Annotated in this window: 91 protein-coding genes, 6 tRNA genes, 1 rRNA gene and 7 pseudogenes; 92 read left to right on the top strand and 13 right to left on the bottom strand. The window is 39.5% G+C overall.

The annotated features are described in order from the left end of the window. Window positions 1-11 precede the first annotated feature (11 nt). The 14 genes and pseudogenes from rrf (at window position 12) to HZR21_RS06275 (ending at window position 7,299) form a co-directional block, all read left to right on the top strand. A 5S ribosomal RNA gene (gene rrf / locus HZR21_RS06340) occupies window positions 12-127 on the top strand. Between the two features lie 31 nt (window positions 128-158). Then, window positions 159-231: transfer RNA gene (locus HZR21_RS06335), tRNA-Val, on the top strand. Between the two features lie 33 nt (window positions 232-264). After that, window positions 265-345 (top strand) — tRNA-Tyr (locus HZR21_RS06330). A 10-nt stretch (window positions 346-355) separates the two neighbouring features. Further along, a tRNA-Trp gene (locus tag HZR21_RS06325) sits at window positions 356-426 on the top strand. Window positions 427-437: 11 nt separating this feature from the next. Then, window positions 438-510: transfer RNA gene (locus tag HZR21_RS06320), tRNA-His, on the top strand. Window positions 511-525: 15 nt separating this feature from the next. Continuing rightward, window positions 526-597 (top strand) — tRNA-Gln (locus HZR21_RS06315). 28 nt (window positions 598-625) lie between these two features. Further along, window positions 626-709 (top strand) — tRNA-Leu (locus HZR21_RS06310). Between the two features lie 374 nt (window positions 710-1,083). Next, complete coding sequence (locus HZR21_RS06305) at window positions 1,084-1,536, top strand: DUF536 domain-containing protein (RefSeq protein ID WP_180746924.1); 453 nt, start codon at window positions 1,084-1,086, stop codon at window positions 1,534-1,536. 218 nt (window positions 1,537-1,754) lie between these two features. Continuing rightward, on the top strand, window positions 1,755-2,768 hold the full coding sequence (gene gap / locus HZR21_RS06300; protein WP_061774219.1) for a type I glyceraldehyde-3-phosphate dehydrogenase: 1,014 nt from the start codon (window positions 1,755-1,757) through the stop codon (window positions 2,766-2,768). A gap of 257 nt (window positions 2,769-3,025) precedes the next feature. Beyond that, on the top strand, window positions 3,026-3,373 hold the full coding sequence (locus HZR21_RS06295; RefSeq protein WP_180746923.1) for a zinc ribbon domain-containing protein YjdM: 348 nt from the start codon (window positions 3,026-3,028) through the stop codon (window positions 3,371-3,373). Between the two features lie 64 nt (window positions 3,374-3,437). Then, window positions 3,438-3,764 carry a YlbF family regulator gene (locus HZR21_RS06290; protein ID WP_180746922.1) on the top strand — a complete coding sequence of 109 codons (327 nt, stop codon included), beginning with the start codon at window positions 3,438-3,440 and terminating at the stop codon, window positions 3,762-3,764. A gap of 55 nt (window positions 3,765-3,819) precedes the next feature. Beyond that, window positions 3,820-4,406 (top strand): annotated as a pseudogene (locus tag HZR21_RS06285) (P-loop nucleotide/nucleoside kinase family protein). A gap of 12 nt (window positions 4,407-4,418) precedes the next feature. Then, on the top strand, window positions 4,419-6,437 hold the full coding sequence (gene recG / locus HZR21_RS06280) for an ATP-dependent DNA helicase RecG (RefSeq protein WP_180746921.1): 2,019 nt from the start codon (window positions 4,419-4,421) through the stop codon (window positions 6,435-6,437). Window positions 6,438-6,459: 22 nt separating this feature from the next. Then, window positions 6,460-7,299, top strand: a complete 840-nt coding sequence (locus HZR21_RS06275; protein WP_180746920.1) for an SDR family NAD(P)-dependent oxidoreductase — start codon at window positions 6,460-6,462, stop codon at window positions 7,297-7,299. A gap of 26 nt (window positions 7,300-7,325) precedes the next feature. On the opposite strand, the gene mnmE is transcribed toward HZR21_RS06275, so the two are convergent. Next, window positions 7,326-8,693 (bottom strand): tRNA uridine-5-carboxymethylaminomethyl(34) synthesis GTPase MnmE, encoded by a 1,368-nt coding sequence (gene mnmE, locus HZR21_RS06270; RefSeq protein WP_180746919.1) that lies wholly within the window; start codon window positions 8,691-8,693, stop codon window positions 7,326-7,328. 200 nt (window positions 8,694-8,893) lie between these two features. On the opposite strand from mnmE, the gene HZR21_RS06265 reads away from it, so the two are divergent. From HZR21_RS06265 to HZR21_RS06255, 3 genes are read left to right on the top strand one after another with little or no spacing between them, the layout of a single operon-like run. Further along, a complete protein-coding gene (locus tag HZR21_RS06265) occupies window positions 8,894-9,724 on the top strand; it encodes a hypothetical protein (protein ID WP_180746918.1) in 831 nt (276 codons plus the stop codon). After that, window positions 9,679-10,107: an SH3 domain-containing protein gene (locus HZR21_RS06260; RefSeq protein ID WP_180746917.1), complete on the top strand. Its 429-nt coding sequence runs from the start codon at window positions 9,679-9,681 to the stop codon at window positions 10,105-10,107. The genes HZR21_RS06265 and HZR21_RS06260 overlap by 46 nt, the downstream gene beginning before the upstream one ends. A gap of 12 nt (window positions 10,108-10,119) precedes the next feature. After that, the gene (locus HZR21_RS06255) at window positions 10,120-10,305 is read left to right on the top strand and encodes a hypothetical protein (protein WP_003140534.1); all 186 of its coding nucleotides are present in this window, start codon (window positions 10,120-10,122) and stop codon (window positions 10,303-10,305) included. Between the two features lie 25 nt (window positions 10,306-10,330). Here HZR21_RS06255 and HZR21_RS06250 read toward each other — a convergent pair whose 3' ends face one another. Next, window positions 10,331-11,188, bottom strand: a complete 858-nt coding sequence (locus tag HZR21_RS06250; protein WP_180746916.1) for a DegV family protein — start codon at window positions 11,186-11,188, stop codon at window positions 10,331-10,333. Next, window positions 11,178-11,744: a DUF1836 domain-containing protein gene (locus tag HZR21_RS06245; protein WP_180746915.1), complete on the bottom strand. Its 567-nt coding sequence runs from the start codon at window positions 11,742-11,744 to the stop codon at window positions 11,178-11,180. The genes HZR21_RS06250 and HZR21_RS06245 overlap by 11 nt, the downstream gene beginning before the upstream one ends. A 274-nt stretch (window positions 11,745-12,018) precedes the next feature. Between HZR21_RS06245 and HZR21_RS06240 the strand changes: the two genes are divergently transcribed. The 3 genes from HZR21_RS06240 to HZR21_RS06230 all read left to right on the top strand — a co-directional run bounded on the left by HZR21_RS06240 (window position 12,019) and on the right by HZR21_RS06230 (window position 14,385). Beyond that, window positions 12,019-12,813: an ankyrin repeat domain-containing protein gene (locus HZR21_RS06240; protein ID WP_180746914.1), complete on the top strand. Its 795-nt coding sequence runs from the start codon at window positions 12,019-12,021 to the stop codon at window positions 12,811-12,813. A 54-nt stretch (window positions 12,814-12,867) separates the two neighbouring features. Beyond that, on the top strand, window positions 12,868-13,545 hold the full coding sequence (gene rpiA / locus HZR21_RS06235) for a ribose-5-phosphate isomerase RpiA (RefSeq protein WP_180746913.1): 678 nt from the start codon (window positions 12,868-12,870) through the stop codon (window positions 13,543-13,545). A 108-nt stretch (window positions 13,546-13,653) separates the two neighbouring features. Further along, window positions 13,654-14,385, top strand: a complete 732-nt coding sequence (locus HZR21_RS06230; RefSeq protein WP_180746912.1) for a formate/nitrite transporter family protein — start codon at window positions 13,654-13,656, stop codon at window positions 14,383-14,385. A gap of 43 nt (window positions 14,386-14,428) precedes the next feature. Here HZR21_RS06230 and HZR21_RS06225 read toward each other — a convergent pair whose 3' ends face one another. Further along, window positions 14,429-14,878 (bottom strand): NUDIX hydrolase, encoded by a 450-nt coding sequence (locus HZR21_RS06225; protein ID WP_180746911.1) that lies wholly within the window; start codon window positions 14,876-14,878, stop codon window positions 14,429-14,431. 158 nt (window positions 14,879-15,036) lie between these two features. On the opposite strand from HZR21_RS06225, the gene mreC reads away from it, so the two are divergent. After that, window positions 15,037-15,897 (top strand): rod shape-determining protein MreC, encoded by an 861-nt coding sequence (gene mreC, locus HZR21_RS06220; RefSeq protein WP_180746910.1) that lies wholly within the window; start codon window positions 15,037-15,039, stop codon window positions 15,895-15,897. Window positions 15,898-16,145: 248 nt separating this feature from the next. Here the strand turns inward: mreC and HZR21_RS06215 are convergent, their stop codons facing one another. Further along, window positions 16,146-16,433, bottom strand: a complete 288-nt coding sequence (locus HZR21_RS06215; protein WP_180746909.1) for a LapA family protein — start codon at window positions 16,431-16,433, stop codon at window positions 16,146-16,148. 430 nt (window positions 16,434-16,863) lie between these two features. Between HZR21_RS06215 and mreD the strand changes: the two genes are divergently transcribed. The 26 genes and pseudogenes from mreD (at window position 16,864) to folP (ending at window position 43,322) form a co-directional block, all read left to right on the top strand. Further along, window positions 16,864-17,397, top strand: coding sequence for a rod shape-determining protein MreD (mreD, locus tag HZR21_RS06210; RefSeq protein ID WP_180746908.1), 534 nt, complete (start codon window positions 16,864-16,866; stop codon window positions 17,395-17,397). Window positions 17,398-17,485: 88 nt separating this feature from the next. Further along, on the top strand, window positions 17,486-18,715 hold the full coding sequence (gene pcsB, locus HZR21_RS06205; protein ID WP_180746907.1) for a peptidoglycan hydrolase PcsB: 1,230 nt from the start codon (window positions 17,486-17,488) through the stop codon (window positions 18,713-18,715). A 120-nt stretch (window positions 18,716-18,835) separates the two neighbouring features. Continuing rightward, window positions 18,836-21,227, top strand: a pseudogene (secA, locus tag HZR21_RS06200) (preprotein translocase subunit SecA); the annotation flags it as partial. Then, a complete protein-coding gene (locus tag HZR21_RS12165; protein ID WP_374940020.1) occupies window positions 21,200-21,427 on the top strand; it encodes an SEC-C metal-binding domain-containing protein in 228 nt (75 codons plus the stop codon). The pseudogene secA and the gene HZR21_RS12165, both read left to right, overlap by 28 nt. 113 nt (window positions 21,428-21,540) lie before the next feature. Further along, a complete protein-coding gene (locus HZR21_RS06195) occupies window positions 21,541-22,566 on the top strand; it encodes a 3-deoxy-7-phosphoheptulonate synthase (RefSeq protein ID WP_180746905.1) in 1,026 nt (341 codons plus the stop codon). 127 nt (window positions 22,567-22,693) lie between these two features. After that, window positions 22,694-23,722, top strand: coding sequence for a 3-deoxy-7-phosphoheptulonate synthase (locus tag HZR21_RS06190; RefSeq protein ID WP_180746904.1), 1,029 nt, complete (start codon window positions 22,694-22,696; stop codon window positions 23,720-23,722). A gap of 304 nt (window positions 23,723-24,026) precedes the next feature. Beyond that, window positions 24,027-24,296 (top strand): phosphocarrier protein HPr, encoded by a 270-nt coding sequence (locus HZR21_RS06185; protein ID WP_003139450.1) that lies wholly within the window; start codon window positions 24,027-24,029, stop codon window positions 24,294-24,296. A 2-nt stretch (window positions 24,297-24,298) separates the two neighbouring features. Then, window positions 24,299-26,026: a phosphoenolpyruvate--protein phosphotransferase gene (gene ptsP, locus HZR21_RS06180; protein ID WP_180746903.1), complete on the top strand. Its 1,728-nt coding sequence runs from the start codon at window positions 24,299-24,301 to the stop codon at window positions 26,024-26,026. A 725-nt stretch (window positions 26,027-26,751) separates the two neighbouring features. Then, entirely contained in the window at window positions 26,752-27,009 is a 258-nt protein-coding gene (locus HZR21_RS06175; protein WP_180746902.1) for a helix-turn-helix domain-containing protein, read from the top strand. Between the two features lie 35 nt (window positions 27,010-27,044). Then, window positions 27,045-29,189 (top strand): annotated as a pseudogene (locus HZR21_RS06170) (peptide cleavage/export ABC transporter). A 12-nt stretch (window positions 29,190-29,201) separates the two neighbouring features. Then, complete coding sequence (locus HZR21_RS06165; RefSeq protein ID WP_180746901.1) at window positions 29,202-30,467, top strand: HlyD family efflux transporter periplasmic adaptor subunit; 1,266 nt, start codon at window positions 29,202-29,204, stop codon at window positions 30,465-30,467. Window positions 30,468-30,734: 267 nt separating this feature from the next. After that, a complete protein-coding gene (locus HZR21_RS06160) occupies window positions 30,735-31,151 on the top strand; it encodes a hypothetical protein (RefSeq protein ID WP_180746900.1) in 417 nt (138 codons plus the stop codon). 176 nt (window positions 31,152-31,327) lie between these two features. Then, window positions 31,328-31,504, top strand: coding sequence for a hypothetical protein (locus tag HZR21_RS06155; protein WP_180746899.1), 177 nt, complete (start codon window positions 31,328-31,330; stop codon window positions 31,502-31,504). Window positions 31,505-31,791: 287 nt separating this feature from the next. Next, window positions 31,792-32,874: a sensor histidine kinase gene (locus HZR21_RS06150; protein WP_180746898.1), complete on the top strand. Its 1,083-nt coding sequence runs from the start codon at window positions 31,792-31,794 to the stop codon at window positions 32,872-32,874. 2 nt (window positions 32,875-32,876) lie between these two features. Next, window positions 32,877-32,999: a response regulator gene (locus HZR21_RS11920; RefSeq protein WP_259276393.1), complete on the top strand. Its 123-nt coding sequence runs from the start codon at window positions 32,877-32,879 to the stop codon at window positions 32,997-32,999. Between the two features lie 48 nt (window positions 33,000-33,047). Then, entirely contained in the window at window positions 33,048-33,614 is a 567-nt protein-coding gene (locus HZR21_RS06145; protein ID WP_219605579.1) for a LytR/AlgR family response regulator transcription factor, read from the top strand. 119 nt (window positions 33,615-33,733) lie between these two features. Continuing rightward, window positions 33,734-34,522 (top strand): pyruvate formate-lyase-activating protein, encoded by a 789-nt coding sequence (gene pflA, locus HZR21_RS06140; protein WP_180746897.1) that lies wholly within the window; start codon window positions 33,734-33,736, stop codon window positions 34,520-34,522. 159 nt (window positions 34,523-34,681) lie between these two features. Beyond that, window positions 34,682-35,620: a methionyl-tRNA formyltransferase gene (gene fmt / locus HZR21_RS06135; RefSeq protein ID WP_180746896.1), complete on the top strand. Its 939-nt coding sequence runs from the start codon at window positions 34,682-34,684 to the stop codon at window positions 35,618-35,620. Next, window positions 35,613-36,926, top strand: coding sequence for a 16S rRNA (cytosine(967)-C(5))-methyltransferase RsmB (gene rsmB / locus HZR21_RS06130; protein ID WP_180746895.1), 1,314 nt, complete (start codon window positions 35,613-35,615; stop codon window positions 36,924-36,926). Before fmt ends, rsmB begins: the two co-directional genes overlap by 8 nt. 132 nt (window positions 36,927-37,058) lie before the next feature. Beyond that, the gene (locus HZR21_RS06125; RefSeq protein WP_180746894.1) at window positions 37,059-37,805 is read left to right on the top strand and encodes a Stp1/IreP family PP2C-type Ser/Thr phosphatase; all 747 of its coding nucleotides are present in this window, start codon (window positions 37,059-37,061) and stop codon (window positions 37,803-37,805) included. Window position 37,806: 1 nt separating this feature from the next. Beyond that, a complete protein-coding gene (pknB, locus tag HZR21_RS06120; RefSeq protein WP_003139424.1) occupies window positions 37,807-39,732 on the top strand; it encodes a Stk1 family PASTA domain-containing Ser/Thr kinase in 1,926 nt (641 codons plus the stop codon). Between the two features lie 153 nt (window positions 39,733-39,885). Beyond that, window positions 39,886-40,155, top strand: a complete 270-nt coding sequence (gene rpsO / locus HZR21_RS06115; RefSeq protein ID WP_003139422.1) for a 30S ribosomal protein S15 — start codon at window positions 39,886-39,888, stop codon at window positions 40,153-40,155. 274 nt (window positions 40,156-40,429) lie between these two features. Next, window positions 40,430-40,768, top strand: coding sequence for a dihydroneopterin aldolase (gene folB, locus HZR21_RS06110; RefSeq protein WP_219605580.1), 339 nt, complete (start codon window positions 40,430-40,432; stop codon window positions 40,766-40,768). Then, window positions 40,761-41,261: a 2-amino-4-hydroxy-6-hydroxymethyldihydropteridine diphosphokinase gene (gene folK, locus HZR21_RS06105; RefSeq protein ID WP_180746930.1), complete on the top strand. Its 501-nt coding sequence runs from the start codon at window positions 40,761-40,763 to the stop codon at window positions 41,259-41,261. Before folB ends, folK begins: the two co-directional genes overlap by 8 nt. Before the next feature lie 61 nt (window positions 41,262-41,322). Further along, window positions 41,323-41,898, top strand: coding sequence for a GTP cyclohydrolase I FolE (folE, locus tag HZR21_RS06100; protein WP_180746892.1), 576 nt, complete (start codon window positions 41,323-41,325; stop codon window positions 41,896-41,898). Further along, on the top strand, window positions 41,895-43,322 hold the full coding sequence (gene folP, locus HZR21_RS06095; protein WP_246307818.1) for a dihydropteroate synthase: 1,428 nt from the start codon (window positions 41,895-41,897) through the stop codon (window positions 43,320-43,322). The genes folE and folP overlap by 4 nt, the downstream gene beginning before the upstream one ends. Before the next feature lie 27 nt (window positions 43,323-43,349). On the opposite strand, the gene HZR21_RS06090 is transcribed toward folP, so the two are convergent. From HZR21_RS06090 to HZR21_RS06080, 3 genes are all read right to left on the bottom strand, one after another. Beyond that, window positions 43,350-43,649, bottom strand: coding sequence for a hypothetical protein (locus tag HZR21_RS06090; RefSeq protein ID WP_003139414.1), 300 nt, complete (start codon window positions 43,647-43,649; stop codon window positions 43,350-43,352). A 29-nt stretch (window positions 43,650-43,678) separates the two neighbouring features. Then, window positions 43,679-44,410 (bottom strand): 3-oxoacyl-ACP reductase, encoded by a 732-nt coding sequence (locus HZR21_RS06085; RefSeq protein ID WP_180746891.1) that lies wholly within the window; start codon window positions 44,408-44,410, stop codon window positions 43,679-43,681. Between the two features lie 115 nt (window positions 44,411-44,525). Beyond that, window positions 44,526-44,765, bottom strand: a complete 240-nt coding sequence (locus HZR21_RS06080; protein ID WP_180746890.1) for a DUF2829 domain-containing protein — start codon at window positions 44,763-44,765, stop codon at window positions 44,526-44,528. A gap of 131 nt (window positions 44,766-44,896) precedes the next feature. On the opposite strand from HZR21_RS06080, the gene spxA reads away from it, so the two are divergent. The 7 genes from spxA to ascB all read left to right on the top strand — a co-directional run bounded on the left by spxA (window position 44,897) and on the right by ascB (window position 50,913). Further along, entirely contained in the window at window positions 44,897-45,292 is a 396-nt protein-coding gene (spxA, locus tag HZR21_RS06075; RefSeq protein WP_003139410.1) for a transcriptional regulator SpxA, read from the top strand. Window positions 45,293-45,295: 3 nt separating this feature from the next. Continuing rightward, window positions 45,296-45,580 (top strand): UPF0223 family protein, encoded by a 285-nt coding sequence (locus tag HZR21_RS06070; RefSeq protein ID WP_180746889.1) that lies wholly within the window; start codon window positions 45,296-45,298, stop codon window positions 45,578-45,580. Continuing rightward, window positions 45,549-46,316 carry an inositol monophosphatase family protein gene (locus HZR21_RS06065; protein WP_310592560.1) on the top strand — a complete coding sequence of 256 codons (768 nt, stop codon included), beginning with the start codon at window positions 45,549-45,551 and terminating at the stop codon, window positions 46,314-46,316. Before HZR21_RS06070 ends, HZR21_RS06065 begins: the two co-directional genes overlap by 32 nt. A 120-nt stretch (window positions 46,317-46,436) precedes the next feature. Then, window positions 46,437-47,720 carry a UDP-N-acetylglucosamine 1-carboxyvinyltransferase gene (murA, locus tag HZR21_RS06060; protein WP_180746888.1) on the top strand — a complete coding sequence of 428 codons (1,284 nt, stop codon included), beginning with the start codon at window positions 46,437-46,439 and terminating at the stop codon, window positions 47,718-47,720. Next, window positions 47,713-47,901 carry a DNA-directed RNA polymerase subunit beta gene (locus HZR21_RS06055; RefSeq protein WP_180746887.1) on the top strand — a complete coding sequence of 63 codons (189 nt, stop codon included), beginning with the start codon at window positions 47,713-47,715 and terminating at the stop codon, window positions 47,899-47,901. Before murA ends, HZR21_RS06055 begins: the two co-directional genes overlap by 8 nt. Window positions 47,902-48,037: 136 nt before the next feature. Next, window positions 48,038-49,321 carry a trigger factor gene (gene tig, locus HZR21_RS06050; protein WP_180746886.1) on the top strand — a complete coding sequence of 428 codons (1,284 nt, stop codon included), beginning with the start codon at window positions 48,038-48,040 and terminating at the stop codon, window positions 49,319-49,321. Between the two features lie 140 nt (window positions 49,322-49,461). Next, the gene (gene ascB / locus HZR21_RS06045; RefSeq protein ID WP_180746927.1) at window positions 49,462-50,913 is read left to right on the top strand and encodes a 6-phospho-beta-glucosidase; all 1,452 of its coding nucleotides are present in this window, start codon (window positions 49,462-49,464) and stop codon (window positions 50,911-50,913) included. Window positions 50,914-50,973: 60 nt separating this feature from the next. Here the strand turns inward: ascB and proC are convergent, their stop codons facing one another. Further along, complete coding sequence (gene proC / locus HZR21_RS06040; protein WP_180746885.1) at window positions 50,974-51,753, bottom strand: pyrroline-5-carboxylate reductase; 780 nt, start codon at window positions 51,751-51,753, stop codon at window positions 50,974-50,976. A 295-nt stretch (window positions 51,754-52,048) separates the two neighbouring features. On the opposite strand from proC, the gene glmU reads away from it, so the two are divergent. The 8 genes from glmU to pepC all read left to right on the top strand — a co-directional run bounded on the left by glmU (window position 52,049) and on the right by pepC (window position 59,385). Continuing rightward, complete coding sequence (gene glmU, locus HZR21_RS06035; RefSeq protein ID WP_180746884.1) at window positions 52,049-53,422, top strand: bifunctional UDP-N-acetylglucosamine diphosphorylase/glucosamine-1-phosphate N-acetyltransferase GlmU; 1,374 nt, start codon at window positions 52,049-52,051, stop codon at window positions 53,420-53,422. Between the two features lie 77 nt (window positions 53,423-53,499). Then, on the top strand, window positions 53,500-54,063 hold the full coding sequence (locus tag HZR21_RS06030; RefSeq protein ID WP_003139400.1) for an NUDIX hydrolase: 564 nt from the start codon (window positions 53,500-53,502) through the stop codon (window positions 54,061-54,063). Next, window positions 54,056-54,328 carry a cell wall synthase accessory phosphoprotein MacP gene (gene macP / locus HZR21_RS06025; protein WP_003139399.1) on the top strand — a complete coding sequence of 91 codons (273 nt, stop codon included), beginning with the start codon at window positions 54,056-54,058 and terminating at the stop codon, window positions 54,326-54,328. Before HZR21_RS06030 ends, macP begins: the two co-directional genes overlap by 8 nt. Before the next feature lie 85 nt (window positions 54,329-54,413). Further along, window positions 54,414-55,094, top strand: coding sequence for a 5'-methylthioadenosine/adenosylhomocysteine nucleosidase (locus HZR21_RS06020; RefSeq protein WP_180746883.1), 681 nt, complete (start codon window positions 54,414-54,416; stop codon window positions 55,092-55,094). 3 nt (window positions 55,095-55,097) lie between these two features. Continuing rightward, on the top strand, window positions 55,098-56,537 hold the full coding sequence (locus tag HZR21_RS06015; RefSeq protein WP_180746882.1) for a nicotinate phosphoribosyltransferase: 1,440 nt from the start codon (window positions 55,098-55,100) through the stop codon (window positions 56,535-56,537). Continuing rightward, the gene (gene nadE / locus HZR21_RS06010; RefSeq protein ID WP_180746881.1) at window positions 56,534-57,361 is read left to right on the top strand and encodes an NAD(+) synthase; all 828 of its coding nucleotides are present in this window, start codon (window positions 56,534-56,536) and stop codon (window positions 57,359-57,361) included. Before HZR21_RS06015 ends, nadE begins: the two co-directional genes overlap by 4 nt. Further along, the gene (locus HZR21_RS06005) at window positions 57,358-57,924 is read left to right on the top strand and encodes a nicotinate-nucleotide adenylyltransferase (RefSeq protein WP_180746880.1); all 567 of its coding nucleotides are present in this window, start codon (window positions 57,358-57,360) and stop codon (window positions 57,922-57,924) included. The genes nadE and HZR21_RS06005 overlap by 4 nt, the downstream gene beginning before the upstream one ends. A gap of 141 nt (window positions 57,925-58,065) precedes the next feature. Beyond that, window positions 58,066-59,385 carry an aminopeptidase C gene (gene pepC, locus HZR21_RS06000; protein WP_180746879.1) on the top strand — a complete coding sequence of 440 codons (1,320 nt, stop codon included), beginning with the start codon at window positions 58,066-58,068 and terminating at the stop codon, window positions 59,383-59,385. Window positions 59,386-59,895: 510 nt separating this feature from the next. Here pepC and HZR21_RS05995 read toward each other — a convergent pair. Beyond that, a pseudogene (locus tag HZR21_RS05995) lies at window positions 59,896-62,019 on the bottom strand (hydantoinase/oxoprolinase family protein). 687 nt (window positions 62,020-62,706) lie between these two features. Here HZR21_RS05995 and HZR21_RS05990 point away from each other — a divergent pair. The 19 genes and pseudogenes from HZR21_RS05990 to HZR21_RS05900 all read left to right on the top strand — a co-directional run bounded on the left by HZR21_RS05990 (window position 62,707) and on the right by HZR21_RS05900 (window position 81,435). Then, entirely contained in the window at window positions 62,707-63,987 is a 1,281-nt protein-coding gene (locus HZR21_RS05990) for a citrate transporter (RefSeq protein ID WP_180746878.1), read from the top strand. Window positions 63,988-64,038: 51 nt separating this feature from the next. Continuing rightward, complete coding sequence (locus tag HZR21_RS05985; RefSeq protein WP_180746877.1) at window positions 64,039-64,635, top strand: hypothetical protein; 597 nt, start codon at window positions 64,039-64,041, stop codon at window positions 64,633-64,635. Window positions 64,636-64,706: 71 nt separating this feature from the next. After that, window positions 64,707-65,495: a gluconate 5-dehydrogenase gene (locus HZR21_RS05980; RefSeq protein WP_180746876.1), complete on the top strand. Its 789-nt coding sequence runs from the start codon at window positions 64,707-64,709 to the stop codon at window positions 65,493-65,495. A gap of 92 nt (window positions 65,496-65,587) precedes the next feature. Continuing rightward, window positions 65,588-67,174 (top strand): mannitol dehydrogenase family protein, encoded by a 1,587-nt coding sequence (locus tag HZR21_RS05975; RefSeq protein ID WP_246307820.1) that lies wholly within the window; start codon window positions 65,588-65,590, stop codon window positions 67,172-67,174. Between the two features lie 15 nt (window positions 67,175-67,189). After that, a complete protein-coding gene (uxuA, locus tag HZR21_RS05970) occupies window positions 67,190-68,260 on the top strand; it encodes a mannonate dehydratase (protein WP_180746874.1) in 1,071 nt (356 codons plus the stop codon). Window positions 68,261-68,267: 7 nt separating this feature from the next. Further along, entirely contained in the window at window positions 68,268-69,152 is an 885-nt protein-coding gene (locus HZR21_RS05965) for an aldose 1-epimerase family protein (protein ID WP_180746873.1), read from the top strand. A 94-nt stretch (window positions 69,153-69,246) separates the two neighbouring features. Beyond that, the gene (locus HZR21_RS05960) at window positions 69,247-69,966 is read left to right on the top strand and encodes a GntR family transcriptional regulator (protein ID WP_180746872.1); all 720 of its coding nucleotides are present in this window, start codon (window positions 69,247-69,249) and stop codon (window positions 69,964-69,966) included. 144 nt (window positions 69,967-70,110) lie between these two features. Continuing rightward, complete coding sequence (locus HZR21_RS05955; RefSeq protein ID WP_180746871.1) at window positions 70,111-70,758, top strand: bifunctional 4-hydroxy-2-oxoglutarate aldolase/2-dehydro-3-deoxy-phosphogluconate aldolase; 648 nt, start codon at window positions 70,111-70,113, stop codon at window positions 70,756-70,758. Between the two features lie 130 nt (window positions 70,759-70,888). Beyond that, entirely contained in the window at window positions 70,889-71,899 is a 1,011-nt protein-coding gene (locus HZR21_RS05950; protein WP_180746870.1) for a sugar kinase, read from the top strand. A 215-nt stretch (window positions 71,900-72,114) separates the two neighbouring features. Further along, window positions 72,115-73,110 carry a lipoate--protein ligase gene (lplA, locus tag HZR21_RS05945; RefSeq protein ID WP_180746869.1) on the top strand — a complete coding sequence of 332 codons (996 nt, stop codon included), beginning with the start codon at window positions 72,115-72,117 and terminating at the stop codon, window positions 73,108-73,110. Between the two features lie 26 nt (window positions 73,111-73,136). Continuing rightward, a pseudogene (locus tag HZR21_RS05940) lies at window positions 73,137-74,258 on the top strand (thiamine pyrophosphate-dependent dehydrogenase E1 component subunit alpha). A 2-nt stretch (window positions 74,259-74,260) separates the two neighbouring features. Then, a complete protein-coding gene (locus HZR21_RS05935; protein WP_180746868.1) occupies window positions 74,261-75,241 on the top strand; it encodes an alpha-ketoacid dehydrogenase subunit beta in 981 nt (326 codons plus the stop codon). 10 nt (window positions 75,242-75,251) lie between these two features. Next, window positions 75,252-76,502 (top strand): annotated as a pseudogene (locus HZR21_RS05930) (dihydrolipoamide acetyltransferase family protein); the annotation flags it as partial. Between the two features lie 24 nt (window positions 76,503-76,526). Next, window positions 76,527-77,933 (top strand): dihydrolipoyl dehydrogenase, encoded by a 1,407-nt coding sequence (gene lpdA, locus HZR21_RS05925; RefSeq protein WP_180746926.1) that lies wholly within the window; start codon window positions 76,527-76,529, stop codon window positions 77,931-77,933. 48 nt (window positions 77,934-77,981) lie between these two features. Further along, window positions 77,982-78,281, top strand: a complete 300-nt coding sequence (locus HZR21_RS05920; protein WP_180746867.1) for a hypothetical protein — start codon at window positions 77,982-77,984, stop codon at window positions 78,279-78,281. 36 nt (window positions 78,282-78,317) lie between these two features. Beyond that, window positions 78,318-78,599 (top strand): hypothetical protein, encoded by a 282-nt coding sequence (locus HZR21_RS05915; protein ID WP_180746866.1) that lies wholly within the window; start codon window positions 78,318-78,320, stop codon window positions 78,597-78,599. A gap of 160 nt (window positions 78,600-78,759) precedes the next feature. After that, entirely contained in the window at window positions 78,760-79,209 is a 450-nt protein-coding gene (locus HZR21_RS05910; protein ID WP_180746865.1) for a hypothetical protein, read from the top strand. Continuing rightward, window positions 79,206-79,886: a hypothetical protein gene (locus HZR21_RS05905; RefSeq protein ID WP_180746864.1), complete on the top strand. Its 681-nt coding sequence runs from the start codon at window positions 79,206-79,208 to the stop codon at window positions 79,884-79,886. The genes HZR21_RS05910 and HZR21_RS05905 overlap by 4 nt, the downstream gene beginning before the upstream one ends. Window positions 79,887-79,971: 85 nt before the next feature. Next, the gene (locus HZR21_RS05900; protein ID WP_180746863.1) at window positions 79,972-81,435 is read left to right on the top strand and encodes a DEAD/DEAH box helicase; all 1,464 of its coding nucleotides are present in this window, start codon (window positions 79,972-79,974) and stop codon (window positions 81,433-81,435) included. Between the two features lie 110 nt (window positions 81,436-81,545). Here the strand turns inward: HZR21_RS05900 and HZR21_RS05895 are convergent, their stop codons facing one another. Genes HZR21_RS05895 through HZR21_RS05885 form a run of 3 tightly spaced genes read right to left on the bottom strand, consistent with a single transcriptional unit; the run spans window position 81,546 to window position 82,269 of the window. Next, on the bottom strand, window positions 81,546-81,731 hold the full coding sequence (locus HZR21_RS05895; RefSeq protein WP_180746862.1) for a hypothetical protein: 186 nt from the start codon (window positions 81,729-81,731) through the stop codon (window positions 81,546-81,548). Further along, the gene (locus HZR21_RS05890; protein ID WP_180746861.1) at window positions 81,724-82,080 is read right to left on the bottom strand and encodes a hypothetical protein; all 357 of its coding nucleotides are present in this window, start codon (window positions 82,078-82,080) and stop codon (window positions 81,724-81,726) included. Before HZR21_RS05890 ends, HZR21_RS05895 begins: the two co-directional genes overlap by 8 nt. Then, on the bottom strand, window positions 82,081-82,269 hold the full coding sequence (locus tag HZR21_RS05885; RefSeq protein ID WP_180746860.1) for a class IIb bacteriocin, lactobin A/cerein 7B family: 189 nt from the start codon (window positions 82,267-82,269) through the stop codon (window positions 82,081-82,083). It abuts the gene before it with no gap. 1,030 nt (window positions 82,270-83,299) lie between these two features. Here HZR21_RS05885 and xylB point away from each other — a divergent pair. The 11 genes and pseudogenes from xylB to HZR21_RS05830 all read left to right on the top strand — a co-directional run. Then, window positions 83,300-84,796, top strand: a complete 1,497-nt coding sequence (gene xylB / locus HZR21_RS05880; protein WP_180746859.1) for a xylulokinase — start codon at window positions 83,300-83,302, stop codon at window positions 84,794-84,796. A gap of 45 nt (window positions 84,797-84,841) precedes the next feature. Next, window positions 84,842-87,190, top strand: coding sequence for a phosphoketolase family protein (locus HZR21_RS05875; protein WP_180746858.1), 2,349 nt, complete (start codon window positions 84,842-84,844; stop codon window positions 87,188-87,190). A gap of 371 nt (window positions 87,191-87,561) precedes the next feature. After that, the gene (locus HZR21_RS05870) at window positions 87,562-88,590 is read left to right on the top strand and encodes an aldose epimerase family protein (protein ID WP_180746857.1); all 1,029 of its coding nucleotides are present in this window, start codon (window positions 87,562-87,564) and stop codon (window positions 88,588-88,590) included. 1 nt (window position 88,591) lies between these two features. Next, window positions 88,592-89,263, top strand: a complete 672-nt coding sequence (locus tag HZR21_RS05865; protein WP_180746856.1) for a ThuA domain-containing protein — start codon at window positions 88,592-88,594, stop codon at window positions 89,261-89,263. Between the two features lie 666 nt (window positions 89,264-89,929). Continuing rightward, window positions 89,930-91,255: an ABC transporter substrate-binding protein gene (locus HZR21_RS05860; protein ID WP_180746855.1), complete on the top strand. Its 1,326-nt coding sequence runs from the start codon at window positions 89,930-89,932 to the stop codon at window positions 91,253-91,255. Window positions 91,256-91,479: 224 nt separating this feature from the next. Then, entirely contained in the window at window positions 91,480-92,880 is a 1,401-nt protein-coding gene (gene uxaC / locus HZR21_RS05855) for a glucuronate isomerase (RefSeq protein ID WP_219605578.1), read from the top strand. 22 nt (window positions 92,881-92,902) lie between these two features. Further along, window positions 92,903-94,552, top strand: coding sequence for a mannitol dehydrogenase family protein (locus HZR21_RS05850; protein WP_180746854.1), 1,650 nt, complete (start codon window positions 92,903-92,905; stop codon window positions 94,550-94,552). 8 nt (window positions 94,553-94,560) lie between these two features. Next, a complete protein-coding gene (gene uxuA / locus HZR21_RS05845; RefSeq protein ID WP_180746853.1) occupies window positions 94,561-95,640 on the top strand; it encodes a mannonate dehydratase in 1,080 nt (359 codons plus the stop codon). A 47-nt stretch (window positions 95,641-95,687) separates the two neighbouring features. Beyond that, window positions 95,688-96,350 carry a bifunctional 2-keto-4-hydroxyglutarate aldolase/2-keto-3-deoxy-6-phosphogluconate aldolase gene (locus tag HZR21_RS05840; RefSeq protein WP_180746852.1) on the top strand — a complete coding sequence of 221 codons (663 nt, stop codon included), beginning with the start codon at window positions 95,688-95,690 and terminating at the stop codon, window positions 96,348-96,350. Then, window positions 96,347-96,615, top strand: a pseudogene (locus HZR21_RS05835) (PfkB family carbohydrate kinase); the annotation flags it as partial. The gene HZR21_RS05840 and the pseudogene HZR21_RS05835, both read left to right, overlap by 4 nt. 89 nt (window positions 96,616-96,704) lie before the next feature. Further along, the coding region (locus HZR21_RS05830) for a transposase family protein (RefSeq protein WP_489752619.1) at window positions 96,705-97,090 on the top strand (386 nt) is incomplete at its 3' end.

Genomic DNA, 97,090 nt, shown 5'->3' with positions numbered 1-97,090 from the left:
ATTCAAACCAGTTTGGTGCTTATTGCATGAGAGATACACCTGTTCCCATGTCGAACACAGCAGTTAAGTCTCATTACGCCGGAAGTAGTTGGGGGTTGCCCCCTGTGAGATATGGTCGGTGCCAAGCGAATAAAAGCGACTGAGAAGCCGCTTTTATTGGGAGTTTAGCTCAGCTGGGAGAGCATCTGCCTTACAAGCAGAGGGTCGGGGGTTCGAACCCCTCAACTCCCATTAGGTCTTTGATCTAATGTAATTAAATAATTTGGAAGGGTAGCGAAGTGGCTAAACGCGGCGGACTGTAAATCCGCTCCTTCGGGTTCGGGGGTTCGAATCCCTCCCCTTCCATATTACCTTTACGGGCATAGTTTAAAGGTAGAACAAAGGTCTCCAAAACCTTTGGTGTGGGTTCAATTCCTGCTGCCCGTGTTTGAAATATGGCGGTCGTGGTGAAGTGGTTAACACATCAGCTTGTGGCGCTGACACTCGCGGGTTCGATTCCCGTCGACCGCCTTTCATTAGTATTATTGGGGTATAGCCAAGCGGTAAGGCAAGGGACTTTGACTCCCTCATGCGTTGGTTCGAATCCAGCTACCCCAGTTTATTGGAAGTTTCCATAATAGAATTTGCCGGCGTGGCGGAATTGGCAGACGCGCTGGACTCAAAATCCAGTGTCTTCACGGACGTGCCGGTTCGACCCCGGCCGCCGGTATAGCAGATTCATAAAGACCCTCTGAAATCAACCTTTCAGAGGGTCTTTTTCGTGAAATGGTGCAGAAGTGGTGAAACTTTTTATTCTTTGAATTATTTTGTGCTACACATGTGTTATTCAAATGGAGAATTAAGTAAATAAGACTTTATACAAATTTAATATTTCTTATAAGGAATCACGATATAGGTGATTCCTTTTGATTTGGTATAAAATGATAAAGTGGTTTGAACTTATAGTTTATATTTTATTATCATCTCAGGATAGTTACTAGTGCGATTTATAGTTGAAATTTAAGATAGATTTAGGATATGTAAGCCTTTGCCAGATTTTTTTGTTATAATGAATTAAAGATAAAATACCAATGGAGAAATTTAATGAAAAAAATGACTGTGACGGAATTGTCAGAAGCATTTGGTGTGACGCGTCAAGCAATGAATAACCGTATAAAAAAACTATCAGATGAATACCTTGCAAAAAACGATCGTGGTGTTACAGTAGTTAATGAAGATGGCATCAAGCGTTTAGAAAAGCATTATGGAAAAGTGATTTTAGAAAATCAGTCTGATAAAAATCAAGAAGGTGAAAAGAACTCAATCAATATTGATTTTGACAAAATTATTACACAGTTGATTGAAGATAAAAATACTGAAATTTCAAGATTATCAGAGCAGATTGCGATGAAGGATCATCAAATTGCTGAAAAAGACAAACAGTTGGATCAGCAACAGCAGTTGACTGCTAAAGCTTTAACTGAACGTGAGCAAACTTTGCTTGAATTGGAACAAGAAAAATCAAAAGGTTTCTTTGCAAAATTGTTTAGAAAGTAATATAGTACAGATGTGTTATATGTTCTAAAAACGCCTGAAATCTGCTGATTTTAAATTCTGTTATAAAACAAGACTCAGCTAAAATTAGTGTTTCTTCTTGCATAAATGGCATAAAAAAGGTATGATTATAATGTAAGTTAAAAGTTTAACTTTCAGTTGTTATAGGTGTTAACACCTAATAAAAAATTACTGAATTCCATAAGGAGGATTTCTACAAAATGGTAGTTAAAGTTGGTATTAACGGTTTCGGCCGTATTGGTCGTCTTGCACTTCGTCGTATCGAAAATGTTGAGGGTGTTGAAGTTGCACGTATCAATGATTTGACAAACCCTGCTATGCTTGCACACTTGTTGAAATACGATACAACTCAAGGTCGTTTCAACGGTACTGTTGAAGTTGAAGAAAACGGTTTTGACGTTAACGGTAAATTCATCAAAGTTTCTCAAGAAGCTGATCCTGCAAACATCGATTGGGCTGCTGATGGCGTAGAAATCGTTCTTGAAGCAACTGGTTTCTTTGCAACTAAAGAAGCTGCTGAAAAACATTTACATGCTAACGGTGCTAAAAAAGTTGTTATCACTGCACCTGGTGGATCTGATGTTAAAACAGTTGTTTTCAACACAAACCACGATATTCTTGATGGTACTGAAACAGTAATTTCTGCTGGTTCATGTACTACTAACTGTCTTGCACCAATGGCTGACGCTTTGAACAAAAACTTTGGTCTTAAAGTTGGTACAATGACAACAGTTCACGGTTTCACTGGTGACCAAATGACTCTTGATGGTCCTCACCGTGGTGGTGACCTTCGTCGTGCGCGTACTGCGTCAGAAAACATCGTTCCTAACTCTACTGGTGCTGCTAAAGCTATCGGTCTTGTTATCCCAGAATTGAACGGTAAACTTAAAGGTCATGCACAACGTGTTCCAGTTCCAACTGGTTCATTGACTGAACTTGTAACTGTTCTTGACAAAAAAGTAACTGCTGAAGAAGTAAACGCTGCTATGAAAGCTGCTGCTACTGAATCATACGGTTACAACACAGATGAAATCGTTTCATCTGATATCGTTGGTATTTCATTCGGTTCATTGTTTGACGCAACTCAAACAGAAGTTTCTGAAGCTGCTGACGGTACACAATTGGTTAAAACTGTATCATGGTACGACAACGAAATGTCATACACTTCACAACTTGTTCGTACACTTGAATACTTTGCATCAATCGCTAAATAATTTCATTTAGTTATTGGGAAAACGAGGAATGAAAATTCCCCGTTTTTTTGTACCAAGAGAAAGATAGATGTGTTAAAACGTGTTTAATCGAATTTTGTGTGACAAGTCACTCAAAAAACATGATTTATCTTTGTTGCTCTGGTCTTATAGTCGCTAATTTAGTGACTTATGGGAAAGCTCATAGTTGCTTATCTTTCGTTTGATGGTTGAAAAGTTGACTAGGAGTAAAGTGTTATAAACTAGATTAAGGAAGAAAAATGACTTTACCTAAATGTCCACACTGTGGCAGTGAATTTACTTATGAATTATCTGATACAACATTTGGCTGTTCAGAATGTGGTAATGAATTTACACAAGCCGATATTGATAATGCAAGTGACAAATTTGTCGTACTAGATTCAGTTGGAACTGAATTGTCTGATGGTGATGATGTGATTATCGTTCAAGATTTGCCAGTAAAAGGTATGCCTAAGCCAATCAAAAAAGGGACCAAAGCCAAAAATATCAGAATTAATGAGAATGGCAAGAATGGTCATTTCATTGATGCTAAAATTGAAGGTTTTGGCGCTATTGGGCTGAAAGGCTCAGTTGTCAAAAAAGGTTAAAACATTAAAGCGTGCATTGGTGTACGCTTTTTTGGTATAATAGAAATACGAAAAGGAGACTCTTATGAACATTTATGATACTATGAATCAATTAGAACGCGAATTCCGTGCTTTGCCTGAATATCAAGCAGTTATTACAGCACTTGCTGCGGTTAAGGCTGATGAAACTGCTAGTGCTTTGTATGCGAAATTTATCGATATCCAAACGAAAATGCAAATGGGTCAAATTTTAGAAGCAGAACAACAAAATGAAGCACAGGCACTTTTTGCTGAATTACAAGCGAATCCAATTATGGCAGAGTTGCTGAATACAGAGCAAGCTTTGCAAACCATTACCAGTGATTTACAAGATATTGTCTTTAAGCCACTTCAAGAATTATACGGTCAATAAAAATACTTAGAGTGAGAAATCAAATTTCTCACTCTTTTGTTAAGGAGGATTTTGGATGAGTTTGATTGTTTTAATTGGCGCGCAAGCGGTAGGAAAAATGACAGTTGGTCGTGAACTAGAAAAACAGCTTGATGGGAAATTACTTTATAATCATCAGACAATTGATTTATTTGCTAATTTTCTGGGCTATACACCGACGACCTTTCAGTTGTCGGATGATTTGCGAAAGATGATATTTCACGCCTTTGTTGACAATATTGAAACCAATCCAATCAAGCATATGATTTTCACGGTTATGATAGATTTCTCATCGGTCGATGATTTGGCTTTTCTTTCTGATATCGCGAGTATTTTTCAGATGCTGGTGAGTCTGTCTATTTTATAGAATTGGTAGCGGATATTGCTAAACGTCGCGAACGCAATCGCCATTCAGAACGCTTAGCTGCGAAACCTTCTAAACGAGATCTGGCATTTTCGATGCAAGATTTAGAAGATTCAGTTGTTAAGTATCAGTTAGAGTCGCTAGCTTATCAACTAGCGGAACATTTTCCAGATGTTCAGACGCTGAAGATTAATAATACCGAACTATCACCCGAAATGACCGTTAAGCAAGTCTTACAAGTATTTCCAAGTCTAAAATGATAAAATAGAGATATGAAACTAACGGATTCAATTCAATTCTTAAAAGGTGTGGGACCGAAATCTGCCGAGCGTTATCATCAGCTGGGGATTTTTACTGTGCAAGATTTATTGCTATACTTTCCTTTTCGTTATGATGATTTCTCGTCAAAGTCTATTTTTGAATTGATCGATGGCGAAAAAACAACAATTGTCGGTCGAGTTGTGACGCCACCTAATGTCAGTTACTATGGTGCGCGTCGTAATCGTCTCACCTTTAAAATCAAGCAAGATGAAGCTGTCATTTCAGTCAGCTTTTTTAATCAGCCTTATTTGCAGGATAAGGTTGACATGGATGCTGAGATAGCCATTTATGGTAAATGGGATGCTAAGAAATTAAGTATCACAGGAATGAAAATTTTAGCACAGGTTGACAATAGTTTCCAGCCGGTCTACCATGTCATGCAAGGCGTCAAACAATCGGCTCTAGTCAATCTATTGCAGTCTATCTTTGAGACGGGCGTAGGTGAGTTAATCGCTGAGAATTTACCTGATGATTTGATTCAGAAATATCGCTTGGTTGACCGGAAAACTGCAGTTCACGATATGCACTTTCCAATTGATGAAATCGCACACCAGCAAGCCTTACGTCGCATGAAATTTGAGGAGTTGTTTTATTTCCAAATGAAATTACAGGCTCTGCGCTATAAAGAAAAGTCTCTGACACAAGGTTTAGCAATCACGTTCAACGCTGCGCAACTAGCTGACAAAATCAATCAACTGCCCTACCATTTGACAAAGGCGCAAGACCAGTCCTTACGTGAGATTTTGGCCGATATGGCGAGTCCTTATCATATGAATCGTTTGCTGCAGGGCGATGTGGGGAGTGGGAAGACGGTGGTGGCGAGTCTTGCTATGTACGCAGCGGTCACAGCAGGCTACCAGGCGGCTATGATGGTTCCGACGGAGATTCTAGCGCACCAACACTATGAAAGCCTCCAGACGCTCTTTCCTGAGCTGACAGTGGGCTTGCTGACGAGTGGGATGAAAGCTGCTGCGCGACGTGAAGTGTTGGAGGGTCTTGAGAATGGTCGCATTCAGATGATTACGGGCACGCATGCGCTGATACAGGAGGCGGTAGATTATCAGAATCTGGGACTTGTGATTACGGATGAACAGCATCGTTTCGGTGTTAACCAACGGAAGGTCTTTCGTGAGAAAGGGCAAAATCCAGATGTGTTGATGATGACTGCAACGCCAATTCCACGAACGCTTGCCATTACAGCATTTGGTGATATGGATGTATCAATTATAGACGAGCTGCCTGCTGGCCGAAAACCGATTACGACACGTTGGGTTAAGCATGAGCAATTAACGCCGCAAATTTTGCCATGGATTGCTGATGAGGTCACAAAGGGGGCACAGGTATATTTTATTTCGCCTTTGATTGAAGAAAGTGAAGCGTTGGACTTGAAAAATGCGACGGAGCTTTTTATGGAGTTGCAAGAATTTTTCGGTTTGACAGCAAATGTGGCATTACTGCATGGCAAGATGAAGAATGCTGAAAAAGATCAGGTCATGACGGATTTTAAGGCGCAAAAATATGATGTTTTAGTCTCAACAACGGTCATTGAAGTCGGGGTTAATGTGCCCAATGCAACGATCATGGTAATTATTGATGCTGATCGCTTTGGATTATCACAATTGCATCAATTACGTGGCCGTGTCGGGCGTGGTGAGAAAAAATCTTACACAATTTTAGTCGCCAATCCCAAATCGGAAACTGGCAAGCGTCGCATGCAAATCATGACAGAAACACAAAATGGTTTTGTCTTAGCGGAAGAAGATCTCAAATTGCGTGGTAGTGGTGAAATCTTTGGGACGCGCCAGTCGGGCTTGCCAGAATTTTCGGTTGCTGACATTGTCAATGATTACAATATTTTAGAAGTTGCGAGGCAAGAGGCAGTGGCTATCTTCAAGGATGCCCACTGGAGCGAAAATCCCAATTATCAGATGATGCTGACAGATTTAGCTGATGTTGCGGGATTCGATTAGTAGCTAAATAGAGGAGAAAAAGATGACAAAAGTAGTCGCCATTACAGGCGCTAGTAATGGCATGGGATTTGCAGCAGCAGAACTATTTGCGAAAGAGGGATGGATTGTCTACGGCGGTGCGCGACGTGTTGAGAAAATTCCTAATGCCGAGCACATCCATGCCCTCAAACTAGACGTTACAGATCATACGTCTAACCAAGCTTTTATTGATACTATTTTTCAGCAAGAAAAGCGGATTGATGTCCTGATTAACAATGCAGGTTATGGTGAGTATGGACCAGTTGAAGATATATCACTCGACAATGCTAGACGGCAGTTTGAAACTAATTTCTTTGGTGCAGCCGATTTGGCACAGCTTGTGCTACCTATCATACGAGCACAAAAATCAGGACGAATTATCAACATTTCATCGATTGGTGGGGATGTTTACATGCCATTAGGCGCTTATTATCACGCCACAAAAGCAGCTTTACAGCAATGGAGCGACTCACTTGACATCGAAATCGCGCCCTTTGGTGTGCGTTCCCTCGTCATCCAACCAGGAGGGACACAGTCAGCTTGGAGCGACATCGCCTTGGCACATGCTAGAGAAAATTTAAAGACGGATTCTGTTTATACAACATTAGTTGACAAAGTCTCAGCCTTACTAACAGCGAATGAACACACAAGTGGTGCAAGCTCTGAGGATTTGGCACAAGTCTTCTATAAGGCTGCCACGGATACACGACCGAAACGACGCTATTTTAATACCTTGAGTGACCGTGCTATGGTCTGGTTAGCACGTAGTTGCCCACGCGATTTTAAAAAACTATTTATGACAGTCTTAAATTACTTGGGTAATCGTGCTTTGAAAAAGAGATAAGAAAAAACGCCAACGACGGCGTTTTTTTATTTTCCTAAACAGAATTGGCTAAACAACTGTGTGATTAACTCATCAGGTGCAGCATCCCCTGTAATTTCTCCTAGAATCTCCCAAGTCCGTGTCATATCGACTTGAACTAAATCAACAGGCATACCTGCGTCAAGTCCGTCATTTACTGCCTTCAAAGCTTCAAGCGCTTGCTCGATTAAGGCAATGTGACGAGAGTTGGATAAATAGGTTGCATCTTGCTCGATGATACCAGCATTTTCAAAGAAAAGTTCATTAATTTTAGCTTCAATTTTGTCAATGTTGGTATCTTCAAGAACAGAAATCTTAATGACATCTTCAGGTAAATCAGCTGTTTCGATATTTTCAGGTAAGTCTGTCTTGTTAAGTAAGACAATGCGGTTGCTATCCTCGCTAATTTTTAATAGTTGACGGTCTTGGTCAGTTAGAGCTTCATTAGCATTCAAGACGAGTAGGACAAGGTCTGCTTCTTCAAGCGCCTTGTGTGAGCGTTCAACACCGATGCGTTCCACGATATCATCTGTCTCACGAATCCCAGCTGTATCCACAAGTTTCAAAGGCACACCATTGATATTGACGTATTCTTCAATGACATCTCGCGTGGTGCCTGCGATGTCTGTAACAATAGCCTTTTCTTCACGCAAGAGGTGGTTAAGTAGACTTGATTTACCAACGTTTGGTCGACCGATGATAGCTGTTGACAGACCTTCACGGAGTATTTTGCCCCGTTTAGCCGTTTTCAGTAAATTTTCGAGCAGTGTTTGAAAGGCTGCTGTTTTTTCACGCAGCATTCTTGTCGTCATTTCTTCGACATCATCATACTCTGGATAATCAATATTAACTTCGACTTGTGCCAGTGTTTCGAGAATTTCTTGCCGCGTTTTGTTGATCAAGTTTGATAGACTACCGTCGAGTTGTTTAACAGCGATATTCATTGCTTGATCCGTTTTAGCACGGATGATGTCCATGACAGCTTCAGCCTGTGATAAATCCATCCGACCATTTAAGAAGGCACGTTTGGTAAATTCACCGGGTTCTGCCATTCTTGCGCCATTGCGGAGCAAGAGTTGGAGGATTTCGTTCATGACGGCAATGCCACCGTGGGTGTTGATCTCAACGACATCTTCGCGCGTGAAAGTTTTCGGCGCCTTCATGACACCGACCATGACTTCATCGAGGACGCGCGTGCTTTTGGTGATATGACCATAGTTGAGCGTGTGGCTGTCGCAGTTAGCCAGAGATTTTCCCGTAAAAACCTTATCAGCAATGGCAATGGCATCACTACCTGAGAGCCGGACGATGCCGATAGCCCCTTCACCAAGTGGTGTTGAGATGGCTGCGATTGTATCAAATTCTTTTGTGATCATGTTGTTCCTATTTCTATTTTGAGGCTAAATGATAGCTGTTTTTTTAAAAGCTATGTTATCTTCTTATTTTAACGCAAAATACGAAAAACAGCAATTGTGGGTGCTCAAGTTGGCTGGTACTTTAAAATGCTAGTTAGTTTGTATGGAATTGTCTTTTTTTTATGATAAAATATGTTTAAAAACTAAATTAGGAACGAATTATGAATACAAGAAAAGATAAAGTTGAATCTGATGTAACATCTTCCCAAAAAGGAAATCGGATACCAATCATAATAGATGGTGTCAGTTACGACAGTATTGCGGATGCTTCAAGGAGATTAGGGGTTACACGTGCAACAATTGAAAGGTACATTAGGGATGGTAAAAAGAAACCACTAAGTGAGATGCAAAAAGTTGTGATTGCGACCGTAAGTTGTATTTTTTTGGCAATTGTTATCATTGTATTGATTGTTCTTGTGACTAGTCAATCTAAAACGCCAGATAGTCATTCAACAGTATTCGATAAAAAAAGTGTTTCCAGTACAAAAAAAGATACTGCTACTAGTGATGACACTGGTTATAGACAGATAATAAAAGGTGACCTATCTTCATTTGAGGGACAGTATTCTGATGATAAACTTGAAAAAGCGATAGAAGATTCAGGTTTTACACTCTATGCTTATCGACCAGAAGACTATTATCAAAACAATACAACGGTGTTTCCTAGCATTCAAAAAAATGCCAAAACAAATGATGAATGGACATATTGGAGTGGCTCAATGCATGCTCAATATAAGTTAGACCCAGATAAATTACTTCAAAAGAAAAATGATTATTATGAAGTTTATTTTGTTGGTGCTAATTCAGCTGCGATTGAAGGTCAGAAAATGTCTCTTATTTTAGTACCACCATTGGTTAAAGCACCTGATGGGACATCAAGCGATGACCGACGTATTTTTTACGGAACGAATGCTGGTGCTAGTTATAGACAATACCATGTTGAGTGGTGGCAAGAAAAAACGAGATTGTTGAGCCCACATCGTACAGTGTAGCAGATATTACTGAGAAACAATTACCGTTAAAATATGATGGTTGGCAGATTGAGAAAGTCCAAGGGATCGGCGGAATCGATAAGAGATCTGGTAAACGTCTTGAAAATATACGTCGAGATGATGGGACAGTCAATGGTTTCGCACAGTTTCCTTTCTATGTCGAGGTTGATAAGTTGTTTATACGGTCAAAACCGGATGTAAATGCTGAGGTAGTTGGACATGTTATCAAAGGCGATGTTGTCTATGGTTATCTTGGCGAGGCAGATGGTGCCAAATGGGTGCTTGTCAATATTGTATCTGACAACACAAAGGGTTATATTCGAATGATTAACCCAGAAAATAATGCACCGCTTTTGACCCTTTTTATGGGACGGATTGAATAAGGAGAAAAAAATATGAACAATTTAGGCGCAGATATGCTATCAGTCAATGTGTTATGGTTTGTCATCATCATTGGCATTTGGATTTTGAATCTACTTTTTATGATGTGGATTGGGTCACTCGTCATCAAAAATGGTATCCAAAAAAGCGGTATCATTGAGGCGATTGATAGTTTGACTAACGTTATCGAGAGCAAATAAAAAAGCCCGAACAGGCTTTTTTCATTTAATCCAAAATTTGTGCGCCAATCCCAATCAAACCTGGACCGGTGTGAACAACAAGGGCGGGGGAAATTTGACCATATAAGACATCTATGGCTTGTGGAATCGCTGCTTTAAGCGCTTCAACTAAAATTAAGGCTTCTTTAGCTGCATTGCCGTGAGCAACAAATAAACGAACCTTTTGGTGATTACCGACAAATGCTTTGACTAATTTGACTGATTTTTCAAGGCTTTTTTTACGACCACGTGATTTGGCAACCGTGTAGTAAATGCCGTCATCATTACAAGAAATAATCGGATTGAGGTTGAGCATATTGCCGACAATAGAGCTGACGAGGCCAATACGCCCCCCTTTTTGGAGGTATTCAAGTGTTGCAACGCTGAAGAAGATTTTACTATTTTTAACTTCGTTAGCAAGAACTTTAGTAATCGCGTCAAAACTTGAACCAGAGGCAATTAATTCGGCTGCGCGAATAGCATGGACACCAGCGCCAATCCCGATGTTTTTTGTATCAAACATGAAGGTTTCAAGCATTGGAAAATCTTGCGCCACCAATCTGACAGAGTTAAAAGTTCCTGATAAGCCGCTTGAAATGGTAATCGCTAATACTTTTTCATAACCATCAGCCACGATTTGTTCAAAGATTTTTTGAATATAGGCACCTTCTGGTAAAGAAGTTTTAGGGATTTCGATAGGCAATCTATCGTAGATTTCTTCAGCAGTGATATCTAGTTTATCTGTATACTCAGCATCTTTATAGATAATTTTGAGAGGAATAACATAGAAGTTATCAGCTTGTGCAATTGTTTCAGGCACATCACAACCAGAGTCGACAAGAATTGCAATTTTTTCAGATGTCATTTGAAATCTCCTTATTTTCCATAATACTTAAACCTTCAACAAGTTCAATGTTTTTTTGAGCGAGTAATTTGGCGGCAAGTGAAGATGTTGCTGCTGTCACGATAAAATATTCTGGTGAAATTTGTTTTGAAAATAAGCCAGGAGTGCTAACGCCCTGTACCTGTTTACCAACAACATTTAAAGTTTCTTCTAGTGCATGACAAAAAATGTTGTAGGCTTCATGCGTACCACTCACACGGCCTTGGTAGACGATACCTGTTTTAATTTCAGGAATGGTCAAGACTTGTTTAAGTAAGGTAATGGCAATGAGGAAAGCCAAGTGGACCCGGGAGTATTTTTTCTTAACAGGTGCAGGAATGAGTTCCAATTTCACATAGTTATTAACCATGGATTTAGTAAGGAGTGCTTGCTCTTGCTTGGGTAAGATTGGCGTCAAATACTTGCCTACCAAGCTGATGACCTGATCCATATATAGCTCGATATCAGGTAATTCTTCCCAGCGGGGTAAGGTAGCGGTCTCGATTTCTTTTCCCCATTCAATTAATGGTTCAGACATAATTAGTTTTCTTTCTAATACTTAGTATAGGTTGCATCTAGTTTTGGATACTAGATATAGTTTACTACAAAATCAAAATAATGTAAATGCTAGTGGTCGCTATTATAGGAATGAATCAAATAAAAGAGATAAATATTGAGTCACAGGCGTTATAAAAATGCTGATTACTTCAGTTTTGTTTGCAAGATAAGTCGTGTAAAAGTCATTCTATTGGCTATTATTTTATAGTCGATGATATAATATATCATAATATAAATTAGAAAGTAGATAGCTAATGAAAAAATCGAAATTAAACCTGATAGTGCTTCCAGTCGCCTTACTGACTTCTGTTTTAATTTTAGGCAGTTGTAAAGCTTCGTCAACCCCGATAAAGCCCTCAAAGTCTTCAGTACAGAAAAGAATTGAACCAGATACTATAAAGAAGTCAGAGCCAGAGAAAGACATTCAAAAAACTTTTAATCCAGGAAGTCTAATTCAAGCTGTCTCAGAAGGCGATATTGAAAAAACAAAAGAAATTCTCAACTCATCTGATTACCAAATTGATGAAATCAACGAAAAATCTGAAACACCTTTATTAATTGCTGTTCACAATAATCAAGTAGCAATTGCTAAATTGTTAATTGATGCAGGAGCTAATGTTAACCAACAAGATACCATTCAAGATAGTCCTTATCTATATGCTGGCGCAGAAGGTAGAACAGAGATTTTGTCATATATCCTTACTCATGCAACGCCTGACCAAACAGTCAATAATAGGTATGGTGGCAATGCCTTGATACCGGCTGCTGAAAAAGGTCATCTTGAAAATGTAAAACGCCTCTTAGCTGATAAACGCGTGGCAATCGATTACCAAAATAAATTTGGATATACAGCTCTGATTGAGGCTGTTGGTCTGCGGGATGGCTCGCAAGTCTACCAAGATATTGTAGCTGAATTGTTAAGAAATGGTGCCAATCCAAATATTAGAGATAACAGTGGCAGAACTGCCTTAGATTATGCCAATCAATTGGGGTATAGCAATATTGCCAATATGATTAAAGCGGCAAATGCTTGGGCCATTCCGATATGACTTTTAAAGCAGTTTGGGCTAGTATGGCGTAGTGTTTAATGCTATAATAAATTTATGAATAATCTAAAAAAACTGGTTGGTATTGAGGCGGCGAAATTTGTTAAAGATGGGATGGTTGTTGGATTAGGAACGGGTTCAACAGCAGCATTTTTTGTGGCGGAATTAGGCCGTCGAGTTGCAGAAGAAAATCTTCAGATTGTTGGTGTGACGACATCAAGTGTAACTAATGCGCAAGCGCGTGAACTTGGTATTCCGCTGAAAGATATTGATGAAGTGGATGCGATAGATTTGACAATTGATGGTGCAGATGAAGTTGACCTTGATTTAAATGGTATCAAAGGTGGCGGTGCAGCACTATTAATGGAAAAAATTGTGGCAACTTATAGTAAGGACTATATTTGGATTGCGGATGAATCGAAATTGGTCGAGCATCTAGGTGCTTTTCCACTACCGGTCGAAGTTGTCTCATTTGGCTGTGGACAGTTATTCCGATTATTTGATAAGCTCGGTTTTCGACCGACTTTCCGTCTGGACGAGACTGGTGCACGTTTAATAACGGATATGGGTAACCATATTATTGATTTACATCTAGAGAAAATAGAAGACCCAGCTCGTTTGATTAAGTTACTTGATGAAACAGTGGGGGTTGTCGAGCATGGTCTCTTTAAAGATATGGCAAAAACGGTCATCATAGGCAGTGAGAATAATGGTGTGAAAATAATCACAAAATAGCTTGAAATCGTTTTCAAAATAATGTAAAATTAAGCTTAACGGTCGTAAAAAACTTCACGAATAAGTGAAAGCGGCGATGCTAATTTAGAAAAAGGTTAAGTTTATTTTATGTACACTCCAGAAGAAATTCTTGAACAAACAGCAGCGACTGCTGTTGTCAAGGTTAATAAACCACTTCTTACGAAACTCATTTTAGGATTCATTGGCGGTGCCATGATTTCCTTGGGCTACTTAGCATATTTACGTGTCGGTGGTGGCTTTGTCGGAGCAGCCGTTTTCCCTGTTGGACTAATTGTCATTCTGCTAGCTGGCGGAGAATTGATTACTGGGAATATGATGGCAGTTGCCGTGGGGTATTTTAAGCAACGCGTGACGTTGACGGAACTCTTGAAAAACTGGGTAGTTATTACATTAGCTAACCTAATAGGTGCGATTTTTGTAGCCTATGTTTTTGGTGTTCTAGCTGGAACATTAACGACCGGTGATGCGCTAAAAGAGACACTTCATGTCGCTCAAACGAAGTTAAATGCAAATTTTCTTGCGGCCTTTTGTTCAGGTATTGGCTGTAATTGGGTCGTTGGTTTAGCAGTTTGGCTAAGCTATGGCGCAAAAGATTTTTCAGGTAAAATTTTGGCAATCTGGTTCCCATTGATGACTTTCGTGGTCATTGGCTTTCAGCATAGCGTCGCCAACAGCTTTCTAATCCCTTTTACCATTTTTGTTGGTCATGCATCATGGTTAGACTTCTTGAACAACTTCATCCCCGTTTATCTAGGCAATGTCGTAGGCGGTGCGATATTGATTGCTTTACTTTATAGTTTAGCTTATCGAAAACACTGAAAATGAAACAAAAAATAAAGACCTGTCGTTGGACAGGCCTTTTTTATAGTGCGTTCAGATAGTCTTGCCAAGCAGTAACGCCCCACTTATGACTACCCCGTTTTAATTTTTTAATGGCAATCTCAACCGGGAACCAATCAATATGATTGAAGTCCTCTAAAGGAGCCCCTAACACTTCATAGCCCACTGTTTCGTAAATATAGGCAGGGTTATAGTAGTACGTATCCCGATGAGAAGAATAAAAGTACTCATCAGCTTGCCCAAGAAATTTACCAAGCTTAGCTTTCGCCCCCAATTCTTCATGCAATTCACGAATGAGTGCTTTTTTATGGTCTTCACCCGCCTCAATTTCCCCACCTGGTAAGAAATAAGCGCCATTTGGTGCTTGAACGAGACAAATCTCAGTGTTATCCTTACGAGCCACGATACCATAGACACCATAGCGCGTTTGATAGTCTTTACTGTCAATTTTTTTGCCAAAAGTTGGAATCATATTTTTCTCCGTTAATTTTATTAAGTCTATTCTATCAAATTTCGTTAAAATTTGATAAAATAAAACAGTAGAAAATAAAAGCTAATCATAAAAAAAGTACAGCAGTGCTTAAATATGTAAGTATAACAACTTAACCAGACTTGGAGATAGTTACACCATTGAAAAAAATAAATATTAGTAAAATCATAATTATTGCACTTATCATGATGATAACAGCTTGTGTCGCTATTTTAATCTCGGCACGTCAATTTAATGACAACAAAAAGCCTTCAGAGATGACACTTGTCGTCAACGATACCGTTGGGGGAATAGATGGGATTATCGCTGCACCCTTTAACTTTTTCGAGAACAAGGCAGCAGAGGTTGGTAATTTGTTGTCAACCTATCAACAGAATGCTAAGCTGAGCAAGAAAATAACGCAATTGGCAGATAATGCAGCTGAATTGGATAGTTTGAAAGCTGAGAATAAAGAATTAAAGGCAGCACTTGATTTACAAAATACACTGACAAACTATGAAAAAGTTGCTTCAAATGTTGTTGTTCGTAATCCTAACGCTTGGGGTGATACGATGACAATTGATAAAGGTTCAGCTGATGGTCTTAAAGATGATATGATTGTCATGAGTAATGGCGGTGTAGTTGGTCGGATTACACAAGTGAATACAACGACTTCTAAAGTTGCTTTGTTGACATCAGATAAAGTATTGGAAAATAAAATTCCAGTTAGACTTGGCTCAGCGGAAAATCCAGCTTACGGTCTGATTACAGGTTATGATGCGCAGCAAAATGCCTTCATCATCACACAGATATCATCGGATAATCAGTTCACTAAAGTTGATCAGGTTGTAACGTCTGGACTTGGCGGTAATTCACCGTCCGATTTATTGGTTGGTGACATTATTGGAGAGAAAAAAAATCAAAAAGGAATGGATAGAGAAGTCTATGTCAAGCCTGCTAGTCAATTTGATAATATCCGTTTTGTTTTTGCGATTAAGCGTAGCTTGAGTGAGGCAAAATAATTGCGAGACCGTATCACTCGGTTTTCTTAAATATATGTTAATGTATGAAAACTCCGAAGAGATAGTCATTTCTTCGGAGTTTTTGGTTCAGATTTTATCTGTGTTTCAAAAGTGGGTGTCAAAACAATTGTTTAGTTGTAAAAAAATACGACCCCTAAAGAGACGTATTCGAATGCAGGTTAATATCTGTTGTATGACCAATCTTTTGATGGTGACTAACTTCAAAAGGTTAATCGCACTTAAATAGATTAATCATTTTCTTTAATCTGGTCTTGTAACTCTTTGAGTTCTTTTTTAGTTTCGCTCTGTGCTTTATTGACAATATGTTTAATGTCATTTCGTTTAACTGCCCAACCAGTAATGACACCTAAGACATATAAGGCAATAATCAATACTAATAACGGAATATCGAGTGAGAAAAACACAAGATTAAGTGAAACCGAATTAAGGTTTTGAAAGGCAAAAATTAAGACTAAAATAATGACGATTAATGCCAAAATACGCTTTGGTGTTGCGATTTTTTTAAATTTTTCCATAAATCCTCCATTTTGTTTAACGCTGTGAGTTGAGATGCACCAAAAACAGAAAATCTAATAAGTATAGAATAATCTATCTTTCTTATTATAATACATGGAATATTATAACTTGTCAGTGGAGTTTTGTCATTAATGTTGCAATTTAATAATGTTGGTTTCTTATAATAAAAAGAATGCATAGAAAGTCTTAGTTTTCTTGAAACCAAAATAGCAATTTAGAATAGAGATAGAAAAACAAAGCAAGTAGTGATATAATGAAGATATTGACGATTCTCTATTTTGTAATTCATTTGTAGAAAAGGCGTAGCGGCTAGATACAGCAATGAAATAGGGAATATGGAGGAAAAAAGAATTAGATGTTGAAAAAAAATAATCCAAAACAAAGTTTATCAACAGTAGAAAGTAAAGAATTTAAAAGGGTGGAAAAAATATGAGTCGTTTCTCCTTTCAATTTTTTACGCCATTCATTCTATTAATTATTATGTTACTAGATGGTCAATTGACACGCTTACTCAGTACGAATGTTACAACTGTGACATCGTGTCTTCTTTTGATTTTTTTGACTTATAGCATCTTGCAACATAGTTACCATTATATGGTAATTGTTGCCTTTGTTATTGGTCTAATCTATGATAGTTACTATATCGGTGTTTATGGTATCGCAAGCTTATTGTTTCCGCTGATTGCACTTTTTGTGTATAATATTAGACAAACAGTTTTTGCAAATCGTTTGACGCGAATTTTTACTGTGATTATCATTGTCACCGCTTTTGAATTTTTATCAGGTGCGATCATCTTAGGGTTTCAGATTTCAAACTTTAATTTTGGTGATTACATTATTTATGAAATAGCGCCTAGTTTATGCCTCAATATTTTCTTTGCCATTGCTTTGCAATCACCTTTAGAAAAATTTTATGGTATAACAAAAGCAAAGAAAGCGTTACAAATGAAAACTAAACTGTAATACAATCGTAACATTAATTGTACTTTGAAAGCGTATAATTAAAGTTGAACCGAAAACGCGTAAGCCTTTGGAGGAAAAAGAAAACTATATGAAGAAAAAATTGATATCAGCTCTTTTATTATCTACTGTCGTTTTAACATCTGCTTCAACAGCATTAGTTGCTGTAGCCGATGAAACAGATGATAAAATCGCAAGTCAAGATGCAAAAATTGCTTCTACGAAATCTGCTGAAGCAACTGCTCAATCAGAAGTCGCAGGTATTCAATCACAAGTGTCTAGCTTGAGTTCAAAACAAGCAGCACTCAAAAAAGAAACAGAAGATTTACTTGCAGAATCAAAAAAACTTCAAGTAAAAATTGATGATTTAACAAAAGAAATTAAAGAACGTGATGAAGCGCTAAAAGCACAAGCACGTTCAGCACAAACAGATGGCTCAGCAACATCATATGTAGATGCTGTCATCAACTCTAAATCTTTATCAGATGTCGTAACACGTGTCTCGTCTATGAGAACTGTTGTTAAAGCGAATAACGACATGATGAAACAACAAGAAACAGCTAAAGCAGATTTAGATAAAGCAGTAAAAACAAACCAAGCGAAATCAAATGAAGGCTACAAACTGCTAGCTCAAATGGATGATCAAGCTAAAACACTTGAAACACAACAAGCACAACTTAAAGTTGCACAATTGAATTTAGCAGCAGAGCGTGCAACAGCAGAAGGTGATAAAGCATCACTCCTTGAACAAAAAGCAGCGGCTCAAGCAGCAGCACAAGCAGCAGCAGCTCGCGAAAAAGCCTATAATGATCAAGTCGCTGATGCAGCCGCTAAAGCAAAAGAGCAAACTGATAATGGGGCTTCTATTGACAATAACGTACCTACGCCTAGTCCTGGTGGGAACGATAATGGTGGTTATACACCAGCACCGACACCGACACCAACGCCAACACCAACGCCAACACCAACGCCAACACCAACGCCAACACCTCCAGGTGGTGGCGGTGGTGCCAACACTTATCCAGAAGGTGAATGTACATGGGGTGCTAAAATCTTAGCACCTTGGGCAGGAAACTACTGGGGTAACGGCGGAGACTGGGCTGCTTCTGCAGCTAGAGCCGGTTTCCGTACAGGTTCAGTACCACAAGTTGGTGCGATTGCTGTATGGCAAGGTGGTTATGGACACGTAGCCGTTGTTTATCAAGTAAGTGGTAATAAAATTGCCGTTCAAGAATCAAACTATGCAGGTAAACGATATATTGCAGACCACCGTGGCGGTTTATTCGACCCAGGTGCTGTCACTTACATCTATCCAAATTAATGATTCAATTAAGATCGCCTCTGGGCGATTTTTTTGTAATTGAAATTTAAGTTATAAAATGGTAAAATTGATAAGAGTATATTGTTTTAAGACAATGACTAAGACTCTTTGGGAGATGAAATGGCTAACATTATTCAAAAAATAATTGAAAATGATAAAAAACAATTAAAAAAATTGCATAAAATGGCAGAAAAGGTAGAAAGCTATGAGGCTGCATATGCAGCAATGTCTGATGCTGAACTTCAAGCCAAAACACCAGAATTTAAACAACGATATCAAAATGGTGAAACGCTAGATGATTTGCTTTATGAAGCTTTTGCGGTTGCTCGCGAAGGTGCAAAACGGATTCTAGGTCTTTTTCCATATCATGTTCAAATTATGGGTGGGGTTGTCTTGCATAATGGGGATGTCCCTGAAATGCGTACTGGTGAAGGTAAAACCTTAACAGCGACAATGCCAGTTTATTTGAATGCTTTGGCGGGTGAAGGTGTCCACGTTGTCACGGTCAATGAGTATCTGTCAGCACGTGATGCAACTGAAATGGGTGAGCTTTATAATTGGCTTGGCTTAACTGTTGGGATTAACTCATCAACTAAATCAGCGGTTGAAAAACGTGAAGCCTATGCTTGCGATATTACTTATTCAACCAACTCTGAGTTAGGTTTTGACTATCTGCGTGATAATATGGTGACGACTTTTGAAGAAATGTCACAACGTCCGTTGAATTTTGCGTTAGTCGATGAAGTGGATTCGATTTTAATCGATGAAGCGCGGACACCGTTGATTATTTCAGGTCAGGCTGAAAGCTCAAGCGCCCTTTACTATCGTGCAGATCAATTCGTGAAATCTTTGAATGGTCGTGAAGACTATGAAGAAGGTGATGATTATAAAATTGATGTGCAATCTAAAACGATAAGTTTAACAGAGGAAGGGATTGACAAAGCTGAGAAATTCTTTGCGATTGATAATCTCTATGATCTTGAAAATGCTGCATTGACTCACTTTGTAGATAATTCTCTTCGTGCAAATTATATCATGTCACTTGATTTTGACTACATGGTAGATGAAAATCAAGAGGTATTGATTGTCGATCAATTTACAGGTCGTGCGATGGAAGGTCGTCGATTCTCTGATGGTCTCCACCAAGCGATTGAGGCCAAAGAAGGCGTGCCAATCCAAGATGAGTCTAAGACCATGGCGTCTATTACTTATCAAAACTATTTCCGGATGTATAAAAAATTGGCAGGGATGTCAGGGACAGCTAAAACAGAAGCGGAAGAATTCCGTGAAATTTATAATATGCAAATCATCCCAATCCCAACAAATATGCCAGTCATTCGTGTAGACCATCCAGATTTACTTTATCCAACGATTGAATCAAAATTTGCGGCTGTTGTACGTGATGTCAAAGATCGTCATGAAAAAGGACAACCGATTTTGATCGGGACTGTTGGTGTAGAGACATCGGAGATCATTTCACAAAAACTAGTCGAATCTGGTATTCCTCACGAAGTCTTGAATGCTAAGAATCACTTCAAAGAAGCTCAAATTATTATGAATGCCGGCCAAAAGGGTGCAGTAACCATTGCGACTAATATGGCTGGACGTGGTACCGATATTAAATTAGGTGCTGGTGTTGTGGATCATCCAGATCCTGAGTATCGTGGGTTGGCTGTAATCGGTACAGAGCGTCATGAATCTCGACGTATTGATAATCAGTTACGTGGTCGTTCTGGTCGTCAAGGTGACCCAGGTGTGTCGCAATTCTATCTGTCGCTTGAAGATGATTTGATGCGTCGTTTTGGTAGTGAACGTGTGGCTGCCGTACTTGAGCGTTTCAAAATTGAGGGTGAAGATGCGGTGATTAAATCTCGCATGATTACCAATCAGATTGAAGCGTCACAAAAACGTGTTGAAGGCAATAACTACGATTCTCGTAAACAAGTCTTACAATATGATGATGTTATTCGTGAGCAACGTGAAGTCATTTATAAACAGCGCTATGAAGTAATTACTGCTAAAGAAAGTTTGACGCCACAACTTTTGGGTATGTTTGAGCGGACAATTGATCGTATTATTGCGGGGCAAGCACCTCTAGGTAAGTTAGATGAAACGGGTACACAGGACTTGATTGTTCAAGTGGAAAGTAGTTTCTTGCCTGATGGTGAAATCACTGCATCTGATCTTGAAGGTTTGAGTTTATCGGAAGTAAAAACGGTGATTTTTGATAAAGTTAAAGCTATCTATGCTGAACAAATGGAAAAATTGGCTGAACCAGAGCGTCAATTAAGTTTCCAACAAGCGGCTATTCTAAGAACAGTTGACACGAATTGGTCAGATCATATTGACCAATTGGACCAAATGCGTCAAAGTGTCGGATTACGTGGTTATGCGCAAAATAATCCGCTTGTTGAATATCAACAAGAAGCCTTTAATATGTTTAACAACATGGTCGGTGCAATCGAGTTTGAAGTGACACGTTTGATGATGAAAGCGCAAATTCATCCACAAACAACGATTCAACAAGATAATGGACCAAAAGTCGTGACAACAGCTTCAGTAGAGAATTTGACGGATGTTGCTTCATCAGAAACATCAGCAAATGCTGAGACATCAGGTTTAGATTTTTCAAATGTGAAACGTAACGATCCATGTCCATGTGGCTCTGGCAAGAAATATAAAAATTGTCATGGTCGTGTTAACATCGCTTAAGAGTAGATAAAGCAAGTTGCAAGTTTTTCAAAGTACCTATGTGCCTTGAAAACAATTCCTTGAGGGTAGGAAGTCTAAGACGGATTATCCAACTAAAGATTGAAAGTAAATAAATGACATTTAAAGAAATTTCTAAAAAACTAGAGATAGAAGAAATCAAAGAATTAGGTAAACTTTCAGCGGCAACTAAAGCTTTGAAAGAAGCCCGTGACCGCGAGTTAGAAGCCATAATCAAAGGAGAAGATGACCGTATTTTGTTGGTTATCGGTCCTTGTTCATCTGATAATGAAGAAGCTGCACTTAAATATGCGCGTCGTTTGGCTAAATTGCAAGAATCAGTTAAAGATAAAATTTTCATGGTGATGCGTGTTTATACGGCAAAACCACGGACCAATGGTGATGGCTATAAGGGGCTGATTCATCAGCCAGACGCGACAGCACAACCTAACCTTTTGAATGGGATTAAAGCTGTCCGTGAATTGCATTATAAAGTCATCACTGAGACTGGTTTGACGACTGCTGATGAGATGCTTTATCCTGAAAATCTGCGGATTATTGATGACTTGGTCAGCTATATTGCAGTTGGGGCACGCTCAGTTGAGAACCAGCAGCACCGTTTTGTGGCTTCAGGTATCGATGTACCTGTTGGTTTGAAAAATCCAACGTCAGGTAATCTGAATGTTATGTTCAATGGGATATATGCTGCTCAAGCACCGCAAAACTTCCTCTTTAACCGTACAGAAGTTGAAACGGAAGGTAACCCATTAGCACATGCCATTCTCCGAGGTGCTTTGAATGAATATGGCAAAAACATCCCTAACTTTTATACAGATGATTTGTTGGATGCGATCGCGACTTATGAAAAAATGGGTCTTGAAAATCCTTTCATCATGATTGATACTAACCATGATAATTCAGGTAAACGTTATTTGGAACAAATTCGAATTGTACGTCAAACTTTAATCAATCGTCAATGGAATCCACTTATTCAGAAATATGTTCGTGGTTTCATGATTGAGTCTTATTTGGAAGATGGCCGTCAAGATGAACCAGTCGTTTTCGGAAAATCAATTACAGATCCATGTCTTGGTTGGGATAAAACAGAAAACTTGATTAACGAGATTTATCAAGAACTATAATAGTGTATCAGGCTGATGTCCATCGTCTGATTTAAGTCAGAAATCTGACGACAAAACTGGAGCTTGCTTCAGTTTTTGTTTAAATTATTTTGTCAGAATTTTATAATAATTAGAAAGAAAATTAAAAATGGGAATACATCAAAAAGGCGCGACAATTGACATCGCATCAGTTAAATCACACGCTAAATTAGAAGGTGATATTTTAGCTAAAAAAGAAGCGCGTGATGCTGAATTAGAACGTATCATCAAAGGAGAAGATGACCGTATTTTGCTCGTCATTGGTCCTTGTTCATCAGATAATGAAGCTGCAGTCTTAGAATACGCACACCGCTTAGCCAAGTTACAAGAGCAAGTGAAGGATAAAGTATTCATGGTGATGCGTGTCTACACGGCAAAACCACGGACCAATGGTGATGGCTACAAAGGCCTGATGCATCAACCAGATACGTCAAAATTACCGGATCTCATCAATGGCATTCAGGCTGTTCGTGACCTGCATTATAAAGTGATTACGCAGACTGGTTTGACAACCGCTGACGAAATGCTCTACCCTTCTAACTTACGCATGGTCGACGATTTAGTCAGCTACCATGCGATTGGTGCACGGTCTGTAGAGGATCAGGAGCACCGTTTTGTGGCTTCTGGTATTGATGCACCAACAGGTATGAAGAATCCAACGTCTGGTAATTTGAACGTGATGTTCAATGCCATTCATGCAGCGCAAAATAAACAAAATTTCTTGTTTGGTAATGCTGAAGTAGATACTGATGGCAATCCTTTGGCTCATGTGATTTTGCGCGGTGCAACAAATGAGCACGGTGAAAACGAACCGAATTACTATTATGATAATATTCTCAAAGCAATTGACACTTATGAAAAAATGGGTCTCAAAAATCCATTTATCATGGTAGATACTAACCATGATAACTCTGGCAAACAATTTCTTGAGCAAATCCGTATTGTGCGTCAAACCCTAATTAATCGGGACTGGAATGATAAAATTGAGCAAACAGTACGCGGCTTTATGATTGAATCTTATTTAGAAGATGGTCGTCAAGATGCACCTGAAGTATTTGGTCAATCTATTACTGACCCATGTCTTGGATGGGATAAGACAGAAGCATTAGTTAATGAAATCTATGAAACTTTGAAATAATCCAAAGAAAATTGAGGTAAAGGCCTCTTTTTTATGTCAATTTTAAATGATATAAAAAAGTTCGGAGATTTATTGATAATTAGAAATAATAAGTTGAGAGTTTTTCATAAAGGTTAGACCCCAGTCTGATAGTATTTCAATGAAAAGTAGCAAGTGTCATTAAAAAACTGGTATAGCACACTTTATAAATAATTGTTGCATTTTTATTGCAAACCTTTTCATTTTATGATAAACTATTGTTGTGATGGCTTTGAAATACAACTAAAGTCAAAAAATATCGAAAAAAACTAAGGAGAATGCAATCATGGCATCTAAAGATTTTCACATCGTAGCTGAAACAGGTATCCACGCACGTCCTGCAACTTTGCTTGTACAAGCAGCTTCAAAATTCACTTCTGACATCAACCTTGAATATAAAGGTAAATCAGTTAACCTTAAATCAATCATGGGCGTTATGTCACTTGGTGTTGGTCAAGGTGCTGACGTTACAATTTCTGCTGAAGGTGCTGACGCTGACGATGCAATCGCTGCGATCACTGAAACAATGACAAAAGAAGGATTGGCTGGAGAATAATCATGGCAGAGAAGCTTACAGGTATTGCCGCGTCTAGCGGTGTTGCAGTTGCCAAAGCTTATCTACTTGTTCAACCGGATTTGTCATTTGAGACAGTTACTGTCGAAAATACCGACAACGAGGAAGCTCGCTTGGATGCTGCTCTTGAAGCAAGCACAGGCGAGCTTAACGTTATCCGTGAGAAAGCTGTAGAAAGCCTAGGAAACGAAGCGGCAGCGGTCTTTGACGCACATTTGATGGTTCTTGCAGATCCAGAAATGATTGGTCAAATTAAAGAAACGATTCGCGCTAAGAAAATAAACGCAGAAACAGCACTTAAAGAAGTGACAGATATGTTTATCGCGATTTTCGAAGGTATGGAAGACAATCCATACATGCAAGAACGTGCTGCTGACATCAAAGACGTTACAAAACGTGTGCTTGCAAATCTTCTTGGTAAGAAATTGCCAAGTCCTGCAACAATTGATCAAGAAGTGATCGTCGTTGCACATGATTTGACACCATCTGACACAGCGCAACTTGACAAAAAATTTGTTAAAGCCTTTATTACAAATATCGGCGGACGTACAAGTCACTCAGCAATCATGGCTCGTACGTTAGAAATCCCTGCAGTACTTGGTACAAATAACATCACAACACTTGTGACTGATGGTCAACTTTTGGCTGTCAACGGTATCACTGGTGATGTTATCATTGACCCAACAGAAACTGAACAAGCTGAGTTTATTGCTGCTGGTAAAGCTTATGCTGACCAAAAAGCAGAATGGGCTTTGCTTAAAGACGCTGAAACAATGACTGCTGATGGTAAACACTTTGAATTGGCTGCCAATATTGGTACACCTAAAGACGTCGTCGGTGTGAATGAAAATGGTGGGGAAGCAGTCGGTTTATACCGTACTGAGTTCCTTTACATGGATTCACAAGACTTCCCAACTGAAGATGAACAATATGAAGCCTATAAAGCAGTGCTTGAAGGCATGAATGGTAAACCAGTTGTTGTCCGTACTATGGACATCGGTGGGGACAAGGAATTGCCTTATTTCGATCTTCCGAAAGAAATGAACCCATTCCTTGGTTACCGTGCGCTTCGTATCAGCTTGTCTGAAGGTGGCGATGCGATGTTCCGCACACAATTGCGTGCTTTGCTTCGTTCATCTGTTCACGGTAAACTTCGCATCATGTTCCCAATGGTTGCACTCGTAACTGAGTTCCGTGCAGCTAAAAAACTTTTCGATGAAGAAAAAGCTAACTTGCTCGCTGAAGGCGTAGCAGTTGCTGACGACATCCAAGTAGGTATCATGATCGAAATCCCAGCAGCAGCAATGCTTGCTGACCAATTCGCTAAAGAAGTAGACTTCTTCTCAATCGGTACTAACGACCTCATCCAATACACGATGGCGGCTGACCGTATGAACGAACAAGTTTCTTACCTTTACCAACCTTATAACCCTTCAATCTTGCGCTTAATCAACAACGTGATTAAAGCAGCGCATGCTGAAGGTAAATGGGCTGGAATGTGTGGCGAAATGGCCGGTGACCAAACTGCAGTACCACTTTTAGTTGGTATGGGACTTGACGAATTCTCAATGTCAGCGACATCAATACTACAAACACGTAGCTTGATGAAACGTCTTGACACTGCGAAAATGCAAGAATTGGCTAACAAAGCCTTGACTGAATGTGCAACAATGGAAGAAGTTGTTGCTTTGGTTGAAGATTATACAAAATAAGCAATAAATGATCAAAACAAAGCTAGTCACGAAAGTGACTGGCTTTTTTGATCTTCGCATAAATTGAAGTGTGAGAAGTTATTTTGGGTATTGAATATGAAGTCAACAGAATGTTGATTTACAGATGGAATGAGTCATGATATGCTTGAAATGTAGAATTTATCAATTTTATAATGCCAATTGCTGAATAAGAAAAAAGAATTTAAACTTATCATACAAGTTTCAACTGCACAAAATTGGAGAGAGTATTTTATTTCTGATAATCCGTATAGTTCGAATGATATAGTTGAGATTGGAGATAATTATGTCATAATTGATAAATAAAAACAACAATTACTACTGCCTGAATGGCGAATATCTGCGTTTATCGTTATGTGATTAAGAAAAATTCCGATAAAACCACAGTTTCATCATTTTCAATAGAAAGATAATAAAACGGTCTTGGTTGCAAATCTATTATGCGACAGATCTTTTAAATGCCTATACAGATCATATTATTCCTTTGGGTTCAGATAGAATAAAGTAAGGAAATGTTCAAATAAAAAGTTTGAACGTTTTTTTGTACTAAATGAGAAATACTCCATGTCGTTCGTGGTATTTTTTGGTCATTCATACAAATCTTTGGTTATTCGTGACATATTTTCGTCCGTTTATGGCATCTTGGAAAAAATATTTTTTTTTCGTGTAAAATAAGAGAATAGAGAACGATTGATGAGGGGGATGCGATGACAACTATTGAGAATATGGTATTTAGACAATTGAATGAGCAAGAACTGGCATTTATTAGTGGTGGTACGCTAGGGGATAACATTAAACAAGCCCGACTTGAACACCAGATGACTCAGACGATGTTAGCCCAAGCTCTCTTTGTTAGCAAACAAGCGGTGAGTCAGTGGGAAAAAGGCGTGCGTGAATCGAATATTGAGACAGTCGTACGATTACGAGAGATACTTCATGTTCCTTTTGATAAACTATTGAAATAAAATCTGATTGCTAAAAAGAAGGAAAGGTGGTGAAAATGTTAAAAAGATATCAATATACATCACAAGTTGATACACGAGATTGTGGTGTTGCGGCACTTGCGACGGTTGCTAAACATTACGGTTCGAATTTTTCTTTAGCGCACCTACGTGAGCTAGCCAAAACTGACATGGAAGGGACTACAGCTCTTGGAATTGTCAAGGCGGCTCAAGTGCTCAATTTTGAGACGCGTGTACTTCAAGCAGATATGACACTTTTTGAGTTAACAGAAATACCTTATCCGTTCATTGCGCATGTGGCTAAAGATGGTAAGCTTTTACATTATTATGTGGTATATGGTGCAAAAAAAGATAAACTTATTATTGCTGATCCAGATCCTGATGTAGGTGTGACGAAAATGTCCAAAGAAAGATTTTCGACTGAGTGGACAGGTGTAGCAATTTTTCTTGCACCAACGGCGAACTATACGGTAGAAAAAGACGAAAAAAATGGTCTCATGAGTTCCCTACCATTATTGCTCAAACAAAAAGGGTTAATTGTTAATATTATATTAGCAGCTTTGTTGGTAACTGTGATTAATATCGCAGGATCATATTATTTACAAAGCATCATCGATGAGTATGTACTAAACCAGATGAAGTCAACGCTTGGAATTATTTCGGTCGGACTAATCATCACTTACTGTTTACAGCAAATGATGAGTTATGCTCAGACTAATCTTCTAAATATCTTGGGACAGCGCTTATCAATAGATGTTATCTTATCCTACATTCGGCATATTTTTGAACTTCCAATGACATTTTTTGCGACAAGGCGAACTGGTGAAATCCTATCAAGGTTTACCGATGCAAATGCTATTATTGATGCCTTGGCAAGTACGATTTTATCCGTTTTCTTGGATATGACGATCGTCATGGTTGTTGGTAGTTTTCTCTTTTTTCAAAATGGTCATTTATTTTTATTGACCTTGCTATCAGTCCCCTTGTATCTTTTGCTCGTCATGTTATTCATTAAGCCCTTTCAGAAAATGAATGCAGCAGTCATGCAGCATAATGCCATTTTGAGCTCCAGTATTATTGAAGATATAAATGGGATTGAAACAATTAAAAGTCTCACGAGCGAGGTAGCATCATATCAAAAAATTGACCGTGAATTTATTGCTTATCTCAAGGCATCTTTTAAGAGAGAACGATATGAGGCAGTCCAGACCGCTCTTAAACAAGCTTTAAAACTGATTTTAAATGTGATGATATTGGCTATTGGTGCACGATTGGTCATGCAAGACAAACTGACATTAGGACAATTAATCACCTACAATACCTTGCTCTCTTATTTCACGACCCCCCTCGAAAATATTATAAATTTACAAACAAAACTTCAGCAAGCACGTGTAGCTAATCATAGATTGAACGAAGTTTATCTCGTGGACTCAGAATTTACCACAGAAAATCTAATAACTGAACTTGAACAGATTCAGACCATATCGTTTGAAGAAGTCAGCTATAAGTATGGTTTTGGACGTGATACCTTAAAGAATGTGACGTTTGAAGTCAATGCAGGTGAAAAACTAGCCTTGACTGGTGTGAGCGGAAGTGGCAAGACGACTTTAGCCAAGCAAATGGTTCATTTTTTAGAACCGAGTCAAGGTGTGATTAAAATTAATCGACAAGATATCAAACAAATTGACAAGAAAATATTACGTCAAAAAATCAATTATATTCCACAGCAACCCTATATCTTCACAGGCTCAATCATGGAAAATTTAACATTAGGTGCTAAGCCTGACGTGACACCACAGGATATTATGACAGCTTGTGAAATTGCTCAGATTTGAGAAGATATTGAGGCAATGCCAATGACCTATCAAACGCAACTCACTGATGGCACTGGAATTTCAGGAGGACAGAAACAGCGCGTTGCTCTAGCACGTGCGCTCCTAACAAAAGCTGATGTGTTGATTCTAGATGAAGCGACAAGTTCACTTGATGTCTTCACGGAGAAAAAAGTCATTGATAATTTGATGCAATCGAATAAAACAATCATCTTCGTCGCGCACCGGCTATCTATCGCTGCTAAATGCGACCGAATCTTTGTACTTGAACAAGGGGAAATTGTCGAGTCAGGGCATCACGAAGAACTGCTAGCTCTAGGCCAACAATATAAGCAAATGGTTATGCTTTAGAAAGGAATCCATATGAACTCCCAATTATTTGAAAGTGCAGAATTTTATAAACGGCGATATGGCAGTTTTTCAGTTTATCTGGTTATTCCCGCAGCTCTATTGCTTTGTTTTTTAATATTGTTCTCCATGCTTAACAAGAAAGAAATCACAGTTCAGTCTATTGGGGAGCTTGTTCCAGCTTATCGGCTAGCCAAAATTCAGTCAACCAGTGATTTGAAAATCATCGAAAATAACTTGTTAAATCATCAATATATAGAAAAAGGTCAGACCTTGATTGTATATTCAGGACAGGTGACAGAAACTGAAATCCAAACAATGATAACACAGTTGGCGCAACTGGATAAACAAATTATGGATTTGGAAACACTGAAACAAGGGATTGTAAAAGATGTTCAAACCTTTGTATCGACAGATGAATTTGGCTATCAGAGTAGTTTAGGGAGCTATCTTAGCCAACGGGAAGTGATGCAGAAGGAACATGATAAAGTAAATGCTAATATTAGTCTTCAAAACGAAACAGTGGTTAGCACGCAGAAGGCGATTAATGATGAAATAACAGCTTTGACGGCTAAAATAGCAGTAAAAAAAAATAAGCAGGCTCAAGAAAAAGATAAAGAAAGACAAGAGGCTATTTTTGTTGAAATTGAACAACTGGAGACTAATCTCGCAAGTTTGAAAACGCAGAAAGCGAGTAGTGGCACTTACCAATCCTATGATGAAAGTTTAGCCTCAAAACTCAATAGCCTAAAAACTGAGCAGCTTGCAAATGCCGATAAAGAACTAGTGATCGTTAAGGGCAAGAAACAGGAGATAGCACAAAGTTTATCTCGTGCTAGGGAGATTCAGCAAAATCATGAGATTATTGCTCCAGAATCAGGAATTATTAAGGTAGATGAGTCTAACCAACATAAAAAGATGATCCCGATTGGTACGATGATTGCTGAGATTTTACCAAGTCTGACAGATAGAACGAAACTTGAAATTGAATATTATGTAGATTCAAGTGACTTAACAGCACTTAAAATCGGTCAAAAAATAAGATTTGCCTCTACCAAAAAGTTAAAGCAACCACTCATTTTAACTGGTCGAATTAACTCAATTGCTAAATCTGCTACTCAGATTAAAGGACAGAATTTTTTTCAAGTTAAAGCGCAAGTCACTTCTAAGACGTTAAAAAGAAAGCAATTGATTTATGGCTTACAAGGACGAGTTTCTAGTGTTGTTGATACAAAAACTTTCTTTCAATATTATCTGGATAAATTTTTTGACGGTCAATGAAGACTGATGAGGTATAAGTGTTTTATTTAAAGGATGTCCTGATTTTATATTGGCAATAAAAAAGATTTGTGTTAGAATGAAAGGGAAATATTTAGGAAAACGTTTTCTTAGATAACTATAGCCCCTTATTTGATGATTCGATTGACAATTATCTTATTATGAGATGAGGGTGGGGAAGACAATTCACCGTAAGGTGTACGTTGAATTCGAAGAAAGTATAGAGACGGTTATTACCGTGTCTTTACTTAGAAATTCAGGAGAAAAAGAATGAGTGAAGTAATCCCTAAAGTAAAAAAAGCAGCGATGCTACCTAATAATTTCATCATGCTTGATTTTGACAATGGAGAGCGTCGTTACTTGCCATCTCACTATATTCAACAATATGAAAATGCCTTAGCTGGAGATAAAGCAGTGGCTGAGGGGACGCGTAGGACGATTGCAGTATCGCCTACCATTACTTTTTTTGGTAATCAGTTTGACATTCAAGATGATGGCACAGTTGTCCTCAATGAAAAAGATTGTTACACACTTGAGGAATTATGGAAAAATAGTGTGTCGAGCATCTCGGAAGCTAAGCGTGTTATCCCAGATGCTACGCATTGGAAACGTAATGTTGTTGTAGCCTTACTTTTGGCATCGCCTTTAGTGATTATTATGATAGTTGCTTTAATTCAAGGGTGGTAAATATGACATGAGGAACTAGACGGTCGTGTCTAGTTTTCTTTCAGCGGAAATTATCGGATAATTCAATATTTTCTTAGATAATCTGGATAGGTAAATACTAGAGGGAATAACTAAGAGGAGTGAAAAAGAGACTATGGTTATCTTGTAAGGGAATGAGATAAGATAGTAGAATCAAGATGACTCAATTTCGAGGGTATGGTAAAGGGGAAAATCAAATGAATGATCAAATGAAAGCATCTAAGCAACTTGAAAAATTTACGGAGGTATGTGAAGGTGTTCTTGCCAATATTCAAGGAGGTGGAAAGGGTTCTATCTTTGCTTTGATTTTTAGTTCTTTTCATGGGAAAAAGTGATGATAGAGGTATTATTACTTGTCCTAACTCTTACTTTATATATGATAAACGGTTCTTATGTTTTATATCATTTTAGTGTGCTAAAGATAAAGTTAGTTTCTCTATCGATTTTTTGTACTGTTGAGTTGCTTGTTGTTTTAGTAAGTGTCCTGATTAATCAAGGTTGGCTTCGTTTTCTCATAGAGCTAGTCATGTATATCTCATTTCTTCAGCATTTCAGAAACAAAGATCTTAAAGTGAATATTTTTCTAGCTATTTTTACATTAACTTTCTGCTACTTCGTAAAAATGTTTATTTCTATTTTTATTGTTGAACATATTTTTAAAATTCAGGATAATAACATTGGAGGACTAACAGGTGATTTGTGTGTCATACCGTCTTATTTTATCTTGTTAAAGTGTTTGGCAATCAATCCCAAACAGTTAATAATTGCAGATCAAGAGTGGGAGTCGGATTTTTTGAATTCAGAAGACAATCCGAAAGAATTTAAAGTGGAACGTGACATTGAACAAGAGCAAAATAAATTGATTATTTTTTCGGCAATTCTGATGGTACTTTTTTATCTATACAATAATTTTGTCAGACTGACAGAATTCGGTAGTCGTTTCAATTTTAGTTATGTTGTTTTTGTCTATGTTTTCTTGTTTCTTATGATGCTTCACTTGATTAATGTCAAGTATAAGGAATGGGAGAACCACAAATTATTGAGTTATAAAGACCGTTTGCTATCAGGTTTATCAACTTACACGCAGGAAGTGGATAAATCTTATCAATCTGTTCGAATGTTTCGGCATGATTTTACGAATATTCTTGTGTCCATGCGTGAAACGATTGAAACGCAGAAAATAGAAGCGGTTAGAAAAACCTACGGTGAAATTCTTGAAAGAAGTAGTATCATTCTTGAAGAAAATCGAAAAGAAGTTGCGAAGCTTGCTAATATCAAGGTTTTAGAGTTAAAGAGTGTTATTTCGGCAAAGATACTGCAAGCTGAGATAAGAGATGTTGCAGTTGAGTTAGAAATACCAGAAACCATAGACAATATACGAGTAGAGAAACTGGATATAGTCAGGATAATTGGTATAACATTGGATAATGCTATTGATGCAGCAGTCGAAACTGAGGGAGATAAGGCAGTCGTTAAAGTAGCTATTTTTAATAAAGGGTTGGCTAGATATTATGTTGTAGAAAATGATATGGTTCAGGAAAAGTTGCCGACACATTTGATATTTGAGGAGGGCTATTCAACAAAAGGTCCACATCGTGGTTATGGTCTTGCTAATTTAGATGCCATTATTAGCAATTATCCAAGAGTTAGTTATCGGATACAGGCTAAAAATTATAAATTTAGAATCGAATTAGAGATGAGTTGAGGATGAAGGTTTATATATTGGAAGATGAAATTGTTCAGCAATTTCGGTTAGAGAGTTTGGTAAAAAACTATATGCAGCAAAAGAAATATCCAGTTGAAGAGATTGTCACGTGTGATCGCTCATGAGATCTTTTAGCATCGCTTGAAGAAAGTTCCCGAAATAATATTTATTTCTTGGATATTGCTATCAAAGGCAATCAAAATGCTGGTTTAGAAATCGCTGAAAAGATTCGGAAACTAGACGCAATTGGACAAATTTCTTTTGTCACGACGCACAATGAATTTGCATCGATTACTTATGAGTATAAGGTGAATGCACATGATTTTATTGATAAAATTTTGCCACAAAAAGTTTTTGACGAAAGGATTATAGCAAATATTGATCACTATATCACAATTAATCGTCTTAAACCTTTGAATGAAGTGTTTTCCTATAAAACACGAACAGGTAAGATTATCGAAGCGTTATATGCCGATATTCGATACTTTGAAACGACTGGTATTGCGCATAAGCTACTTCTGCAAATGGATGGTGAAACCTTGACCATGTATGGCAATATGAATGATATTGAAAATATGTCTAATCATTTGGTGCGGGTGCATCGTTCTTTTTTGGTAAACCAATCTTTCATCAAAAAAATGTATAAAAGAGAAAAAATCATTGTGCTAGAGGATGATACGGAAATTCCAGTATCTCGAGCAGGTTTTAAACGATTGGAACAAGTTTGGCTAAAAAGATAGGGATAAAATTTGTCAACGCTTTCAAAATAACGTAAAATAGAAGTAGGATAACTCTAAAAAATAGATTCATGTGAATCTTGACAGGTGTCGTTTTCAGAGCTCTGATTAAGAAAGTGGTGATGATAATGGAAAACATAGGAAATGTGACAGGACTTGTTCATTCGACAGAAAGTTTCGGTAGTGTTGATGGACCAGGCGTTCGCTTTGTCATTTTTATGCAAGGCTGTAAAATGCGTTGTAAGTTTTGCCACAATCCAGACACCTGGGCAATGAGCAATAGTAAGGCAAAAGAGCGGACGGTTGATGAAGTCCTCGCTGAAGCGATGAAGTTCAAGTCTTTTTGGGGCAGTCGTGGTGGGATTACGGTCTCTGGTGGCGAAGCCATGTTACAAATGGATTTTGTGACGGCTTTGTTTACGAAAGCTAAATCCCTTGGTATACACTGCACACTAGATACGTGTGGTCAGCCTTTTTCAACGAAACCTGAAACGTTAATGAAAGTGGATAAACTGCTCGCCGTGACCGATTTGGTCTTGCTTGATATTAAAGAAATTAATGAAATCCGGCATCGTGACTTGACTGGTCATAAGAATGATAATATTATCGCATTTTCACGTTATTTATCAGATAAGCAAGTTCCTGTATGGATTCGCCATGTTCTGGTACCAGGTGAAACCGATTTTGATGAAGATTTACAAGCATTGGGTGACTATGTCAAGACATTGTCAAATGTTCAAAAGTTTGAAGTTTTGCCTTACCATACGATGGGTGAATTCAAGTGGAGAGAGTTAGGGTGGGATTACCCACTGATTGGTGTCAAACCACCAAGTAGCGAGCGTGTCGCTAACGTCAATTCACTCTTACATACAGAAGATTATAAAAAATATCTGGAGCGCGTGAACAGATGAGTATCATAAGGTAGTGAACTGGGTTGAAAAAACTGAGAAATCGAGGTATCTGTTACTTCGATTTTTTAGATGAAGTAGGACGCTATTAGTTTATGAAAGCAAAGCGTGATATAATAAAGTTAGACACCTTTTAAAATCAAGGATAGAAAGACAGATTCAATGACAAAAATAATTTTCATGGGAACACCAGCTTTTTCAGTACCTGTTTTAGACGGGCTAGTTGAGAAGGGTTATGAGGTGTTAGCAGTTGTCACACAACCAGATCGTGCAGTTGGTCGAAAAAAAGAAATTAAGATGACGCCCGTCAAGGCGGCAGCTTTACGTCATAAGTTACCAGTTTATCAACCTGAGAAAATCTCGGGTTCTGATGAAATGGCGGAGCTGATGACATTAGGAGCGGATATTATCGTAACAGCGGCATTTGGTCAATTTTTACCAGAGCGTTTGCTCAATTCTGTTAAGCATGCTGTCAATGTTCATGCCAGTCTTTTGCCGAAATATCGCGGAGGTGCACCTGTCCATTATGCTATCATCAAAGGTGATAAAGAGGCTGGTGTGACAATTATGGAAATGGTTAAAAAAATGGATGCAGGTGATATGATTTCGCAGCGTGCCATTCCGATTACCGATGCTGATAATGTTGGTACTATGTTTGAAAAACTCAGTCTTGTCGGTCGGGAACTTCTATTAGATACTTTACCAGATTATCTGGCAGGCAATATCACGCCACAGCCGCAGGATGAATCGCAAGTAACCTTTTCACCTAATATAACACCAGAAGAAGAACGGATTGATTGGCAGCTTTCTGCGCGTGATATTTTCAATCAAGTGCGTGGTATGTCTCCATGGCCAGTTGCACATACTATTTGGCAAGGAACGCGTTTTAAACTTCATGAGGTCGTACTGGCTGATTTAAATCATGTCGAAGGTACTCCGGGGCAAGTTATCGAAAAGACAAAAAAAAGTCTGGTCATCGCTACAAAAGAAGGGGCTGTTAGCCTAACGATAGTACAACCAGCAGGTAAACCTAAAATGCCTATTCAAGATTTTCTAAATGGTTTAGGAAAAAATATAAATATCGGAGATCAATTTGAGTAATAATCCGCGCCGGGTGGCGCTTTCTGTCATTAATGATGTATTAAACAATGATGCTTATGCCAATATCGCACTTAATGAAAAAATCAAATCAGAGCATTTGACTGAGCTAGATAAAAAATTGGTGACACAGCTCGTTTATGGTACGATTTCAAAAAAAATCACGTTGGACTGGTATACCAAGCCTTATGTCAAAAAGACTAAGAAATGGGTCAAAAATCTGTTAGCTATGACGGTTTATCAGATTATTTATATGGATCGTATTCCGACATCAGCTGCGGTTGATGAAGCGGTTAAAATTGCGAAAAAGCAAGGTGATCAAAGGTTATCAGGTTTTGTCAACGGTGTACTCCGTAATTTTACGCGTGCAGAGCTCAGGTCTTTTGATGAGATTTCAGATTCAACGGAAAAATTGGGTATTCAATATTCGATGCCAGCTGAGTTAACACAAAAATTTGTGACACAGTTTGGATTTGAAAAGACGCGTCAAATTTTTAAGAGTTTGGAAGAGCCGAGTCGTGCGAGTTTGCGCGTGAATACAACATTAACAGATGTCGAGACTGAATTTAACAAGTTATCGCAAGAATTTGATGTTGAAAAATCAGAACTCTCATCGACAGGGATTGTCGCGAAAACCGGTCATTTTGCTGACTTGCTTGATTTCAATGATGGTCTGATAACGATTCAAGATGAATCAAGTCAATTAGTTGCTGTGGCATTAGATGCACAACCAAATGATAAGATTTTGGATGCTTGTGCAGCACCTGGTGGTAAGACTGTCCACATCGCTGAATATTTATCAGAGCAAGGCCATATCGAAGCGTTGGACTTGTATGACCATAAGTTACGTTTGATACAACAAAATGCCGTGCGTCTTCATCAAGCAGAAAAAATCAGCTTGACTAAACTTGATGCGCGTCAAAGTTTTGAAAAATTTGGTGCAGAACGTTTTGATAAAATTTTAGTCGATGCACCGTGTTCGGGACTGGGACTAATTCGTCGCAAACCTGATATAAAATATAGAAAAGAAACGACTGATTTTGTAAATTTACAGAAAGTTCAGCTTGAAATTCTAGAAAATACTTGCAAAACCCTTGTAAGTAGTGGTACTATAGTGTATAGTACATGTACTATTTTCGACGAAGAAAATTTCCAAGTCATTGAAAAATTCTTGGCTAAACATCCTGAATTTGAGCAAGTGCCTTTGACACATGAAAAAGCCGATATTATTAAAAACGGCTGTATCATGCTCACGCCAGATGCTTATCATACGGATGGTTTCTTTATCGTAAAATTGTGCAAAAAATAAGGTGTATGAGGTTTAAGGCACTCCTCCTTTTGGGAAGATGCGGTAGGCCGAAATGCACTTAATCTCAAATGAAATTGTTTAAAAACGATAGTGGATGAAACCGTTGTTTTTATAACTTGAATGAGGACTTAGATGAAGTACAGTATTTTGTCAGACGTTGGGCAAAAACGCGTGAATAATCAGGATTATGCCGACACCTATGAAAATCAACAGGGTGAGCGGATTTTTCTGCTTGCAGATGGTATGGGCGGTCATAAGGCTGGTAATGTTGCGAGTAAATTGACAGTTGAGGACCTTGGTAAAGCCTGGGCGACAACTGATTTTACAGGGGACAGTCATCCTGATGAAATTGAATCATGGCTCCGTGCTCAAATTCGCGCTGAAAATGAGAATATCGCAAACCTTGGGAAATTAGATGATTACAAGGGAATGGGGACTACGCTTGAGGCAGTCGTTGTTCAAAAACATCAAATTATCAGTGCTCATGTTGGTGATTCTCGGACACAAGTGATTAAAAATGGAGAATTAATCCGAATCACACGTGACCATTCTCTTGTCCAAGAGTTGGTAGATGCTGGTGAAATAACGGCAGATGAGGCTGAGAAACACCCGAATAAGAATATTATTACGCGTTCTTTAGGTCAACCGACAGACATTGATGTCGATACAGTGACGTTAGAAATTGATGCCGATGATATTATTATCATGAGTTCTGATGGTTTGACGAATATGGTGCCGGCTGAGGCAATCATAGAAACTGTAGATAATGATCAGGACGTGATCAGTCAAGCGCAAGACTTAGTTGCCCTTGCTAATACGAATGGTGGTCTGGATAATATCACGGTTATTTTAGTCAAATTTGATAAAGGAGATCTGTAAGATGATACAAATTGGAAAAATCTATGCAGATCGTTATCGCGTGATTAGAGAAATCGGTCGTGGCGGTATGGCTAATGTTTATTTGGCAGAAGATACTTATCTGGACAATCGTCAGGTCGCGATTAAAATTTTGCGTTCAAACTTTGAAAATGATAGCCTAGCAATTGCTCGTTTTCAACGTGAAGCTTATGCCATGGCAGAATTGAATCATCCTAATATTGTTGGCATTTCTGATGTGGGTGATGCAGATGATCAGCAATACATCGTCATGGAATATATTGACGGCTTGACGCTAAAACAATATATTAATGAGCACGCACCACTTGCCAATGAAGAAGCAATCAGAATTGGTGATGAGATTTTGGCTGCTATGGCTTTGGCGCATAGTAGTGGGATTATTCATCGTGATTTGAAACCGCAAAATATTCTCATCACAAAAGACGGTACTGCAAAAGTAACGGATTTTGGGATTGCTAAGGCGCTTTCTGAAACGTCTTTAACACAGACGAACTCTATGTTTGGTTCTGTGCACTACCTTAGTCCTGAACAAGCTCGCGGAGGTAATGCTACACCTCAGAGTGATCTCTATGCGATAGGGATTATCATTTATGAAATGTTGACAGGTTCGATTCCTTTCGATGGCGATAGTGCTGTTACCATTGCCCTCAAGCATTTTCAAGAGAACTTGCCAAGTATCATTAATCAAAATAAAAATGTGCCACAAGCTCTTGAAAATGTTGTAATTAAGGCAACGGCTAAAAAACTGTCAGATCGCTACGAGAACGTGACGGATATGCGTCGTGATTTGAATCTTGCTTTGAGTTTGGATCATGCTCACGATCCAAAATTAACTTTTGTCGAAGATGAAGATGCGACAAAGATTCTGCCTAAAATGCTGATTCCGGATAACGGCAACACGGATAAATTGGTCACGAAGGTGACGCAAGATACTGCAGCAGATGGTACGACAGGTGGCATTGAGCCACTTGTTGGTACGAGTAAGAAAAAGCGAGTACCTAAGGGTGTGATAATCGGTGGTGTTGTAGCAATTGTTTTAGCGATTGCGGTGGTAGCACTTATTTTGACGACACCTAAAGAAGTAAAAGTGCCTGATGTGACGGGCATGACGGTTTCGCAAGCTAAAACGGTTCTTGAAAATAATAAACTAAAGGTTGGTCGTGAAATCAAAGAGGTTAGCGATCAGCCTGAAGGTAAAGTGATACGGACGAATCCAGAAGCCAAGACAGTTAAAAAAGAGGGTGCCAGTGTCAACCTCTATGTGTCAAAAGGTGGCAATGTTATCAAGTTGAAAAACTATGTCGGTTGGGATGTTGATAAAGCGATTGATGATTTGATTCTCAAATATAATGTGGACGAAAGCAGAATCAAGAAAGAATCTGTCAAGTCTGATAGTATTGATGCAGGTAAAATCATCAAGCAAACCCCTGGGAAAGATAAACTATTTGATTTAGATAGCAAGGATGACATCATCTTCCAAGTTTCTGAAGGTAATCAAGCAGTTATGCCAACCTACCTGAACAATGGCTTGAGTATCAAGACTGTAGCGGCAATTAAGGCTGAACTTCAAAATATGGGCGTGCCCGCTGCTAATATCACGGTCGAATATACCCAAACGACTGACCAAAATGCAGATGGTTATGTCATTGGTTCAACTCCTGCACAAGGAGATACATTTAAAATCAAAGATACTAAGATTGTTTTGACAGTACTGCAATTTGACTCTGCAACTGCAAGTAAAGAGTCATCTGAGTCAGAATCTAAATCTAAGTCGGAAAGTGAGGCTAGCGCCTCTGCCTCGACTTCAAAATCGATTGAAGACTCAAAAGCTAAAAGTGATGCAGATGCCAAGGCATCGCAATCTGCTAGCTCAACACCTGAGAGTTCAACAACACAATCTAAACCATAGTAAAGACACTCAGTGAGTTGACAGCTCTGAAAAAAGCTGTATAATAGATAAAGTACCAACTGGTTCTGAGCTTAGCGAACGCCAAACGTTTGGCACGGAAACAGCAATAAAATCAATTGAGCACCAAGCTCAATCATAAAAAGGAGAAACACAATGGCAATCTCAAAAGAGAAAAAAACTGAAATCATCAAGCAATATGCACGTACTGAAGGTGACACTGGTTCACCTGAAGTTCAAATCGCTGTTTTGACTTGGGAAATTAACCACCTTAACGAACATATTCAAAATCATAAAAAAGACCACGCAACTTACCGTGGTTTGATGAAAAAAATCGGTCACCGTCGTAACTTGTTGGCGTACTTGCGTCAAAAAGATATTCCACGTTACCGCGAATTGATTTCATCACTTGGTCTTCGTCGTTAATAACAAGAAAAATCCTGATAATATTGGGATTTTTTTGTTTTCCAAGGGTTCATGACGCTGAAAGCGTGTTAAAAATATGATAAAATAGTACTAGTTGAGACAAAAAAACGGGGTGCTCTATGCTAGACTAAGCAGTGTGTTGTTAATTCGCAACTATTGCTACAGATAAGATGCGTCATGTGTTGCTAACTAGCAACATATTACTGAATAGCTCTGCAAAGTCATTATCCACCCTAAATAAGGAGTAACCGTGGGTCAAATACAAATTACAAATATGCGATTTTACACGCACAATGGCGTTTTTGCAGAAGAAAAGACGCTAGGTCAACAGATTTCAGTCGATGTGACCGTTGATTATGACATTGAGCACCAAGTCAAGGATGATGATCTCACCACGACAATTTCTTATGCGGATGTGTACGACATCATCCGAGATTATGTGACACAACATGATTTTAACCTTATGGAATCAGTGGCAAATGGTGCATTAAATGCCTTGTTGTCTGCTTTTCCAATGGCCGAAAAAATTCGACTCTCAGTCAAAAAATATTCGGTACCAATTGTTGGGGTCTTTGATGACATTATCATCACAGTGGAGAGGAGCCATGCCTAAGGTTTACTTGAGCATCGGCACAAATCTCGGGGATCGGCACGCTAATTTGCAGGCAGCTGTTGACAAATTAACCAAGCTATATCACGTACTAGGTGTTTCTAAAATTTACGAAACACAGCCGGTCGGTGAGGTGGTTCAGGACGATTTCTATAACATCGCACTAGCCTTAGAGGTGCCCGAGACTTTAAAGCCAGAGGCTTTATTAACACAGACCCAACAAATTGAAAAAGATATGAAACGGGTCAAGACCATTCACTGGGGGCCTCGAACGATTGATTTGGATATTTTGCTTTTTGGTGATGTCAAAATGGTTAGCGCACAACTCACCATTCCGCATGCTGAAATGGCCAATCGTCGCTTTGTCTTGCAGCCCTTGGTTGAAGTGGCTGAGCGTATTTCTGATGTTGCGACAGTGAGTTTGGCGCGACAATTGCTAGACAAGACCGCTGACCAAAACTGGGTTCAGCCCACAAAATATGAGATAACTTATTAACGTCGTTTAGCCCACCACTTGATTTGAGGGATGGTTGACGTTTTAGATTAGAAAGTATTACATGAAAAAATTTTCTCAAGAACATCAAGAAACTCTTGAAACAGGCACAAAAAATCTACTGCAAGCGATTGGGGATAATCCTAATCGAGATGGTTTACTCGAAACACCTAAGCGGGTAGCTAAAGCCTATGCCGAAATTTTTTCGGCAACTGGTGAGACGCAGTTTGACAATTATAAACTCTTTCCGACAGACCAAGATTCAGATATGGTCATCGTCGCAGATATTCCTTTTTATGCCATGTGCGAACACCACTTGTTGCCATTTTTTGGTACAGTAACTGTTGGATATGTTCCCGATGGTGAAATTATTGGCTTGAGTAAGATTCCACGATTAGTCGATTGGGCAGCGCGTAGACCGAGCGTTCAAGAAAATCTGACAGCCTTGATTTGTTCAGAAATGCAACGCATTGTGCATCCAAAAGGTGTGGCCGTTCACGTGCAGTCTCGTCATATGTGTATGGAGATGCGTGGGATTAATCGGCCAGGGACTTACACGACGACTAGTCTTTATAAAGGCCTCTTGAAAACAGATACCTTTTTACGACAAGAATTTATGATGAAAGTGAGTGACAAATGACCTTACCGCATCGAATTGTTTTTGCGTCAAATAATTCAGCTAAAACCGCTGATGTTGCCAAGTTTTTCAAACTCTATGGCGTTGAATTAGTGAACTATCGTGAGCTTATACCTGCGCAGAATTTTCCGCCAGAAACGATAGATGACCAAAGGCTGAATGCGCATGTCAAAGCACAGTTTATCCACGAGTTTCTACCTGAAGAATACGTCCTTGCAGACGACTCAGGCATGTTTTTGCGCGCCTTTCCAGAGCGTTTTGGTTTAACGACTGCTCGAGAATTCAAGGCCTTAGGCCTTGATACGGTTGAAGCAGAAAATCAGTACGTGATAGATTTATATCGTGCAGTTGATGAACGCTCAGCTTATATGGCGGCGATTTTCGTTTTGATAACGCCTGAGCATGAGGTCATAACTGTTGAGGGGCGTGGTGGTGTGGCAATTTCGCCCGAAAGTCGCGGCCAATTTGGCAAAGGTCTTGATACGATTTTTCTGACGGAAACTGGTAAAACGATTGCAGAGTTGCCTATTGCTGAACAGCTCAATTACCACCACCGAGGTCGTGCCACCAAACGTTTACTTGCTAAATTACAGGATGAGGACATCATTTGGCAGGCAAATGGTCATGACTTGACGCAAGAGACTGGCATTATATATGGTGTTTTGAACGTCAGCCCTGAGTCTTTCTACAATGGTGAGCATGTCGGGGGCGTGGCAGTCTCATTAGGGCAGGCGACACAACAGCTAGCTGATGGTGCAGATGTGATTGAGGTTGGTGGACAGACGACGCGTCCTGGCTTTGTCCCACTCACACCAGAAGAGGAGATTGCGCGGATTGTGCCTGTGATTCAAGGTATTAAAAAAACGCATCCGTATGCTGTGGTGGCTGTGGATACTTATAAGTATGAGGTCATGATAGCTGCGATAGAGGCAGGCGCTGGTATCATCAATGATGTCAATGGTTTTACAGATGATGCAAGGAAATTGTCTTTAATGGCAGCAACGGATGTTGGGTTATTAATCATGTTCAACCCGAGGGATAATGAGCTTTCAGTGGATATCGCGGCAGACATGATTGCTTGGTTTACAGAGAATTTAGCAAGCCTTGAAGCAGCTGGGATTCAGCGTGAACGCATTGCGCTAGATCCGGGTGTGGGCTATTCGAAAAACTCTGATGTTTATCAAGATTTAGCCATGATGCAGGCAGTAGGCCGCTTAAAAGTTTTCAACCGACCGATTATGACAGCCGTTTCTAATAAAGGTTGGGCAAAATTTTTATTTGATTTGCCAAAAGACGAGAGAGCTGATTTATCGCTAGTTGCAGCGACAGAGATGTATCGTCTAGGTGCCAAAGTTTTACGGGTTCATGATGTCAAATCAGCCCGTCAAATGACAAGTTTTGTTGAATTATTAAAAAACGCACATTAAGCCTAATCTGGCTTGATGCGCGTTTTTTTATCGAAATAGACTAGACCACCAGGAGCTACCAGCACTGTTGAGTAACTCTCTCCAATGGGGGACTTCTTGAAAGAATTGATTGAGTTCTTTTAATAATGTTGTTGCTCTAGTGCTAACAGAAAGATGTTCAAATGCGATTTTAGTGACAATTTCTTGATACATTTTTGAAAAGTCAATGTCTGATTGGTCGTCTGGTAGATTGGCTGCATGTTTTTCGATAATTTTTTGAAGTTCTGGAAATGGTTTGACCTCAGTATATAATTCTGAAACAAGTGCTTGAATCGCTTGTTTATCCAATGTGTTATCCTCCTGTGTATATCTTATGATTATTTCAAGGTCCAACCGCCATCAATTTTAACGATTTCACCATGCATGTAACTTGCTTTACCGGAAGCTAGAAAGGCAGTGAGGTCAGCAACTTCAGAAGGCTGTGCCCACCGTCCGACTGGTGTTTCACTTGCAACCCAATCTGCCATCTGACCATTATCGACTTCAAAATCTTGTTTGGTCATGCCAGTTTGAACGGCACCTGGTGCAATGCCGAAAATCTGTAGGCCTGTCCGTGCATAGTCGAGGGCAAGTTGCTTGGTAAAACCAGCCAAAGCGTGTTTGCTTGTTGTATAAGCAGCACCGCCTCCACCAGCAACAAAACTAGCAATCGAACACATGGTGATGATGATGCCTGATTTTTGCTCAATCATGTGTGGTAAAAAGTGGCGCGTAAGTTTGATGACTGGACTGAGATTGCTAGCCAAAATTTGGGTAAAGTCAGCATCAGATGTTTCAAGCAAAGGCTTGTAATCGTCCAAAATACCTGCGGTATGGCAAATGACATCAAAGCTTTGGGGTAGTTGTGTGAGTAAGTCAGTTAAGTTTCCTGTTAAATCCGTCTGAAAGAAGAAAAAATTAGGATGACTAAATGCTTGTGGTGTTTGCTTATCAACTCCGTATACTTGATCGTCACTTTCTAAAAAGCATTTGGCCTGAGCAAGACCGATGCCAGAGGCGCAGCCAGTCACTAAAATTTTTCGGGGTGTATCTTGTCGGTTTTGAGTCATTAAATTTTACCTCATTTGGCTATGAAAAAACACCTCATCAACTCTAACAGTAACATGATGTGTTAAACTGTGGCTAGAGGTGTTTTGAATGCAAGTTTTAGGACAAAGGAAAAACTCAGTCGACAACTTGCCAGTCGTTAGCTAGGACATCGCAAGGCGTTGGACTCCACATAGAATAGCCTTCGCCTTCTCCTGAGACGTTAATCAAAAAATAAGGTGTGACATCCAACATCTGACCATCTGCTAATTGAATGGTATCATAGAGTTTGACGAAATTTTCAGCGCCACCCCAACCTTGTGTTCGAACGGCTTTACCACCGTTTTTGAGAATAGGTAATATTTGTTCAAAATTCATGTCTACATTATACCAAATTTTTGGTATAATGTAGACACTACTAACTTATAATATTAGTGATATATTTATTCAAGCATAAAATCTAAACAGATTTTATACTTGAACGAGTATATTAGTGAAGTGAGATGATTATGATTAATTTATACTTGTCACCTAGTTGTACGTCTTGTCGTAAGGCACGTGCGTGGCTTGACAGTTACGGGGTGGCTTATGAAGAACACAATATATTAACGCAACCGATGACATCTGATGATTTGAAAGCTATTTTGTCTAAAACTGAAAATGGTACAGAAGATATCATCTCGACACGGAGTAAAGTCTTTCAAAAATTAAATGTTGATGTCGATGATTTGACCATTAATCAGCTCCTTGTCCTTATTTCAGAGCATCCTAGTTTGTTACGCAGACCTATTATTATGGACGATAAGCGGATGCAAATTGGCTTTAATGAAGATGAAATTCGAGCTTTTTTACCGCGTTCATATCGTCAAGCAGAATTAAGAGATGTCATGAGTTCGGGAGCCTAACATATGTCAGCCAATAACAGCTATCAATATCCCTTGGATTTGACCTGGACAGGAGAGGAAATGGCTGCAGTCATTTCCTTTTTTAATCAAGTCGAGGATTTTTATGAATCAAAAGTATCGCGTGAGGCATTTTTAGCAGCCTATCGTCAATTTAAACAAGTTGTGCCATCTAAAATGGCAGAAAAGCAACTGGACCGTGAGTTTGAAAAAGCCTCAGGCTATTCAAGCTATCGTGCCATTCAGGAGGTGACCAAAAGTGAGCGCCAATTTGTTAAACACCAAGCTTGAGTTCGCAAAAAAAGTCGTTAGACAAGCAGGCGGGTTTATCAGACAACATCTGTCAGATGACCTTGAAATTTCTGAAAAAACGCATTTCGACGATTTGGTTACCAATCTCGACCGAGAAGTCCAAGAGCAGATTTTGACGCAAATCCTATCGACATTTCCCAAAGACCATGTTTTAGCAGAAGAAAATGATGTGAGACATGATATTAAAGATGGTAATGTCTGGGTGCTTGACCCTATCGATGGCACGACGAATTTCATTGTTCAAAGAGATAATTTTGCTGTCATGCTGGCTTACTATGAGTCGGGGATTGGTAAAATTGGTGTCATCTTGGATGTCATGAGTGACAATCTTTACTGGGGTGACGGTACAAGCGCTTATAAAAATGAGGCGCAGATCCATTTGACGGTAAAACCTTTGCGACAAAGCCTTATCGGCGTGAATACCTATATGTATCGCACTAATGCGGGTGGCTTATTGGATTTAAGTCATGAAAGTTTGGGTGTGCGTGCGATTGGTAGCGCGGGTATCGAATATGTGAATATCTTAGAAGGCAAGATCTGGGGATATTTCAGCAACCTATCACCATGGGATTATGCGGCGGGTGCGGTTTTAATAGCACCTTTTGGCTATATCACGCAGCAGATTGATGGTCGCCCACTTGCTTTTGAAGGTCGTCAGATGATGATGTCTGTTCCGAGCAATCAGTTAGACAAAATTAAGGCTTATATTAAATAAGCTCAAACAATAGCGATAACGTTAGCTTAGCCTAGCGTTTTTTGGCTTTGTCCGTGTTTTCAACACGAAAAATAGAAATATGATATAATTTTGTATAAGATAAAATGTGAAAGTGAAATGATGGATAAAATAATAGTAAACGGTGGTCACACACGATTAACAGGTGAAATTGAAATTGAAGGTGCGAAAAACGCGATATTACCACTTCTAGCTGCGACAATCCTTCCTTCTGAAGGTGAAACGGTGCTCAATAACGTGCCGATTCTTAGCGATGTCTACACGATGAATGCCGTGGTGAAACATCTCAATATTCCACTCGTCTTTGATGAGTCAGAAAAAAGAGTTGTCACACAAGCTGCGACGGATATTGCGATTGAGGCGCCTTATGAATATGTCAGCCAAATGCGCGCATCTATCGTTGTTTTAGGGCCGATTTTAGCTCGCAATGGTCATGCTCGCGTATCAATGCCTGGTGGGTGTACGATTGGCTCGCGTCCGATTGATTTGCACATTCGTGGCTTGCAAGCCATGGGTGCAGAAATTACGCAAAACGGTGGTTTTATCGAGGCGAAGGCAGATGAACTTCATGGCGTGCATTTTTATATGGACTTTCCGTCAGTTGGTGCGACACAAAATATTATGATGGCAGCAACCCTTGCCAAAGGAACCATGATTTTGGAAAACGCTGCGCGTGAACCTGAAATCGTTGACCTTGCCAATTTGCTCAATAAAATGGGTGCTAATGTTAAGGGTGCTGGGACGGATACTATCATCATCAAAGGTGTTGCGGAGATGCATGGCGCACAACATAATGTTGTACAAGACCGTATCGAAGCAGGGACTTTCATGGTTGCTGCAGCCATTACTCAAGGAAATGTCTTGATTTTGGATGCTGTTCGTGAGCACAATCGACCTTTGCTATCAAAACTTTCAGAAATGGGTGTTGATATTATCCAAGAAGAGGAAGGGATTCGGATAATCGGTCCTGAAAAATTGAAGCCTGTCACGGTTAAAACTTTACCGCATCCAGGTTTTCCTACGGATATGCAAGCCCAAATGACAGTAGCTCAGGCTATCGCTGAAGGTGAGTCAATTATGATTGAAACGGTTTTTGAAAACAGATTCCAACACCTTGAAGAAATGCGTCGGATGGGACTTTTTGTTGACATTTCGAGAAATACAGCCTTGATTCAAGGTGGTAGCAGTTTGTCAGGGGCGGAAGTTCGTTCAACGGACTTGCGTGCCAGTGCGGCGCTTATTTTATTAGGTATGGTGGCTGAAGGCACGACGACTGTTGGTAACTTGAAACATTTAGACCGCGGATATTATCAATTCCATGAAAAATTAGCTAGTCTAGGTGCGGATATTCAACGGATTAACTACAAGGAGACAGCCTATGTTTAAGCGGACCGTTAAATTTTTAGGGTTGCGCATTTCATTGATTTTGTTAATCAGTATTTTAGTCATTTTGGCGATTGTTTTAGGACTCATGCTTGGTTATGGCGGTCTGGGTGGTAAGACACCAACGGACATCTTCAAACCAAGTGTTTGGCATGACTTTATCGCTAAATTGAGTGGAAAATAAAAGAAATCGGCTTAAATGTCCAAAAAAAGCGTCCAGAAATGGCGAATAGACAAGGCTGATTCTTGATTTTTAAGTACTTTTATGCTAAAATGAACAAGTTGAATTAAAATAGATTATAAATTTAGGAGAAATACAAATGACTGCAAGTTTTGAAAAAACTGGTGTAAATAACGGGACTTTGACTTTCACAATCGGTCAAGACACAATCGCTAAAGGCCTTAACATTGCATTTGACAAAGTTAAAAAGAACCTTAACGTACCTGGTTTCCGTAAAGGTAAAGTATCACGTACTGTTTTCAACAAAATGTACGGTGAAGAAGCACTTTACGAAGAAGCTTTGAACGCTGTATTGCCTGAAAGCTATGAAGCAGCAGTTGCTGAAAGTGGTATTGATCCAGTTGCACAACCAAAAATTGACATTAAATCAATGAACAAAGGTGAAGACTGGGAAATCACAGCTGACGTTATCGTTAAACCAGAAGTAAAACTTGGTGATTACAAAAACCTTGAAGTCTCAGTTGACGTTGAAAAAGACGTAACAGATGCTGATGTTGACGCTAAAATCGAAGCAGCTCAAAAAAATCTTGCTGAATTAGTAATCAAAGAAGACGCTGCTGAAAACGGCGACACTGTTGTTATTGACTTCGAAGGTAAAGTTGACGGTGTTGCTTTTGACGGCGGTACTGCACAAAACCACAGCCTTGAATTAGGTTCAGGTTCATTCATCCCTGGTTATGAAGAACAACTAGTTGGTCATAAAGCTGGCGAAACTGTTGAAGTAACAGTTACTTTCCCTGAAGATTACCAAGCTGAAGATTTAGCTGGTAAAGAAGCTGTTTTCACAACAACTATCCATGAAGTGAAAGCTAAAGAAGTGCCTGAACTTGACGATGAATTAGCAAAAGATATCGACGAAGAAGTTGAAACTTTGGCTGAACTCAAAGCAAAATACAAAGCACAATTAACTGAAGAAAAAGAAGCGCAATACACTGATGCTGTTGAAACTGCTGCAATTGAAGCTGCCGTTGCTAACGCTGAAATCGTTGAATTGCCAGGCGAAATGGTTCACGATGAAGTTCACCGTGCTATGAACGAATTCCTTGGTAACATGCAACAACAAGGTATCTCAGCTGACATGTACTACCAATTAACTGGTACATCAGAAGAACAACTTCACGCACAATTTGAAGGCGATGCTGACAAACGCGTTCGTACAAACTTGGTTATCGAAGCAGTAGCAGCTGCAGAAAACTTCGAAACAACTCAAGACGAAATCGATACTGAAGTTGCTGAATTGGCTGAAACTTACAACATGCCTAAAGAGCAAGTTGAAAAACTCTTGCCAGCTGACATGCTCAAACATGACATCGCAGCTAAAAAAGCAGTTGAAGTCATCACATCTACTGCAGTTGTAAAATAAGTATAAATTGAAAAAAACGAGCCGTGTGCTCGTTTTTTTGTCCGTTATTTTCTAGTATCCTAAAAAATTGTAAAACTTATCAGATAAGGTTACAATGGTCACATAGTGAAAAGAAAGGGCTTTCTATGATAAAAGAAAAGATGAGTATATCTCCTTCAAGAGAGTTTGAGGAGCCGTTAACATTATCAGCTAATTTTCTCTGGGGAGGTGCTATATCAGCCAATCAGTCTGAAGGTGCTTATCGGGCAGACGGAAAAGGTTTATCAACAGTTGATGTTATCCCACACGGTGAAAACCGTCTTAAAATCAAACTTGGACTAGAAGAGAATCTAGCAATAGACCCTAGTGCCTATTATCCAAGTCATGAAGCCATTGATTTTTACCACACCTACAAGTCAGACATCAAACTTATGGCAGAAATGGGCTTTAAAGTGTTTAGAACATCTATCGCCTGGACACGACTCTTTCCTAAGGGTGATGAAACCAAGCCCAACCAAAAAGGGATTGAGTTTTATCGTGCCGTTTTTGAGGAGTGTCAAAAGTATGATATTGAACCCTTAGTGACACTTTGTCATTTTGACACACCTATGTACCTAGTTGAAACGATTGGTTCGTGGCGTAGTCGCAAGATGATTGACCATTTCGTTAATTATGCTAAAACGTGTTTTGAGGCTTTTGATGGTCTTGTCAAATACTGGCTGACCTTTAATGAAATTAATATCTTGTTGCACAGCCCGTTTTCTGGTGCAGGTCTGGTGTTCAAGTCAGGCGAGAATCACGACGCTGTTAAATATCAGGCAGCGCATCACGTGTTTGTAGCAAGTAGCCGCGCAACCAAACTCGCACATGAGATTAACCCAGACAATCAAATCGGTTGCATGCTGGCTGGGGGCGATTTTTATCCCGAAACTTGCCACCCGGAAGATGTCTGGGCTGCTCTAAATAAGGACAGGGAGAATCTATTTTTTATAGACGTGCAGGTCCGTGGTGCCTATCCCAGATATACCAACCGTCTCTTTCGTGAGAAACATATCACCTTACAAACAGACCCTACTGATACGGAGATGCTACAACACACCGTTGACTTCGTCTCTTTCAGCTACTATGCCTCGCGTTGTGCAAGCCGCCAAATGACGCAATCTAGCGAGGCAAATGTCGTTAAATCCCTGCCGAATCCCTACCTGAAAAAAAGCGAATGGGGCTGGGCGATTGACCCACTGGGTCTTAGAATCGCGATGAATACTCTCTATGACCGTTACCAAAAACCCTTATTTTTGGTTGAAAATGGTCTAGGCGCTGTAGATACGGTTGGAACAGATGGGCAAGTGCAGGATGACGATCGCATAGACTATTTGCGAGCGCATATTATAGCGATGAAGGAAGCTGTTGTAGATGGCGTTGAACTCCTCGGTTACACGACTTGGTCAGCGATAGACTTGGTAGCTGCGTCCACCGGTGAAATGCGCAAGCGTTACGGCTTTATCTATGTAGACAAGGACGATGCAGGTCAAGGTACAGGCAAAAGAATCAAGAAAAAATCTTTTGCTTGGTACAAGCAAGTTATTGCGAGTCATGGTGAGAATTTGAATTAAGAAACGAGAATTGAATACAAAAAAAGTGCAAACCAGTAATGAGGTGGTTTGCACTTTTTTTTATTGATTCATTGTATTATTTTTCTCAATTGTCGCGGTAATAGCATCAATCACTGTGGCAACAAAGTTATTTTGCTCTAAGCTCACGACGCCTGCAACTGTTGTACCGCCTGGGCTTGAAACGTTATCAACCAAAGTCCAAGGGTTTTCGTCAGACTTGAGAATCATTTCAGCACTGGCGAGGACGGTTTCAGCGACGATTTTGGTGCTGACATCTTTTGGCATACCATGTAGGACACCTGCGCGGCTCATGGCGTCAATGAACATATAGATATAAGCAGGTGAACTTCCAGCTATAGCTGTGAAAGTCCCGAAGTCTTTTTCAGCTAGTTCATGGACGCTACCGACACTTTCAAAAATTGCCTTGACGATGTCGAAAATATCATCTGATACGTAGGTATTTCTGACGATACCAGTGGTTGATTTTTGAATGGTCGCGTTGATATTGGGCATGATTCTGACGATAGGTTGCGTATCAGTTGTCATGGCGCTAAGGTCAGCTAGCGTGATGCCTGCTGCGATAGAGACGATTGGTTTATCAATCTTGTGTTTAGATAGTATATCTGCAACAACATAAGGTTTGACGGCTAGGATGATGATGTCTGAGTTCTGAATCAAGTCGGTGTGGCTAGCGGAGCCGTTAACACCAAGTGCTTTGGCAGTTTGCTGTGTCTCCTCAAAATTGCGTCCTGAGATGTGAACGCTGAATTTCTCTTTATTTAGTCCTTTAATAATCGCTGATGCCATTTTCCCTGCGCCGATAAAACCAATAGTTGTCATGAGTAGCTCCTTATGTCTTTTTCATTTATTTCTTTCATTTTACCACAATTGTTGTTTGCTGTCGGGATATGTTTTTTGAAAAAATGAAAAGTCGGTGATGATTTTGTGTCTGAATGTGGTATAAAAGGGATAGAACCGCATCATTTAAGACAAAATTAAAGTTTATTGGTATAATAGGTTTAAGGATTTTGTCATTTTGGCGACTTTGTGTTGTCAAAAATAAAAAATGAGAGTAGCGTGAAACTGAGGATTTGCTTAGTCGTCACAACATCTTAATATAAGGAGCATCACTACGATGAATAAATATGCCATTATTTTAGCCGCCGGAAAAGGAACTCGGATGAAGTCTGACCGACCAAAAGTTCTACATGAAGTTGCTGGGAAAACGATGCTTGCGCATGTGGTTGCGGCGACGAGCGCTGTAAAACCGGAGAAGACAATTGCGATTGTTGGGCATGGCGCAACGGATGTTTTAAGCACTTTACCTGAGCATGTTGCTTATGTTAAGCAAGAGGAGCAGTTGGGAACGGGGCATGCAGTCAAAATCGCGGAGCCTTTGCTAAAAAACTTGCATGGTATGACGCTTGTTATCGCAGGGGATACACCACTCATTCGTCCTGAGACTTTGGAAGAGTTATTTGCCTATCATCAATCTGAAAAAGCAACAGCGACGATTCTGACGGCGATAGCGGACGACCCGACAGGTTATGGTCGGATTATCAGAGAAGACGGTCATGTCTCTAAAATCGTTGAGCAAAAAGATGCCAATGATTTTGAAAAATCTGTGCAGGAAATCAATACTGGGACTTATGTCTTTGATAATCGTGCACTCTTTGAGGCGCTCAGTAATATCACAACGGATAATGCGCAAGGCGAGTACTATTTGACAGATGTTATCGAGATTTTCAAAGACGATGCTAAAAAAGTTTCAGCTTTTGTTTTAGATGATTTTAATGAATCTATCGGGGTCAATGATCGTGTGGCATTATCACAAGCTGAGAATATCATGCGTGAGCGGATTAATACCAAGCATATGCTGAATGGTGTGACCTTAATTGACCCTGCAGCGACATATATTGATGCAGATGTCGAAATTGGTGCAGATACAGTTATTGAGCCTAATGTCGTAATTAAGGGACAAACGGTTATCAGTCAGGGTGTGCATATCACATCAGGTAGCCGTATTGAAAGTTCTAGACTACATCATAATACGGAAGTGCGTCACTCAACGGTAGAATATTCCGTGCTTGAACCAGGTGCCAATGTCGGTCCTTATGCACATCTTCGTCCAGAAACAATCTTGCATGAAAATGTTCATATTGGTAACTTTGTTGAAGTTAAAGCCTCTACACTTGGTGTAGGTACTAAGGCGGGCCATTTGACTTATATCGGCAATGCCATGGTTGGTGAGCATGTTAATTTCGGTGCTGGTACGATTACGGTCAACTACGATGGTAAAAATAAATATAAGACAGAGATTGAGGATTATGCCTTTATCGGTAGCAATTCAAGTCTAATCGCACCGATTTCAATCGGTAGAAATGCGATTACAACTGCTGGTTCAGTTATCACAGATGATGTCCATGAAGATGAGATGGCATTTGGACGTGCCCGTCAAGTCAATAAAGTTGGGCGTGCAAAACTCATGCCAAGTTACCATGAACTTTAATCGCTTTACTACAGAAAAATGTCAAAGTTAGCTTAATAATTATTCCGGGGTGCTAACAGACAAAGGGGGGATCACTAATGATGAATTTTGAAGATTTCGAAGAAAAAACGTTGAGTAGAGAAAATATTTTTAAAGGAAAAGTGATTGATGTCAAATATGATACTGTCGCTTTGCCAGGGGACTTGGGACTTGCTAAACGAGAACTCATTTTTCATAACGGAGGTGTCGCTGTACTTGCGATAACACCAGAGCAAAAAATGATTCTGGTTCGCCAATTTCGCAAGGCTTTGGAAAAAGTCATTTATGAAATTCCAGCAGGCAAGCTAGAACAGGGTGAGCATAGCGATCCTGAATCAGCTATGTTACGAGAGTTAGAAGAAGAGACAGGAATGACGACTAAGTCTGTCAAAAAAATCTCTGAGTTTTACACAGCGCCTGGTTTCTGTAACGAAAAAATTTATCTTTATAAAGCGGATAATTTAACGAAAGTCGATAAGCCAAGACCACATGATGACGATGAAGTTCTAGAACGCCATGAAGTCACTTTGGCAGAAGCAAAAGCACTAATCCAAAATGGTGAGATTAGTGATGCCAAGACGATTTTGGCTATCCAGTATTGGGAGTTAGAGACACATGCCTAAACCTTTATTAACAGATGAAATGATTCAGCAAGCGGCTCGTGAAAAAGAACGCTTGGAGCGAGAAATTGCGCAAGCGAGACAAGATGATACCCAGCTAATCAAGAAATTTGCGCCTCAAAAAGCCCAAATGGAAAAAAATCTGGTTTATAAAAGCCGTCGTATTGAAGCTCAAAAAAGAGAAGAACGCGGAAAAAAAATCACGAAATATATCGTGATTTTAGTGGTTTTATTGATTATTATCACGGTGATAGTTTTCAAATTTTAAAAAAGAATAAGTCAAAGAATTGGGCTGTAGTGTTTGAAAATAAGCACGTCCTAACAGGATAAGCCATATGAGAAAGTGAGTGAAGATGAAAATAGGTATTATTGCACCAATGGATGAAGAATTAAAAATCCTTGCAGAAACGCTGCAACATTCCGAAAAAACCAGTCATCACGGGTTTATATTTTACACAGGGATTATCGGACGGCATGATGTTGTCTTGGTTAAGTCAGGTATCGGAAAAGTCATGAGTGCAGTTGCTGTTAGCTTGCTGGTTGACTTTTTCGCTGTTGACGGCATTATTAACAGTGGCTCTGCAGGTGGTGTCGGCGCAGGGCTAGCAGTTGGCGATGTTGTGATTGCAGATAAATTAGCCTATCACGATGTTGATGTGACAGCCTTTGGCTATGCCTTTGGGCAAATGGCGGGGCAGGAACTTTACTATCACAGTAGTGCTTATTTCGTGTCAGAGTTAAAGAAAGCTGCCCCTGATGCACAAGTTGGCTTGATCACATCATCGGACTCTTTTATCTCATCTAAAACGCAACAACTCGCCATTAAAGAACATTTTCCTGATGTGCTTGCAGTGGAGATGGAAGGGGCATCGGTTGCTCAAGCAGCGAAAGCGCTGGGCAAACCATTTGTTGTGATTCGAAGCCTTTCGGACACAGCTGATGGTCAGGCGGCAGAAAGTTTTGATGAATTTATTGTCCAAGCCGGTGAAAAATCTGCAGCGACATTGATCAAAATGTTGGAAACAATGGTGTAAAATATGACAGATAATTTAGTATTGCATACCGATCTCTATCAGATCAATATGATGCAGGTTTATTTTGAACAAGGGATTTCTGAGCGCAACTCAGTGTTTGAAGTTTATTTCCGAGACATGCCCTTTAAAAATGGTTATGCCGTTTTTGCAGGTCTAGAGCGGGTTGTTGACTATCTCCGAGATTTGCATTTTGGTGACGACGATATTGCTTACTTACGGGAGCTTGGCTATCCTGAAAACTTTTTAGAATATCTAGCTGACTTACGCTTTACTTGTGACGTTAGATCGGCGCAGGAGGGAGATCTCGTTTTTGCCAACGAGCCGATTCTTCAAGTTGAAGGTCCATTGGCACAGTGCCAGTTGGTCGAAACAGCGATTCTCAACATCGTCAACTTCCAAACCTTGATCGCGACCAAAGCGGCACGGATTAAGTCGGTGATTGGTGACGAACCTTTACTGGAGTTCGGTACACGTCGTGCTCAGGAAATGGATGCTGCGATTTGGGGGACGCGTGCTGCTGTTATCGGCGGTGCGGATGCAACCTCTAACGTTCGAGCAGGTAAGCTTTTTGGTATTCCAGTGTCAGGCACACATGCCCACTCGCTTGTTCAAGCCTATGGCAATGACTATGATGCGTTTAAAGCCTATGCGACAACGCATCGAGATTGTGTTTTCTTAGTGGATACTTATGATACACTGAAAATCGGTGTGCCTGCAGCGATTAAAGTGGCAAAGGAAATGGGCGATAGCATTAATTTCCAAGGTGTTCGCATCGACTCTGGCGACATGGCTTATATTTCTAAAAAAGTCCGTGAGCAGCTTGATGATGCTGGTTTTACAGAAGCGAAAATCTATGCGTCTAATGACTTAGATGAAAATACGATTCTCAATCTCAAAATGCAAAAAGCCAAAATTGATGTTTGGGGTGTGGGGACAAAACTTATTACAGCTTATGACCAACCTGCACTTGGTGCCGTTTATAAAATCGTTGCGATTGAAACGAAGACTGGTGACATGCGTGATACGATTAAGCTCTCAAGTAATGCAGAGAAGGTTTCAACGCCAGGTAAAAAACAAGTTTGGCGGATTCGTAGTTTGGATAAAAACAAATCTGAGGGTGATTACATCACTTTTGCAAATGTTGACCCGAATGAATCTGATGAGATTTTCATGTTTCATCCGACCTATACGTATATCAATAAAAGATTAACAAATTTCACGGCGCGTCCTTTGCTGGTTCCGATTTTTGAAAAAGGTCACTTGATTTACGAGTTACCTAGCTTGCCTGAAATCAAAGTTTATTTCAAAGAGAAATTAGACGATTTATGGGATGAGTATAAACGTGACTTAAATCCGCAAGACTACCCAGTCGATTTGGCGCAGGATGTCTGGGAAAATAAAATGAAACTGATTGATCAAGTGAGAAAGGATGTTTACAAATGACCTTACAAGATAAAATTATCGCAGAATTAGGGGTAAAACCTGAGATTTCAGCAGCAGAAGAAGTACGTCGTTCAGTTGATTTCATGAAGGATTATCTCAAGCAATATCCTTTCTTGAAGAGCCTAGTCTTGGGGATTTCAGGTGGTCAAGATTCAAGCTTAGCTGGTCGTTTGGCGCAGCTTGCAATTGAGGAGTTGCGTGCTGAGACAGGTGATGCGACCTATCAATTCATCGCTGTTCGTCTGCCTTATGGTGTGCAACAAGATGAAGATGATGCCCAAAAGGCATTGGCTTTCATCCAACCAGATGTCAGCTTGACGGTCAATATCAAAAGTGCTGTCGACGGTGAGATTGCTGCCTTGACTGAGGCTGGTCTTGCTATTACTGACTTTAACAAAGGCAATATTAAGGCACGTCAACGCATGATTACGCAGTATGCTATTGCGGGTGCACATTCGGGTGCCGTGGTTGGGACAGACCATGCAGCTGAAAACATTACCGGTTTCTTTACGAAATTTGGTGATGGCGGTGCAGATATTTTACCGCTTTTCCGTCTCAATAAACGTCAAGGTAAGCAGTTATTAGCCTATCTCAAGGCAGATGAAACACTTTATAAAAAGATACCGACGGCAGATTTGGAAGATGGTAAACCTGGTTTAGCTGATGAAGTGGCACTAGGTGTGACTTACGATAATATCGACGATTACTTGGAAGGCCGTGAAATTGAGTCGTCTGCACGTACTGTAATCGAAAATTGGTGGCTAAAAACAGAACATAAACGTCACTTGCCAATCACTGTTTTTGACGACTTCTGGCGCGCATGAGAATCGGTATTTTAGGAGGAAACTTTAATCCGGTTCACCATGCTCATTTGTTCATAGCAGACCAAATTCAGCAGTTATTGGCTTTAGATGAAGTTCAGCTAATGCCGGAAAACGAGCCACCTCATATTGATACGAAGTCGACGATTTCAGCTGAGCATCGGGTTAATATGCTGCGCCTTGCCTTACAAGACTATCCGCAGTTGACATTGAACTTGTCAGAAATTGAGCGAGGTGGCAAGTCTTATACGTATGATACGCTCTCGAAATTGACGGCTGAACATCCTGAAAACGAGTATTTTTTCATTATCGGTGGTGATATGGTTGATTATTTGGAAAAATGGTACAGGATTGATGACTTGATGCAATTGGTTAAATTCGTGGCTGTTAGACGCGACCAAACTGTTTTGACTGCACCGAAATATCCCGTTCAAATGATTGATTTACCCTTGCTTAATATCTCCTCAAGCTATATCCGAGGGAGTTTAGAAGCTAACCGTCACCCTAATTTTTTATTGCCCGCTGAGGTGCTTTCCTACATTAACCAGCATGGTTTGTATCGGTAGGAAAAGTTGTAGGAGAGGTGTCTAAAAATCGACGTGTGCTTAAGATGCACAAGTCCTTTTTTATGAGATGAATGATTAAAGTTTTTTTGAGAGATACAGTTTAAAAAGTGCTATACTATTCTTTGGAGGATTAACATCAACATGACAGAATTAACATCAGAATTTACACAATCTTTATTTGATAATTATCAAAAAAATGCGAAATATAGTGCAGTGGAGAACGCTGCGACTAAAAATGGCTTACTTAATGCGTTTGAAAATCGGGCATCACATGCAGCGAATCTGCCTGTTTTTTCAATCGACTTGACAAATGACCCTGTCAGCAACCAAAAACAATCAGGTCGTTGCTGGATGTTTGCAGCTTTGAACACTTTCCGTCATAAAATTTTGACAGAGTTCAAGTTGGAAAACTTCGAGTTGTCACAAGCCTATACGTTCTTCTGGGACAAATATGAAAAATCAAACTGGTTCCTTGAACAAATCATTGGTACAAGTGATCTTGAAATCGGCGATCGCAAATTGAAGTTCTTGCTTGATGTACCCCAACAAGATGGCGGACAATGGGACATGGTCGTGGCTTTGTTCCAAAAATATGGTGTCGTGCCAAAAGACATCTATCCTGAGTCTATCTCGTCAAGTGCGAGCCGTGAGTTGGATCAATATCTTAACAAAATCTTGCGTCAAGATGCACAAATCTTGCGTGACTTGATCCAAAATGGTGGCGATGTGGCTGCTAAAAAAGCTGAACTCTTGCAAGAAATTTTCAACTATCTTGCGATGACACTTGGCTTGCCACCACAAAAATTTGACTTTGAATACCGAGATAAAGATGACCAATTCCACAAATTCGAAGACATCACACCACAAGCTTTTTACGAAAAATTTGTTGACATCAAGTTGGATGACTATGTGAGTGTCATTAATGCTCCGACTGCTGACAAACCTTATAACAAATCTTACACAGTTGAGTTCTTAGGAAACGTCATTGGTGCGCGTGATGTGCGTCATTTGAATGTTGAAATGGACCGTTTCAAGAAATTGGCAATCGCGCAAATGCAAGCTGGTGAAACAGTTTGGTTTGGTTGTGATGTCGGTCAAGTTTCTAACCGTCAAGATGGCCTTTTGACTCTGGATGCCTATGATTTCTCAGCCATGGATTTGGACTTTACACAAGATAAAGCTAGCCGTTTGGACTACTCTGAATCATTGATGACACATGCCATGGTCTTGACAGGTGTTGACTTGGATGCTGCCGGTAATTCCCTTAAATGGAAAGTCGAAAACTCTTGGGGCGAAAAAGTTGGTAAAAAAGGTTACTTCACAGCATCTGATGCTTGGATGAACGAATATACTTACCAAATCGTTGTCAGAAAAGAATTCCTGACTGCTGAAGAGTTGGCTGCCTATGAGGCTGAGCCGGAGGTGCTTCTCCCGTGGGATCCTATGGGCGCTTTGGCTTAATTTTTAGGTGAATTACTTCGTTACAGGATAGCTCACGTACTCAAGTACGCTTCGCCATGCTGTGCCTTGAATTTCTTGAAAATTTAACCCAAAGTTTGGCTAAATTTTTGGGTGAATTACTTCGTTACAGGATAGCTCACGTACTCAAGTACGCTTCGCTATGCTGTGCCATGAATTTCTTGAAAATTTCAGTCAAAGTCCTTAGTTATCGAAAGGGATAAGCAAATTAGTGCTATCAATTTTGATTGTATTAATTTACTTTTTCGTATTGTTTCATATAATACAATCAGGTTGCTTTACAATTCCTCAAAAAGTGATGCATAAATAGGGTTTTGTCCTAGTCTCTTTTGTTTGTGAGTGCTGGCTGTTCTTGTTTAGCTAACGGTTGTTAAAAATAATGTTTGGGTAAAAGTTCTAACTATTGAAAAAAAGGAAACTAGTTTATCGGTTTTGATAAGCTAGTTTCCTTTTTTGGTTAGTTTAAAAATTTTGAAGGTTGTTAGGAATGTTTTATTTTACGTTTGCTGCTATGATGAGGAGTTCGTCGGTTGGTTCTAAGGTGCCAACTTCTAAATCGGTTAGGAGTTATAATTGGGTAAAGTCATTTGCGACAAAGTCAACGACACGAGCACCGATACAGAAATAGAAATCTGGGCGAGAAACGATTTCTGATTCATAAACAGCCATGTTTTCCCAGAGATACTGAGTTGCTTCAAAGTAATTTTCAACTGTTACTTTGATACATTTTCCATGAGCACGTTGTACTTTGATGAATCCTTTCTTGTCAACAATACGTAAAGGACCTGCAGCATCTGTCTTTTGATTCGTACCAAAAACGAAAAATGAAGGATTTTTTTCAATTAATTTAGTTTCATTAGGTTGCACTCGTATATCTTCAGCCGCTAGTGTTAAGGCTTCTTGTTCATCTACTACTTTGGTCAGGTCTGTGGCTTTGACTTCTGTTGCACCAGTTGCGATAGCTGTCACTTTATTGGTTTGTGAGTCTATTTCAACGTGAATTTCAACGGATTCTGGTGTTGCACCAGATTCTACTGCTTTATTAAGTGCCTCATTTTTTAGAGCACGAATATCGTCTTTGGTAGGGGATGGTAGTATCCGCTCGACAACGTCTCGAACCATTGAGAGTGCAACGCCGATAGAAGAGATGACTTCTGCATTTTCAGGAATGGAATAGCGAACTTTGTACTTATCACTGAAGTAAGTAATTAATGATGCAGCACCACCTCCAACGCCTACGAGTGAAATTTGGTCATGCTCTAACTTATATTTTTCAGCGAAACCGGTGATAATTGGTTCAATTTTTCGGTAGGACGCTTCCATAATTTGTTCTGCTATGTTTTCAACAGTGGAGCCGCAGTAGTCTGCTAATGGTTGGAAAGCCTTTCGAGCAGATTCAACGTTGCCATAAGAGAAGTGGTCCTCACTTACTAGTCCTAGAATATTTGCAGCGCAAGAGTTAGTGATGGTTACTTCACTACCATCTTCATTAACGATTTTGACATAATCATCTGGGTCGCCTGGTTTTGGTGAAAAGAATTCAACATGTGGATTGTTGATTTTGTTGGTATCTGTGTAGACGGTGTAGCCGAGGCCTGCGATATGAGCAGAACGTGGACCAACATCAATGATGCCATTTTTATTTGCGCGAACCATTGAACCACCAGCGCAACCAACAACTCGAACATCTAGTGAAGAAATATAAGTTGGATGACCGCCTACGATAGAGTAATCAATTGCTGGGCGACCGTTTTTAATGACACCGATGTTTGTTGTTGTACCACCTACTTCAAAATAAACGCCATTTGAGGCACGCAAGTACATTAATGATCCTATAACAGATGCAGCTGGTCCAGATAACATGGTTAATACTGGTCTTTTTTTCATTTCACTGATTTCCATGACACCACCGTCGCCACGCATAATCATGAGGGGAACTTCGACACCTGCACCTTTAACAGATTCTTCGGTTGAATTTGCTGTATCTAACATTTTAGGTAGGATTGAGGCATTGATTGCTGCTGTTCGTGTCCGACGAGTTAGACCATAAAGCTTGGTAATATCTGATGCCATAGTTGTCGAGATGTTTTTTGCCTCGGAAGCCTTATGAATTAAATTTTCCGGACCATCATCATCTACACCAAATGCCATTGATGCGACTAAAACTTTTGCACCTTTGTCTTCTAAGCGTTGGATGGCATCCTCGGCACTGGATTTGTTCAAATCTTTTAATTTGATGAATTCATTGACGATTTCAATTTGTTTCTTTTCTTCCAGTTCAATATTATCTAAACGGGTCTGTCTTTTTTATAAGAATCCTTCAATACCACCTTTACTCATACCAATGACGCCAACTTTTGCTACGTCTCCTTCAACTAAGGCATTGGTAGCTTGTGTTGTTGAGTGTGCGACAAAGACAACATCTTCAGGTGCGATACCATTCTCGTCCATGCATTGTTGAAATGACTCAACAACGTCTGCAGCAACTCCTTTGGGGTGATCGTGTGATGTTTTGACTTGAACTTTTCCAATAATTTCGTGTGTATCATTATCAAGTGCGACAGCTTTAGTATGCGTGCCCCCTACGTCAATTCCCATTCGTACAGAACGTGTCATTGTGTTTCCTCTTTCTTTCTATCTCAACTTTTGTTGAGGAGGGTGAAGTTTTAATTGCACTAGTATATCAGTTTTAATATAATTATAGCGCTTACATTTAGAAAAAACAAGAGGATTATTGAAATTTATCAATATTAATAAAGATTTATGAATGTAAAACAGTATTTTGTCAAAAAATAAACTGGTATATCAAATTACTTATAAATCAAATGATTAATAAGTAAATGATTCTATTTTTGATAGCTTAAAAATAAAAAACAAGAAACAGACATTTGTTTCAGTGATGAGAATTAAACAGGGAAAATGTCAAAAACTAAAAAGATATAAACTTCTATTCTCTCGTTTAAATGTGAGGATAATGAATATTTAATAGATCTTCATCTGCCAAATATATCAATAAATACAAGGGATTAGGTTGTTTTTGAGTTGCTTAATAAAAGAAAGAAGGATGTTTTTTTAATTTATTTAGGTTTAAAAAAAAGTAAAAAAAATATTGAAAGCGCTTTACAATTCTTGAATATAATTGTATAATAAAAATCGAAATACTAGTATATCAGTTTTGAAGGTTGTTCGGTATCCAATAATTGGAGAGTTTTAAATAAATAGAAAGGCTTTGTATAAGGAAATCATACTCAAATTTTGAGGGGACTTCATTGTTTAAAGGAATTTAATAGGAAAGAGGATTTTATGGTTATTTTACAGGGTATTTTACTGCTAGCAACCTTTTTGGTGCTGGTACTCTATTGTATGAAAGGAGGAAATCTACTTTTAGGTTTCCTAGTAACGGCAGTTTTATGGTGTGTGATTGGATTAGTACCAATTCAAACAGTTGTGACAGCAATTTTTCAAGATTCAGTTGCCGCCTATGGGGGGACGATTGCGGTCATAGTATTTGGGGCATGGTTTGGTCGTGTTCTGGTTGATACAGGAATTGCAGGTTATATTATTAAGAAAACAGTTGAACTAGCTGGTGATAAACCACTTGTGACAACTTTACTCATTAATATTGTTTGTATGCTTATCTTTACAAGTGCCTTTGGTGTTGGTTCGGTTATGGCGATTGGTATGATTATTTTGCCAATCTTGATGTCACTAGGAATTGATAAACGGACAGCAGTTGGAGCTTATATGCTAGCTGTTGCTGGCGGCATGTGGTTAAACGTTGCTTATGTTAGTCAATTCTTTGCAGTTTTTACAGGTATTAAATATGATAATCATTATGTAAAATTTGGACTTATCGCAACAGCGTTTCACTTGGTCATTTTAATTGCTTATATTTTGTTTAATTATGGCCTTGCTAATAAGAAAAAATTGCGTGCTTGGTCTGCTGCAGAACAAGGTGCATCAGATACACAATTAAAAGGATATGTTGTTTTTGTACCATTTATCCCAATTATTATGGTTGCTATCTTTAAATGGCAACCGGTACCAGCGTTTATCATGGGGATTTTCCTTGGTTTGTTATTAACTAGGAACTTGAACTCGTATAAAATGGCTGTAACTAAAGCTCAAAAAACATTATATGACGGGGTTGCGGATAGCGGTCTCTTGATTGGTATGCTTTATAGTGTTAACATCTTCCAAGCTGCTGCAAAACAAATTGCGCCTATTTTACAAGATTTATTTGGAGATTTCATTCCAAATTCACCGATTATCTTGCTAATTGCCTTTGCTGTTTTTGCACCACTTGCTTTATTCCGTGGTCCTTTGATGATTTGGGGTTCAGGTATTGCCTTAGCATCAATTTTACAAGCCATGGGAACTTTTGATGAGAAATTCTTGTTCATTATTTTCATGATTTTACCTGTTTCAATCGTTGCGTCATCTTGTCCGACACAGTCTTGGACGATGTGGGCACTGAATTTTGTTAAGGTAGATACAAAAGAATATATTAAGTCTAATCTGGGTTGGGCTTGGGCATTATCTGTCGCTTGTTTGGTAATGGGGTATTTCGTTTATTATCTCTAAGAGAGATACCGTAATTTTTTTGGAAAAAATTGAAGAAAGGAGAGGAAGAGTTTGTCTAATTATAATCAGGTGCTTGCAAAAACACAAACAACAGATATTGATTATTTTTTAGAACTTGTGAATAATAGTCCTGCACGTGGCATATTACATGATGAAAAAATAGATATCATAAAAAATTGTATGCTAGCAGCTCAAAAATTGTGGGAACGATTTCAAATAAAAGACAAGTCTTCTCCACTTTCTTTGATTGAAGGCAGTGGTTATCAATTAGTGGAGGAGTTTGATTTTTCACTAATGCCAATCTTTGCTGTATGCGACCCAAATGAAAAAAAGGTTGTAATGAACGTAAGAGCGGTTAACAAGGCAAGTGCTATTCTAAAAGAATGGCTTGAGTTGGATGACAAATGGGCTGTAAATTTTGAATCTCTTGTTTTATGGCATGAACTTTTTCATATTTTTGAGGAAGAAGATGAGACAATCTACACACGTCAGCCGATTTTAGAGAAACATTTTTTAGGTAGAAGAAAACGACTACCATTAGATTGTGCAAGTGAGATTGGTGCGATTTATTTTTCAAAATTAGCGACTAACCTATCTTTTAATCCAAGAGTTTTTGAAGGAATAGATGCGAAAATTTTCGATGTCTAGTAGGCGTAATCATGCTATGTTACAAGCATCGTTACACCCAATATTTAAAAATAAGATAAGGATAGTGTAGAATGAAATTTTCAATGGCAGACTATCAATTAGACGGTAAAGTTGCCTTGATAACGGGTGCTGTATACGGCATTGGTTTTGAGATAGCACGGGGGCTCTCGCAGGCAGGTGCAACAATTGTTTTCAACAGTTCAAGGCAAGCATCAGTTGATAAAGGATTGTCTGCATATGAAGTCGCAGGTGTTAAAGCACATGGCTATGTCTTTGATGTGACGGATGAAGTCGCAGTTCAAGCGGCGATTAAGCAAATTGAAACAGATGTCGGCTCAATTGATATCTTGGTTAATAATGCTGGGATTATCAAACGTATTCCTATGGTTGATATGGCGGTATCTGATTTTCGACAGGTGATTGATGTTGACTTGACTGGACCATTCATTATGTCTAAGGCAGTTATTCCCAGTATGATTGCTAAAGGTGGTGGCAAAATTATTAATATTTGCTCTATGATGAGTGAGTTAGGTCGTGAAACAGTCAGCGCCTACGCCGCTGCTAAGGGTGGTTTGAAGATGTTGACACGTAATATTGCCTCAGAATATGGGATATACAATATTCAATGTAATGGCATTGGTCCAGGTTACGTCGCAACACCACAAACAGCACCGTTGCGTGAAGATGGGCATCCATTTAACAATTTCATCTTAGCGAAAACGCCTGCGAACCGTTGGGGGCAGCCTTGCGACCTAGCTGGGCCAGCTGTCTTTTTAGCCTCAAGAGCCTCAGACTTTGTTAATGGCCATGTCTTATATGTAGACGGAGGTATCCTAGCGTATATAGGGAAACAGGCGTAAGAAAACAAGTAGTACTTTAATGACGAAAATATAATGGAGGTCAATTTTTGGTAGTTAAATTAAATGAGTGCCTATCTTCACAAACAAGTGAGTTGGCTGAACGAGATGTTCAAATTACAAATATAAATATTGATATCTTGCGGGATAAGACTGCTAGTAAGCCTCAGTGGGTTCACTTTGGTGGTGGGAATCTCTATCGTGGCTTTCATGCTGAAGTGGCACAAGAATTAATTAATCAAGGAAAACTTGAAACAGGTGTTGTTGTCTGTGAAACTTATGATGAGAATATCATAGATGAAGCCTATTTACCTTATGATAATGCTATTCTTGAGGTTATCATGCATGAAGATGGTAAATTAGAGAAAAAATTATTGCAATCGACTGCAGCAGCTTATTATTGCAACCCTAGTCGCTCTGAAAGTTATGAGGCGGTCAAAGCTATCTTTGAAAATGCTAGTCTACAATTTGCGACTTTCACAATCACTGAAAAAGGGTATAGCTTAACTGATATTAATGGGAACTATACAGCTTTAGTTGAGAAAGATATTGCTGAGGGACCTGATTCAGCTGAGCATACAATGGCGATTGTGGCAAGTCTATTATTGGCACGTTTCTATGCTGGTCAATTACCGATTGCTATGGTGACGACGGACAATTTTTCTCAAAATGGTCAAAAATTCCAAGAGAGTATTTTAGGTATCGCTAAAGGCTGGGTTACGCAAGAACATGCACCACAAGCTTTTGTAGATTATTTGGAAGATAGCAATAAGGTTAGTTTCCCTTGGTCGATGATTGACCGCATTACGCCAAATCCGTCTGAAAGTGTTAAAACGGCACTTGAGAATGAAGGGTTTGAAGGCGTTGAGCTTATTCATACGCCAAAACATACCAATATTGCACCGTTTGCAAATACAGAAGTATCGCATTATCTTGTAATAGAAGATAGTTTTCCAAATGGTCGTCCTGAACTTGAAGCGGCTGGTGTGATTTTAACTGACCGTGATACGGTTGATAAAGCAGATACGATGAAGGTAACGACTTGTTTAAATCCGCTCCATACTTCGTTGGCTATTTTTGGAAATCTGCTTGGTTTTACGTCAATTTCTGGTGAAATGGCAGATGAAGACTTAGTTGATTTGGTCAAACAAGTTGGATATGTTGAGGGGTTACCGGTAGTTGTCAATCCTGAGATTATTAATCCGAAAGACTTTATTGATGAGGTGGTCAAAAAACGTTTGGTGAATTCAAATATTCCTGATACGCCACAACGGATTGCTTGTGATACGTCACAAAAAGTTGCCATTCGCTTTGGTGAGACGATTAAGAAATATGTTGAGAGTGATACCTTATATGTGAAGGAATTGACTTTTATTCCCCTGACCTTGGCTGCATGGGTACGGTATTTGTTGGGTGTCGATGATAATGGAGAATCCTTTGCTATCAGTCCAGATCCATTGTTAGCGGACTTACAGGCGCAATTAAGCGATGTGACTTTAGGCTTTTCAGGTAATCTACATGATAAAGTTGCACCGATTTTGTCGAATGAAAAGATTTTTGGTCTTGACTTGTATCAAGCAGGTTTAGGTGAAAAAGTTGAGGGCTACATTGCCGAGCTGTTGCGTGGTCCTGGCGCTGTGCGTCATACATTACAAGCGCTATTAGCAGAAAATAAAAAATAGGAGGTAGAAGACTAAATGGAAATGACATTCAGATGGTATGGTGTGAATGAAGAAAAAATCAAGTTAGAAGATATTCGTCAAATACCAGGTTGTAAAGGGATTGTCGGTACTTTGATGGATATTCCTGTAGGTGAAGTTTGGCCTAAGGAACGTATCAAAGCCCTAAAAGAAGAAATTGAGGCGGCTGGTTTAACGCTTAAAGTGATTGAAAGTGTGAATATTCACGAAGATATCAAAATGGGTGTACCGACACGTGATAAATGGATTGAAAATTACAAAACAACGATTCGCAATTTAGCGGAATATGGTATTGAAGTGATTTGCTATAATTTCATGCCTGTCTTTGATTGGTTGAAAACAGATTTGGATTTCAAGTTGCCGGATGGTTCTTCAACGCTTTCTTTTGTCAGCAGTGATATGCCTGCCTCGCCAGAAGCATTAATTCAAAATATGGAGGCTGGCGCGGATGGCTTTAGCTTGCCAGGCTGGGAGCCAGAGCGTTTGTCACAATTTAAAGAGGTGTTTGCTTTCTATAAAAATGTGACGGATGATGATTTGCGCGCTAACTTCAAATACTTTATGGAAGCGATCATCCCAACGTGTGAAGAAGTTGGTGTGAAAATGGCTTGTCACCCTGATGATCCACCGTATAGCGTTTTTGGCTTGCCTCGTATGGTTAAAAATCGTGAGGATTTGGATTGGATGTGTAACGCTGTTGATTCGCCATATAATGGTATTACCTTGTGTACTGGTAGTATTGCAGAAGACCCAGCCAATGATGTGGTGGCGATTGTGGCTGAATTTACTAAGCGAAACCGCATTTCATTTGCTCATGTGCGTAACATCAAATTTACAAATGTCGCTGCCAAAGATTTCTACGAAGCACCTCATTTGTCTAGTGAAGGCTCATTGGATATGTATGCTATTATGCAAGCCTTGCATGATAATGGTTTTGATGGTTATATTCGTCCAGACCATGGTCGCATGATTTGGGGAGAGACTGGTCGCCCAGGATATGGATTATATGACCGTGCACTTGGCTTATCTTATTTGAATGGTTTGTGGGAAGCACTGGAAAAGAAGTGAGGTCAACATGATTACACTCGAAAATGAACAATTTTTGGTTGAAATATCAGAAAAAGGTGCAGAGTTACAGAAAATATTCAGTAAAGTGCAGTCAATTGACTACTTATGGGATGGAAATCCTGATGTTTGGGCTAAACATGCACCAGTCCTTTTTCCATCAATTGGTAAGTCAAATGATGACCAGTATCGTCACAAAGATAAAAACTACGAGATGCCTCATCATGGTTTTGCAGGTGAGTTTGATTTCAAAGTTGTGGCTCAATCATCTGAAAGTGTTAGTCTGAGTCTATCCGATAATGAGAGCACCTTTGCGCGTTTTCCTTTCCATTTTGATTTGATTTTGCGCTATACTTTGACATCAATTGGATTAGAGACGACTTATACTGTTAAAAATCTGTCAGATGAACCAATGTCTTTCTCTTTGGGGGCACATCCAGCTTTTCGTATTCCTTTTGATGATGCAGGTGAGTTTGAAGATTACGAGGTTAGCTTTGAGCCAAACTCGATTGATTTGAAACGTTTTGAGTTTGTGATGACACCTATGCCACATCGCAGTGGTGTGGCGCATTCTTTTAAAACTGTCAAAGGTAAGGTTCAATTGACACGTGAATTATTTAAGGATGGTTTGATTGTCTTTGATAATCCAGATATCACATCTGTAACCCTGTCTAGTTCTAAATCAGCACATTCAGTAACTGTTGATACGCATGAGTTTCCTTATTTTTGTCTATGGACACAAGACAAGGCAGCCGCAAAGTTTGTCTGTTTAGAACCTTTCTATGGGATTCCAGATAAGGCTGGCAAAAGTGCTGAATTACTGGAAAAAGAAGGGAATTGCGTATTGGCAGGACGTGTTGAAAAAGAAATTAAAACAAGTTATTTATTTAGATAACAAATTGGTCTGTATGAAAACGGTATCAATCTTTAGTGGATAAACCCTATAATATGATATAATAACTGATATATCACATATAAGGAGTAAAGCCATGATAAAACCAGCAAGTTTACAGGAGCAAGCGTATAAAATAATTTTGCGTAAAATTATTTATTCAGATTTTGCACCAGGTCAAAAAATATCGGAAAATGAACTAGGGCAGGTTTTGAGTATGGGAAGAACACCTATTCGAGAAGCTTTGCTACAGTTGAGAAAGCAGGGATTGATTCACGTCGTTCCTCAAAGCGGTACTTATGTTTCAAAGATTGATTTGAAGTCTGCTGATAATGCGCGTTTTACACGAGAGCAGTTAGAGCAAAAGATTATGCTAGAATGCTTAATGAAAATTGATGATCAAGGGCTTAAAGCTTTAAAATGCATCATTGAAAAGCAATGTCAAGCCGCTTTTGAGCAGAATAAACGAGATTTTTTCTTCTTTGATAATGTCTTTCATAAAACATGCTTTGAAATTGCTGGCCGAGAAGAAATCTGGCGCTGGATGAATAAAAGTAATACACATTTAGAACGTTTTAGATGGTTACGTATTGTAACCAAAGAATTAGATTGGGCGAAAATTACCAATCAGCACAAAAAAATTCTGGATACGATTTTCACCAAAGATGTTGATGAGATGAACTTTTTAATCATGTCTCATTTGCATATGATGTTGGATGAAAAAGATTTTGTTGTCTCAAAATATCCAGATTATTTTTTGTCAGAAGATGATGCAAATTCACAAGATATTTCAGAACTTGATTTTAATGGATTTTAATCTCATTTTTTAAGGCCATAGAAATTTACCGAAACCTTATTGTTATATGGTTAGGAGAAGTTTCAAAGTATTTAGAGAAGTGAGGTTAAAGCTAAAATCTAAATTCATAGAGATATCCTAATAATAGATAAGGTAGGCAAGTTGATGAAACGAGTTGAAATATTAAATCGTTTAGAAAAAACAGGTGTCGTAGCAGTAATCCGTGCCAATTCCAAAGAGGAGGCGTTGAAGTCATCTCATGCTGTTGTCAAAGGCGGTTTGACAGGAATTGAGTTAACATTCACTGTACCACAGGCAGAAGATGTGATTCGAGAATTAGCAACTTACTATAAAAATCAACCTGAGGTTGTAGTAGGTGCAGGTACTGTTTTAGATGGCGCAACTGCTCGTTTGGCAATTATGTCAGGCGCAGAATATGTCGTAAGTCCATGGTTTGATAAAGAAACAGCTGAAGTATGTAATCTTTATCAAATTCCATATTTACCAGGCTGCATGACAATCACTGAAATCAAAGAAGCCATGAAGAGCGGCGTAGATATTGTCAAGTTATTCCCAGGTGGTGCCTTCGGTCCTAGTATTGTTAGCGCCTTTAAAGCACCACTACCACAAATTAACATTATGCCGACAGGTGGCGTGAGTTTAGATAATATGGCAGGCTGGTTTGAAGCTGGTGTCATTACTGTTGGCGTTGGCGGTAACCTTTTAGCGCCAGCAGAAAAAGGAGACTTTGAAGGCGTCACAGAAGTTGCTAAACAATATGCGGCAAAATATGCTGAAATTAAAGGAAAATAATGGCTACTGTACGTTTTTAAGCGTGCAGTTTTTCCTATCAAAAAAAGTGGTTATAGGCTCAGCATTAGCGCAAAGTGTCACAGCATATTTTTAGAGTTATGATGTTTAGAGTATAAAGGAATAATGAAATATGAGTAAAGTAGTTACGTTAGGTGAGATTCTCGCGCGTTTTTCAACGACAGCTGGTACACGAATCTCGCATATTGATCATATGCAGGTAGTTTATGGTGGTGGTGAAGCCAATGTTGCAATTTCGTTGGCAAATTTTGGGCATGAGGTTAGTTTTGCAAGTAAAGTACCTGATAATGCACTAGGTGAAGCCGTCAAAAGACATCTCAAGTCTCATAATGTTTCGACCGAATTTTTATTGCAAGGTGGTCCACGTTTGGGGACTTACTATATGGAGGCTGGCGTAGGTGAACGTGGCGCATCTGTTTTTTTTGACCGTGCAGGCTCAAGTTTTGCAGTTATGAACGATATTGAGTGGAATTTATCGGAATTGTTTAAAGATGTTGATATTTTCCATGTTTCAGGTATCGTCTCTGCAGTTTCAGTTGCATGGCGGGACATGGCGGTTGAACTCGTTAAAGCTGCTAAAGCAGCAGGCTGTATTGTTAGTTTTGATGTTAATTATCGTGGGAAAATGTGGAGTCAGGCAGAATGTGGTGCTGTCATTCAAAAAATCCTACCGTATGTTGATTATTGCTCTGCCGGGCATATGGATGCCCTATACTTGTTAGGAATACCTGAGGCACCTAGTGATGTTGCTAATGAATTAGTTTATTATTACGAAAAGATGCATCAGATTTTTCCAAATATTAAGCTGTTTTATGCCACAAAACGTGACGTAGTAAGTGCCAGTCATAATCGCTTGACAGGCGCAATATGGCATCAAAAAGATGGTCTAGTGATGTCAAAAACGCATGAAATTAACCCAATTATTGATAGAGTAGGTGGTGGTGATGCCTTTTCAGGAGGCGTTTTACACGGTATTTTATCAGGATGGATATTACAAGAATCAATAGATTTTGGTACGGCAGCATCAGCTCTGAAACATACTGTTCACGGAGATACTAATCTATTTAGTGAAAGAGAAGTGAGTGATTTTCTAGCAGCAGGTTCGGGCGCAATTCAACGATAAATCTTAAAGTTAATTAGTAAGGCTAGGTCAATCAATAGATGACCTAGCTAAGAAAAATAGACGACTCATAAAAACTGTTATATGATTGTGAATATTTTCTCAAAAACAGGTCACGTGTCGGTCTTTTTTTGTACTCTTTTTTCTATGGAATTGAGAGTTTACTACAAAATATAAGCGGTTGCTTTTTAAAGTGGAATCGCAGAAAGGTAGGAAATTTGCGTCACATTACAAATTTAGAAACAGATGCAACTTATAACATAGCCATGGATGCCTGGCTATTAAATACTTTGCAACCCAAAGAAGCCATCTTTGTGATTTGGCAGAACAAGAAAGCTGTCATCGTTGGTCAAAATCAAAATACATTTGCAGAAGTCAATCAAGAGTATGTTGAAGCAAATGATATTCAAGTTGTTCGCCGTGTGACTGGTGGAAGTGCTGTTTTTCATGATTTAGGAAATTTGAATTTTACTTTTATCGTCCCAGTGGCAAATTCTGCTACGGTTAATTTTAAAAAATTCGTTGAGCCTATGTTGCGTGCATTGCACGTTTTGAATATTCCTGCTGAGTTATCTGGTCGTAATGATTTGATGCTTGATGGGAAGAAAATCTCAGGAAATGCCCAACGCTACGCTAATGGTTACTTGATGCATCACGGGACACTGCTCTTTGATTCAAAAATTGATGATATGGTCCATTCGCTTAATGTGGCGGATGAAAAATTTATCTCGAAAGCAGCAAAATCTGTCAGAAGTCGTGTCGGTATGATCAAAGATTATGCACCAGAAGGCACAACAGTCAAGACATTTTATGATGCCTTGGTGTATGAATTGTCCAATCATGGTGTGGACCAAGAAATCCTTTTAACGCCTGAACAGTTGGCAGAGATTAAGACTTTGCAGGAAAGACAATTCTCACAATGGGATTGGAATTACGGCAACTCCCCTATTTCTAATTTTCACAATCATGCTAAATTTGAAGGCGGCATTGTGGACGTCTACGCACAGGTAGAAAATGGCATGATTAAGGCACTTCGTTTTGAAGGGGACTTTCTAGGATTGCATGACTTGGCACCGGTTATCACAGCCTTGACAGGACAATTATTTAATAAAAAAGCTATCTTGGTACAATTACAGGCTCTACCTTATCGAGATTATTTTGGTACTATCTCTATTGAAGAAATTGCAAGTTTGTTTGTACCTATTCGAGAGTAGGATTATTGCAGGAGACAAAAGAAATAATGGAGGATATTATGTCACATGTCGAAAAAATTTTAGATTTTCAAGCACAGCTTAAAACACAAGAAGACGCCTTTCCGATGTTAAGAATTCTTGATGAAACTGGCAAAGTTGTTGATACCGATGGTGAAAGACTGGTCAACCTATCGGATAAAGAACTTGTAGAGTTGATGGAACGGATGGTATTTTCCAGAACCTTGAATGACCGCTCAACAAAATTAGCAAAACAAGGTCGTTTAGGATTCTTTGCACCAACGATTGGTCAAGAGGCATCGCAAACAGCGACAAGCTATGCTTTTGAATCAGAAGATTACTTACTTCCTGGTTATCGTGATATGCCGCAGATGATTCTAAAAGGGCTACCAATTGAAAAAGCTTTCTTATGGTCACGCGGCCATCAAGTTGGTAATGAAATGGATGACCTACAAACTTGGATGCCACAAATTATCATCGGCGCCCAACACGTTAAGGCAGCTGGTGTAGCGCTAGGTTTAAAGAAACGGGGCAAAGCAAATGTCGCCTATTGTTACACAGGTGACGGCGGTTCTTCCCAAGGAGATTTTTATGAAGGGCTTAATTTTGCTGGCGCTTATCAGGCACCTGCAATCTTCTTCATTCAAAATAATGGTTATGCGATTTCAACACCAAGAAAATTGCAAACAGCAGCACCACATTTGGCGGCTAAAGGTTGGACTGCGGGTGTGCCAAGTATTGTGATTGACGGCATGGACCCTTTGGCTTGCTACCTTGCTAGTCAACAAGCGCGTGATTGGGCGGTTTCGGGTCGTGGACCAGTCTTAATTGAAGCCTTGGTCGAGCGTTTTGGACCTCATTCTATGAGTTGAGATGACCCTTTGCGTTACCGCACTAAGGAAGAAATTGACACTGCTTGGACATTTGACCCGCTTGTTCGTTACCGTTGCTATTTAGAAAACAAAGGCTTGTGGGATGAAACAAAGGAAACAGCCTATATTGAAACAGTCAATGCCAAAATTGATGAGGCTGTCAAAGCAGCAGATAATGTACCCAAACAAAAAATTTCAGATTTCATTGCATCCACCTTGGAAGTTTCAGGCTTTGCGCAACTGGAACAAATTGAAAAATTCAAGAAGGCAGGTAAATAAGCATGGCGGTAAAAACTTATATTCAAGCAATCACTGAGGCGATGGATATCTCACTTGAACGTGATGAGAATGTCTTGATTTTCGGTGAAGATGTTGGGAAAAACGGTGGTGTGTTTCGAGCAACGGAAGGGCTGCAAGATAAGTATGGTGAGGAACGTGTCTTTAATACACCACTGGCAGAATCTGGCATTGGTGGTTTGGCGATTGGATTAACGACACAAGACTATCGCCCGATTATGGAACTTCAGTTCTTCGGCTTTGTTTACGAAGTCATGGACTCTATCGCAGGTCAAATGGCACGTGGACGATTCCGTTTTCATAATCAGCGAACTTTTCCGATTGTTGTACGGTCACCTTATGGTGGCGGCACGCATACACCAGAAATGCACTCGGACAATTTAGAGGCATTGATGGCACAAACACCAGGCCTCAGAGTTATCATGCCAGCCACTGCAGAAGATGCTAAAGGTTTGCTGCTGTCTGCTATCGAAAGCAACGACCCAGTAATTTTTTTGGAACATCTAAGACTCTATCGGGGTGTAAAAGGTGAAGTGCCAGAAGGCTACTATACAACACCCTTAGACAAGGCAAAGGTCGTCCGTTCCGGGAGTAATGTGACGATTATCACCTACGGTGGCATGGTACCAGTCAGCTTAAAGGCTGTTGAAGTATTAGCAAAAGAAGGGATTGATGCCGAGGTAATCGATTTACGTACAGTTAGTCCGCTTGATATTGAAACGATTGGGGCATCTGTTAATAAAACAGGCCGTGTCGTGGTCGCACAAGAAGCGCAACGTCAGGCAGGGATTGGCGCTATGGTCATGAGTGAGATTTCAGAACGTTTTATCATGGCATTGCAAGCGCCAATTGGTCGTGTTGCCGCACCAGATAGTATTTATCCATTTGCCTTAGCTGAGAATGATTGGCTACCAAATATGACTGATGTCGTAAACGCAGTAAAGGAGGTAATTGATTTTGACTGAAATTTTTAAAATGCCAGATATTGGTGAAGGAATGGCCGAGGGTGAAATCGCCTCTTGGTTAGTAAAAGTTGGCGATGTTATTAAGGTAGAAGATGCTATTGCTGAAATCCAAAATGATAAATTGTTACAGGAAATTTTATCGCCTTTTAGTGGAACAGTAACAAAACTCTTTGTTGAGGCGGGAACAGTCGTCGCTGTCGGTGAACCTTTGATTGAATTTGACGGTGAAGGTACTGGAATAGCTACAGGAGAAACAGTTGGAGTAGTTGAAACAAAAGCAATATCAGAAACGCCTAGTGTTGAAACGGTAACTGTTGCAGCAGATAAAACGGAAAACAGCACCATTGGCGCACCTGTTGTCAATGGTCGCGTGCAGGCTATGCCGAGTGTCCGTAGATATGCGCGTCAAAACGGCATTGATTTAACGCAGGTACCAGCGACTGGTCGTCATCATCACATTACATTAGTAGATGTGAAACATTTCGAAGCGTCAGGACATATCACACAAGTACCAGATGGAAATACAGCAGTCTCGCAAGCAGAAGTCACTGAAACTGAGCCAATGGCAGTTGAAGTAGTGAAAGTTGGTCGCGTGCCGATGACACCTGTTCGTAAGGCTATCGCTAAAAATATGGTGGCACAAAAGACAAGCCTACCACACGTGACACTTTTTGACGAAGTGGAAGTATCGGGTATCGTGGCACATCGCAAAGCCTATAAAGAACAGGTTGTGGAACAAGGTGTCAAATTAACCTATCTGCCTTACGTTGTAAAAGCGCTCGTTGCAGTTGTTCGCAAATTCCCAGAATTAAACGCTCATATTGACATGGCTACTCAAGAAATTGTTTATGCTAAAGATTACAATGTTGGCATTGCAGTGGACACACCGAATGGTTTATTTGTACCCGTAATTAAACAGGCTGATCAAAAATCTATTTTGACCATTTCTAAAGAGGTTGCAGAACTAGCAGAGTTAGCAAAACTTGGTAAATTGAAACCAGCAGATATGAGTGGTGGGACTATTACGATTTCAAATATTGGCTCGGCTCGTGGTGCTTGGTTTACACCAGTTATCAATGTTGGTGAAAGTGCTATTTTAGGACTCGGTACGATTGCGAAAACACCTATTGTTAATGCAGAAGGTGACATTGTGGTGGGACAGATGATGAAATTATCCTTGAGTTTTGACCACCGCTTGATTGATGGTATGCTCGCACAAAGCGCTATGAATTATCTTAAAAAATTACTCGGCGATCCCCAATATTTACTGATGGAGGTGAAAAAAATGGTTGTAGGAACACAAGCAAGAGCAGTGGACACGGTTATTATTGGTAGTGGGCCAGGTGGTTATGTGGCAGCAATTAGAGCAGCAGAATTAGGTCAAAGTGTGACGATTGTAGAGCGAGGCAATATCGGTGGTGTTTGTTTAAATGTCGGCTGTATCCCTTCAAAAGCGCTGATTAGCGCAGGACACGCCCTTCATGCCGCGACACATGACAGCCCATTTGGCCTGACAATAACAGGTGCCAAGTTAGATTGGGAAAAGACGCAAGCCTGGAAACAAAACACTGTTGTCAATACCTTGACAGGTGGTGTAGAAATGCTACTCAAAAAGCATAATGTAGAGATTATTCGGGGTGAGGCGCGTTTTAATGACAATCAAACCGTCAATGTGATCACTAGTGATACTTCTGAGCTTTTGGAGTTTAAACACGCGATTATTGCGACAGGATCGCATCCCATTGAAATTCCAGGTTTTAAGTTTGAGGGACGAGTAGTTGATTCGACAGGTGTTTTATCACTTCCAGAAATTCCTGAGCACCTAATCGTCATTGGAGGAGGTGTCATTGGGACGGAACTTGCAGGCGCATATGCTAATCTAGGAAGTCGGATCACGATTATCGAGGGATTGCCAAAAATTTTGAACGGTTTTGACGATGAAATGGTCAAAGTTATCGTCAGCGACTTTAAAGAAAAAGGCGCTGAGATTGTGACAAGTGCTAAAGCTAAAAGCGTGACACAGGATGAAAATGCTGTGACGGTCACCTATGAAGCAGCTGGTGAGGAACAAACAGTTAGAGGGGATTATGTTCTAGTTTCCGTTGGACGACATCCTAATACAAACAACCTAGGTCTCAATGCGACAGATATTAAGTTGACAGACCGTGGCTTGATTGAAACGGATAATCAGCAACAAACATCTGTCCCTAATATTTACGCTATTGGCGATGTTGTTGCAGGCCCAGCTCTTGCGCATAAAGCAAGCTATGAGGGCAAGGTGACCGCTGCAGCGATTGCGGGTCAAGACGTGATTAATTGTGCCGTTGCGATTCCTGCTGTTGCTTATACAGAACCTGAGCTTGCCACAGTTGGAGAAACGCCTGATTCTGTCAAAGCAAAAGGGTTAAATGCTAAAATCTCTAAGTTCCCCTTTGCGGCAAATGGTCGAGCGATTACCATGCAGTCAACTGAAGGTTTTATTCGAATTATTACAGACAAAACAAGTCACATAGTCATAGGTGGACAGATTGTTGGACCAGGCGCGAGCGATTTGATTTCACAACTCAGTCTTGCGATGGAAAATGGTTTGACTTCTGAAGACATCTCATTAACGATTCATCCGCACCCCTCTCTTGGTGAGGCAATCATGGATACTGCTGAACTTGCAGATGGCTTACCGATTCATATTTAGTACACGATAAATTAGTTTAAAGTGGCTCAATATGAAAGGGGATGGTAGATGAGAAAAAATGGTGATTCGTTTGGGTGGTTAAAAGACTTTTACCACGAATTATTGAAACAAACAGATAGCATGTCTTATAAAAATAATTATCAGTTTAAGATGGTCAGCTCCGAATATCGTTATAGCAACTCAATGAATACAAGAGGTTCTGCGCAATTTAAATTCATAACGAAATTGAATTGTTTAGAAATGACACGAAGAGTTAAGGACATTCTAGCAATGGAGATGCTAGATATTCACTTGGTATCAGTGATGATTGAAGAGTTGTATGCTGTTATTGAAAATATAATAGGCTGATACATAAAATGCCAAGATTGGGAGAGAATAGAAAAAATGAAAAATGATGAGATGATTTTAGACGGAAAAGACTACTCACTGGAAGGTTTAGAAAAGTTTTATCAAGACTTAGTGAGGCATATTAAAGTGGCCTATCCGGAAATAGAACGTAGAATGACGATTGTCATTCAAGCTAAATTGATTACAACAAAACTTACTGAAGAAGAGAAGTCCTGCTTAGAAGTAGAGTGGTTTGAAATCGCTAGAAAAATCAAGGCAGTTAAAGAGTCAATATGGCTGTTAGATATGAATGCGATGCCAGATGTTTCTACTCAATAAAGAGGTTGAAAATCATTAATCGGTATTGGTAGTGGTACGGATTAATGATTTTTTGTTGCAAAGAAACTAGTTTTATATTTGAATAAGCACGACATATCAAGACTTTATAGGCTTGGATGTGATAAAATAGTGTCTATATGCTAGAAAAGTTAGGAAGAGTATGAAGGGATTTAAAATCTTAGGATGGCGGTTATATTTACTGGCAGTTTTTGTTGGCCCATTGTTTTTTAGCTTATCAAAAATTTATCCTATGTTGACTTATTATTTTCCAGAATCTCAGCGTGGCATTTATAAGGGAACAGATGAGAAAACAGGAGAAACGATTGTGCTTGATAGTCGAAAGGCTAACGTCATTAAGCAAATTCGAGTTTCTGATGATGAACGTGACATTTGGTTCAGCTATGATTATGCGAGCCATAATCATACAATCAGTAAAGGTAAAGATGATAAGATGCGTTGGCTTGGATTTAAATTAAATAAAGAAGATAGACATCTCAGATATATTTGGATTTATCCTGCACATCAAAATAAATTGGCCTCACTCGTTGTGTGTGATTGGCAGACAGGTAAGACTATCGCAACTTATCATCTTGTGAGGGAAAAATCATGACAGTTAATTATGATCGAGGGGACTTATTTTCGCGTGTTGCAATAGTTTTATTTTTGGGGAGTATTCTTTTCGTACTCCTATTCTTTGCGTCACCTATTTTGGATACGTTAGGTCAAGATGGGGTGGGGATTGTCTTGCCAATTATCTGCTTTATTTTAGTTTTCATTCTCGCAATCGGTTTTTCTTTACGCTTGCTAGCTCATCCGTTTGCCCTTAAATTTGAGCAGGAGACATTAATGTTTTCCGAACAAGCTTTAAAGTCTGTCAGGCTTGATGAATTAGAGATTTTGGCTTACGACGAAACCTTTGAAGATAATGTGAACGGCTATCAAATTTTACTAGGTTTTTCAGATGTCTTAGCAGCCACATTGCCTGAGAAAGTTCAGAAAAACTTACTTGAAACGAGGGCGGGTCAAAAGTTACTAATTTTAAATTTTGCAGTCTTAGAGGACAAGTCTTGGGATGAATTTTGGAAAATTTTGTCCGAAAAATCGCCATACATTGATTCAATTTTACTAGATAAACAAGGCCTACTAGAGAACTATAAAAAACAGATTGCGACACGAAAAGTCCAAAAGCAAAAAATTCTGGCATTTATCTCGATCGTCATTGCCATACAATTTATCCTACAGCTCTTTGGAGTTGATCGCTTGATTCAGTTTGATATATTTCATTAAAATACTTGAAAGAAGATCATCTTCTTTTTATTTTACGATGAATGCGAGCCGTCAGTAGTCCTTTTTTATGGTATAATCAGGCAATATGGAAAATACATTTGAAGCACTACAGATTAGTGCAGAAACGCAGAAGGCTTTGACTGCCTTAAACTATACGACACCTACTCAGGTGCAACAAGCAGTGATTACAACATTTGCTAAAGGTCAAGATTTATTAGTCAAATCACAAACAGGGAGTGGCAAGACAGCAGCTTTTGCCATTCCTTTAGTCGAAAATATCGTCTGGGAAGAACGTCGCCCGCAGGCTATTGTCCTAGCACCAACGCGTGAGTTGGCGCTACAAATTGGCGAGGAAATCTTTAACATTGGACGTTTTAAGCGGATTAAAGTCGAAACTTTAATCGGTCATTCTTCTTTTCAAGCGCAGGCGCGTAACCTTAAAGAGCGGACGCACGTCGTTGTCGCGACACCCGGCCGATTGTTGGATCATATCGACCAAGGCAGGATTCAGCTTGATCAAGTCAAGTTCGTTGTCTTAGATGAAGTCGATGAGATGCTCAGCATGGGCTTTATGGAGCAGGTGGATGCGATTTTTGAGCAGTTGCCAGTCAAGCGTCAAGTTGCTTTGTTTTCAGCGACCCTACCGCAAGCGGTCATGGATGTGTCGGACTTTTATATCAAACAACCTGCATTGATTGAAGTAAAGGCGACAAATACCGTGGCAAAACGGATTGAACAGACTTTCTACTTGGTTGATAAAGCTGACAAGTTAGAGAACCTCTACCAACTCTTAGTACTTGGCAATCCTGACTCAGCTATCATTTTTGCTAATACTCGGGCAGCAGTTGATGCCATCGCAGATTTCTTGGCTCAGAAAAATGTTAAGGCAGAGACCTTGCATGGCGGTATGGAACAACGTGATAGAACGCGTGTCATTAACGACTTTAAACACAACTATTTTAGATTTTTGATTGCGACAGATGTTGCGGCGCGTGGCATTGATGTGGCTGATATAGCAGCGGTTTATAACTATGATTTGCCTGATAATCCTGAAAGTTATACACATCGTATCGGACGGACAGCACGCTTTGAAAAAACGGGACAGGCTGTTTCTTTGGTCAGCAGTGCCCAAAGAAGTGATTTTGCTAAAATTGAGTCTGCGCAGCTGACTATCGATGCTGAAATCACTGAGATGCAACTGCCAAGTATCAGTCTATTCGAAAAGCGCTTACCTACATTTACCGCCAAGCAAAAACGTGAAATGATTGTCAAAACAGCGAAAAGTGCTGTTTTTAAGGCTGATATCATGAAATTGCATATCAATGCCGGCAAGAAAACGAAGTTGCGAGCAGGTGATGTGGTTGGTGCGATTACCAATATACCAGGAATTACTGGTGATGATATTGGGGTTATCTCAATTATTGATGTGTCGACTTTTGTCGAGATTTTGAACGGTAAAGGCAAGCAAGTGCTCAAGGCGCTGCAAACTGAGAAAATCAAAGGCCGCGTGCGCAAGGTATCCCGTGCTAATGCTGGAAAATATGAATAAAATCAATAGCACTGCGCCTTGAAAAGGGACAGTGCTATTATTATGATGCTTAATAAATAGAATAAAACGGTAGAAATCCCAGGCTTATCTCATATTAGAACTACTGATTATTAAATCAAAAATAATGTTTCACGATAACCTGGAGGTGCAGGTTTTAATGGTTTAAAGGTTTTGCCAACAACATACCCGAAAACATACCCGACACCATTCCAGAGCCAATCTGCCCCTCCACCTGAAATTTGTACCAAATCATCATCCGTCAAAGTGATAAATTGTTTTCCATCATAATTATTCATTTTTTCTTCCTTTCTCTTTTTTTCCCTTTTTAATATCCGCCCCTAACCAAAATATCCCTATAAAGTTAAAAAGAGTTTGTCCAACTATGCGATAACCGATATTTACAGGTTTGTTTAGAAGATTTGCCTCAATTATGCCTAGACTTAAACTAAGTAAAACAATAAAAATTAAATGGAAGAATTTATTTTTAATCGTCCTACAAGAAATGCTGTAACCTAAAAAAATCGATAATGAAAAGGTGCAGGTACTTAAAAAGTTATTTCTTTCAATTTGTCCAACTGATAACATATAAGTTAATACAAAAGGTATAATTAGCCCAACGACTAATAGTTTATGTTTAGCTTTCATTTATTTTCTTGTCGCATTGAACCCTTTTTTAAATCCTGCAATGATTTGGTCTGAATTGGCATATATTTCGTAAGTTAAGAAACCTACAAACCACGGAATAGCAGCACCCTCGACAATTAACATCTCGTCTTCAGTGAGTACTGAAAAATTATTAAGTTCAGTTACATTATTTAATTTTGTGTTTGACATATAGTTTGTCTCCTATAATTTAGGACAACATTTCCGAAGAAAGGCAGTCGTTTTTTATATCGTAAGTTGTCACTTATTGCAATAATTTAGTAACAAAATAAGATTTACTTTTTTGTCGGCGCCAACTCAAGCCAAGTTATTTCGTTACATACTTAGTATAGCGGAATTTTATCGCTTAAAAGTCAAGATATCATAAATGGCATGAAATATGGCAAATATGACCAAAACTTTGTATAACTGACATTTAAATGCCCTGACTGACATCAGTACAGTGCGTAAAGTATCTCGTGCCACTACTAGGAATTATGAGCTAACTGGTTGAGGGATTTTAAACATTTATAAAAATAGGTTGGGATAAAAAAATAGGCTATGAATGATTTCTAATGTTAATAGAAATCATTCATAGCCTATTTTTGTGTCATTTTCTCCAAAAATGTAAAACGACATTATAATTCATTGAAAACAATGCGAAACTGGTATTCTTTTGGCAAAACAATGCGAAATCGGTAAGAAAATTGCTGTTTTTGTACGAAATCGGTATTCTTTTGGCAAAACAATACGAAATCGGTAAAATAAGTTGTTCTTATATCATCCTTTCAACGAATAATACAAAAAAAGAGAAAAATAAACCTGCTAGTCCACTTTTCTCTTTTGGTGAATGAGGACTTTTGTCTTATCCCCTTTTTATTTTTGCAAACAAACGCTAGACTTTATGTTTAAATGGTACTTTCATAAGCTATGACTTGGGCAGAGGGGTATTTGTTACTCAAGGATTTAAGGGGCGATTATCTGGAGAGAGTTATTGTGATACATTTGCTGTGATTGGAAGGCTTTGCCAACTGTCAAAAATTTTTATCAAAAAAAATCTCGTGAAAGACTTGACAAAATAAAATGCTAAGGTTACAATGGCATTGTAAGTTGGTTCGGAAAACGAACCAAAAAATATCACGAATGACCACCGCTTGGACGGAGCGCAAGCGTAAGTCAAGTTTCAAGATTTCATGACATGAAATCGCAGAAAGGACAGGATATGGCATATGTATTAGGCATTGATTTAGGGACGAGCTCGCTCAAAGGTCTTTTGATGACCGAGAGGGGCGATGTTGTCGGTGAAGCAAGTGCAGCTTACCCGATTTTGACACCGCAAACTGGCTTGAGCGAGCAAGAGCCAGACCAATGGCTTGAGGCAGCGAAAAAAGTTATCACAGCGCTGATTCAAACGACTCCAGACATGACAACCCAACTTCAGGGCATCAGTTTTTCGGGTCAAATGCACAGTTTGGTGGTGTTAGATGAAAACAAACAGTCGATCCGACCAGCTATTCTTTGGAATGATGTGCGGACAAGTAAGCAATGTCGAGAAATCACTGAAAAAGCAGGCGATTTAGTTCTAGGCCTAACCAAAAACATTGCCTTAGAAGGTTTTACGCTACCCAAAATCCTCTGGATTCAAGAAAATGAACCTGAGAATTGGGAAAAAGTCCGCTACATGATGTTGCCAAAAGATTATTTAGGCTTTTGGTTGACGGGCACTTTTGCGACAGATTTTTCAGACGCAGCAGGAACTTTGCTACTTGATATCGCCAAAAAAGAATGGGCACAGCCAATCTTTGATACCTTTGACATTCCAGCTGAGCGCTTGCCAAAACTCTTTGAATCCCAAGACCAGATTGGCGTGTTAACAGATGACATTAAAGCAATGTTTGGCTTTGAAGTTGATGTACCAGTCTTTGCAGGCGGCGCAGATAATGCGTGTGCGGCTGTTGGGTCGGGTATTATTCAAGATGGTGCAGGCATGTGCTCTATCGGGACAAGTGGTGTCTTCTTATCATTTGAAAACGATGCACTTGCAGATTATCAAGGCAAACTCCACCTCTTTAACCATGCAGCTAAGGGTGATTATTACTCAATGGGTGTGACACTAGCTGCCGGCAATAGCTTGGATTGGTTCAAAAATACTTTCGCAGCAGATAAAAGCTTTCCAGAATTACTCGGCGGTATATCTGAACTCAAACCGGGTGCAGATGGCTTGTTATTCACACCTTATATCGTAGGAGAGCGAACACCGCACGTGGATAGTCAAATTCGTGGGTCGTTTATCGGCATTGACACGCATCACACCTTGACACATTTTGCAAAAGCAGTGCTTGAAGGGATTACTTTCTCACTAAAAGATTCGCAAGTGATGATGGAAACTGTTGCCGGTCGTCATTTTGACCGAATCGTTTCTGTCGGAGGTGGCGCCAAAAATCCTGACTGGTTACAAATGCAAGCAGATATTTTCAATGCAACAATTGTGAATTTGACGGTTGAGCAAGGCCCAGGACTTGGCGCAGCCATGCTTGCTGCCATTGGTGCAGGTTGGTTTGATAACGCTGCCGAGGCTGCTGAAGTCTTTGTGCATTATAAAGATGAATTCACACCAAATCCTGACCATGTTGCAGCCTATGCTAAACTTTATGGACTCTACACACAAGTTTACGGTGCAACCAAGGCACTAAGTCATGACTTACTGGATTTAAACTAAAATTTATAGATAACTTACTTACTATTTGAGGAGAGAGAAAAGAAAATGACAGATTATAACTCGGCAACCTATCTTGGGAAAGTTGATGCTTGGTGGCGGACAGCTAACTATATTGCTGTTGCTCAAATGTATCTGAAAAACAACCCTTTATTGAAAACAGAAATCCAAAAAGAAGATGTCAAAAATCATCCGATTGGACACTGGGGAACAATTGCCGGTCAAAACTTTATTTATGCACATCTTAATCGCGCGATTAATAAATATGACCTTAATATGTTCTACATTGAAGGACCAGGTCATGGTGGGCAAGTCATGGTGGCTAACTCCTACATTGATGGCAGCTATACTGAAATTTACCCAGAAATCACGCAAGATGAGGCAGGCTTTAAACAGTTATGTAAAATTTTCTCCTTCCCTGGCGGGATTACCTCTCACGCTGCGCCAGAAACACCAGGCTCAATCCATGAAGGTGGCGAGTTAGGCTATGCACTTTCTCATGCAACTGGTGCGATTTTGGACAATCCAGACGTGATTGCAGCGACAGTTATTGGTGATGGTGAGGCTGAAACTGGTCCACTTGCTGCAGGGTGGTTCTCAAATACCTTCATCAATCCAGTCAATGATGGTGCAGTTTTGCCGATTCTTTATCTCAATGGCGGTAAAATTTCGAATCCGACGATTTTGGAACGCAAATCGGATGCTGATTTAACCAAATATTTTGAAGGCCTCGGTTGGGATCCGATTTTTGTGTCAGGCACTGATGCGACTGAAGTTCATCCTGTTATGGCTGAAAAATTAGACCAAGCGATTGAAAAAATCAAGGCGATTCAAACGAAAGCGCGTAAAGGTAAAGCAGAAGAGGCAACAATGCCAGCGTGGCCTGTCTTAATCGTTCGGACACCAAAAGGTTGGACAGGTCCCAAAGCTTGGGATAACGAACCAATTGAAGGCGGCTTTCGTGCTCACCAAGTGCCAATTCCAGTGGATGCCCACAATATGGCAAAAATTGATGCCCTCGTTGATTGGTTGAAATCTTATCGGCCAGAAGAGTTGTTCGATGAAAATGGGACAATTCGCGATGAAGTTCGAGAGATTTCACCAAAAGGTGATCGTCGGATGTCAACCAATCCCGTGACAAATGGTGGAATTGATCCGAAACCGATGGTCATTACAGATTGGAAAAAACACGCGCTTGACTTTGAGCCAGGCAGTATTTCAGCGCAAGACATGGTTGAGTTTGGGAAATTTGCCAAAGACTTAATCGTGGCCAATCCAGACAACTTCCGAATTTTTGGTCCAGATGAAACAAAATCAAACCGACTCACATCAGTCTTTGATATGACCAACCGACAATGGTTGGGTGCTAAAAAAGAAGACTATGATGAATGGGTGTCGCCAGTTGGACGTGTCATTGATGGTCAGTTATCTGAGCATCAATGTGAAGGATTTTTAGAAGGCTACGTCTTGACAGGGCGTCACGGTTTCTTTGCCAGCTATGAAGCTTTCTTCCGTGTTGTGGACTCGATGATTACTCAACATTTCAAATGGTTGCGTAAAGCTAAAGAACAACCTTGGCGTAAGCACTATCCTTCACTTAACTTGGTTGCGACTTCAACCGTTTTCCAACAAGACCATAATGGCTATACCCACCAAGATCCGGGTCTCTTAACGCATCTATCTGAGAAGAAACCAGAATTTATCCGTGAATACTTGCCAGCAGATACCAATACCATGTTGGCTGTTATGGCTGAAACATTGGTATCAGAAGAATTGATTAACTTGATTGTTTGTTCAAAACAACCACGTGCGCAATTCTATTCGGCACAAGAAGCTGAAATCTTGGTCAAAGAAGGCTTGAAAGTCATTGATTGGGCGTCAACTGTTGCTGCAGATGAAACACCTGATTTGGTGATTGCTGCTGCAGGTACAGAGCCAAACTTAGAGGCGCTTGCTGCGGTAACGATTCTTAAAGCGACTTATCCTGAGCTTAAAATTCGTTTTGTCAATGTCGTTGATTTGCTTAAATTGCGTCATCCAAATGTTGACCCTCGTGGTTTGACAGACGCGGAATTTGACGCTTACTTCACGACGGATAAACCAATTGTCTTTGCTTTCCATGGTTATGAAGGCTTGATTCGTGACATCTTCTTTGATCGTCATAACCACAATGTCTTTATCCATGGTTACCGTGAAAATGGGGATATCACAACCCAATTTGATATGCGTGTCTTTAGTGAAATGGACCGTTTCCACTTGGCACAAGATGCAGCAAATGCCGTCTATGGTACGGATGCATCAGCCTTTTCACAAAAAATGACCGATACCATTAACTTCCACCATGACTACATCCGTGCCAATGGTGAAGATATTCCAGAAGTTGAAAACTGGCATTGATCTTAATTTAAACTGATTGTTCTAGAGAATTGTAGTCTGCATCAACACCTAACCACCTGTTGGTGACTTGATTACGATACAAATATTGTGCCTCCTTAGCTAATTTTGACATTAAATCAACTACGATTCTCTATTCAATATTATTATATAATCTAGGTACTAGACGACATAATGCAAAAGATGTGCGTTCCCTGCTGTCAAGGGAGTGCATATTTTTGTTAATTATCAATCCAAAGTCATGTTACAATAAACATGTCAAGTTTCAAGGTTTTATGAAGTGAAATCGCAGAAAGACTTTGAGCGGACGCAGTTCGCGAATGACCCCGCTTGGCAGGAGCGTGAGCGGATGTCAAGTTTCAAGGTTTCATGAAATGAAATCGCAGAAAGGTAAAAATATGAGTGTAAAAGTCGAAAAGGTTAGCATGGGTGAGGGGAAGACAACCCAACTAGTTAGAATAGAAAATGAGCGTCTTACAGTTGAATTAGTTGCTTATGGGGCACATTTATATCGTGTCTTGGCTAGGGATAGATATGGTATAGCTAAAAATGTCGTTCTCAATGTGACACCAATTTCAGCATTAGCCACTGATTTACAGTATTTTGGTGCGACCGTAGGCCCAGTCGCGGGTCGAATTAAACAAGCGCAAATTGGTGCACTAAGCTTAGAAGCCAACGAAAATGCTAATTCACTCCATAGTGGCTCGCAAGGCTGGTCATTCCAAGAATGGGACTTGGATTGGCAAGAAACAGATGATAAGATTACTGTCATTTTCAGTTATGTCGATCATCAATCTGGTTTTCCTGGTCCAATCACGGCGCAAGTCATGTATCGCTTGATAGGAGAAGATCTCAGTATTACTTTTACGGGGGAATCACCTGTTGAGACCTTCTTTAATCCCACCAATCATGGTTATTTCAACCTTAGTGGTGAGTTGAAAACAGATATTCGCAAACAAATGCTTGAAATTTCAGCACCTCATATTTTGGCTACTGACGGTGAGCTAATACCGACAGGAACATTTTTACCTGTCGCAGAGACGCCTTATGACTTCACAACAGCTAAGCCACTCGAAACTGTGCTAAACGAGCTGCCAAGTGGTTTAGATACAGCTTTCGTTTTTGATGACAATGCGCGTGAACACCGTGTCAGTTTGTACGACAAAGCAAGTGGCAGACAACTAGACGTGACGAGTGAGGCTGGGAGTGTTATTATTTACAGCGCGAGTGGATGGAACCGAGATACTCAGGTAAACTATCATCCGATGACAAAAGAGTTAGGATTAGCGATTGAATTTCAGGAGTTACCTGATTTACCGCATCATCCAGAATGGGGAAGTATTGCACTTTTACCGGATGAAAAAATTTCAAAGACAATTCATTATAGATTTGGAGTTAACTAAAATGGTCAAAACAGTCATTAGTGTAACGGGAGACTATTATCATGAGGGAAAGGACACTAATCAGTATCTTCAACGTGTTTTAAGTTTGCTTGATGAGCCTGTTATCTATGAAAACGTCCCTTTAGATGCCTTAAGTGATGCACTCTCCAAAAATCCAGATTTAATTATCCTATCGGCTGAAAATCAACGGACGCCGCAACAAACAGACCTAAGAGAATGGCTAACGCCAGAAATGAGTCAATTAATCACAACTTATGTCGAGCATGGTGGCAGTTGGTTGGGGTTGCATTCGGGTATGTCCAACTATCCGACGGATTCAGGGTATATCCAGATGTTAAAAGGTTATTTTATCCAACATCCAGAGCCTTTGCCAGTGACTTATAAGTGTGATTTGGTTGAGACGCCAAGTCAGTTTGTTATTCAGGATGAGCATTACCAAGTTGGTTTTGTTGATGATTATACGCATATTTTTCTGCGCAGTTTTTCGGATGCGGGTGAATCGGATGCGGGTTGGCGACATTTTTATGGGAGTGGTAAGGTTGCTGGGTATGTACCTGCTCACGATATTTCGGGGATGCTTGAACAACACAATTTAGCACTCTTAAAAACGGTTATCGATTGGCTATTAAAACATCAATCTAGTGTTAGGTGGAAACAGTATTTAAAAGCATAATTGCTTGTTAAGCGCAGTGGTGCGGTAATATAAGATGAAAATAGGTTCAGGTTGCTGAATCTATTTTTTTTGATTGAAACAGTTTCATTTGGAGAAAATTTGTAAAAAATAATATTAATTTGTAAAAAAGTTAAAAAAGGTGTTGACAAAAATTGTGCAAGCGGTTACAATAAGAGTTTAAGTTAGTTCATCGAACAATCTAACTAAAGTGTTGAAGTGTTGTTGGTTAGGAAAAACGTCAATAAATCAATGAATAAAGCGTTTGTCTATCAAACAACCTAACTAGAGGTTTAGGCTCTTTGGAGAGTCGGGGGAAGAAAGAATGTCATATTTTACAGAAGTAGTAAAAAATCAGTGTAGGGATATCGGTAGTAGAATCTTTTCGTATTCGGTCGCGATAGTCTAGGTAAAGAGATTGAAGTCAAAATATTGAAAGAAAATCTTCGTTTTGCGATTACCTGTTAGCAGATGATATGGCAGCGAAGAAGTTCTTGAGAGCTTAACTGAATATTCGTTTTAATCTGGTGAAGACATCGCAGATGAATCAAGTCATAATGAGCATGCGAAATCACATATTAACGATTATTGGATTTAAACATTAAATAGGATACATATTATCGCTTAGGGAGAACCCCTAGAAAATAAAAAATTTAAGGAGCTTAAAAAATGAAAAAATGGCAAAAAGTTGCACTGAGTGCAGTTACTGTTCTATCTGTTGTAACATTGGCAGCAGGGTGTTCGGCGGGTAAGAAAAATAAAGCGACATCAGACAATAAAGGTGCCGTCCAAATCAGCTTTAGCTGGTGGGGAAATGATGACCGTCACAAAGCAACACAAGATATGATTAATGGCTTTGAAAAAGAGCATAAAGACATCAAGGTCAAAGGTGAACCTAGTGGTTTTGGTGATTTGGACCAAGTCTTCACAACTCGTTATGCGGGTAATACACTTGCAGATGTCACAACTTTGCTTTATAACTGGGTCCCTCAGTTTGGGCAAAATGGCGGATTCTACGACCTGTCTACAATCAAAAGTTTAGATTTATCAACTTACGATAAAGATTTCTTGAAATTTGGTCAGGTTGATGGCAAACAAGTTGCTGTACCTTACGGACAAAATACCTTGGTGATGTATGTCAATAAAACGGCCTATGAGCGCAATGATATTGATGTTGCATCACTTAAAACTTGGGATGACTATGCAGCGGCAGCTAAGAAGTTACCAGAAGGGTCATTTATGATTGCCTCGCCAACTTGGCGTTTCCCTGTTACCAACTGGTTGCAACAAAAAACTGGTAAGGCTGAATTTGATGAAAAAGGTGACTTAAACTGGTCTGAACAGGATTACTTAGATGGTATGACTTGGTACAAAGAAATGGCAGATGCGCACGTCTTCGTCTCACGTAAAGATTACCTTGAAAATGTCGGCACTGAGCCTGTTTCATTAGCGATAAATAAAAAATGGTTGGACGGCGAATATGGTGGCGGAATTGGTTGGAATGCCGGTATCACATCTGACTATGAATCGCTTAAAGAGGTTGGTGATGAGTTAGTTATCGTTGATTATCCAATCGCTAAAGGCGGTAAAAAAGTTAATCTTTTATCTAAACCCTCCCTTTTATTCGGTGTCAAGAAAAATGAAAAGAACCTAGAACAAGTTGGTACTTTCCTTAATGATTTCTTGAACGGTGAAGAAGCGAACAAAACGTTAGGCCTTTCGCGTGGTATCCCTGCCTCAAGTAAGGCAGTTGATGTTTTGACTAAAGATGGTAAATTAACTGGTTTCATGAAGGATGGTTTTGATTACGCACAAGATGCTGTGAAAATTAATGAAACACCATTCTATGAAGATGGTACTTTGACAACGATTTACACAACTGAAATCGAAGCTGTTGAGCTTGGTAAAACAGATTTGAAGACAGCGGCTAAAAATGTTTACACTAAAACAAAAGATCAAGCTGCCAAACTTGCCAAAGATTATAAATTGAAATAATCAGTCCGTATTATGGGAACAAATATTAATTATTTGTTCCTATAATCATTTATAGCGTATAGACTCATTCATCTATATCTTTTAGAAAGGTTAACCAATGAAAAATAAAAAAATTGGATTACTTTTTGTGGAACCTTGGCTTGTTGGCTTTGTGGTGTTGACAATCTGGCCGATTTTATCATCGTTCTATTATGCGTTGACAGACTATTGATAAAGATTTTTTATTGGAAAGTACCTTAGCAAAGTCCTTGTTCCATGATGCTGCTGAAAACTTACCGATTATTGATTACCACTGTCATTTGGATCCAAAACAAATTGCTGAAAATAGTCGGTTTTTATCGATAACAGCATTGTGGCTTGAGGGTGACCATTATAAGTGGCGTGCCATGCGCGCGTGCGGCATACCGGAATCAGAGATTACTGGTGATGCGAGCGACTGGGAAAAATTTTATGCTTGGGCGCAAACAGTCGAGCGATTACTTGGCAATCCTTTATACCATTGGACGCATCTGGAGTTAAAACAAGTTTTCGACATAACAGAACTTTTAACGGCAGAGAGCGCATCTAGGATTTATAAAGCCTGTAATGATTATCTAGCTAAACATGAAGTAACAGCACAATCTTTGATTTTGGCATCTCATGTGAAGTATATCGGTACAACTGATGATATGTTGAGTGATTTGCAGTTTCATCAACAAATTGCTACTTCGGATTTTCCGTGTATCGTTGCGCCAAGTTTTAGACCTGATCCAGTCATTGCGATTGAAAACCCCAATTTTATCGAGTATATTCAGAAGATTTCTGATTTCAGGGGTTCTCGGGTTGCGACCTTTGCTGAGTTAATGTCTTTTTTAGAGCAGCGTTTGCAGTACTTCACTGAAAATGGCGGCAGAGTCAGCGATCACGGTTTTACATACATACTTTATGATGAGGCAACACCTGAAGAGTTGGATAGCATTTTCAAAAAAGCACTTCGCAATCAACCACTTGAGCGACATGAAATTGCCAAATGGCAAGGTCAGATGATGGTGGCACTAGGTAAACTTTATAAGCGTTATGATTGGGTCATGCAACTTCACTTTGGTGCCGCCCGAAGTACGAATACACGCTTATTTAAGCTCGTGGGCGCTGATACAGGAGGTGACTCAATTTATGATCAAGCCGATTTAGCCCTGCATTTGGATCGACTGTTAGATGCACTAGATAAAACCAATGATTTACCGAGGACAATTTTATACAATACCAACCCAACACAAAACGACATGATTGTTAGCACTTGTGGTAATTTCCAGATGAATGACGATGGCATCAAAAGTCGTGTCCAATTTGGTGCTGGCTGGTGGTTTAATGATACTTACCGTGGAATGATTCGTCAGATGGAGAGCTTAGCTGATAATGGCGTACTCATGAATTTTATTGGTATGTTGACTGATTCACGCAGTTTCTTGAGTTACTCAAGGCATGATTATTTTCGTCGAATTTTGGCAAATTATATCGCAGAAAAAGTAGAATTGGGTTTTTATCCAGATGATACAACCCTACTACGCCAGATGATAGAGGGAATTAGCTACACGAATGCTAAAGACTATTTTAAATTTGAACAGTTGAAAGAGTCAAGCCTTTAAAGCATAGAAATGGAGTATTTGGATGAAAATTACAGAAAATTACTTAACAGAACGTGACCGATTTTCAGATAAAAATATAAACACACCCAATTATGACGAGCAGATTGTTCGGCAAAAAACACAAGAAAATCCTGAGTGGGTCCACTTTGGTGGTGGCAATCTTTACAGATGTTTCCATGGTCAGATTGCACAAGATTTATTAAATGCAGGCGAACTTGAAACTGGGATTATCCTCGTCGAAACTTTTGGTGAAGATATGATTGACGAGCTTTATCACGGCTTTAACAATCGCTCATTGAGCGTTGTGATGAAGTCAGACGGCACGTTTAACAAAGAACTGCTCGCATCCACTGCCGAAAGCCTATTTGCTCATGCCAGTCGCCCCGAGGACATGGCAAGACTAGTTGACGTTTTTCAAAATCCGAGTCTAAAATTAGTCACCCTAACAATTACTGAAAAAGGCTACATCATTAAAGATTCCTCGGGGCAACTCATGTCGCAAGTCGCGCAAGACCTTCGAACAACCATTAGTTTTGAAAATTTGCAACACACCATGTCTAAATTGACCTACCTACTTTTGAAAAGATTTCTAGCAGGTGGAGCACCACTAGCCGTTCTTTCAACCGATAATTTCTCGCATAATGGCGACAGGCTAAAAGCAACGGTTTTAGAAATTGCGCAAGGTTGGCAAAAAATAGGCCATGTCACACAAGCATTTGTTGATTATCTAGCGACGGGAGATAAAGTTAGTTTTCCATATTCGATGATTGACCGCATTACACCTCTGCCAAATCAAGCCATAGCCGAAAAACTAACATCAGAAGGTATTGAAGACATGGTCCCCTTCATTTCAGCCAAGCAAAAAATGTTATTGTCTGCCTTTGTCAATACAGAAGAAGTCCACTATCTCGCCATTGAAGATGATTTTCCAAATGGTCGACCAGCCTTTGAAAAAGCGAGTGGCGTCTTGTTAGGAAATCGCGAAACGATTAACAAGGCTGATTTAATGAAAGTCTGCACCTGTTTAAATCCTCTTCACACAACGCTTGCCATATTTGGTTGTTTACTTGGATTTGAACGAATTTATAAGGAAGTTCAGGATAAAGATTTGCTGAGCTTAATTGAACAAGTTGGCTTTATTGAAGGGTTACCGGTTGTTGAAAATCCAGAGATTATCAATCCAGTAGATTTTATCAAAGAAGTCATCTATCAGCGATTTGCCAATCCGAATATTCCAGATATGCCACAACGGATTGCATCGGATATGTCTCAGAAAATTGGGACTCGTTTTGGTGAAACTCTGAAAGCCTATGTGGCAGCACCAGATAAGGATGTACGTGCATTAACTTTTATTCCTTTAACGATTGCAGCATGGTGTCGCTATCTACTAGCAATTGATGATAAAGGTGAGACATTTGAAGTCAGCCCAGACCCACTATTAACAGAATTACAGGCACACTTAGCTACAGTTACTCTGGGTGGTGAAATAGATGCACACGCGATTTTACGACCGATTTTAAGCAAGCAAGCCATTTTTGGTGTTGATTTACTAGAAATTGGCCTAGCTGAAAAGATCGAACATTTTTTTGAGCAAATGATCCAAGCACCGGGCAGTGTAAGACGCGTGCTACAAGAAACGTTAGCAATACATGCTAAAAACATCAGAAAGTAGGCAATAATATGAAAATGACAATGCGTTGGTATGGTAAAAATGATGATCCAGTAAAAATTGAAAATATCCGTCAAATCCCTGGTATGACAGGTGTTGTAGGTGCTTTGTTTGATGTGCCAGTTGGTGAAGTATGGCCAGAAGATAAAATCAAAGCGCTAAAAGATGATGTTGTTGCAGCCGGTTTAGAACTAGAAGTTATTGAGTCCGTGAACATCCATGAAGATATCAAGCTTGGCTTGCCGTCACGTGAGCGTTATATTGAAAATTATAAAGAAACGATTCGTCGTTTAGCAAAAATCGGTATTAAAGTCATTTGTTATAATTTCATGCCAGTATTTGATTGGATGAAAACAGAGATGGCCTATCAGCTTGAAGATGGCTCGACGACAATGGCTTTCTTTCTTGAAGGCGTCCAAAAATCGCCAGAAGAGGTCGCTAATGATGTTTTATCTCAAAATGCAGGAACTGTTTTACCAGGATGGGAACCTGAACGTTTGGCAGATGTGACTAAACTCATTGCGCAATATCAAGATGTAACCGAAACTGATCTTAGAGCTAATCTCAAATATTTCTTAGAACAGATCATCCCAGTTTGTGAGGAAGTTGATATCAAGATGGGGATTCATCCTGATGATCCACCTTATTCAATTTTTGGTCTACCGCGTATTGTCAAAAATCGTGATGACTTAGACTTCATCTGCCAAGCTGTTGATTCGCCATATAATGGCATTACTTTCTGCACAGGCTCTATCGGTGAAGACCCTGATAATGACCTAGTTGCAATCGTTGCTGAGTTTGCCAAGCGAGATCGAATTCCCTTTGCACATGTTCGTAATGTTAAGTTTATTGGTGATAATGGTAAAGATTGTTATGAATCTGCACATTATAGTGCTTATGGGTCACATGATATGTTTAACATCATGGCAGCCCTCTATGACAATGGTTTTGATGGCTATATTCGGCCCGACCATGGTCGGATGATTTGGGGAGAAACAGGTCGTCCGGGTTACGGTTTATACGATCGTGCCTTAGGTGCCATGTACTTAACAGGTTTGTGGGAGGCTTTGGAAAAACGCCAAGTGAAGTAATCTACTTTGTTCGCTTAGCGTTAGAAAAGAGATGAAGGATTGACATCATGAAAAAGCAAAAGATACTCAAAAAATTAGAAGATGCAGGAGTTATCGCCGTTGTTCGTGGCCGTTCTAAAGAAGAGGCAATTAAAGCATCACAAGCCCTTGTTACAGGAGGAGTTGTTGGTCTTGAAGTGACTTTTACAGTGCCAAATGCTGTTCAAGTGATTGAGACATTAAGTGCACAATATCAAGGGGATGAAAAAGTTGTTGTTGGCGCTGGGACTGTCCTTGATGCAGTAACTGCTCGTCTTGCTATTATGGCAGGTGCCGAGTTTGTTGTTAGTCCGACATTTGATTTAGAAACAGCTGAAATTTGTAATCTATATCAAATGCCATACCTACCTGGATGCATGACCATTACGGAAATGAAAGTAGCGCTCAAGGCAGGAGCAGACATCATCAAACTTTTCCCAGGCAGTGCCTATGGTCCAAGTATAATCTCAGGTTTTAAAGCACCGATGCCGCAATTAAATATCATGCCCACAGGTGGTGTCTCGCTAGAAAATATGGCAGAGTGGTTTAGAGCAGGAGTTGTAGCGGTTGGTGTAGGAGGCAATCTTCTTGCACCTGCAACTAAAGGAGATTTTGAAGGTGTGACAGCTATTGCCAAACAATATGCTGAAAAATATGCTGAAATTAAAAACCAATCGGTAGGTGTCTCATGAAAGTTTTAACTTTAGGTGAAATGATGTTGCGTTTATCAACACTAGCGGGTCAACGTTTGACAAGAGTGTCAAGCCTTAACGGTCATTATGGTGGCGGGAGGCAAATGTTGCCATATCTCTCGCAAACTTTGGGCATGAGGCTTACTTTGCTAGTCTTGTTCCTGATAATTTGTTGGGATTAGGGGTCAAGCAACATCTGGAAACCTATGGTGTTCATACAGATTATTTGCAATTTGGCGGTGAGCGTCTAGGGACCTATTATTTACCCGAATTGCTAGTTAATTTCATTGGAAAATAAATAAGTCGTGCTATCCTAATCTTAAACCACTACGCATTAGAAAGCGCACGACTTATATGACTTATAATAGCACACTTCCAAAAGTTTTTGTTTATTTACTGACAACCATTGAGACGCTTTATCAAAAGAGTGTTCCCCTTGAGGTTCAAAACCGAAAGAACGTCCATCTCGCAACATCAGATTGCTTAGTTATCGCTTGTTACCTATGGGGCGTACTGCATTTTAGTGAAACGCTTAAAGCTAAACACCAACTTGCTCAAAGTTTATTTCCTAATTTCCTAGAATATTCTCGCTTTGTCCGCCGTTGTAATGCCGTCTTACCGAGTATCCAAGTCATTCGCCAAGCACTCGTCTTTAAAGAGGTTGAAGGAATTAGTGTATCCATTATTGACAGCTTCCCCATTCCTTTGTGTCAGCCTATTCGTAATTTCAGAAGCAAAGT

It is taken from the genome of Pseudolactococcus laudensis (assembly GCF_013449735.1).
GTDB classification, from domain to species: domain Bacteria; phylum Bacillota; class Bacilli; order Lactobacillales; family Streptococcaceae; genus Pseudolactococcus; species Pseudolactococcus laudensis.
The sequence above is the reverse complement of the archived record's forward strand: the minus strand, read 5'-3'. Positions and strand labels throughout refer to the sequence as shown.

Coding starts and splice junctions, on each gene's coding strand:
- HZR21_RS05895 (WP_180746862.1), bottom strand. CDS start 81,731: ATGAATAATTATGATGGAAAACAATTTATCACTTTGACGGATGATGAT.
- glmU (WP_180746884.1), top strand. CDS start 52,049: ATGAATAAATATGCCATTATTTTAGCCGCCGGAAAAGGAACTCGGATG.
- HZR21_RS06305 (WP_180746924.1), top strand. CDS start 1,084: ATGAAAAAAATGACTGTGACGGAATTGTCAGAAGCATTTGGTGTGACG.
- HZR21_RS06290 (WP_180746922.1), top strand. CDS start 3,438: ATGAACATTTATGATACTATGAATCAATTAGAACGCGAATTCCGTGCT.
- HZR21_RS05990 (WP_180746878.1), top strand. CDS start 62,707: ATGGTTATTTTACAGGGTATTTTACTGCTAGCAACCTTTTTGGTGCTG.
- pcsB (WP_180746907.1), top strand. CDS start 17,486: ATGAAGAAAAAATTGATATCAGCTCTTTTATTATCTACTGTCGTTTTA.
- tig (WP_180746886.1), top strand. CDS start 48,038: ATGACTGCAAGTTTTGAAAAAACTGGTGTAAATAACGGGACTTTGACT.
- HZR21_RS05960 (WP_180746872.1), top strand. CDS start 69,247: ATGATAAAACCAGCAAGTTTACAGGAGCAAGCGTATAAAATAATTTTG.
- nadE (WP_180746881.1), top strand. CDS start 56,534: ATGACCTTACAAGATAAAATTATCGCAGAATTAGGGGTAAAACCTGAG.
- HZR21_RS05905 (WP_180746864.1), top strand. CDS start 79,206: ATGACAGTTAATTATGATCGAGGGGACTTATTTTCGCGTGTTGCAATA.
- HZR21_RS06055 (WP_180746887.1), top strand. CDS start 47,713: ATGTTTAAGCGGACCGTTAAATTTTTAGGGTTGCGCATTTCATTGATT.
- ascB (WP_180746927.1), top strand. CDS start 49,462: ATGAGTATATCTCCTTCAAGAGAGTTTGAGGAGCCGTTAACATTATCA.
- folK (WP_180746930.1), top strand. CDS start 40,761: ATGCCTAAGGTTTACTTGAGCATCGGCACAAATCTCGGGGATCGGCAC.
- HZR21_RS06245 (WP_180746915.1), bottom strand. CDS start 11,744: ATGTCTGAACCATTAATTGAATGGGGAAAAGAAATCGAGACCGCTACC.
- HZR21_RS05980 (WP_180746876.1), top strand. CDS start 64,707: ATGAAATTTTCAATGGCAGACTATCAATTAGACGGTAAAGTTGCCTTG.
- HZR21_RS05890 (WP_180746861.1), bottom strand. CDS start 82,080: ATGAAAGCTAAACATAAACTATTAGTCGTTGGGCTAATTATACCTTTT.
- HZR21_RS06175 (WP_180746902.1), top strand. CDS start 26,752: ATGACAACTATTGAGAATATGGTATTTAGACAATTGAATGAGCAAGAA.
- HZR21_RS05915 (WP_180746866.1), top strand. CDS start 78,318: ATGAAAAATGATGAGATGATTTTAGACGGAAAAGACTACTCACTGGAA.
- HZR21_RS05850 (WP_180746854.1), top strand. CDS start 92,903: ATGAAAATTACAGAAAATTACTTAACAGAACGTGACCGATTTTCAGAT.
- HZR21_RS06165 (WP_180746901.1), top strand. CDS start 29,202: ATGAACTCCCAATTATTTGAAAGTGCAGAATTTTATAAACGGCGATAT.
- HZR21_RS06085 (WP_180746891.1), bottom strand. CDS start 44,410: ATGACTCAAAACCGACAAGATACACCCCGAAAAATTTTAGTGACTGGC.
- fmt (WP_180746896.1), top strand. CDS start 34,682: ATGACAAAAATAATTTTCATGGGAACACCAGCTTTTTCAGTACCTGTT.
- HZR21_RS06195 (WP_180746905.1), top strand. CDS start 21,541: ATGACATTTAAAGAAATTTCTAAAAAACTAGAGATAGAAGAAATCAAA.
- gap (WP_061774219.1), top strand. CDS start 1,755: ATGGTAGTTAAAGTTGGTATTAACGGTTTCGGCCGTATTGGTCGTCTT.
- HZR21_RS06265 (WP_180746918.1), top strand. CDS start 8,894: ATGAATACAAGAAAAGATAAAGTTGAATCTGATGTAACATCTTCCCAA.
- HZR21_RS06125 (WP_180746894.1), top strand. CDS start 37,059: ATGAAGTACAGTATTTTGTCAGACGTTGGGCAAAAACGCGTGAATAAT.
- HZR21_RS05885 (WP_180746860.1), bottom strand. CDS start 82,269: ATGTCAAACACAAAATTAAATAATGTAACTGAACTTAATAATTTTTCA.
- rpsO (WP_003139422.1), top strand. CDS start 39,886: ATGGCAATCTCAAAAGAGAAAAAAACTGAAATCATCAAGCAATATGCA.
- murA (WP_180746888.1), top strand. CDS start 46,437: ATGGATAAAATAATAGTAAACGGTGGTCACACACGATTAACAGGTGAA.
- HZR21_RS05840 (WP_180746852.1), top strand. CDS start 95,688: ATGAAAAAGCAAAAGATACTCAAAAAATTAGAAGATGCAGGAGTTATC.
- folB (WP_219605580.1), top strand. CDS start 40,430: ATGCGATTTTACACGCACAATGGCGTTTTTGCAGAAGAAAAGACGCTA.
- proC (WP_180746885.1), bottom strand. CDS start 51,753: ATGACAACTATTGGTTTTATCGGCGCAGGGAAAATGGCATCAGCGATT.
- HZR21_RS06015 (WP_180746882.1), top strand. CDS start 55,098: ATGACAGATAATTTAGTATTGCATACCGATCTCTATCAGATCAATATG.
- lpdA (WP_180746926.1), top strand. CDS start 76,527: ATGGTTGTAGGAACACAAGCAAGAGCAGTGGACACGGTTATTATTGGT.
- HZR21_RS06240 (WP_180746914.1), top strand. CDS start 12,019: ATGAAAAAATCGAAATTAAACCTGATAGTGCTTCCAGTCGCCTTACTG.
- HZR21_RS06255 (WP_003140534.1), top strand. CDS start 10,120: ATGAACAATTTAGGCGCAGATATGCTATCAGTCAATGTGTTATGGTTT.
- HZR21_RS05935 (WP_180746868.1), top strand. CDS start 74,261: ATGGCGGTAAAAACTTATATTCAAGCAATCACTGAGGCGATGGATATC.
- folP (WP_246307818.1), top strand. CDS start 41,895: ATGACCTTACCGCATCGAATTGTTTTTGCGTCAAATAATTCAGCTAAA.
- HZR21_RS11920 (WP_259276393.1), top strand. CDS start 32,877: ATGAAGGTTTATATATTGGAAGATGAAATTGTTCAGCAATTTCGGTTA.
- HZR21_RS06160 (WP_180746900.1), top strand. CDS start 30,735: ATGAGTGAAGTAATCCCTAAAGTAAAAAAAGCAGCGATGCTACCTAAT.
- folE (WP_180746892.1), top strand. CDS start 41,323: ATGAAAAAATTTTCTCAAGAACATCAAGAAACTCTTGAAACAGGCACA.
- HZR21_RS06295 (WP_180746923.1), top strand. CDS start 3,026: ATGACTTTACCTAAATGTCCACACTGTGGCAGTGAATTTACTTATGAA.
- HZR21_RS06005 (WP_180746880.1), top strand. CDS start 57,358: ATGAGAATCGGTATTTTAGGAGGAAACTTTAATCCGGTTCACCATGCT.
- HZR21_RS06215 (WP_180746909.1), bottom strand. CDS start 16,433: ATGGAAAAATTTAAAAAAATCGCAACACCAAAGCGTATTTTGGCATTA.
- HZR21_RS05875 (WP_180746858.1), top strand. CDS start 84,842: ATGACAGATTATAACTCGGCAACCTATCTTGGGAAAGTTGATGCTTGG.
- uxuA (WP_180746853.1), top strand. CDS start 94,561: ATGAAAATGACAATGCGTTGGTATGGTAAAAATGATGATCCAGTAAAA.
- HZR21_RS06020 (WP_180746883.1), top strand. CDS start 54,414: ATGAAAATAGGTATTATTGCACCAATGGATGAAGAATTAAAAATCCTT.
- HZR21_RS12165 (WP_374940020.1), top strand. CDS start 21,200: ATGATGAAAGCGCAAATTCATCCACAAACAACGATTCAACAAGATAAT.
- uxuA (WP_180746874.1), top strand. CDS start 67,190: ATGGAAATGACATTCAGATGGTATGGTGTGAATGAAGAAAAAATCAAG.
- xylB (WP_180746859.1), top strand. CDS start 83,300: ATGGCATATGTATTAGGCATTGATTTAGGGACGAGCTCGCTCAAAGGT.
- ptsP (WP_180746903.1), top strand. CDS start 24,299: ATGGCAGAGAAGCTTACAGGTATTGCCGCGTCTAGCGGTGTTGCAGTT.
- HZR21_RS05955 (WP_180746871.1), top strand. CDS start 70,111: ATGAAACGAGTTGAAATATTAAATCGTTTAGAAAAAACAGGTGTCGTA.
- HZR21_RS06230 (WP_180746912.1), top strand. CDS start 13,654: ATGTACACTCCAGAAGAAATTCTTGAACAAACAGCAGCGACTGCTGTT.
- HZR21_RS05865 (WP_180746856.1), top strand. CDS start 88,592: ATGGTCAAAACAGTCATTAGTGTAACGGGAGACTATTATCATGAGGGA.
- HZR21_RS06275 (WP_180746920.1), top strand. CDS start 6,460: ATGACAAAAGTAGTCGCCATTACAGGCGCTAGTAATGGCATGGGATTT.
- HZR21_RS05860 (WP_180746855.1), top strand. CDS start 89,930: ATGAAAAAATGGCAAAAAGTTGCACTGAGTGCAGTTACTGTTCTATCT.
- HZR21_RS06070 (WP_180746889.1), top strand. CDS start 45,296: ATGTCAGCCAATAACAGCTATCAATATCCCTTGGATTTGACCTGGACA.
- HZR21_RS06080 (WP_180746890.1), bottom strand. CDS start 44,765: ATGAATTTTGAACAAATATTACCTATTCTCAAAAACGGTGGTAAAGCC.
- recG (WP_180746921.1), top strand. CDS start 4,419: ATGAAACTAACGGATTCAATTCAATTCTTAAAAGGTGTGGGACCGAAA.
- HZR21_RS06030 (WP_003139400.1), top strand. CDS start 53,500: ATGATGAATTTTGAAGATTTCGAAGAAAAAACGTTGAGTAGAGAAAAT.
- mnmE (WP_180746919.1), bottom strand. CDS start 8,693: ATGATCACAAAAGAATTTGATACAATCGCAGCCATCTCAACACCACTT.
- HZR21_RS06155 (WP_180746899.1), top strand. CDS start 31,328: ATGACTCAATTTCGAGGGTATGGTAAAGGGGAAAATCAAATGAATGAT.
- macP (WP_003139399.1), top strand. CDS start 54,056: ATGCCTAAACCTTTATTAACAGATGAAATGATTCAGCAAGCGGCTCGT.
- spxA (WP_003139410.1), top strand. CDS start 44,897: ATGATTAATTTATACTTGTCACCTAGTTGTACGTCTTGTCGTAAGGCA.
- pknB (WP_003139424.1), top strand. CDS start 37,807: ATGATACAAATTGGAAAAATCTATGCAGATCGTTATCGCGTGATTAGA.
- HZR21_RS05910 (WP_180746865.1), top strand. CDS start 78,760: ATGAAGGGATTTAAAATCTTAGGATGGCGGTTATATTTACTGGCAGTT.
- HZR21_RS06250 (WP_180746916.1), bottom strand. CDS start 11,188: ATGACATCTGAAAAAATTGCAATTCTTGTCGACTCTGGTTGTGATGTG.
- HZR21_RS06225 (WP_180746911.1), bottom strand. CDS start 14,878: ATGATTCCAACTTTTGGCAAAAAAATTGACAGTAAAGACTATCAAACG.
- rpiA (WP_180746913.1), top strand. CDS start 12,868: ATGAATAATCTAAAAAAACTGGTTGGTATTGAGGCGGCGAAATTTGTT.
- HZR21_RS06150 (WP_180746898.1), top strand. CDS start 31,792: ATGTTTATTTCTATTTTTATTGTTGAACATATTTTTAAAATTCAGGAT.
- HZR21_RS05920 (WP_180746867.1), top strand. CDS start 77,982: ATGAGAAAAAATGGTGATTCGTTTGGGTGGTTAAAAGACTTTTACCAC.
- HZR21_RS05950 (WP_180746870.1), top strand. CDS start 70,889: ATGAGTAAAGTAGTTACGTTAGGTGAGATTCTCGCGCGTTTTTCAACG.
- HZR21_RS05870 (WP_180746857.1), top strand. CDS start 87,562: ATGAAATCGCAGAAAGGTAAAAATATGAGTGTAAAAGTCGAAAAGGTT.
- HZR21_RS05965 (WP_180746873.1), top strand. CDS start 68,268: ATGATTACACTCGAAAATGAACAATTTTTGGTTGAAATATCAGAAAAA.
- pepC (WP_180746879.1), top strand. CDS start 58,066: ATGACAGAATTAACATCAGAATTTACACAATCTTTATTTGATAATTAT.
- HZR21_RS06190 (WP_180746904.1), top strand. CDS start 22,694: ATGGGAATACATCAAAAAGGCGCGACAATTGACATCGCATCAGTTAAA.
- pflA (WP_180746897.1), top strand. CDS start 33,734: ATGATAATGGAAAACATAGGAAATGTGACAGGACTTGTTCATTCGACA.
- HZR21_RS06185 (WP_003139450.1), top strand. CDS start 24,027: ATGGCATCTAAAGATTTTCACATCGTAGCTGAAACAGGTATCCACGCA.
- HZR21_RS05900 (WP_180746863.1), top strand. CDS start 79,972: ATGGAAAATACATTTGAAGCACTACAGATTAGTGCAGAAACGCAGAAG.
- mreD (WP_180746908.1), top strand. CDS start 16,864: ATGAGTCGTTTCTCCTTTCAATTTTTTACGCCATTCATTCTATTAATT.